At 73.4% G+C, this 111,187-nt stretch carries 105 protein-coding genes, 2 pseudogenes and 1 riboswitch (2 of these 108 cut by a window edge); of the genes and pseudogenes, 51 read left to right on the top strand and 56 right to left on the bottom strand.

Annotation, left to right across the window (positions count from 1 at the left end):
• On the top strand, positions 1-75 hold the 3' end of the coding sequence (locus ACGFZN_RS05515) for a DNA polymerase IV (RefSeq protein ID WP_393857162.1). The gene continues 1,338 nt to the left of window position 1, outside the view; the window shows 75 of its 1,413 coding nt (coding positions 1,339-1,413); its start codon lies beyond the left edge, outside the window; the stop codon is at positions 73-75.
• On the opposite strand, the gene ACGFZN_RS05510 is transcribed toward ACGFZN_RS05515, so the two are convergent.
• A protein-coding gene (locus ACGFZN_RS05510; protein WP_393857161.1) for a PRC-barrel domain-containing protein crosses the window boundary here: on the bottom strand, positions 1-368 show its 5' portion. The gene continues 1 nt to the left of window position 1, outside the view; 368 of the gene's 369 nt are visible here — the first part of the coding sequence; the start codon lies at positions 366-368; the stop codon is cut by the window's left edge — 2 of its three bases fall inside, at positions 1-2. The two genes, ACGFZN_RS05515 and ACGFZN_RS05510, sit on opposite strands and share 76 nt — an antisense overlap.
• A 119-nt stretch (positions 369-487) precedes the next feature.
• Positions 488-582: riboswitch (glycine riboswitch) on the top strand.
• A 176-nt stretch (positions 583-758) separates the two neighbouring features.
• Here ACGFZN_RS05510 and gcvP point away from each other — a divergent pair.
• Positions 759-3,644, top strand: a complete 2,886-nt coding sequence (gene gcvP / locus ACGFZN_RS05505) for an aminomethyl-transferring glycine dehydrogenase (RefSeq protein WP_393857160.1) — start codon at positions 759-761, stop codon at positions 3,642-3,644.
• A gap of 67 nt (positions 3,645-3,711) precedes the next feature.
• Here the strand turns inward: gcvP and ACGFZN_RS05500 are convergent, their stop codons facing one another.
• From ACGFZN_RS05500 to modA, 4 genes are read right to left on the bottom strand one after another with little or no spacing between them, the layout of a single operon-like run.
• Positions 3,712-4,131: a molybdopterin-binding protein gene (locus ACGFZN_RS05500; protein ID WP_393857159.1), complete on the bottom strand. Its 420-nt coding sequence runs from the start codon at positions 4,129-4,131 to the stop codon at positions 3,712-3,714.
• Positions 4,132-4,159: 28 nt separating this feature from the next.
• The gene (locus tag ACGFZN_RS05495; protein WP_393857158.1) at positions 4,160-5,320 is read right to left on the bottom strand and encodes an ABC transporter ATP-binding protein; all 1,161 of its coding nucleotides are present in this window, start codon (positions 5,318-5,320) and stop codon (positions 4,160-4,162) included.
• A complete protein-coding gene (gene modB, locus ACGFZN_RS05490) occupies positions 5,317-6,177 on the bottom strand; it encodes a molybdate ABC transporter permease subunit (protein WP_393857157.1) in 861 nt (286 codons plus the stop codon). Before modB ends, ACGFZN_RS05495 begins: the two co-directional genes overlap by 4 nt.
• The gene (modA, locus tag ACGFZN_RS05485; protein WP_393857156.1) at positions 6,174-6,998 is read right to left on the bottom strand and encodes a molybdate ABC transporter substrate-binding protein; all 825 of its coding nucleotides are present in this window, start codon (positions 6,996-6,998) and stop codon (positions 6,174-6,176) included. The genes modB and modA overlap by 4 nt, the downstream gene beginning before the upstream one ends.
• A 203-nt stretch (positions 6,999-7,201) precedes the next feature.
• On the opposite strand from modA, the gene ACGFZN_RS05480 reads away from it, so the two are divergent.
• Positions 7,202-7,684, top strand: coding sequence for a molybdopterin-dependent oxidoreductase (locus ACGFZN_RS05480; protein WP_393857155.1), 483 nt, complete (start codon positions 7,202-7,204; stop codon positions 7,682-7,684).
• Positions 7,685-8,407: 723 nt separating this feature from the next.
• On the opposite strand, the gene ACGFZN_RS05475 is transcribed toward ACGFZN_RS05480, so the two are convergent.
• From ACGFZN_RS05475 to ACGFZN_RS05460, 4 genes are all read right to left on the bottom strand, one after another.
• Positions 8,408-8,803, bottom strand: a complete 396-nt coding sequence (locus ACGFZN_RS05475) for a molybdopterin-binding protein (protein WP_393857154.1) — start codon at positions 8,801-8,803, stop codon at positions 8,408-8,410.
• 90 nt (positions 8,804-8,893) lie between these two features.
• Positions 8,894-10,849, bottom strand: coding sequence for an APC family permease (locus ACGFZN_RS05470; RefSeq protein ID WP_393857153.1), 1,956 nt, complete (start codon positions 10,847-10,849; stop codon positions 8,894-8,896).
• A gap of 299 nt (positions 10,850-11,148) precedes the next feature.
• A complete protein-coding gene (locus ACGFZN_RS05465; protein ID WP_393857152.1) occupies positions 11,149-11,706 on the bottom strand; it encodes a hypothetical protein in 558 nt (185 codons plus the stop codon).
• Between the two features lie 256 nt (positions 11,707-11,962).
• On the bottom strand, positions 11,963-12,493 hold the full coding sequence (locus ACGFZN_RS05460) for a universal stress protein (protein WP_393857151.1): 531 nt from the start codon (positions 12,491-12,493) through the stop codon (positions 11,963-11,965).
• Between the two features lie 156 nt (positions 12,494-12,649).
• Between ACGFZN_RS05460 and ACGFZN_RS05455 the strand changes: the two genes are divergently transcribed.
• Both ACGFZN_RS05455 and ACGFZN_RS05450 read left to right on the top strand, forming a co-directional pair.
• The gene (locus tag ACGFZN_RS05455; protein WP_393857150.1) at positions 12,650-14,257 is read left to right on the top strand and encodes a glycoside hydrolase family 43 protein; all 1,608 of its coding nucleotides are present in this window, start codon (positions 12,650-12,652) and stop codon (positions 14,255-14,257) included.
• Between the two features lie 141 nt (positions 14,258-14,398).
• Positions 14,399-15,457, top strand: coding sequence for an endo-1,4-beta-xylanase (locus ACGFZN_RS05450; RefSeq protein WP_393857149.1), 1,059 nt, complete (start codon positions 14,399-14,401; stop codon positions 15,455-15,457).
• Positions 15,458-15,574: 117 nt separating this feature from the next.
• On the opposite strand, the gene ACGFZN_RS05445 is transcribed toward ACGFZN_RS05450, so the two are convergent.
• Complete coding sequence (locus ACGFZN_RS05445; protein WP_030603474.1) at positions 15,575-15,781, bottom strand: DUF5999 family protein; 207 nt, start codon at positions 15,779-15,781, stop codon at positions 15,575-15,577.
• 277 nt (positions 15,782-16,058) lie between these two features.
• Positions 16,059-16,658, bottom strand: coding sequence for a hypothetical protein (locus tag ACGFZN_RS05440; RefSeq protein WP_393857148.1), 600 nt, complete (start codon positions 16,656-16,658; stop codon positions 16,059-16,061).
• Positions 16,659-17,224: 566 nt separating this feature from the next.
• Between ACGFZN_RS05440 and ACGFZN_RS05435 the strand changes: the two genes are divergently transcribed.
• Both ACGFZN_RS05435 and ACGFZN_RS05430 read left to right on the top strand, forming a co-directional pair.
• Positions 17,225-18,742, top strand: a complete 1,518-nt coding sequence (locus ACGFZN_RS05435; RefSeq protein WP_393857147.1) for a glutamate--cysteine ligase — start codon at positions 17,225-17,227, stop codon at positions 18,740-18,742.
• Positions 18,743-18,960: 218 nt separating this feature from the next.
• Positions 18,961-19,761 carry a CPBP family intramembrane glutamic endopeptidase gene (locus ACGFZN_RS05430; protein ID WP_393857146.1) on the top strand — a complete coding sequence of 267 codons (801 nt, stop codon included), beginning with the start codon at positions 18,961-18,963 and terminating at the stop codon, positions 19,759-19,761.
• 22 nt (positions 19,762-19,783) lie between these two features.
• On the opposite strand, the gene ACGFZN_RS05425 is transcribed toward ACGFZN_RS05430, so the two are convergent.
• Positions 19,784-20,596, bottom strand: a complete 813-nt coding sequence (locus tag ACGFZN_RS05425) for a PhzF family phenazine biosynthesis protein (protein WP_393857145.1) — start codon at positions 20,594-20,596, stop codon at positions 19,784-19,786.
• A 160-nt stretch (positions 20,597-20,756) separates the two neighbouring features.
• Between ACGFZN_RS05425 and ACGFZN_RS05420 the strand changes: the two genes are divergently transcribed.
• The gene (locus tag ACGFZN_RS05420) at positions 20,757-21,374 is read left to right on the top strand and encodes a PadR family transcriptional regulator (protein ID WP_393857144.1); all 618 of its coding nucleotides are present in this window, start codon (positions 20,757-20,759) and stop codon (positions 21,372-21,374) included.
• Positions 21,375-21,483: 109 nt separating this feature from the next.
• Here the strand turns inward: ACGFZN_RS05420 and ACGFZN_RS05415 are convergent, their stop codons facing one another.
• Positions 21,484-21,669 (bottom strand): hypothetical protein, encoded by a 186-nt coding sequence (locus ACGFZN_RS05415; protein ID WP_393857194.1) that lies wholly within the window; start codon positions 21,667-21,669, stop codon positions 21,484-21,486.
• Between the two features lie 207 nt (positions 21,670-21,876).
• On the opposite strand from ACGFZN_RS05415, the gene ACGFZN_RS05410 reads away from it, so the two are divergent.
• The 3 genes from ACGFZN_RS05410 to ACGFZN_RS05400 all read left to right on the top strand — a co-directional run bounded on the left by ACGFZN_RS05410 (position 21,877) and on the right by ACGFZN_RS05400 (position 24,704).
• Positions 21,877-22,461: a Clp protease N-terminal domain-containing protein gene (locus ACGFZN_RS05410; protein ID WP_393857143.1), complete on the top strand. Its 585-nt coding sequence runs from the start codon at positions 21,877-21,879 to the stop codon at positions 22,459-22,461.
• A gap of 64 nt (positions 22,462-22,525) precedes the next feature.
• Positions 22,526-23,533 carry a DMT family transporter gene (locus ACGFZN_RS05405; protein WP_393857142.1) on the top strand — a complete coding sequence of 336 codons (1,008 nt, stop codon included), beginning with the start codon at positions 22,526-22,528 and terminating at the stop codon, positions 23,531-23,533.
• A 196-nt stretch (positions 23,534-23,729) separates the two neighbouring features.
• A complete protein-coding gene (locus ACGFZN_RS05400; protein WP_393857141.1) occupies positions 23,730-24,704 on the top strand; it encodes a DMT family transporter in 975 nt (324 codons plus the stop codon).
• Here ACGFZN_RS05400 and ACGFZN_RS05395 read toward each other — a convergent pair.
• Positions 24,686-25,366, bottom strand: a complete 681-nt coding sequence (locus ACGFZN_RS05395) for a pyridoxamine 5'-phosphate oxidase family protein (protein WP_393857140.1) — start codon at positions 25,364-25,366, stop codon at positions 24,686-24,688. The two genes, ACGFZN_RS05400 and ACGFZN_RS05395, sit on opposite strands and share 19 nt — an antisense overlap.
• 77 nt (positions 25,367-25,443) lie before the next feature.
• Between ACGFZN_RS05395 and ACGFZN_RS05390 the strand changes: the two genes are divergently transcribed.
• Positions 25,444-26,775 carry an aminotransferase class I/II-fold pyridoxal phosphate-dependent enzyme gene (locus ACGFZN_RS05390; protein ID WP_393857139.1) on the top strand — a complete coding sequence of 444 codons (1,332 nt, stop codon included), beginning with the start codon at positions 25,444-25,446 and terminating at the stop codon, positions 26,773-26,775.
• A gap of 25 nt (positions 26,776-26,800) precedes the next feature.
• On the opposite strand, the gene ACGFZN_RS05385 is transcribed toward ACGFZN_RS05390, so the two are convergent.
• The gene (locus tag ACGFZN_RS05385; RefSeq protein WP_393857138.1) at positions 26,801-27,736 is read right to left on the bottom strand and encodes a DMT family transporter; all 936 of its coding nucleotides are present in this window, start codon (positions 27,734-27,736) and stop codon (positions 26,801-26,803) included.
• A 74-nt stretch (positions 27,737-27,810) separates the two neighbouring features.
• Between ACGFZN_RS05385 and ACGFZN_RS05380 the strand changes: the two genes are divergently transcribed.
• Positions 27,811-28,713, top strand: coding sequence for a LysR family transcriptional regulator (locus tag ACGFZN_RS05380; RefSeq protein WP_393857137.1), 903 nt, complete (start codon positions 27,811-27,813; stop codon positions 28,711-28,713).
• Between the two features lie 18 nt (positions 28,714-28,731).
• On the opposite strand, the gene ACGFZN_RS05375 is transcribed toward ACGFZN_RS05380, so the two are convergent.
• Both ACGFZN_RS05375 and ACGFZN_RS05370 read right to left on the bottom strand, forming a co-directional pair.
• Complete coding sequence (locus ACGFZN_RS05375; RefSeq protein WP_393857136.1) at positions 28,732-29,196, bottom strand: pyridoxamine 5'-phosphate oxidase family protein; 465 nt, start codon at positions 29,194-29,196, stop codon at positions 28,732-28,734.
• Between the two features lie 19 nt (positions 29,197-29,215).
• The gene (locus tag ACGFZN_RS05370; protein ID WP_393857135.1) at positions 29,216-29,719 is read right to left on the bottom strand and encodes a Rieske (2Fe-2S) protein; all 504 of its coding nucleotides are present in this window, start codon (positions 29,717-29,719) and stop codon (positions 29,216-29,218) included.
• A 160-nt stretch (positions 29,720-29,879) separates the two neighbouring features.
• On the opposite strand from ACGFZN_RS05370, the gene ACGFZN_RS05365 reads away from it, so the two are divergent.
• From ACGFZN_RS05365 to ACGFZN_RS05335, 7 genes are all read left to right on the top strand, one after another.
• Positions 29,880-30,644, top strand: coding sequence for a HipA family kinase (locus ACGFZN_RS05365; RefSeq protein WP_393857134.1), 765 nt, complete (start codon positions 29,880-29,882; stop codon positions 30,642-30,644).
• Positions 30,641-31,090 (top strand): DUF3037 domain-containing protein, encoded by a 450-nt coding sequence (locus tag ACGFZN_RS05360; protein WP_393857133.1) that lies wholly within the window; start codon positions 30,641-30,643, stop codon positions 31,088-31,090. Before ACGFZN_RS05365 ends, ACGFZN_RS05360 begins: the two co-directional genes overlap by 4 nt.
• Positions 31,091-31,256: 166 nt before the next feature.
• Entirely contained in the window at positions 31,257-32,018 is a 762-nt protein-coding gene (gene fabG, locus ACGFZN_RS05355; RefSeq protein ID WP_393857132.1) for a 3-oxoacyl-ACP reductase FabG, read from the top strand.
• A 12-nt stretch (positions 32,019-32,030) separates the two neighbouring features.
• On the top strand, positions 32,031-32,801 hold the full coding sequence (locus ACGFZN_RS05350; protein ID WP_393857131.1) for an SDR family oxidoreductase: 771 nt from the start codon (positions 32,031-32,033) through the stop codon (positions 32,799-32,801).
• A 197-nt stretch (positions 32,802-32,998) separates the two neighbouring features.
• Complete coding sequence (locus tag ACGFZN_RS05345) at positions 32,999-34,579, top strand: ABC transporter substrate-binding protein (RefSeq protein ID WP_393857130.1); 1,581 nt, start codon at positions 32,999-33,001, stop codon at positions 34,577-34,579.
• Positions 34,580-34,668: 89 nt separating this feature from the next.
• Positions 34,669-35,352, top strand: a complete 684-nt coding sequence (ung, locus tag ACGFZN_RS05340) for a uracil-DNA glycosylase (protein WP_393857129.1) — start codon at positions 34,669-34,671, stop codon at positions 35,350-35,352.
• A 134-nt stretch (positions 35,353-35,486) separates the two neighbouring features.
• Complete coding sequence (locus ACGFZN_RS05335) at positions 35,487-35,945, top strand: hypothetical protein (RefSeq protein WP_393857128.1); 459 nt, start codon at positions 35,487-35,489, stop codon at positions 35,943-35,945.
• 17 nt (positions 35,946-35,962) lie between these two features.
• Here ACGFZN_RS05335 and ACGFZN_RS05330 read toward each other — a convergent pair whose 3' ends face one another.
• The 3 genes and pseudogenes from ACGFZN_RS05330 to ACGFZN_RS05320 all read right to left on the bottom strand — a co-directional run bounded on the left by ACGFZN_RS05330 (position 35,963) and on the right by ACGFZN_RS05320 (position 37,449).
• Positions 35,963-36,421 (bottom strand): hypothetical protein, encoded by a 459-nt coding sequence (locus tag ACGFZN_RS05330; protein WP_393857127.1) that lies wholly within the window; start codon positions 36,419-36,421, stop codon positions 35,963-35,965.
• Between the two features lie 115 nt (positions 36,422-36,536).
• Positions 36,537-36,829 (bottom strand): annotated as a pseudogene (locus ACGFZN_RS05325) (DUF664 domain-containing protein).
• Positions 36,830-36,858: 29 nt separating this feature from the next.
• Positions 36,859-37,449: a TetR/AcrR family transcriptional regulator gene (locus ACGFZN_RS05320; RefSeq protein ID WP_393857126.1), complete on the bottom strand. Its 591-nt coding sequence runs from the start codon at positions 37,447-37,449 to the stop codon at positions 36,859-36,861.
• An 88-nt stretch (positions 37,450-37,537) separates the two neighbouring features.
• Here ACGFZN_RS05320 and ACGFZN_RS05315 point away from each other — a divergent pair, with 88 nt between their 5' ends.
• On the top strand, positions 37,538-38,707 hold the full coding sequence (locus ACGFZN_RS05315; RefSeq protein ID WP_393857125.1) for an FAD-dependent monooxygenase: 1,170 nt from the start codon (positions 37,538-37,540) through the stop codon (positions 38,705-38,707).
• Positions 38,708-38,717: 10 nt separating this feature from the next.
• The gene (locus ACGFZN_RS05310) at positions 38,718-39,629 is read left to right on the top strand and encodes a Gfo/Idh/MocA family protein (RefSeq protein WP_393857124.1); all 912 of its coding nucleotides are present in this window, start codon (positions 38,718-38,720) and stop codon (positions 39,627-39,629) included.
• On the opposite strand, the gene lnt is transcribed toward ACGFZN_RS05310, so the two are convergent.
• The 3 genes from lnt to ACGFZN_RS05295 all read right to left on the bottom strand — a co-directional run bounded on the left by lnt (position 39,547) and on the right by ACGFZN_RS05295 (position 44,072).
• Positions 39,547-41,121: an apolipoprotein N-acyltransferase gene (gene lnt, locus ACGFZN_RS05305; RefSeq protein WP_393857123.1), complete on the bottom strand. Its 1,575-nt coding sequence runs from the start codon at positions 41,119-41,121 to the stop codon at positions 39,547-39,549. The genes ACGFZN_RS05310 and lnt overlap by 83 nt on opposite strands.
• Before the next feature lie 364 nt (positions 41,122-41,485).
• A complete protein-coding gene (locus tag ACGFZN_RS05300) occupies positions 41,486-41,962 on the bottom strand; it encodes a nuclear transport factor 2 family protein (RefSeq protein ID WP_393857122.1) in 477 nt (158 codons plus the stop codon).
• A gap of 49 nt (positions 41,963-42,011) precedes the next feature.
• Positions 42,012-44,072: a restriction endonuclease gene (locus tag ACGFZN_RS05295; protein ID WP_393857121.1), complete on the bottom strand. Its 2,061-nt coding sequence runs from the start codon at positions 44,070-44,072 to the stop codon at positions 42,012-42,014.
• A gap of 173 nt (positions 44,073-44,245) precedes the next feature.
• On the opposite strand from ACGFZN_RS05295, the pseudogene ACGFZN_RS05290 reads away from it, so the two are divergent.
• Positions 44,246-44,906, top strand: a pseudogene (locus ACGFZN_RS05290) (hypothetical protein).
• A gap of 45 nt (positions 44,907-44,951) precedes the next feature.
• Here the strand turns inward: ACGFZN_RS05290 and ACGFZN_RS05285 are convergent.
• Positions 44,952-45,134 carry a hypothetical protein gene (locus ACGFZN_RS05285; RefSeq protein WP_393857120.1) on the bottom strand — a complete coding sequence of 61 codons (183 nt, stop codon included), beginning with the start codon at positions 45,132-45,134 and terminating at the stop codon, positions 44,952-44,954.
• A gap of 375 nt (positions 45,135-45,509) precedes the next feature.
• Here ACGFZN_RS05285 and ACGFZN_RS05280 point away from each other — a divergent pair, with 375 nt between their 5' ends.
• From ACGFZN_RS05280 to ACGFZN_RS05270, 3 genes are read left to right on the top strand one after another with little or no spacing between them, the layout of a single operon-like run.
• Positions 45,510-46,667: a Gfo/Idh/MocA family protein gene (locus ACGFZN_RS05280; protein ID WP_393857119.1), complete on the top strand. Its 1,158-nt coding sequence runs from the start codon at positions 45,510-45,512 to the stop codon at positions 46,665-46,667.
• Positions 46,664-47,593 (top strand): PmoA family protein, encoded by a 930-nt coding sequence (locus tag ACGFZN_RS05275; RefSeq protein ID WP_393857118.1) that lies wholly within the window; start codon positions 46,664-46,666, stop codon positions 47,591-47,593. The genes ACGFZN_RS05280 and ACGFZN_RS05275 overlap by 4 nt, the downstream gene beginning before the upstream one ends.
• On the top strand, positions 47,587-48,321 hold the full coding sequence (locus tag ACGFZN_RS05270; protein ID WP_393857117.1) for a cupin domain-containing protein: 735 nt from the start codon (positions 47,587-47,589) through the stop codon (positions 48,319-48,321). Before ACGFZN_RS05275 ends, ACGFZN_RS05270 begins: the two co-directional genes overlap by 7 nt.
• 71 nt (positions 48,322-48,392) lie before the next feature.
• Here ACGFZN_RS05270 and ACGFZN_RS05265 read toward each other — a convergent pair whose 3' ends face one another.
• The gene (locus tag ACGFZN_RS05265) at positions 48,393-48,863 is read right to left on the bottom strand and encodes a winged helix-turn-helix transcriptional regulator (protein WP_393857116.1); all 471 of its coding nucleotides are present in this window, start codon (positions 48,861-48,863) and stop codon (positions 48,393-48,395) included.
• Between the two features lie 124 nt (positions 48,864-48,987).
• On the opposite strand from ACGFZN_RS05265, the gene ACGFZN_RS05260 reads away from it, so the two are divergent.
• On the top strand, positions 48,988-50,157 hold the full coding sequence (locus tag ACGFZN_RS05260; RefSeq protein WP_393857115.1) for a thiolase family protein: 1,170 nt from the start codon (positions 48,988-48,990) through the stop codon (positions 50,155-50,157).
• Positions 50,158-50,163: 6 nt separating this feature from the next.
• On the opposite strand, the gene ACGFZN_RS05255 is transcribed toward ACGFZN_RS05260, so the two are convergent.
• Together ACGFZN_RS05255 and ACGFZN_RS05250 are read right to left on the bottom strand one after the other, a co-directional pair.
• Positions 50,164-50,931 carry a TVP38/TMEM64 family protein gene (locus ACGFZN_RS05255; RefSeq protein WP_393857114.1) on the bottom strand — a complete coding sequence of 256 codons (768 nt, stop codon included), beginning with the start codon at positions 50,929-50,931 and terminating at the stop codon, positions 50,164-50,166.
• 139 nt (positions 50,932-51,070) lie between these two features.
• Positions 51,071-52,222 carry a glutathione-independent formaldehyde dehydrogenase gene (locus tag ACGFZN_RS05250; RefSeq protein ID WP_393857113.1) on the bottom strand — a complete coding sequence of 384 codons (1,152 nt, stop codon included), beginning with the start codon at positions 52,220-52,222 and terminating at the stop codon, positions 51,071-51,073.
• A gap of 140 nt (positions 52,223-52,362) precedes the next feature.
• Here ACGFZN_RS05250 and ACGFZN_RS05245 point away from each other — a divergent pair, with 140 nt between their 5' ends.
• The 3 genes from ACGFZN_RS05245 (at position 52,363) to ACGFZN_RS05235 (ending at position 55,463) form a co-directional block, all read left to right on the top strand.
• Positions 52,363-53,085, top strand: coding sequence for a DNA alkylation repair protein (locus tag ACGFZN_RS05245; RefSeq protein WP_393857112.1), 723 nt, complete (start codon positions 52,363-52,365; stop codon positions 53,083-53,085).
• Positions 53,086-53,355: 270 nt separating this feature from the next.
• On the top strand, positions 53,356-54,531 hold the full coding sequence (gene tuf / locus ACGFZN_RS05240) for an elongation factor Tu (RefSeq protein WP_393857111.1): 1,176 nt from the start codon (positions 53,356-53,358) through the stop codon (positions 54,529-54,531).
• 86 nt (positions 54,532-54,617) lie between these two features.
• Positions 54,618-55,463, top strand: coding sequence for a spermidine synthase (locus tag ACGFZN_RS05235; protein ID WP_393857110.1), 846 nt, complete (start codon positions 54,618-54,620; stop codon positions 55,461-55,463).
• Here ACGFZN_RS05235 and ACGFZN_RS05230 read toward each other — a convergent pair.
• Positions 55,425-56,720, bottom strand: coding sequence for an MFS transporter (locus ACGFZN_RS05230; RefSeq protein ID WP_393857109.1), 1,296 nt, complete (start codon positions 56,718-56,720; stop codon positions 55,425-55,427). The genes ACGFZN_RS05235 and ACGFZN_RS05230 overlap by 39 nt on opposite strands.
• A gap of 75 nt (positions 56,721-56,795) precedes the next feature.
• Entirely contained in the window at positions 56,796-57,815 is a 1,020-nt protein-coding gene (locus tag ACGFZN_RS05225) for a hypothetical protein (RefSeq protein ID WP_393857108.1), read from the bottom strand.
• Positions 57,816-57,976: 161 nt separating this feature from the next.
• On the opposite strand from ACGFZN_RS05225, the gene ACGFZN_RS05220 reads away from it, so the two are divergent.
• Positions 57,977-58,429 (top strand): DUF4442 domain-containing protein, encoded by a 453-nt coding sequence (locus ACGFZN_RS05220; protein ID WP_393857107.1) that lies wholly within the window; start codon positions 57,977-57,979, stop codon positions 58,427-58,429.
• A 60-nt stretch (positions 58,430-58,489) separates the two neighbouring features.
• Here the strand turns inward: ACGFZN_RS05220 and lpdA are convergent, their stop codons facing one another.
• The 4 genes from lpdA to ACGFZN_RS05200 form a co-directional block, all read right to left on the bottom strand.
• Positions 58,490-59,905 carry a dihydrolipoyl dehydrogenase gene (gene lpdA, locus ACGFZN_RS05215; RefSeq protein WP_393857106.1) on the bottom strand — a complete coding sequence of 472 codons (1,416 nt, stop codon included), beginning with the start codon at positions 59,903-59,905 and terminating at the stop codon, positions 58,490-58,492.
• 162 nt (positions 59,906-60,067) lie between these two features.
• A complete protein-coding gene (locus tag ACGFZN_RS05210) occupies positions 60,068-61,246 on the bottom strand; it encodes an anhydro-N-acetylmuramic acid kinase (protein ID WP_393857105.1) in 1,179 nt (392 codons plus the stop codon).
• Positions 61,247-61,875: 629 nt separating this feature from the next.
• Positions 61,876-63,447 carry a sodium:solute symporter gene (locus ACGFZN_RS05205; protein ID WP_393857104.1) on the bottom strand — a complete coding sequence of 524 codons (1,572 nt, stop codon included), beginning with the start codon at positions 63,445-63,447 and terminating at the stop codon, positions 61,876-61,878.
• 8 nt (positions 63,448-63,455) lie between these two features.
• Positions 63,456-64,454 (bottom strand): N-acetylglucosamine kinase, encoded by a 999-nt coding sequence (locus ACGFZN_RS05200; protein ID WP_393857103.1) that lies wholly within the window; start codon positions 64,452-64,454, stop codon positions 63,456-63,458.
• Between the two features lie 212 nt (positions 64,455-64,666).
• Between ACGFZN_RS05200 and ACGFZN_RS05195 the strand changes: the two genes are divergently transcribed.
• The 3 genes from ACGFZN_RS05195 to ACGFZN_RS05185 all read left to right on the top strand — a co-directional run bounded on the left by ACGFZN_RS05195 (position 64,667) and on the right by ACGFZN_RS05185 (position 68,775).
• Positions 64,667-65,614, top strand: a complete 948-nt coding sequence (locus ACGFZN_RS05195; RefSeq protein WP_393857102.1) for a MurR/RpiR family transcriptional regulator — start codon at positions 64,667-64,669, stop codon at positions 65,612-65,614.
• 49 nt (positions 65,615-65,663) lie between these two features.
• Positions 65,664-66,560, top strand: a complete 897-nt coding sequence (gene murQ / locus ACGFZN_RS05190; protein WP_393857101.1) for an N-acetylmuramic acid 6-phosphate etherase — start codon at positions 65,664-65,666, stop codon at positions 66,558-66,560.
• A 340-nt stretch (positions 66,561-66,900) separates the two neighbouring features.
• Positions 66,901-68,775 (top strand): ricin-type beta-trefoil lectin domain protein, encoded by a 1,875-nt coding sequence (locus ACGFZN_RS05185; protein ID WP_393857100.1) that lies wholly within the window; start codon positions 66,901-66,903, stop codon positions 68,773-68,775.
• A 51-nt stretch (positions 68,776-68,826) separates the two neighbouring features.
• Here ACGFZN_RS05185 and ACGFZN_RS05180 read toward each other — a convergent pair whose 3' ends face one another.
• Positions 68,827-69,951 carry a YbhN family protein gene (locus tag ACGFZN_RS05180; RefSeq protein ID WP_393857099.1) on the bottom strand — a complete coding sequence of 375 codons (1,125 nt, stop codon included), beginning with the start codon at positions 69,949-69,951 and terminating at the stop codon, positions 68,827-68,829.
• 251 nt (positions 69,952-70,202) lie between these two features.
• Here ACGFZN_RS05180 and ACGFZN_RS05175 point away from each other — a divergent pair, with 251 nt between their 5' ends.
• Positions 70,203-70,850: a DedA family protein gene (locus ACGFZN_RS05175; RefSeq protein ID WP_393857098.1), complete on the top strand. Its 648-nt coding sequence runs from the start codon at positions 70,203-70,205 to the stop codon at positions 70,848-70,850.
• Between the two features lie 16 nt (positions 70,851-70,866).
• On the opposite strand, the gene ACGFZN_RS05170 is transcribed toward ACGFZN_RS05175, so the two are convergent.
• Complete coding sequence (locus ACGFZN_RS05170; RefSeq protein ID WP_393857097.1) at positions 70,867-71,394, bottom strand: gamma carbonic anhydrase family protein; 528 nt, start codon at positions 71,392-71,394, stop codon at positions 70,867-70,869.
• 109 nt (positions 71,395-71,503) lie between these two features.
• Between ACGFZN_RS05170 and ACGFZN_RS05165 the strand changes: the two genes are divergently transcribed.
• Complete coding sequence (locus tag ACGFZN_RS05165) at positions 71,504-72,268, top strand: acyltransferase (protein ID WP_393857096.1); 765 nt, start codon at positions 71,504-71,506, stop codon at positions 72,266-72,268.
• Positions 72,269-72,929: 661 nt separating this feature from the next.
• Here the strand turns inward: ACGFZN_RS05165 and ACGFZN_RS05160 are convergent.
• Positions 72,930-73,787 carry an EamA family transporter gene (locus ACGFZN_RS05160; RefSeq protein WP_393857095.1) on the bottom strand — a complete coding sequence of 286 codons (858 nt, stop codon included), beginning with the start codon at positions 73,785-73,787 and terminating at the stop codon, positions 72,930-72,932.
• Positions 73,788-73,935: 148 nt separating this feature from the next.
• Here ACGFZN_RS05160 and ACGFZN_RS05155 point away from each other — a divergent pair, with 148 nt between their 5' ends.
• Positions 73,936-74,508 carry a helix-turn-helix domain-containing protein gene (locus ACGFZN_RS05155; protein ID WP_393857094.1) on the top strand — a complete coding sequence of 191 codons (573 nt, stop codon included), beginning with the start codon at positions 73,936-73,938 and terminating at the stop codon, positions 74,506-74,508.
• Positions 74,509-74,539: 31 nt separating this feature from the next.
• Positions 74,540-75,097, top strand: coding sequence for a YbaK/EbsC family protein (locus tag ACGFZN_RS05150; RefSeq protein ID WP_393857093.1), 558 nt, complete (start codon positions 74,540-74,542; stop codon positions 75,095-75,097).
• A gap of 149 nt (positions 75,098-75,246) precedes the next feature.
• Here ACGFZN_RS05150 and ACGFZN_RS05145 read toward each other — a convergent pair whose 3' ends face one another.
• Positions 75,247-76,428 (bottom strand): cation diffusion facilitator family transporter, encoded by a 1,182-nt coding sequence (locus ACGFZN_RS05145; RefSeq protein WP_393857092.1) that lies wholly within the window; start codon positions 76,426-76,428, stop codon positions 75,247-75,249.
• 60 nt (positions 76,429-76,488) lie between these two features.
• Here ACGFZN_RS05145 and ACGFZN_RS05140 point away from each other — a divergent pair, with 60 nt between their 5' ends.
• Entirely contained in the window at positions 76,489-76,851 is a 363-nt protein-coding gene (locus ACGFZN_RS05140) for an ArsR/SmtB family transcription factor (RefSeq protein WP_393857091.1), read from the top strand.
• Here the strand turns inward: ACGFZN_RS05140 and ACGFZN_RS05135 are convergent.
• The 3 genes from ACGFZN_RS05135 to ACGFZN_RS05125 form a co-directional block, all read right to left on the bottom strand.
• On the bottom strand, positions 76,845-78,068 hold the full coding sequence (locus ACGFZN_RS05135) for a 4-hydroxybenzoate 3-monooxygenase (protein ID WP_393857090.1): 1,224 nt from the start codon (positions 78,066-78,068) through the stop codon (positions 76,845-76,847). The genes ACGFZN_RS05140 and ACGFZN_RS05135 overlap by 7 nt on opposite strands.
• Positions 78,069-78,131: 63 nt before the next feature.
• On the bottom strand, positions 78,132-79,769 hold the full coding sequence (locus tag ACGFZN_RS05130; RefSeq protein ID WP_393857089.1) for an APC family permease: 1,638 nt from the start codon (positions 79,767-79,769) through the stop codon (positions 78,132-78,134).
• 214 nt (positions 79,770-79,983) lie between these two features.
• Positions 79,984-80,391, bottom strand: a complete 408-nt coding sequence (locus tag ACGFZN_RS05125) for a CoA-binding protein (protein WP_393857193.1) — start codon at positions 80,389-80,391, stop codon at positions 79,984-79,986.
• Between the two features lie 107 nt (positions 80,392-80,498).
• Here ACGFZN_RS05125 and ACGFZN_RS05120 point away from each other — a divergent pair, with 107 nt between their 5' ends.
• From ACGFZN_RS05120 to ACGFZN_RS05100, 5 genes are all read left to right on the top strand, one after another.
• Positions 80,499-81,374, top strand: a complete 876-nt coding sequence (locus tag ACGFZN_RS05120; protein ID WP_393857088.1) for a hypothetical protein — start codon at positions 80,499-80,501, stop codon at positions 81,372-81,374.
• A complete protein-coding gene (locus tag ACGFZN_RS05115; RefSeq protein WP_393857087.1) occupies positions 81,371-81,913 on the top strand; it encodes a SixA phosphatase family protein in 543 nt (180 codons plus the stop codon). Before ACGFZN_RS05120 ends, ACGFZN_RS05115 begins: the two co-directional genes overlap by 4 nt.
• 119 nt (positions 81,914-82,032) lie before the next feature.
• Positions 82,033-82,659, top strand: a complete 627-nt coding sequence (locus ACGFZN_RS05110) for a YigZ family protein (RefSeq protein ID WP_393857086.1) — start codon at positions 82,033-82,035, stop codon at positions 82,657-82,659.
• A 107-nt stretch (positions 82,660-82,766) separates the two neighbouring features.
• Positions 82,767-83,930 carry an exonuclease SbcCD subunit D gene (locus ACGFZN_RS05105; protein ID WP_393857085.1) on the top strand — a complete coding sequence of 388 codons (1,164 nt, stop codon included), beginning with the start codon at positions 82,767-82,769 and terminating at the stop codon, positions 83,928-83,930.
• Complete coding sequence (locus ACGFZN_RS05100) at positions 83,927-86,917, top strand: AAA family ATPase (protein ID WP_393857084.1); 2,991 nt, start codon at positions 83,927-83,929, stop codon at positions 86,915-86,917. Before ACGFZN_RS05105 ends, ACGFZN_RS05100 begins: the two co-directional genes overlap by 4 nt.
• A gap of 4 nt (positions 86,918-86,921) precedes the next feature.
• On the opposite strand, the gene ACGFZN_RS05095 is transcribed toward ACGFZN_RS05100, so the two are convergent.
• Positions 86,922-87,368, bottom strand: a complete 447-nt coding sequence (locus ACGFZN_RS05095; protein ID WP_393857083.1) for an Lrp/AsnC family transcriptional regulator — start codon at positions 87,366-87,368, stop codon at positions 86,922-86,924.
• A 94-nt stretch (positions 87,369-87,462) separates the two neighbouring features.
• Between ACGFZN_RS05095 and ACGFZN_RS05090 the strand changes: the two genes are divergently transcribed.
• Entirely contained in the window at positions 87,463-87,948 is a 486-nt protein-coding gene (locus ACGFZN_RS05090; RefSeq protein ID WP_393857082.1) for a rhodanese-like domain-containing protein, read from the top strand.
• A gap of 26 nt (positions 87,949-87,974) precedes the next feature.
• The gene (locus ACGFZN_RS05085; RefSeq protein ID WP_393857081.1) at positions 87,975-88,493 is read left to right on the top strand and encodes an immunity 21 family protein; all 519 of its coding nucleotides are present in this window, start codon (positions 87,975-87,977) and stop codon (positions 88,491-88,493) included.
• Between the two features lie 3 nt (positions 88,494-88,496).
• On the opposite strand, the gene ACGFZN_RS05080 is transcribed toward ACGFZN_RS05085, so the two are convergent.
• The 6 genes from ACGFZN_RS05080 to ACGFZN_RS05055 form a co-directional block, all read right to left on the bottom strand.
• Positions 88,497-89,738 carry a cytochrome P450 gene (locus tag ACGFZN_RS05080; RefSeq protein ID WP_393857080.1) on the bottom strand — a complete coding sequence of 414 codons (1,242 nt, stop codon included), beginning with the start codon at positions 89,736-89,738 and terminating at the stop codon, positions 88,497-88,499.
• 70 nt (positions 89,739-89,808) lie between these two features.
• On the bottom strand, positions 89,809-91,200 hold the full coding sequence (locus tag ACGFZN_RS05075; protein ID WP_393857079.1) for an NAD(P)/FAD-dependent oxidoreductase: 1,392 nt from the start codon (positions 91,198-91,200) through the stop codon (positions 89,809-89,811).
• Positions 91,190-91,435, bottom strand: a complete 246-nt coding sequence (locus tag ACGFZN_RS05070) for a ferredoxin (protein ID WP_393857078.1) — start codon at positions 91,433-91,435, stop codon at positions 91,190-91,192. Before ACGFZN_RS05070 ends, ACGFZN_RS05075 begins: the two co-directional genes overlap by 11 nt.
• 186 nt (positions 91,436-91,621) lie before the next feature.
• On the bottom strand, positions 91,622-92,287 hold the full coding sequence (locus ACGFZN_RS05065; protein WP_393857077.1) for a hypothetical protein: 666 nt from the start codon (positions 92,285-92,287) through the stop codon (positions 91,622-91,624).
• 868 nt (positions 92,288-93,155) lie between these two features.
• On the bottom strand, positions 93,156-94,847 hold the full coding sequence (locus tag ACGFZN_RS05060; RefSeq protein WP_393857076.1) for a DUF885 domain-containing protein: 1,692 nt from the start codon (positions 94,845-94,847) through the stop codon (positions 93,156-93,158).
• A gap of 52 nt (positions 94,848-94,899) precedes the next feature.
• On the bottom strand, positions 94,900-95,385 hold the full coding sequence (locus ACGFZN_RS05055) for an Lrp/AsnC family transcriptional regulator (protein ID WP_393857075.1): 486 nt from the start codon (positions 95,383-95,385) through the stop codon (positions 94,900-94,902).
• 59 nt (positions 95,386-95,444) lie between these two features.
• Between ACGFZN_RS05055 and ACGFZN_RS05050 the strand changes: the two genes are divergently transcribed.
• On the top strand, positions 95,445-96,644 hold the full coding sequence (locus tag ACGFZN_RS05050) for a trans-sulfuration enzyme family protein (RefSeq protein ID WP_393857074.1): 1,200 nt from the start codon (positions 95,445-95,447) through the stop codon (positions 96,642-96,644).
• A 158-nt stretch (positions 96,645-96,802) separates the two neighbouring features.
• Here the strand turns inward: ACGFZN_RS05050 and ACGFZN_RS05045 are convergent, their stop codons facing one another.
• The 3 genes from ACGFZN_RS05045 to ACGFZN_RS05035 form a co-directional block, all read right to left on the bottom strand.
• Positions 96,803-98,251, bottom strand: coding sequence for a GNAT family N-acetyltransferase (locus ACGFZN_RS05045; RefSeq protein WP_393857073.1), 1,449 nt, complete (start codon positions 98,249-98,251; stop codon positions 96,803-96,805).
• A 303-nt stretch (positions 98,252-98,554) separates the two neighbouring features.
• Positions 98,555-100,138 carry an alkaline phosphatase D family protein gene (locus ACGFZN_RS05040; protein ID WP_393857072.1) on the bottom strand — a complete coding sequence of 528 codons (1,584 nt, stop codon included), beginning with the start codon at positions 100,136-100,138 and terminating at the stop codon, positions 98,555-98,557.
• Between the two features lie 248 nt (positions 100,139-100,386).
• Positions 100,387-101,217, bottom strand: a complete 831-nt coding sequence (locus ACGFZN_RS05035) for an alpha/beta fold hydrolase (RefSeq protein ID WP_393857071.1) — start codon at positions 101,215-101,217, stop codon at positions 100,387-100,389.
• A 279-nt stretch (positions 101,218-101,496) separates the two neighbouring features.
• On the opposite strand from ACGFZN_RS05035, the gene ACGFZN_RS05030 reads away from it, so the two are divergent.
• Entirely contained in the window at positions 101,497-102,258 is a 762-nt protein-coding gene (locus ACGFZN_RS05030) for a GntR family transcriptional regulator (protein ID WP_393857070.1), read from the top strand.
• 178 nt (positions 102,259-102,436) lie between these two features.
• Here the strand turns inward: ACGFZN_RS05030 and ACGFZN_RS05025 are convergent, their stop codons facing one another.
• The 3 genes from ACGFZN_RS05025 to ACGFZN_RS05015 all read right to left on the bottom strand — a co-directional run bounded on the left by ACGFZN_RS05025 (position 102,437) and on the right by ACGFZN_RS05015 (position 105,508).
• Positions 102,437-103,591, bottom strand: a complete 1,155-nt coding sequence (locus ACGFZN_RS05025; protein ID WP_393857069.1) for an ROK family protein — start codon at positions 103,589-103,591, stop codon at positions 102,437-102,439.
• A gap of 91 nt (positions 103,592-103,682) precedes the next feature.
• Positions 103,683-104,339 (bottom strand): response regulator, encoded by a 657-nt coding sequence (locus ACGFZN_RS05020; protein WP_393857068.1) that lies wholly within the window; start codon positions 104,337-104,339, stop codon positions 103,683-103,685.
• A 14-nt stretch (positions 104,340-104,353) separates the two neighbouring features.
• The gene (locus tag ACGFZN_RS05015; protein ID WP_393857067.1) at positions 104,354-105,508 is read right to left on the bottom strand and encodes a sensor histidine kinase; all 1,155 of its coding nucleotides are present in this window, start codon (positions 105,506-105,508) and stop codon (positions 104,354-104,356) included.
• A 108-nt stretch (positions 105,509-105,616) separates the two neighbouring features.
• On the opposite strand from ACGFZN_RS05015, the gene ACGFZN_RS05010 reads away from it, so the two are divergent.
• The 3 genes from ACGFZN_RS05010 to ACGFZN_RS05000 are packed head-to-tail and all read left to right on the top strand — an operon-like array spanning position 105,617 to position 107,735.
• The gene (locus tag ACGFZN_RS05010) at positions 105,617-106,537 is read left to right on the top strand and encodes an ABC transporter ATP-binding protein (protein ID WP_393857066.1); all 921 of its coding nucleotides are present in this window, start codon (positions 105,617-105,619) and stop codon (positions 106,535-106,537) included.
• A 2-nt stretch (positions 106,538-106,539) separates the two neighbouring features.
• The gene (locus tag ACGFZN_RS05005; protein ID WP_393857065.1) at positions 106,540-107,250 is read left to right on the top strand and encodes an ABC transporter permease; all 711 of its coding nucleotides are present in this window, start codon (positions 106,540-106,542) and stop codon (positions 107,248-107,250) included.
• 41 nt (positions 107,251-107,291) lie between these two features.
• Entirely contained in the window at positions 107,292-107,735 is a 444-nt protein-coding gene (locus tag ACGFZN_RS05000) for a hypothetical protein (RefSeq protein WP_393857064.1), read from the top strand.
• Between the two features lie 4 nt (positions 107,736-107,739).
• Here the strand turns inward: ACGFZN_RS05000 and mug are convergent, their stop codons facing one another.
• The 3 genes from mug to ACGFZN_RS04985 form a co-directional block, all read right to left on the bottom strand.
• Complete coding sequence (mug, locus tag ACGFZN_RS04995) at positions 107,740-108,285, bottom strand: G/U mismatch-specific DNA glycosylase (protein ID WP_393857192.1); 546 nt, start codon at positions 108,283-108,285, stop codon at positions 107,740-107,742.
• Positions 108,282-109,727: an adenylosuccinate lyase gene (gene purB, locus ACGFZN_RS04990; RefSeq protein WP_393857063.1), complete on the bottom strand. Its 1,446-nt coding sequence runs from the start codon at positions 109,725-109,727 to the stop codon at positions 108,282-108,284. The genes mug and purB overlap by 4 nt, the downstream gene beginning before the upstream one ends.
• Positions 109,728-109,808: 81 nt before the next feature.
• Entirely contained in the window at positions 109,809-110,597 is a 789-nt protein-coding gene (locus tag ACGFZN_RS04985; protein ID WP_393857062.1) for an SGNH/GDSL hydrolase family protein, read from the bottom strand.
• Between the last annotated feature and the right edge of the window lie 590 nt (positions 110,598-111,187).

The following is a 111,187-nucleotide window of genomic DNA, read 5'->3' as shown; positions in this document are numbered from 1 at the left end:
CAGGTCTCCTCGGAGCCCGCCAGTTTGCCGAAGTCGTGGTCCGGGACCGGGGGTGAGACCACGTCGAGGCCGTAGTGGTGGTAGAGCTGGAGTTCCTGTTCGGGGGAGAGGTGGCGGCCCACGCCGAAGTCGGGGGCGTCCTTGATCAGGGCGCGGTCGAAGGGGACGTGGAGGGAGCCTTCCACCAGTTCGCTCGGTTCCAGGGGGACGAAGGCGTCGCGGGAGAACAGTCCGGTGCGTATGGCCGCCCATTCGGGGACGCCGGTCGCGTCGTCGAGGTACACCTCGTCGATCGTGCCGATCTTGGTGCCGTTGCGGTCGAACGCCTTGCGGCCGATCAGGTTGCGCGGATCGATCTCGGTCTGCACGGTCCGTCTCCCTCCACTTGGTCGCAACTCATCCGTAAGCACTACAAAAGAGCAGAATCAGTCAGGCGGCCACTCGAGGGCCCCGGCGTTGGCCTCGCTGGTAGGCTGACAGCGGCTGCTGACCCCGTGCGGGAGAGTCCTCCGACCACCTCGGAGGCGCCGAAGGAGCAAATCCTCCCCGGAATCTCTCAGGCTCACGTACCGCACGGACGAGGTCACTCTGGAAAGCAGGGCGGGTGCCGACGGCACCGGCTCTCACCGACGGTGAAAACCGGGTGCCCTCGGGCGACCCGGTGAAGCTCTCAGGTTGAGATGACAGAGGGGGAGGCCGTCCGGGCACCCGTGCAGTGGTGCCCCTCGAAGGTCGCGTCAGACCAGGAGGCCTCCGCAATGACCGCCCACCGCATTCCGCTCTCGGAGCTCGAAGCGGGCATCCCGTTCGAGCAGCGTCACATCGGGCCCGACCAGGAGGCGCGGGCGAAGATGCTCGCGCACGTCGGCTACGGCTCGCTGGACGAGCTGACCGCCGCGGCGGTCCCCGATGTGATCAAGAACGCCGACGCCCTCGACCTGCCCGGCGCCCGCACCGAGGCCGAGGTGCTCGCCGAGCTGCGCGCGCTCGCCGACCGCAACCAGGTCCTCGACTCCATGATCGGCCTGGGCTACTACGGGACGTTCACCCCGCCCGTCATCCTGCGCAACGTCATGGAGAACCCGGCCTGGTACACGGCTTACACCCCGTACCAGCCGGAGATCTCCCAGGGCCGGCTCGAAGCGCTGCTGAACTTCCAGACCATGGTCGCCGAGCTCACCGGCCTGCCCACCTCCGGCGCCTCCCTCCTGGACGAGGGCACCGCCGCCGCCGAGGCCATGGCGCTCTCCCGCCGCATGGGCAGGAACAAGAAGGGCCTCTTCCTGGTCGACGCGGACGCGCTGCCGCAGACCATCGCCGTCATCCAGACCCGCGCGGAGCCGACCGGCGTCGAGGTCGTCGTCGCCGACCTCTCCGAGGGCATCCCGGCCGAGGTCGCCGAGCGCGAGATCAACGGTGTGCTGATCCAGTACCCGGGCGCCTCCGGCGCCGTACGCGACATCAAGCCGGTCATCGACCAGGCGCACGAGCTGGGCGCCCTGGTCACCGTCGCCGCCGATCTGCTCGCGCTGACCCTGCTCACCTCTCCGGGCGAGCTGGGCGCCGACATCGCCGTCGGCACCACCCAGCGCTTCGGCGTGCCGATGGGCTTCGGCGGTCCGCACGCCGGCTACATGGCCGTGCACGAGAAGTTCGCGCGCAGCCTGCCCGGCCGGCTCGTGGGCGTGTCCGTCGACGCCGACGGCAACAAGGCCTACCGCCTCGCCCTGCAGACCCGTGAGCAGCACATCCGCCGCGAGAAGGCCACCAGCAACATCTGCACCGCGCAGGTGCTGCTCGCCGTGATGGCCGGCATGTACGCCGTCTACCACGGGCCGGAGGGCCTGAAGACCATCGCCCGCCGTACGCACCGGTACGCCACCCTCCTCGCCGAGGGCCTGAAGGCCGCCGGCGTGGAGATCGTGCACGGCGCGTTCTTCGACACCGTCACCGCGCGCGTGCCCGGCAAGGCCGCCCAGGTCGCCGCCGCCGCCCGGGACAACGGCGTCAACCTGCACCTCGTCGACGCCGACCACGTCTCGATCGCCTGCGACGAGACCACCAAGCGTGCGCAGCTCGCCGCGGTGTGGTCCGCGTTCGGCGTCGAGGCCGACATCGAGGCACTGGACGCGACCGCCGAGGACACCCTCCCCGAGGCGCTGCTGCGCACCGACGCCTACCTCACCCACCCGGTCTTCCACCAGCACCGCTCCGAGACCGCGATGCTGCGCTACCTGCGCCGGCTCGCCGACCGCGACTACGCGCTCGACCGCGGCATGATCCCGCTGGGCTCCTGCACCATGAAGCTCAACGCGACCACCGAGATGGAGCCGGTCACCTGGCCCGAGTTCGGCCAGCTGCACCCCTTCGCGCCCGCCGGGCAGGCCGAGGGCTACCTCACGCTCATCCGCGAGCTGGAGGAACGTCTCGCCGAGGTCACCGGCTACGACAAGGTCTCCCTGCAGCCGAACGCCGGCTCCCAGGGCGAACTGGCCGGCCTGCTCGCCGTACGCGGCTACCACCGCGCCAACGGCGACGAGCAGCGCACCGTCTGCCTGATCCCGTCCTCCGCGCACGGCACCAACGCGGCCAGCGCCGTGATGGCCGGCATGAGGGTCGTCGTCGTCAGGACCGCCGAGGACGGCGAGATCGACGTCGAGGACCTGCGGGCGAAGATCGAGCAGTACCGCGACGAGCTGGCGGTGCTGATGATCACCTACCCGTCCACGCACGGCGTGTTCGAGGAGCACGTCGCCGACATCTGCGCCCGGGTGCACGAGGCCGGCGGTCAGGTGTACGTCGACGGCGCCAACCTCAACGCCCTGGTCGGTCTCGCCAAGCCGGGCCACTTCGGCGGTGACGTCTCCCACCTGAACCTGCACAAGACGTTCTGCATCCCGCACGGCGGCGGCGGCCCCGGCGTCGGCCCGGTCGCGGTCCGCTCGCACCTGGCGCCGTACCTGCCGAACCACCCGCTGCAGCCGGCCGCCGGCCCGGAGACCGGCGTCGGTCCGATCTCGGCCGCTCCCTGGGGCTCCGCGGGCATCCTGCCCATCTCCTGGGCCTACGTCCGTCTGATGGGCGGCGAGGGCCTCAAGCGGGCCACTCAGGTCGCCGTGCTGTCGGCGAACTACATCGCCAAGCGCCTCGAGCCGCACTACCCGGTGCTCTACACCGGCCCCGGCGGCCTGGTCGCGCACGAGTGCATCATCGACCTGCGCCCGCTGACCAAGGCGACCGGCGTGAGCGTGGACGACGTGGCCAAGCGGCTGATCGACTACGGCTTCCACGCGCCGACCATGTCCTTCCCGGTGGCCGGCACCCTGATGATCGAGCCGACCGAGTCGGAGGACCTCACCGAGCTGGACCGGTTCTGCGACGCGATGATCGCCATCCGCGCGGAGATCGAGAAGGTCGGATCCGGGGAGTGGCCGGCGGAGGACAACCCGCTGCGGAACGCCCCGCACACCGCCGCCGCGCTCGGCGGTGAGTGGAAGCACGCCTACGGCCGCGAGGAGGCCGTCTTCCCGGCCGGGGTGTCGGCCGCCGACAAGTACTGGCCGCCGGTGCGCCGTATCGACCAGGCCTTCGGCGACCGCAACCTGGTGTGCTCCTGCCCGCCGCTGGACGCGTACGAGGACTGAGCGAACGGCATTCTCCAAGGGCCCCGTCCGGACTCCGGGCGGGGCCCTTGGCCCGTCACGCGGCCTGTCACGCCGTCGCGAGGGACACCTCGGTCGCCTTGATGAGGGCGACCACGTCGGAGCCCACGAACAGGCCGAGGTCGGCGACCGCGTCCTTGGTGATCGCCGCGGTCAGGACGCCCCCGTCGACGGTGATCTTCACCGTTGCCATGACCGCGCCGGTCGTCAGGCCGGTGACCGCGCCGGGAAGCTGGTTGCGGATCGACAGGCCCTCCACCCGCCGGGTGGCCACGGAGACCTCCGTCGACTTCACCAGGGCGCGGACGGAGGAGCCGGGGGCGAGGGCCAGTTCGTCGGCGGACTCCTTGGTGACGGCCGCCACGAGGTGCTGGCCGCCGTCCAGCCGGAGCCTGACGATGGCCATGGCCTCGCCCGGATGGACCTCGGTGACGGTGCCGGGGAGCTGGTTGCGGATGCTCAGGGTCATGGACACTCACCGTAGGGCGCCCGACCGTTCAGGCCGGGTACGCGTGCGTCTGCGTCGCTTTGACCGTCGCCCAGACAGCAGACCCGGGGTGCAGGCCGAGGTCGGCCGCGGCGAGCGTGGTGAGATCGGCGGCGAGCGGCAGTTCGCCGGTGAGGTCGGCGCGGATCTGGTCGCCGTGCGTCTCCAGGCCTGCCACCTCGCAGCGCCACAGGTTGCGGGCGCTGGCGCCGGTGGGCCGGTCCCGGAACAGGGTGACGGCGGACGGCGGGAACGCCACGAACGCCGGACCGTCCAGCTCCTCGGTCGTGGTGATCGACGGCCCCGCGTCGAGCCGCACGGTGTGGCCGTCGGCCCGGCCGCGGTAGAGGTTGAGGCCGACGAGCTGGGCGATGTAGTCGGTGCGCGGGCGGCGGGCGATGTCGGCGGGGGCGCCCTCCTGGACCACGCTGCCGCGCTCGATCACCACCAGCCGGTCCGCGAGCACCATGGCGTCCAGCGGGTCGTGCGTGACCAGGACGGCCACGGCCTCGAACTCGGCCAGATGCCGGCGCAGTTGTGCGCGCACCTCCAGGCGCGTGCGGGCGTCCAGCGCCGCCAGCGGCTCGTCCAGGAGCAGCAGCCGGGGGCGGGTGGCCAGGGCGCGGGCCAGGGCCACGCGCTGGGCCTGGCCGCCGGACAGGCGGCGCGGCTTGGCGCCCGCGTGCGCGGCGAGGCCCATCCGGTCCAGCCAGGCCGCCGCCTGCGCGCGGGCCTCCGCCTTGCCCGCGCCCTGGCAGCGGGGGCCGAAGGCGACGTTGTCCAGGGCGGACAGGTGGGGGAAGAGCAGGTAGTCCTGGAAGACCACGCCGACCGGACGGGACTCCGGGGGAGTGCGGTCCAGCGCGGTGCCGTCCAGACGCAGGTGACCCGCGGTGAGCGGGGTGAGGCCGGCCAGGGCGCGCAGGGCGGTGGTCTTCCCGGCGCCGTTGGGGCCGAGGAGGGCGACGACGTCACCGGGGGCGGCGGTGAGGGCGAGGTCCAGGCGGAAGCCGGGGCGGTCGACTATGAGGCGGGCGTCCAGGCCGGCGGTGTGCGGGCCGTCGGTGCTCCGTGGGGGCTGAGCGCCGCCGGAGGCTGCGCACGGTTGCTGGGGGGCGTCGGCCTCGTCGGTGGGTGCGGGGTGTCGCTGCGGCGGGTGGGCGTTCGTCATGAGGTGGTCATCCAGCGGTCGCGCAACCCGGCCAGGACCGCGATCGACACCGCCAGCAGGACCAGGCTCAGGGCGATCGCGGCGTCGGGGTCGTTCTGCAGGGCCAGATAGACCGCGAGGGGCATGGTCTGGGTACGGCCGGGGAAGTTGCCCGCAAAGGTGATGGTCGCGCCGAACTCGCCGAGCGCGCGCGCCCAGGCGAGGACCGCGCCCGCCGCGATGCCGGGCGCGATCAGCGGCAGCGTGACCCGGCGGAACGCGGTGAACCGGGACGCGCCCAGCGTGGCCGCCGCCTCCTCGTACCGCGGGTCGGCGGCGCGCAGGGTGCCCTCGACGCTGATGACCAGGAACGGCATCGCGACGAACGCCTCGGCGAGCACGACCCCGGCGGTGGTGAACGGCAGCGTGATCCCGAACCAGGCGTCCAGCCACCGCCCGATCACCCCGTTGCGGCCGAGCGCGAGGAGCAGCGCCACACCGCCGACCACCGGCGGCAGCACCAGCGGCAGGGTCACCAGGGCCCGTACGAACCCCCGGCCGGGGAACTCCGTGCGGGCCAGCAGCCAGGCCAGCGGCACGCCCAGGACGAGGCTGACGGCCGTCGCCGCCGTGGCGCTGACCAGCGACAGCTGGAGCGCCTGCCACACCTCGGTGCTGGACAGCTGCTGCGGCAGGCTGCGCCAGGGCGCGCGGACGAGCAGCGCGACAAGCGGCAGCAGCAGGAACGCCAGCGCCAGCAGGCCCGGCAGCAGCAGCGGCAACGGAACCCCGCGCCGGCCCCCCGCGCCGACGCGGCGGCGCCGCGGCCGGCCCGTGCGGGGACCGGTCGCGGCACCGGGTTCGAGAAGCGAGGTCACGGCTTGAGGAATCCGGCCTCGCCGAGCACCTTCTGGCCCTCGGCGGACCGCACGAGGGCGATGAACGCCTTGGCGGCTGAGGCGTTCGGCGCGTTCTTCAGCAGGACGATCGGGTAGTCGTTCATCGCCTTGGCCGACTCGGGGAACTCCACGCCCTCCACCTTGCCACCCGCGGACCTCACATCGGTCTTGTAGACGACCGCGGCGTCCGCCTCCTTCAGTTCCACCTTGTTCAGGGCGGACTTGACGTCCTGCTCGTAGGAGACCGGGGTGAGCTTGAGGCCGGCGGCGTCGAGGGCCTTCTGGGCTGCTGCGCCGCACGGCACGGTCTTGTCGCACAGCACGACCTTCAGGCCGGACTTGGTGAGGTCCTTCAGCGAGGACACCTTGTCGGGGTTGCCCGGCAGGGTGGCGATCTCCAGCTGGTTGCGGACGAAGGTGGCCGGGGTGCCGGAGGCGTCCTTCTTGTCCGTCACGATCGCCATGGTCTTGGGGCTGGCGGCGGCGAAGACGTCCGCCGGGGCACCGCCGGTGATGCTCGCTGCGAGTGTGTCGCTGCCGCCGAAGTTGAAGCTGACCTTGGTGCCCGGGTGCTCCTTCTCGAACTCCTTGCCCAGGGTCGTGAAGCTCTCCTTGAGCGAGGCGGCGGCGAACACGGTGACGTCGCCGGTCGGCTTCGGTGAGGCGGAACCCGGTGCGCCCGACGCCGAGTCCTTCGAGTCCGAGGACGAAGAGCAGGCGCTGAGGGCCATCAGGGCGGCGGCTCCCGCACCGGCCAGCTGCAGGATCCGCCGGGTCCGGCGCACGGAACGGGTCTTCACGGTGGTACTCCTCGCGTTCTGCGGAACATCGGTCGCGCCCTGTCGGGGCCGGGAAGGCCGGCCGCTCGCCGATGATTCTGCCGCATGTGCCAGGCATAAGTCTCCTGTCGCATCGCATGAGCAGCGAAGTTGTGATGTGGAGCTTGCATGTGCGTTTGTACGGCCCCGGTTGGCGGGTACGGTCCAGCGGGAGGTGCCCGCCGATGACGCTCGCCCGACTCACCCTGACCGGCGACCTCGCCCGGCCCGCCCGGCTCACCGTCCCGGAGCTGCTCCGCTGGCCGCAGCACCGGGTGGACGTCAGCTTCGAGTGCGCCACCAGCGGCCTCCAGCACCACCGCTTCACCGGCCCGCGCCTGTACGACGTCCTAGCCGACGCGGGGCCCGGTTTCGACCCGGTGCGGCGCAAGGACCGGCTGCGCTTCCTCATCGCCGTCTCCGGCGCGGACGGCCACCACGCGGTGCTGTCCTGGGCCGAGATCGACCCGGACTTCGCGGCCGCGCCCGTCCTGCTGGGCGTGTGCGTCGACGACACCCCGCTGGACGCGGCCGGCCCCCAACTGGTGCTCCCGCAGGACCGGTGCGGGGGCCGGCACATCAGCGGTATCACGGCGATCCGGGTGGACGGCGACTACCACTGTGCCGGTCCGCCGCGCACCGAACACGGTCGCGCGTCGGCTTGGTGACGGCGAGGACTCGTACGGACGGTCGCGCGTCGGCTTGGTGACGGCGAGGACTCGTACGGACGGTCGCGCGCGGCTGTGGGGACAGCGCGGACTCATGCGGACGGCGCTGCGTCGGCTGTGTGGACGGCGAGGATCCGTGCGACGGTCGCGCGCCGGCTTGGTGATGGCGATGACTCGTACGGGCGGCCCTGCGTCGGCTGTGTGGACGGTGAGGAGCCGTACGACGGTCGCGCTTCGGCTGGTGACGGCGCGGACTAGACGGGCGGCGCTGCGTCGGCTGTGTTGACGGCGAGGATCTGCACGAGGGGCGCGCTTCGGCTTGGTGACGGCGCGGACTTGACGGGCGGCGCTGCGTCGGCTGCGTGGACGGCGAGGATCTGCACGAGGGGCGCGCGCTGGCTGTGCGGACGGCGCGGATCCGCATGACGGCCGCGTGCCTGCTGCGTAAATGGCGAGGACTCGTACGGCTGGTCGCGAGCAGGCTGCCTGGACGGCTCGGATCTGCACGACGGTCACGCGCGTCGGGCAGTCTGTGGACCTGTGTCGGCTTGGTGGGCGGCGAGGACCCGCACGCCGGTCGCACGCAGGTTGTGGGGACGGCGACCGTACAGGCGGCCACGGGCCGGGCCGGCTCCGTGGACGGCGACGACCCGTCCGAACCTCGCGCGCGGCGCCCCGCGGGGTCACGCTGCTCGGCCGGTGCCGGGCAAGGCGGGGCCCGGGTCAGACGCGGTCGATGTGTACGTTGGTGGACTTCACGCGTGCGGTGGCCTCCATGCCGACCTCCAGGCCCAGTTCCTCGACGGCCTCTCGGGTCAGTAGGGAGACGAGCCGGTGCGGGCCGGCCTGGATCTCCACCTGGGCGGCGACGTCGCCGAGTTTGATGGCCGTGACGATGCCGGGGAAGGCGTTGCGGACGGAGGTGTGGGAGGGCTGGTCCTCCTCGCCGCCGGCCTTGGCCAGTTCGACCGAGAACGCGGCCAGGTCCCGGCCGTCGATGAGCCGCCGCCCGGCCTCGTCGCGATGGGTCGCCACCCGGCCCGCGTCGGCCCAGCGGCGGGCGGTGTCGGGGCTCACGCCGAGCAGCCGTGCCGCCTGGCCGATCGTGTAGGACTGCATGCCGGTCACGATAGGACCACGGCAGGGGATCCGTGGACACGGGCCTGCCGTGGGGGACGACGTGTCAGCGCGGGGGCTCCCCGAGGGGTCTCACCCGGTGTGCACCCGGGGCCGGCGTTCGCGGTTGGGCTCCGCCTCGCGCAGGACCTCGCGGGTGACCGGGGCGACCTCGCCCTGGCCGAAGAGGAAGAAGCGCAGGAAGTTGGCGAAGGGGGTGCCCTCGGTCCACTCGAAGTAGATGTGCGGGGTGCAGCCCGTCATGTCCCGGGCGTGCAGCAGAAAGGCCGCGAGGGCGTTGGAGATGGAGGAGTGCTCCAGGGTGAGCACGCGGTAGCGCTCGTGCAGGACCTCGCCGCGCACGGTCATGCTCGCCTCGAACTCGGACGGGTCGGTGATCTTGACCTCGAGGAAGACGAAGTCCTCCTGCTCGGGCATGTCGTTGTCGGCGCGGATCTGCTCGATCTTGTCGCGGTACTCGGCCTTGTCCCGGTGGCCGGGCTCGTTGGCGATGAAGCGCATCTTCCGGCTGGCCATGTCCCGGATGAATCGTTCCGCCATGGGGTCGAGCGTCACGGTGGTCACCCGCAGCTCGAAGGCGCGCGCCAGCCGGGACAGGAACGACACCAGGATGATGCCCGCGATGAAGCAGGCGCCGATCTTCACACCGTCCGGGCGCTCGATGACGTTGACGACGGTGGTGTAGAGGAACACCGCCGCGATCACGCCGAACCCGATCGTCCACTTGCGCTGCCCCGCCTTGCGCGCGGCTATGGTCACCGCGATCGCGGCCGAGCTGATCAGCACCAGCACACCGGTGGCGTACGCGCCGCCCTGCTTGTCGACATTGGCGTCGAAGATCCAGGTCACCAGGAACGCGATCAGCGTGAAGACGATGACCATGGGCCGGACCGCGCGGGCCCAGTGCGGGGCCATGCCGTAGCGCGGGAGATAGCGCGGCATGAGGTTCAGCAGGCCGGCCATCGCGGAGGCGCCGGCGAACCACAGGATGGCGATGGTCGAGACGTCGTACACCGTGCCGAAGCCTCCGCCGAGGTACTGGTGCGCGAGGTAGGCGAGGGCGCGGCCGTTGGCGGGGCCGCCCGTCTTGAAGTCGTCCGCCGGGATCAGCAGCGTGGTGATGAAGCTGGTGGTGATCAGGAAGCCGCTCATGATGAGCGCGGCGGTCGTCAGCAGCTTCTTGGCGTCCCGGATCCGGCCGGTCGGCTTCTCCTCGGTGTCCCCGGGATCGCCCTGCACGTGCGGCATGACGGCGACACCGGTCTCGAAGCCGGACAGACCGAGGGCCAGCTTCGGGAACACGATCAGGGCTACGCCGACCATCACGAAGACGTTCCCGTGTTGCGCCGTCAGGGCGCCGGTCCAGTCGGTGACCACGTGTCCGGCGGTGACGACGTGCCAGAGACCGACGATCACGACGACCAGGTTGAGCGCGAGGTAGATCCCGACCAGGGCGACCGCGACACCGATCGCCTCGAGGAAGCCCTTGAGGAAGACGGCGCCGAGCAGCGCCACCAGGAACAGCGTGATCAGCATCTGGTGGCCGTGCAGGGCGCTGGTCAGATGCGGGTTCTCCACCAGGTGGGTGGAGGCGTCGGCGGCCGACAGGGTGATGGTGATCAGGAAGTCGGTGGCCGCGAAGCCCAGCAGCGTCAGGACGAACAGCTTGCCCTGCCAGAACGACAGCAGCCGCTCCAGCATGGCGATGGAGCCCTCGCCGTGCGGGCTCTCCTCGGCCACCCTCCGGTAGACCGGCAGGGCGCCGGCGAGGGTGACGAGGACCAGCACGATCGTCGCGATGGGGGACAGCAGACCGGCCGCCAGGGCCGCGATGCCCGGCTGGTAGCCGAGGGTCGAGAAGTAGTCGACGCCGGTCAGGCACATCACCCGGTACCAGCGCTGCCCCTTGTGCGGGGGTTCCGGCGCGGCGTGTGGTCCGGTGTGGCCACCGCCCTTGCCCATGTCGGACAGGCCCTCCAGCATCCAGTTGCGCAAGCGACTGGGAGGGGGGTGCTCGGTCGTGGCCATCGGGGGCTCTCCTGTGTGCGGCTCAGCTCTTTTCCGGCCATCCCGCGGACGGCGGCACCAGCGTATGCGGAGAGTGATGCCAGGGCCCACGGATCCGGGCCCAGGAGGCGTCAATCTTGCGTTAAGAATGACCCGCGGGCGACGGGGCCGCACCAAGAAGGCGAGGCCGGAGGCGTTGGCCGGGTGGTACGGCGGTTACGGTCGCCGGTCGTGCCGTCGGCCCGTCGTCGGCCACCGAGCGTCATGATGGGGGCTCGGACGCATCGCCGCGCCGGGATTCCCGGCTGCTCCGTTCCCGGTTACTCCAGGCCGGAGGCGCGGAACACCGCCCGGGCCGTCTCGCTGTCGAGGCGGCGGGCGAGGCGGTGCAGGGGGGTCGTGCCGCACACCAGGGTGCCGGCCGCCTCGGAGATCCGGGCGCCCTCGTCGAGCAGGTGCCACAGGCCGGGGTTGCGGATCAGGACCGCGGGGTCGATCTCGGTGCGGTTGCCGAGGGCGTCGCGCAGCACCAGGCGCTGGGCGACGCCGCCCAGCGGCCGCACGGCCACCAGCAGATCGGTGCGGACCCGGCGCGTGCGCAGCAGCCGGCGGGTGGCCAGCCAGCCGGCACCGGCCGAGACCCGCACCGGGAACAGGACGAGGAACAGCAGCACGGCGATGCCCGCCCACAGGGCACCGTGCCACCACGTGAGGGAGCCGGCCGCCCGGTCGATGACCAGCAGCAGCGCCAGCAGCGCACCGGCACAGCGGACGGACCGGCGCACGTCCGCCGCCCAGTCGCGGTCGTGCACCGTGCCGACGCCACCGGCCGGACAGGAGCGGGTGCGCCGGGTGCGGGTGTCCTCGCGGTGCCTCATGACGCAGACGTTAGACAGTCCAGGTGCCGCTGGAGCGCTTCCGCGGCCCACGTTGACGGGGTCCTGACGGCAGGGTGGCGGTTCTTGACGCAGCGGCAACGCGACGGGTGTGCCGGGGCGCCCCGATCCGTGCCGTGCCGCCGCCGGCGCCGCGCCGCGCGGGTCACGCCGCTGTGCCGTTCGAGCGCCCCGCTCCCGGCGGTCTTGTCGCGCACGCGCCGAGCGGCGCGTCGTATCCGCTCGGGGTCGCACGCCCTCACAGCCTCCGGATGTCCATGCGCAGATGCCAGGCGTTGCGCCGGTGGACGGACAGCAACTCGGACTCCAGGGGCGACGGAGGCACCGCGAGCACCGGGCAGACCGCGTGTGCCAGGCAGTGCCGGGAGACGCGACCGGAGAAGGCGCGCTGGAGACCGCGCCGGCCCGCGCCCACGACCAGGACGTCGTCCTCCCGGTCGGCGGTCGCGACCAGTGCCGGTCCCGGAGCGCCGCGGACCACGAGGGCGTGCAGGGGCACACCGGGGGAGTCGCCGCCGAAGATCTCCTCCAGTACCGAGGCGAGCCGCTGCCGGGCCAGCCGCTGCCAGTCCTCGACGAGCAGACCGGCGGCGGGGGAGCGGCGCGCGGCCGGGTCACCGCCGGGCGGCTCCCAGGCCAGCACCGGCCACAGTTCCGCTCCCAGCCGGCGGGCCAGCGCGGTGGCCCGCCGCAGGGCCGTGACGCTGCCCAGGGAGCCGCTCACTCCGACCACCACACGGGGGGCCACTGAGGCGTCGTAACCGGACACCCTTCCATCCCACTCCCGTCCCGGCGATTAGACCAGTCGGGTGAACGGTGTCCTTCTCACCGGGTTCGGGCACGGCTGTCCGGCCGTACCCGATCGCGCCTCTCACCGCTAGGATTCGAGGTCACAGTCGAAACTTTCGAACCTTTCGAGGCCACCATGCGGACGTACGACAACCCCGTCCTCCCCGGTTTCCACCCCGACCCGAGCGTGTGCCGGGTCGGGGACGACTACTACCTGGTCTGCTCCAGCTTCGAGTACTTCCCGGGCGTCCCGATCTTCCACAGCCGCGACCTGGTGCACTGGCGCCAGATCGGCAACGTCCTCGACCGGCCGGGTCAGTTGGCGCTGCCGGACGACACGCCCGCCTCGGGCGGCGTCTACGCCCCGACGATCCGGTACCACGACGGGCTCTTCCACGTCATCACCACGAGCGTCGGCGCCGGCGGCACCTTCCTCGTCACCGCGGAGCGTCCCGAGGGTCCCTGGTCGGACCCGGTGGGGATCGGCCTGCCCGGCATCGACCCCGATCTGGCCTGGGACGAGGACGGTTCCTGCTGGTGCGCCATGGCCGGGGTCACCGTGGCCCGGATCGATCCGCGCACCGGCGAGGTACTCGAAGGCCCGCTGCCGATGTGGTCCGGCACCGGCCTGAGGGACCCCGAGGCGCCGCATCTGTACCGGATCGGCGAGTGGTGGTACCTGCTGCTCGCCGAGGGCGGGACCGCACTGGGCCACGGTGTCTCGGCCGCGCGCGCCCGCTCCCCGCGCGGCCCCTGGGAACCGGCGCCGGGCAACCCGCTGCTGTCCCACCGCGGTTCGGCCTCGCCGATCCAGTGCACCGGCCATGCCGACCTGGTGCAGGCGGTGGACGGCACCTGGTGGATGGTGCTGCTCGGCACCCGGCCGCGCGGCTACTTCCCGGAGTTCCACGTCCTCGGCCGGGAGACCTTCCTGGTGCCGGTGGAGTGGGCCGACGGCTGGCCCCGGGTGGGCCCGGTGGGCGAGCGGCATCCCGCGCCGGCCGCCTGGTCCCCGGTCGAACCGCCCCCGGTGCGCGACGACTTCACCTCACCGGTGCTCGCGCCGTACTGGATATCGCCGCGCCGCAGGCCCGAGGGATGCTGGTCGCTCACCGAGCGGCACGGCCGGCTCACGCTGACCGCCTGCGGGGACAGCCTCGACAGGCCCGGCCACACCTTCGTCGGCCGCCGCCAGCAGCACCTCGACTGCCGCGCCGCCGCCCGTCTGGAGCCCGGAGCCGGCCGGGCGGGACTGTCCGTCCGCCTGGACGAGGAGCATCACTACGACCTGGAGGTGGCCGGGGGAGGCGACGCCGCCGGAGCGGACACGGCGAACGGCCGCGCGGCCGCGGGGAGCCGCCCGCCGGCCGGCTCGCCCGACGACCCGGAGCCGGCGGGGCCGGACGGCCTCCGCGTGGGCACGCGCACCGCGGCCGTCGTCGTCCGGATCGGTCCTGTACGGCAGCGCGTCGCCGAACTCCCCCTGCCGGCGGGGCCGGTGACCCTGGCCGTCGACATTCGCGCGACCCGGAACCCGGGCCCCGGGAGCGGCCCCGACATCCTCGTCTTCTCGGTCGAGACCGCGGAGGGAGCCGTGCGACTGGCCGAGCTGGACGGGCGTTATCTGTCCACTCAGGTGGCCACCGGATTCACCGGACGGGTCATCGGGATGTACGTCACCGAAGGCCGCGCCGCCTTCGACTGGTTCGACTACGCGCCCGCGATCTCCTGCACGACACCTTGACGCCCCCCGTACGCCTTCCTAGAGTCGCCGGGCGAAGCGTTCGGTAGATCATTCGAATGTTTCGAAGTCCCAAGCTCTGCCCGCTTGTGCCCGTCGGCGCCGTCAAGGCCGACCACCCCTTTGAGAGTCAGGAGTCGCACCATGCCCGGAAAGAGCACGCGTCTCAGAGTCGCCGGCGTCCTCGCGGCCGCCCTGGTGGCCGCCGGCGTCGCCACCGGCCCCGCCGCGCAGGCCGCGCCCGCCCACACCCGGCAGCCCACCCTCGCCGACCTGGCCGAGCGCCACGGACGGTACTTCGGCAGCGCCACCGACAACCCCGAGCTCACCGACAGCGCCTACACGAAGATCCTCGGCAGTCAGTTCGACATGATCACGCCCGGCAACGGCATGAAGTGGTACGCCACCGAGCCGCAGCAGGGCGTCTTCGACTGGACCAACGGTGACCAGATCGTCGACCTGGCCCGGAAGAACCACCAGAAGGTGCGCGCCCACACCCTGGTGTGGCACAGCCAGCTGCCCGACTGGCTCACCTCGAAGCAGTGGACCGCGAGCGAACTGCGGGCGGTGCTGAAGAAGCACATCACCACCGAGGTGCGGCACTACCGGGGCAAGGTGTACTCCTGGGACGTCGTCAACGAGGCCTTCAACGAGGACGGCACCTACCGCGAGACCCTCTGGTACAAGACCCTTGGTCCGGGCTACATCGCCGACGCGCTGCGCTGGGCCCACGAGGCCGACCCGCACGCCAAGCTCTACCTGAACGACTACAACATCGAGGCGGTCGGCCCGAAGAGCGACGCCTACTACGCGCTGGTCAAGGACCTCAAGGCGAAGGGCGTGCCGCTCGACGGCATCGGCTTCCAGACCCATCTGGCGCTGCAGTACGGCTATCCCACCACCATCGAGGAGAACCTGCGCCGCTTCTCCGCCCTGGGCCTGGACACCGCCCTCACCGAGGTCGACGTCCGGATGCAGCTGCCCGCGACCGCCGACAAGCTGGCCGAGCAGGCGAGCTGGTACGGGGATCTGACCAAGGCCTGTCTGAGCGTCCGCCGCTGCGTCGGCATCACCATCTGGGACTTCACCGACAAGTACTCCTGGATCCCGGGCGTCTTCCCGGGCGAGGGCGCGGCCCTGCCGTGGGACGAGCAGCTGAACCCCAAGCCGGCGTACCAGGCGCTGCGCGAGGCGCTGCGATAGCACCCGGCTACCGAGGGTAGCCACGCCCGGACACACGTCGGGGCCGGTGCGCACGGACACGTGCGGCCGGCCCCTCTTTTCTTCCTCTTCGTGCTCCGCTCGGGCTTAGGGCTCCGCTCAGGCGGCCGTCATCACCTGCTCCGCACCGAGCGGGCGGTGCGGGGCGATGATCCGGCCGTCGGGCAGCAGCTCACCGGTGTCTTCGAAGAGGAGCACGCCGTTGCACAGCAGACTCCATCCCTGCTCCGGGTGGTGCGCCACGAGACGGGCGGACTCCCGGTCGGCGGATTCGGCTGGCGGGCACGGCGGCTGGTGCTGGCACATGGGTGGGATCTCTCGCTCTGTCGTGGTCATGGCCGTCCCCCGTGGTGTTGAGTCGGTCGGAACCCAGTGTTGCCCTCTCGGCGTCGTTCCGCAGGGATTTCGCAGCACGGCTTCCCACAGGTTCATGACGCGTCACCCGCGCGGACGGTTCAGCCCAAGTGCCCTGTCACTTCGGGTGGTTCGCACTGGCCGGATCGGGCTAGTCATCGCAGGCCAGGCCGCTGACATGGGCGTACCCCGCCGCCCTTGCGGGCATGCGGGGTACGCGGGCGTTCGGTCAGGCGGGTGAACCGAGCACGGGCGGTCCGAGCAGCGGCACCGGGGTCGCGCGATGGGTCAGCACCGGAAGCAGCTCGGTGACCCGGAACGGGCGGTGCGCCGGTATGCCGGGCGGGGCCGGCGCGAGCGGCACGAGCAGATCGGTGTCCGCCGGGTGACCCTCGGCCCCGTCGGCGGTGAGGTCGCCGTGCAGCCACAGGGTGAGCATGTACAGGCCGGGCAGGGACAGCAGGCGCGCCTGGTACGGCTGTGGCAGGGCCTCGGCCTGGTGCAGGGCGCGTTCGGTGGAGGTGACGTACGGGCCCTCGAAGAAGTGCGAGAAGGCCCAGCCGTCCGGGGTGAGCATGGTCTCGGCCGCGGCCACCGCCCGATCGCCGCAGCGGATCAGGAAGCGCCAGCCGGCCAGTCGCGTCGCGGACAGGCCCTGTGCGGTGATCCGGTCCAGGACGTGCACGGGCAGCGGGAGTTCGGGTGTGGTCGGCCCCTGCGCGGCGCGCAGGGAGGGGGTGCGTGCCTCACGGACCGCGGTGGGGGAACCGAGGGCGGTGAGGACGGAACGCAGGGCAGGCGCGGGGGCAGGGGGCACGTGCAGCGGCATGTGGGTCGCCTCTCGTTCGACAGGCGCGACGGCGCGAGGAGGGATGGGGCGGACGGCGCTGTCTGCTCACGCAAGGCCGGAAGGGTGGAAGCCCGGTCGGGAACATGGGTGCGGCTCGGCCTGCCGCCCGTCGTCGGGACGGCCTGGACACGGCAGGAACCAGGACCGAGGGCGTCAGCCTTCCGCCTTGTGGGCGAAGTTTATATGACGCCTGTTCGGCCGTTGTTTCGTCTACCTTAATCCGGGAAGCCGCGCAAGGCGGTAATAAGCCGACGATTTGCGGGAGTCCTCCCGATTTCCGGACCGCCAGCCCCTCGCTGACCTCGGGATACGCGCCGGTAACGGTCGGCTGAATGTCGTCGGCGTTTTTCACGAGGTGATGGGGGCACCCGGAGGTCCACCGACGCATGCCCCGTGAATGTGCCGCGGGGAACATTCCGACAGAGTAGCGGCTGCCGGGTCCGCGCGGGGGCGTTATGGATCGCTTCCGCTGGGCATCATCCCTGCTGCACCCGGGAGCCCGGCGGCCGGTTCGCCGGCCCGCCCAGCCGAGGAGGGACACTTCGATGGGGGAGAAGGTCGTGGCGGGGCAGTTCGACCTGTCCGATCGTCAGCGCTACCGCGAAAAGCTCCAGAAGTGTCTTGCGGGACTGGAGCGGCTGCTGCGGGAGAAGCGATTCGACCGTCCCAAGAACCTCATGGGAGTCGAGATCGAATTGAATCTCGCCGGGTCCGACGGCATGCCCAAAATGTTGAACGGGCAGGTACTGGAGCGGATCGCGAGCCGCGATTTCCAAACAGAACTCGCCATGTTCAACCTGGAAGTCAACATAGCGCCACACCGATTGGGCGGCCGGGTATTCGACCGGCTCGCCGAGGAGCTGCGCACCTCGCTCGCCTACGCCGACCGCAAGGCCGGGGAGGTGGACGCCGGGATCGTCATGATCGGCATCCTGCCCACCCTCGACCGCGACGACCTGGTCTCCTCCAACCTCTCCGAGGTGGACCGCTACACGCTGCTCAACGATCAGATCGTGGCCGCGCGCGGCGAGGACTTCCGGCTCGACATCGAGGGCGTCGAGCACCTCGTGTGCACCTCCAAGTCGATCGTCCCGGAGGCCGCGTGCACCTCCGTGCAGCTGCACCTCCAGGTGACCCCGGCCCGCTTCGCCGACGTGTGGAACGCGGCCCAGGCGGCGAGCGCCGCGCAGATCGCCGTCGGCGCCAACTCACCGTTCCTGTTCGGTCACGAACTGTGGCGCGAGTCCCGGCCCCCGCTGTTCCTGCAGTCCACCGACACCCGCCCGCCCGAGCTCCAGGCGCAGGGCGTACGGCCGCGCACGTGGTTCGGCGAGCGGTGGATCAGTTCGGCGTACGACCTGTTCGAGGAGAACCTGCGCTACTTCCCGGCGCTCCTTCCCCTGTGCGACGACGAGGACCCGCTGGAGGCCGTCGAGTCGGGCGGCACGCCGAAGCTCGCCGAACTCGTGCTGCACAACGGCACGATCTACCGCTGGAACCGGCCGGTGTACGGCATCGCCGACGGCGTCCCCCATCTGCGGGTGGAGAACCGCGTGCTGCCGGCCGGACCGACCATCACCGACGTGATCGCCAACGCGGCCTTCTACTACGGCCTGGTGCGCGCCCTCGCCGAGGAGTCCCGGCCGGTGTGGACCCGGCTGCCCTTCGCAGCGGCCGAGGCCAACTTCGACGCGGCGTGCCGGTACGGCATCGACGCGCGGCTGGTGTGGCCGAGGCGGGGACGGTACGGCGGCACCGGCGAGGTCGACGCGGTCACCCTGGCCCGCGACGAGCTGCTGCCGCTGGCCTCCGCCGGGCTGGACGCGTGGGGGGTGGAGCCGGCCGACCGGGACCTGTACCTGGGCGTCATCGAGGAGCGGTGCCGGCGCCGGGTGAACGGTGCGTCGTGGCAGACGGCCACGTTCCATCGCTGCCTCGAACAGGGCATGACCCGCGAGGCGGCGCTGGCGGCGACGACGCGGCGCTACGCCGAGCTGATGCATGTCGGAGAGCCGGTGCACACATGGCCGGTGGGGTTGCCGGAACCGGTGCCGCTCGGGTGAACCGGGGGTGCCGGCGGGGCTGAGCGCGGCACCGGCCGCACGGCACGCCCTCGTGGCGGAGCCTCCTCGCGGCGGGGAGAAGGCCCAGCGGCGTGGTCAGTGAGGTGACCGGTGCCTGCCGACGCCCGGGGGGCGGGCGTGTGCCGTGCTCATGTGTCCTCTGCGATCCTTGCCAGGCATAGTGGGCCCCGAGGTCCATGAGCCGGACGGAGGCAGGGGTGCAGGTGGAGGCTGAGTCGGTGGCCGGATCCGGGGCGGGGCGGCGCGACCCGCGGCGGATCCTGCGGGACGAGACGCTGCTCGTCCTCGCCCTGTCGCTGGGCGCGAGCGGGGTCTCCGCGCTGATCAGCTTCATCGGCGCGGTCACCAAGCCGGGCGGCCTGAAGGACCAGGCGGCCACCCTCAACGCGTCGGCCGCCCCCGGCCGCCCCTGGCTCGACCTGGCCTGGCAGCTGTTCGGCATCGCCACCGCGCTGGTCCCCGTCGCACTCGTCGCCCACCTGCTGCTGCGCGAGGGCGGCAGCCTGCGCACGCTCGGCTTCGACCGCACCCGGCCCTGGCCCGACCTGGCCCGCGGCGCCGGCGTCGCGGCCGTGATCGGCAGCACCGGCATCGCCTTCTACCTCACCGCCCGCGGCCTCGGCTTCAACCTCACGGTCGTCCCCGAGGCACTGCCGGACGTGTGGTGGAAGTTCCCGGTGCTGGTCCTGTCGGCGATGCAGAACGCGATCCTCGAAGAGGTCATCGTCGTCGGCTATCTGCTGCGCAGGCTCGGCCAGTTGGGCTGGACCCCGGGAACCGCACTGGCCGCCAGCGCGGTCCTGCGCGGTTCGTACCACCTCTACCAGGGGGTCGGCGGCTTCCTCGGCAACATGGTCATGGGCGTGGTGTTCGTGTACCTGTACCGGCGCTGGGGCCGGGTCGGCCCGCTGGTCGTCGCCCACTCGCTGCTCGACATCGGCGCGTTCGTCGGCTACGCCCTCCTCGCGGGGAAGGTGGGCTGGCTGCCCACGGCGTGACGACCGGCGTGACGACCGGCGCTCAGGCCCGCAGCTCGCCCTCGACGACCGTGACCGCGTGCCCGGTGAGCAGGGTGCGGTCGCCGCGCAGCGCGGTGCGGACCAGGCCGGTGCGGCGGGAGGCCTGGAGCCCGGTGAGCTCGTCGCGTCCCAGGCGTGCGGACCAGTGCGGGGCGAGTGCGGTGTGGGCGCTGCCGGTGACCGGGTCCTCGTCGATGCCGACGTTCGGGAAGAAGCAGCGGGACACGAAGTCGTAGCCCCGGGACGGATCGTCGGCGCGGGCGGTGGCGATGACGCCGCGCGACGAGAAGGCGCCGAGCGACCTGTGGTCCGGCGCGAGACCCAGGACCGTCTTCTCGTCGGCCAGTTCCAGCAGCAGGTCGCCCACGTTCGGGCCGGTGTCGAACGCGGCGACCGGCGCCGCGCCGAGTGCCTCGGCGACTCCCGCCGGGATCTCGGCCGGGGTGAGCGGGGCGGTCGGGAAGTCGAGGGTCAGGGAGCCGTCATCGGCGGGCGTGGCGATGAGCACGCCGCTGCGGGTGGCGAACCGCACCGGTCCCTCATGGGCGCCGGTGGTGTGCAGGACGTGGGCCGTGGCGAGCGTGGCGTGCCCGCACATCGCGACCTCGGCGACGGGCGTGAACCAGCGCAGCGCCCAGTCCGCCTCCCCGCCCTCGGGCAGCCGGTGGGCGAACGCCGTCTCGGCGTGGTTGATCTCCATGGCGACGTTCTGGAGCCAGTCGTCGTCGGGGAAGACGTCGTCCAGGAGCAGGACTCCGGCCGGGTTTCCGGCGAAGGGGCGGTCGGTGAAGGCGTCCACGATTCGCATGCGCATGACGCCGACGCTAGTGCCGTGACCGAGTCCCGACCAGGGCGAAGGGCATGGGCACCGAGAGGGGGGCTTGTCAGGCGATGGGTTCCGATATATCGTTGAGGCATCGCGAACGATACGCGATGCAGACGTGACTGATCATCGATGGAATGGAGTGATCACGATGCACACGCACGGATTCGAGCACCGGGCCCGGCACCAGGGCCCCGGACCGCGGGGCAGCTTCGGGGGATTCGAGGGACGGCGGGCCGCCTTCGGGCCGTTCGGTCCGGGTGGGCCGGGCTTCGGCCCCGGCGGACCCGGACCCTGGGGACACCGGGGCCGCGGCGGCCCGCGGGGACGCGCGCGGCGCGGTGACGTACGGGCCTCGATCCTGGCCCTGCTCAAGGACCGCCCGATGCACGGCTACGAGATGATCCAGGAGATCGCCGAACGCAGCGGCGGCGCCTGGAAGCCCAGCCCCGGATCGGTCTACCCCACGCTCCAGATGCTGGAGGACGAGGGGCTGATCGCCAGTGCCAGCGAGGGCGGCAAGAAGCTGTTCACGCTCACCGAGGAGGGGCGCGCCGCCGCCGACGAGGGGCCCGACGCCCCGTGGGAGGAGGCCTCGCGCGGGGTCGACTGGGAAGCCCTCAGCGAGATCCGCCAGGCCGGCGTCGGCCTGATGGAGGCTTTCGGCCAGGTCTGGAAGACCGGCAGCAAGGAGCAGCGCGAGAAGGCGCTGGCCGTCATCAACGACGCCCGCAAGAAGCTGTACCTGATCCTCGCCGACGAGCACTGAGGCCCGTACGGCGGACCGGGCGCCCCGCGTGACACCGCGCGGGGCGCCCTCGCGTACCCGGGTTCGACGGGCGGCGTTCGACTCCTCGCGTCGGGCAGGCCCCTCGGTGTCAGCCCACCCGCCGTATCACCGCCGCGTCGAACAGGTCCGACGCGCGCGGAAGGGCGCTCTCGTCGTGGCAGTGCCAGGCCTGCCAGAACAGGTCCGCGGGCAGGGCGTCCTGCGGCGCGTACACCCGGTACACGTACTCCCTGCCGTCGACTGCCGGCAGCGCCACGAGCCAGCACTCGGACACGCTCTCCACATCGGGAGGGACGGCCCGGGGCGCTCGGTGGTTGCACAAGGGCGCGCGGAGCAAGGCGGCGCGCGCTGTCCGGCCCGGATCGGCCTGATCTCCTCCGTAAGGATGAGATGCCGAACGCCGATGTCCACTCTGTGTGGGACGCGAAGATGGTTCCGCTCGCGGATGACCCGGCCCGTTGAGGCTGATGGGGTAAGGGTTGTGCAACCCCGTACAGCCCGCCCGGCCGCCCATGAAGAGGCGGTACCGCACCTGGACGACGATGCCGTGCTCGGCGCCGAGCTGGCAGCGGTGGTCGCCGGTGCCCGCCGCCGGGCCGTGCGCGACGGCGACCGGCAGATCGACACCGCCCATCTGCTGCACTCCCTGCTGGAGCACGACCCCGAGGTCCGCGCCGCCGTCGGCGGCCCGCCGCAACTCGCCCGGCTGCTCGGCTATCTCGTGCAGCGCAGCATCGGCTACGGGCTGCGCTGGCAGGGCCGGGTCGAGGACTCCGGCGAGCTAGCCGCCGTCCCCGCCCCCACCGTGCCCGGCGCCCGCGAGCACAGGGACACCGCCGGCTGGTCGCCCACCGCGGCCGCCGCCGTCGCCGGCGCCCGTGAGCGCGCCCGGCTGCGCGGCGAGTCCCGCGTCACCGGTCTCGACCTGCTCGCCGCACTCACCGCGGACCCCGAGTCCCGGGCCGTCGAGGTCCTGCGGCGTGCCGGCATCCGCGAGCTGGACACCCGTACCGCACACGGCCCGCAGGTCTGCGCCGGGGAGGACGGGCCGGTCCGCCGAACGTAGTGCGCGTCCAGCCCCTGAGACAGGTGTCAACGGGGATGACGCTCATGTCGCCGCCTGTCATCATGTGCCGGTGCATACGTCAGACAGCAGTCAGGCCGGCCGTGGCAAGGGCGTGGGGCTCGGTCTCGCGCTCGCCTCGGCGCTGGCCTTCGGCGGGTCGGGAGTCGCCGCCAAACCCCTGATCGAGGCGGGACTCGACCCGCTCCACGTGGTCTGGCTGCGGGTGGCGGGCGCCGCCGTCGTCATGCTGCCCGTCGCCGTACGGCACCGCGCGCTGCCCCGCCGCCGGCCCGCGCTGCTCGCCGGGTTCGGACTGCTCGCCGTGGCGGGCGTGCAGGCGTGCTACTTCGCCGCGCTGTCCCGGATCCCGGTGGGCGTGGCGCTGCTCGTCGAGTACCTGGCCCCCGCCCTGGTGCTGGGCTGGGTGCGGTTCGTGCAGCGGCGGCCCGTGACCCGTGCCGCCGCGCTCGGCGTCGTCCTCGCGGCCGGCGGCCTCGCCTGTGTGGTCGAGGTCTGGTCGGGGCTGAGCTTCGACGCGCTCGGCCTGCTGTTCGCGCTCGGCGCCGCCTGCTGCCAGGTCGGCTACTTCGTGCTGGCCGACCACGGCGGCGACGCCGGCGACGAGGCGCCGGACCCGCTCGGCGTCATCGCCTACGGCCTGCTCGCCGGCGCCCTCGTGCTGACCGTCGTCGCCCGCCCTTGGGACATGCGCTGGTCGGTGCTGGCGGGCACCGCCGACCTGAACGGCACCGCCGTCCCGGCCGCCGCGCTGCTCGGCTGGATCGTGCTGATCGCCACCGTCGTCGCGTACGTCACCGGGGTGCTGTCGGTGCGCCGGCTGTCGCCGCAGGTCGCCGGCGTCGTGGCCTGCCTGGAGGCGGTCATCGCGACGGTGCTGGCCTGGGTGCTGCTCGGCGAGCACCTGTCCGCGCCCCAGGTGGCCGGCGGCGCGGTCGTCCTGCTCGGCGCGTTCATCGCCCAGTCCGCGACCCCCGCGAAGGGTTCGGCCGGTCCGGTGGCCGGGTCGGGCGGCGTCGAACGCGAGTTGTCGACCCCCGGCACCGCGGCATAAGGTGCCGGTCATGCCGTCGAACGCACTCGTCCTTCCGCCCCCGGCCGCCTGAGGCGGGCCTCCGGGACACCCGCCCGCGCGCATGCCGCGCCCGGGCCGGACGGTGCTGCCCGCAGACGAAGTCCGCGCGCCCCGCTGAAGCGGGCCGCCCCCGAACTTCCGCACCCACGGGTGCGTTTCTGCGGAAGAGAAACCCTTGACGACGTCACACACTGCCACCGGCCTGCCCGTCGGGCGCGGCCTGCTGTACCTGTTCATCACCGGTGCCGCCTGGGGCACCGCCGGCGCCGCCGCCTCGCTGGTCTACCGGGCCAGTGACATGGGCGCCTTCGCCCTGTCCTTCTGGCGCTGCGCGCTGGGGCTGGTCCTGCTCCTCGCCGGACGCGGACTGCGTCCGTGGACCCGGCCGGCGACCGCGCAGCCCCTGATCCGGCGGGCCGGCCTGATGCTGGCCACCGGCCTCGGTCTGGCGGTGTTCCAGACCGCCTACTTCGCGGCCGTGGAGTCGACCGGCCTGGCCGTGGCCACGGTCGTCACGCTCGGCGCGGGCCCCGTCCTCATCGCGCTCGGCGCCCGGCTGCTGCTGGGCGAACGGCTCGGCGCCGGCGGGATCTCGGCCGTCGGCGGGGCCCTGGCCGGGCTGGCCGTGCTCACCTTCGGCGGCTCGGCGGCGACCGTACGGCCGGCCGGAGTGCTCCTGGCCCTGCTGTCGGCCGCGGGCTACGGCGCCATGACCCTGCTGACCCGCTGGTGGGGAAGGGGCGGCGGCGCCGAGGCCTCCGGCACCACCGTGGGCGCGTTCGCGGTGACCGGCCTGTGCCTGCTGCCGTTCGCCCTGCACGAGGGCCTGCTGCCGCACACCGCCCACCCGGCGCGGGTGCTGTGGCTGATGGTGTACATCGCCGCCGTGCCCACGGCCCTCGCCTACGCCCTGTACTTCGCCGGCGCGGCCGTCGTACGGTCCGCGACGGTGTCCGTGATCATGCTGCTGGAGCCGGTCACCGCGGCCGTGCTCGCCGTCGGCCTGCTCGGCGAGCGGCTCACGGCCACCACCGCGGCCGGCACCCTGCTCCTGCTCGGCGCCGTCGCGGGCCTCGCGGTGGGTGAGGCACGCGACGGCCGGGAGCCGGTGCCGGTCCGTCTGCCGGAGGCTCAGAGGGACTTCAGGTAGTCGGGCAGTTCGACCCCCGGTGCCAGGTCGGCGCTGGGCAGCGGCGCCTCGTAGCCCTTCCGGAGCGGGACGACGCCGGCCCAGTACGGCAGGCCGAGGTCCTCCGGGTCGTCGTTCGCGCCGCCGGTGCGGAGCTTGGCCGAGACCTCGTCCAGGTCCAGCCGGATCACCGAGGTGGCGGCCAGCTCCTTCTTGTTGGCGGGCCGGGAGTCGGCGGACCGGCCCGGCACGACGTGGTCCACCAGCGCGTCCAGGGCCGTCCGCCGCTCCTCGGGGTCGGTGACCTGGCGCGCGATGCCGTGCACCACCACGGACCGGTAGTTGATGGAGTGGTGGAAGGCGGAGCGCGCCAGCACCAGCCCGTCGACGTGGGTGACCGTCAGGCACACCGGCAGGCCCGGGTCGGTCTCGCCGGTCATCCGCAGCGGGCGGGAGCCGGTGGAGCCGTGCACGTACAGCCGCTCGCCGACCCGGCCGTACAGGGTCGGCAGCACCACGGGCGCGCCGTCGCGGACGAAGCCGAGATGGCAGACGTAACCCTCGTCGAGTATCGCGTGCACCAGCTCCCTGTCGTACGACGCCCGGTCCGCGGACCGCGTGGGAACGGTCCGGTCGGTCGGGGTGTAGGCGGCGGCCTGGGTTTCCTCGGTCGTCCCCTGCATGGCGGTCCTCCATGGAGCATCGGCGATCGGCGGCAGCCGCATCGACTTCGGCATTGCACTAGTGCATAATGTTGTTTGTGCTAGGAGAGTATCCCATTCAAGGGCGCGGCGCAGCCGAGATCGCCGCCAGCGTCGAGCGCGCGGTCGGCGCCGGAGAGCTGCTGCCGGGTCAGTCCCTGCCGCCGATGCGGGAGTTGGCGGACCGGCTGGGCGTGAATCCCAACACCGTGGCGGCCGCCTACCGCACCCTGCGCGAGCGCGGGGTGATCGAGACCGCAGGCCGCCGGGGCAGCCGCGTCCGGCCCAAGCCGGCCACCACCGGCCGCGAGGAGCTGCGGGTGGAGGTGCCGGCCGGAGGCCGCGACCTCTCCGAGGGCAACCCGGACCCCGCCCTGCTGCCCCGCCTCGCACCGGCCCTCGCCGCGGCGGCGGAGGAGGGCGACCGGCGGCCCGTCCTCTACGGCGGCGACCCGATCGACCCCGGCCTCGTCCGCCTCGCCCGCGCCGAACTCGACGCCGGCGGCGTCCCCGACGGCCCCGTCACCGTGACGTCCGGCTCCCTCGACGCCATCGAGCGCATCCTCACCGCGCACCTGAGGCCGGGCGACGCGGTCGCCGTGGAGGACCCGGGCTGGGGCAGCGTCCTCGACCTGGTCCCGGCGCTGGGTCTGCGCATCCACCCGGTCGGTGTCGACGACGAGGGACCGCGCCCCGAGGAGCTGCGCCGGGCCCTGGAGTCCGGGGCCCGCGCCCTGATCGTCACCGACCGCGCGCAGAACCCGACCGGCGCCTCGGTGACCGCCCCACGCGCGCGTGCCCTGCGCGCGGTGCTGCGCGAGCACCCGGCAACCCTGCTCGTCGAGGACGACCACGGCCACGGCATCGTCGACCTCCCGCTGCACCCCCTCGCCGGCGTCACCCGTCACTGGGCCCTGGTCCGCTCCGCCTCCAAGGCCTACGGCCCCGACCTGCGCGTGGCCGTCCTCACCGGCGATCCGGTGACCGTCGACCGGGTGCGCGGCCGCCAGCGGCTGGGCCCCGGCTGGGTGAGCCTGCTGCTGCAACGGGCCGTGGCCCGGCTGTGGTCCCAGGGCGCGGTGGACCGGGCGGCGGTGGCGAAGGCGTACGGCGCCCGCCGGGACGGGCTGGTCGACGCGCTCGCGGAGCGCGGCGTCGCCGCCCACGGCCGCAGCGGCATGAACGTGTGGGTACCGGTCCCCGACGAGACCGGCGCGGTGGCCCGGCTCCTGCAGTCGGGCTGGGCGGTGGCACCGGGGACACGCTTCCGCGTGGCCTCGCCGCCGGGCGTCCGCATCACGGTCTCCACGCTCACGGAGGAGGACATCGGCCGCCTGGCGGACGCGGTGGCGGCAGCGGTGCGGCCGTCTCCGGCACGCGTCCACGGCTAGCAGGGAGCGACGAGGAGTGGGGACGTCAGGCTGCCTTGCGTCCCCGCACCTGGGTGAGCGCCGCCCCCGCGAGAACGATCACCGCCCCCACCGGCGTCGTCCACCGCAGCGACTCCCCGAGGATCGCGACGCCGGCCCCCGTGGCGATGACCGGAATGAAGTACGTGACCATCTGCGCGGTAGTCGGCCCGACTTCGGCGACCAGCCCGTACTGGATGAGCACCGCCAGCCCGGTGCCCAGCGCCCCCAGCGCGGCGATCGCCAGCAGCGGAACGAGCGTGAAGTGCGCGGGGAAGCTGGTGAACAAGGGCGTCACGACGGCCAGTTGGAGCGCCGCGAGCATCAGCTGCGCCCCCGTCATCGACAGATGGGAGTTGCCCGTGCCCGCCAGCGTCCGCCTGACGTAGATCCAGCCGACCGGGTAGCTCAGCGAGGCGAGCAGCGCCATCGCCGTACCCCCGGCGTCGAGGCCGTGGAAGCCCTGCCACGCACCCAGCACCGTCAGGACGCCCAGGAACCCCAGCCCGAGCCCGGCCACACGCACTCGGGTGGGCCGGTCCTCGGACAGCGCGACCAGCGACAGGGCCATCCCCCACAGCGGCGAGGTGGCGTTGCAGATGCCGGCCAGCGTGGACGGGATCGTCAGCTCGGAGTAGGCGAAGAGGGAGAACGGCAGGGCGTTCAGGAAGAACGCGGCGACCGCCATGTGCCCCCACAGCCGGGCCCCGCGCGGCAGCCTCTCCCGCTTGACCGCCATCGCCGCCGCCAGGACCGCCGTACCGAACACCAGACGGCCGAGGGTGACCTGGAAAGGGGCGTATCCCTGCGTGCCCACCTTGATCAGCAGGAAGCTGAAGCCCCAGATCAGGGACAGGGCGCCGAAGCGCAGGCGCCAGTCCAGGCGGGCGCGGGGGCGGGCCGGGGCGGGGGACTGGGTCCGGGATGCGGTGACCGTGCTCATGGAGCCAAGAATGCTGGAGGCAATCTCGTAGCACAATCGAGATTTCCCACCTGGTACCTCTTAGAATCGCTTACATGTTGAACCTGGAGCGCCTGCGCACCCTCGACGCCCTCGCCCGGCACGGCTCGGTCAGCGGGGCCGCGGACGCGCTGCACGTCACCACGTCCGCCGTCTCCCAGCAGCTGGGCAAGCTGGAGCGCGAGGTCGGCCAGCAACTGCTCGTCAAGAACGGCAGGGGCGTGCGGCTCACCGACGCCGGCCGGCTGCTGTCGGAGCACGCGGCACGCATCCTGTCGCAGGTCGAGCTGGCCGAGTCCGACCTGGAGGCGCACCGCGGGCAGGTCGTCGGCGAACTCAGGCTGTCGGCGTTCCCCACCGCCGCGCGCGGGCTCTTCCCCGACGCCCTCGGCGCGCTCCGCTCTTGGCATCCCGGACTGCGGGTGCGCTCCAGCGAGCTGGAGCCGGAGCAGGGCATCGCCGGCGTCGTCCGCGGCGACCTGGATCTCGCGGTCGTCCTGGACTGGTACAACAAGCCGATGCCCGTGCCGGACGGGCTGGTCAAGGCGCCCCTGCTGGACGACCCGGCCGATGTCGCCATGCCCGCCGGGCACCGGCTCGCCGGCCGGGACGAGGTGGACCTCACCGAGTTCGCCGAGGACGAGTGGATCACCTGGGGCCAGGGTGAGTTCTGCCACGAGTGGCTGATGTTCACGCTGCGGTCCAAGGGCGTCGAGCCGATCGTCGGCCACCGCGCGGGCGAGACCCACACCCAGCTCGGCCTGGTCGCCGCCGGCCTCGGCGTGTGCATCGCGCCCCTGCTGGGCCGGCACCCGGTCCCGGACGGCGTGGTCCTGGTGCCGCTCAAGCAGCGGGTGCGCCGCCACGTGTACGTCGTCTGGCGCGCGGACGCCGACCGCCGCCCGTCGATCCGGGCGGCGGTGGACGCCCTGCGCGCCGCGGCACAGAAGGTCGGCTGAGCCCCTGCGGCTGAGCCCCTACGACGGCCCCAGCTTCCGGAAGTCCCAGGAGACGGTCTTCTCCGGTGTCAGCCGGGCCCAGGCGTGGCGGCCGTCGTGGGGCAGCTCGTCCAGACCGAAGTACTTCCGCGCGAACAGCGTCTCGGGCGTGTCGAGTTCCGCACACAGCTCCCCCGCGCGCGGCACCTCGCCCACGAACGCCACCCGGCCCGACAGCTCGACCCCGCGCAACTCGTCGTACTCCTCGCCCGCGTCGACCACGACGGCCACCCGCGGATCGCGGCGCAGCTGGGCCCAGCGCCTGCTGCGCACCACCGAGTACAGCCACAGCGAGGTGCCGTCCCAGGCGAACCACAGCGCGCTGACGTGCGGAGCGCCGTCCGCCGAGACGGTGGCGACCCGGCAGGTGCGCTGACGGGTGAGGAACTCGTCCAGCTCGCCGGGCGTCATCATGATCTTCCGGCCCCGGCGCTGCCCGGTCATACGGCCCCCCTCGTGTCCCTCAGGCCAGCTTGATGTCCTCGCCGGACACGGTGATCTTCTCGGCGGGCAGCGGCTGGGTGGCCGGCCCCTGCTTCACGCTGCCGTCCGCGACGGAGAAGTGGCTGTTGTGGCACGGACAGATGATGGCACCGTTCGCCACGCTGCCCACCGCGCAGCCCTGGTGGGTGCACTTGGACGAGAACGCCTTGAACGTGCCCGCCGTCGGCTGGGTGACGACCACGCCCTGGTCCTTGAAGATCTTGCCGCCGCCCTCGGGGATGTCGGAGGTCTTGGCCAGCGCGGCGCCGCCGCCGCTGTTCTGCGACGCTCCCGTGGAGCCGCTGCTCCCCGTCCCGGCCGAGCCCCCCGGTCCGGAGGAGCCGGAGCCCGGGTCGACCGAACCGGACGCGTCGTCGCTCGACCCGCAGGCCGCGAGCGCGGCGGCCAGACCCGCCGCTCCGGCCGCCGCCACGACCGTACGGCGGGCCGGTCCCGGAGCCGGATGGGGCGATGCGCTGCTCATGTGGGTTTCCTTCCGCGGAGCTTCTCGTGATCCGCCCAGGGGTACGGCGCCCGGACGCCGCCCGTTCAGACGGCACCCCGATCCTCGCCGCCCGGGCATGCGGCGGGCGTAAGCCCCAGCTGTGGGCCTGCCGCCGGTCGCGCCCCAGTAACCTGGGGCGATGCTCAAGGAAGTCACCGCGACCCGCTACATCACGCCACTGCGTGAGGGGGGCTCGCTGCCGGGGCTCGTCGAGGCCGACGACTTCGGCACGTACGTGCTGAAGTTCACGGGCGCCGGCCAGGGCCGCAAGACGCTCGTCGCCGAGGTGGTGTGCGGCGAACTCGCCCGCCGGCTCGGCCTGCGGATGCCCCGCCTGGTCACCGTCCGGCTGGACCCGGTGCTCGGACTCGGCGAGCCCGAACAGCAGGTGCAGGACCTGCTCAGGTCAAGCGGCGGCGCCAATCTCGGCATGGACTTCCTCTCCGGCGCCCTCGGCTTCGACCCGCTCGCCTTCCCGGTGAGCCCCGAGGAGGCCGGCCGGATCGTCTGGTTCGACGCGCTGGTCAACAACGTCGACCGGTCCTGGCGCAACCCCAACCTCCTGGTGCACCGCGGCGAACTGTGGCTCATCGACCACGGCGCCACCATGATCTGGCACCACAACTGGCCCTCCGCCTCAGCCTCCGCGGCCCGCCCCTACGACGCCGGCGACCACGCCCTCGCCCGCTTCGCCCCCGACCTCGCAGCCGCCGCGGCCGAGTTGGCGCCGAAGGTCACCGAGGACCTGCTCGCCGAGGTCACCGCCGAGATCCCGGACGCCTGGCTCACCGTCGAGCCGGGCTTCGACTCCCCGGGCGACCTGCGCCGGGCCTACGCACGGCCGCTGCTCGCGCGGGCGGCCGTCATCGCCGAACGCATCACCGGCATCGAGGGGACCCAGTGAGCGAGACCCACATCCACATGGCCGGCCACGTCACCGAGCGGCACATCACCCGGGCGGGCCAGGGCGGCGACCGGGACGTGTTCGAGTACGCGCTGATCCGGGTCGTCCCGCGCGTCGAGCGCGGCGAGTGCGTCAACGCGGGCGTCGTCGTCTACTGCCGCGCCAAGGCCTACGTCGGCGCCCGCACCCATCTGGACGAGGCCCGGCTGCTCGCCCTGGACCCGCACGCGGACGTGGCCGGGCTCCGCGCCGCGCTCGACGCGATGGAGCGGCACTGCGCGGGCGGCGAGGAGGCGGGGCAGGCGGCCGGGGACGACGCCGGGCGCCGCTTCCGCTGGCTGATCGCGCCGCGCTCCACGATCGTCCAGCCCGGTCCGGTGCACACCGGTCTGACCACCGACCCGGCCGCCGAGACCGAGCGGTTGCTCGACCTCCTGGTGAGGTAATGGATCACATGCACCCGGTGTGCCGTTGACACCGGGTGCCAGGGCTTCTAGCGTCACGTGTGCTGAAGGTACTAAGCGGTCGCTCACCGCATCACAGAGTCCCTGGAGGGGCCGCCGCAGGCTCTCCAGGGGCGCCAGGTTCTCTCAAGGGCGAGGAGAAGCAGCAATGTCCACCACTGAACAGCGGGTCGCGGTAGTCACCGGCGCGGCGCGCGGCATCGGAGCCGCCACCGCCGTACGGCTGGCCGCGGAGGGCCGTGCCGTCGCCGTGATCGACCTCGACGAGGCCGCCTGCAAGGACACCGTCGAGAAGATCACCGCCGCGGGCGGCAGGGCGATCGCCGTCGGCGCCGACGTCTCTGACGAGGCGCAGGTCGAGGCGGCCGTCGCGCGGATCGTCGAGGAGCTGGGCGCCCCGGCCATCCTGGTCAACAACGCCGGCGTGCTGCGCGACAACCTGCTGTTCAAGATGAGCGTCTCCGACTGGGACACCGTCATGAACGTGCACCTGCGCGGCTCGTTCCTGATGACCAAGGCCGTTCAGAAGCACATGGTCGACGCCGGCTGGGGCCGGATCGTCAACCTCTCGTCCTCCTCGGCGCTCGGCAACCGCGGCCAGGTGAACTACTCCGCCGCCAAGGCCGGTCTCCAGGGCTTCACCAAGACCCTCGCCATCGAGCTGGGCAAGTTCGGCATCACCGCCAACGCCGTCGCCCCCGGCTTCATCGCCACCGAGATGACCAAGGCCACCGCCGAGCGCGTCGGCATGGGCTTCGAGGACTTCAAGAAGGCGGCCGCGGGCGCGATCCCGGTGCAGCGCGTCGGCGAGCCCGAGGACATCGCCAACGCCATCGCCTTCTTCACCGGCGAGGCGGCCGGCTTCGTCTCCGGCCAGGTGCTGTACGTCGCCGGCGGACCGCTCAACTAAGGGACCAGGTACATGACTTCCGCTGAACTCCCCGAGCTCTCGGGCAAGGTCGCCCTCATCACGGGCGCCAGCCGCGGCATCGGCTACGGTGTCGCCGAGGCGCTCGTCGCCCGGGGTGACCGGGTGTGCATCACCGGCCGAGGCGAGGACGCCCTGAAGGAGGCCGCCGAGAAGCTCGGCGCGGACCGGGTGATCGCCGTCGCCGGCAAGGCGCACGACCTGGCCCACCAGGCCGAGGCCGTCGAGCGCACGATGGAGGCCTTCGGCCGCCTGGACTTCCTGGTCAACAACGCGGGCACCAACCCGGTCTTCGGCCCGATCGCCGACCTCGACCTGGAGGTCGCCCGCAAGGTCTTCGAGACCAACGTGATCTCCGCGCTCGGCTTCGCCCAGAAGGCCTGGCACGCCTGGCAGAAGGACAACGGCGGCGCGATCGTCAACATCGCCTCGATCGCGGGCCTCGCGCCCTCGCCGTTCATCGGCGCCTACGGCGTCAGCAAGGCCGCCATGATCAACCTGACCCAGCAGCTGGCGCACGAGTTCGCGCCGAAGGTGCGGGTCAACGCGATCGCCCCGGCGGTGGTCAAGACCAAGTTCGCGCAGGCGCTGTACGAGAACCGCGAGGAGCAGGCGGCCGCCGCCTACCCCCTCGGCCGGCTCGGCGTGCCCTCCGACATCGGCGGGGCCGCCGCCTTCCTCACCTCCGAGCAGTCCGACTGGGTCACCGGCCAGACGCTCGTCGTGGACGGCGGCATCTTCCTCAACGCCGGCGTCGGAGCCTGAGCCGCTTCCGGGCGCCGATTTTCGGACGGATCGGCGCCCGGAACGCCCCCTGGGATCCGCTCAGCGGACTGACAACGTCGTCACAGCGGAACCGACCGCGTATCGATCAAGAAGCCCTGTTTCCGGGGAGGTTCCAAGGCCCGGACGCTGCGGTATGGTCTGCCGACCCTTGGTATGGCAGATCGAGGAGCGTGCGCGTGTTCAACCGGAACCGATTCCTGCGGAGAGTCGCGGCGATCGCGTCCATATCCCTGGTGGCCACCGGCTGCGGCCTGCTGTCCGACGGCGGCGGTGACGGCAAGGGGCCCATCGTCGTGGGCACCACCAGCGCCCCCAGCACGCTGGATCCCGCCGGAGCCTGGGACGGCTCCTGGGAGCTGTACCGGAACATCTTCCAGACGCTCGTCGCCTATCCCAGCGGTGCCACCGCCCCGCAGCCCGACGCGGCCCAGAGCTGCTCCTTCACGGACTCCTCCAGCCGGACCTACCGCTGCACGCTCCGCGCGGGTCTGAAGTTCGCCGACGGCGACGCCCTGAACGCGCAGGCCGTCAAGTACTCCATCGACCGCATCCGCACCATCAACGCCCCCAGCGGACCCGCCGGGCTGCTCGGCAGCCTGGACCGGGTGCAGGCGCTCGGCGACCGCGAGGTCGTCTTCCACCTCAACCAGCCCGACGCCACCTTCCCGTTCGTGCTGGCCACACCCGCCATGTCGATCGTCGACCCGCAGGACTACCCCGCGCGCTCCCTGCGCAAGGACGACGGCACCGACGGCTCCGGCCCGTACAAGATCCAGTCGTACGAGGAGGGCAAGCAGGCCGTCCTCGTCTCCAACGGCAACTACCACGGCTTCGCCCAGCGGCAGAACGACGCGGTGACCATCCGCTACTTCCAGGACTCGGCCCAGATGGTCAAGGCCCTGCGGGACAAGCAGATCGACGTCACCTACCGCGGCCTCGCCGCCGACGACATCCTCGCCCTCCAGCAGCACGCCGACAGCAACCTGCAGCTGATCGACGGCTCCGGCATCGACATCAGCTACCTGGTGTTCAACCCCAAGGACCCCTGGGCCAAGCAGCCGGCCGTCCGCAAGGCCGTCGCCCAGATCGTCGACCGGGGCGCCATCGCCCACAAGGTGTACAAGGACACGGTCGACCCGCTGTACTCGATGGTCCCCAAGGGCCTGACCGGGCACAGCACCGGCTTCTTCGACGACTACGGCGACCCCAGCGTCCCCAAGGCCCGCAAGATCCTCTCCGACGCGGGCATCCACCAGCGCGTCCCGCTCACCCTCTGGTACACCACCGACCGCTACGGCTCCGAGACGGCGCTGATGTTCCAGGAGCTGAAGCGGCAGCTGGAGGGCTCCGGACTGTTCACGATCACGCTCAAGAGCCGCCCCTGGAAGACCTACGTCGTCGGATACCAGAAGGGCGAGTACCCGGTGTTCGGCCGCGGCTGGTTCCCGGACTTCCCCGACGCCGACAACTTCATCGCCCCGTTCGTCGGCGAGCACAACGCGCTCGGCACGCCGTACCCGGCCCCTCAGATCACCGGCAAACTGCTGCCCCACTCCCGCGCGGTGAGCGACCGCGGCCGCACGGTCAAGGACATGGAGGAGGCCCAGCAGATCATCGTGAACGACGCGCGGCTGATCCCGCTGTGGCAGGGCCGGCAGTATATCGCCGCCAGCGAGGACATCTCCGGCGGCGAGCAGGCCCTCGACCCGTCGACGATCATGATGATGTGGGCGCTGCACCGCAAGACCAGCTGGTGAACCCCCCTTCGGCTGCCGGTTGTCAGTGGTCGCCTGTAGGTTCTGAGGCCTGGACGTGACCACGCCGTAGTAGACCGAAGGACGTTGACGTGACCGACATCGCCATGCTGCCCGAGTCCTGGCGCGGGGTTCTGGGCGACGAGCTGCAGCAGCCCTACTTCAAGGAGCTGACCGAGTTCGTCGAGGAGGAGCGGGCGAAGGGTCCCGTCTACCCGCCGCGCGAGGAGGTCTTCGCCGCGCTGGAGGCGACGCCGTACGAGCAGGTCAAGGTCCTCGTCCTGGGCCAGGACCCGTACCACGGCGAGGGCCAGGGCCACGGCCTGTGCTTCTCGGTCCGCCCGGGCGTGAAGACCCCGCCCTCCCTGCGGAACATCTACAAGGAGATGCAGCAGGAGCTGGGCCTGCCCGTCCCGGACAACGGCTATCTGATGCCGTGGGCCCGGCAGGGCGTGCTGCTGCTCAACGCGGTCCTCACGGTCCGGGCCGGCGAGGCCAACTCGCACAAGGGCAAGGGCTGGGAGAAGTTCACCGACGCCGTCATCCGGGCGGTCGCCGACCGCCCGGACCCGGCGGTCTTCGTCCTGTGGGGCAACTACGCGCAGAAGAAGCTGCCCCTGATCGACGAGACGCGGCACGCGGTCGTCAAGGGCGCCCACCCCTCCCCGCTCTCCGCGAAGAAGTTCTTCGGCTCCCGCCCCTTCACCCAGATCAACGAGGCGATCGCCCGCCAGGGCCACGAACCGATCGACTGGCGGATCCCGAACCTGGGGTAGGACTTCCGCCCGGCCACAGCGAGACCCGCCACCGGCCCACCGGCCGAAACCGCAACGGCGCTGCCTGCCCGGCTTTCCGGGCGGCACGGTTTAGCGTCGGCAGCGTAGACCGGTCGACAGCCCGGAGGGCACCCGTGGCGGAGCAACAGGAACAGGCGGCCTACGACGCCGTGCTCACGCGGATCGGGCAGGTCGTGATGCTGCACCACGGCGGCGACCGCGAGGAGGCCCGCAGCCGGCTGCTGACCCTGTGGGCGGAGATCGGCGAGGACGGCGACCCGCTGCACCGCTGCACCCTGGCCCACTACCTCGCCGACACCCAGGACGATCCGGAGGACGAACTGGCCTGGGACCTCAGGGCGTTGTCGGCGGCGGAGGAGGTGGCCGGCGGTGAAGCCCCGCCGGGTGTGCGGGGCTTTCTTCCCTCCCTGCACCTCAATCTCGCCGCCGACTACGTGAAGCTCGGCCGGGACGAGGCCGCCCGCAGCCATCTGCGCCGGGCCCGCGAGACCGCCGGCGCGCTCGCCCGGGACGGGTACGGCGAGGGGGTGCGGGCCGCCATCGGCCGGCTGGAGTCGCGGCTGGGCGAGTGACGGCCCGGGCCCCCTCGTCAGCGGCCGTAGGCCTGGTCGCAGATCTGCGCCTCGGGGCTGTCCGCGCGCCAGCCGCCGTACTTCCTGCCGAGGGCGCACACGTCCGGCACCGTGCCGGCCGGCTTCGACCGGTCAGGTACGGCCGTGTGCGGCCGCCGGGGCTGCTCGGCGTGCCGGTGCGGGGGAGGAGCCGGTGGCCGGTGTTCGAGCGGGGGCGCCTCGGGCCGGTGCCGGGGGGCGGCCGGCGCCGGGTGCCGCGGGCGCCGGGTGGGACCCGTCATCTCCAGCGCCTCCTGGGCCGGCGCCTGGACGGCCCGGGGCCCGGCGCTGCCGTCCGTGCGGGGCGCCGCCGGGACCGAGGTGGTCGCCTGCCGGGGCGGCGCGGGCGTCGCGGGGGCCTGGACCGTCACACAGCCGGAGAGGGCCGAGACGGCCACGGTGGCCAGGAGCGCTGCGGTGGTCGTCGTTCGATGCACCCGCGCAACTCTGCTGCGTCGGCACCCGCCTTGGCACCAGGGAGGCCGAGGCTGATGCCCCGTACGGATGATCTCGTGCCCCGTCCGAGGGCTTCGGGCGTACCGAGGCTGACGTTCAGTCGCCGGTGGCGCCATCGATGCGCTCGCGGAGCAGATCGGCGTGCCGTTGTGCCGGGCGTGCTCGATCTCCGCCTGCCAGGTGCCGTACGCCTCCTGCCAGGTGTCGGCCTCGCTGACGTGGAAGTAGCCGTCCCTGTCCTCGTCGGTGCGCTCCGCCATGTGCCGCACCAGGCCCATGAGCGACAGCTCGGAGGGCGGCACGGACGCGGTGCGCAACTGCTCGTCGGTCAGCCCCGCGCACTTCACGGCCGGCGTCCCGCGGTGGTAGTCCAGCCGGCCCTCCAGCATGGCCGGCGTCCGGCCATGCTGGAGGGTTTTCACCGGCCCAGCATCCCCCTGAGCAGCTCCCGCAGGCCGGTGCGGATCTCCTCCAGGTCCGGCGCCTCGGCGCTGAACGAGCCCGCCGCGCAGGAGAACATCAGCCCGTCCGCCCAGGCCACCAGGGACAGCACGTGCCGGGCCGGGTCGGGGGAGCCTGCGGCGGTGAGCATCGCGGCCAGCTGCTCCTTGAAGACGGCGCCGGTGCGGTCGTAGAAGGCCCGCAGCTCGGGGCGGCGGGTGGCCTCCAGGGCGAGTTCGTAGCGGGCGATCAGCAGGTCGCGGTCCCGGGTCAGGGAGCGGTGCACGGCGAGCGCCAGCCCGTCGGCGAGCGCGTCGGGTCCGCCGTCCGGCGCCGGCATCTCCGCCGGGTCCAGCACTCGGGCCTCCCGCTCGGCGTGCCGTCGTACCGCCAGCTCCAGCAGGGCCTGCCGGGTGCGGGCCACGTTCGATGTCGAGCCGGGCGGCAGTCCGGCCGTCTCGTCCACCGCCCGGTGCGTCAGGCCGCGCATGCCGCGCTCGGCGAGCAGGGCGAGGGCGGCGTCGGCGACGAGATCGGCGCGGGAGGCGCTCGAGGTGCGTACGGACATGATCCGACCCTACCGGGCTCACTACGCCTGTAGTAGAGTTCGGTCCACTGGGTCACTACAGGTGTAGTGAACGGGAACGGGAGGAACCATGACACCGTCGGACCGCGCGATCGTCATCGGCGGCGGCATCGGAGGCCTGGCCGCCGCGGCGGCCCTGCACCGAAAGGGCTGGGGCGTGACCGTCCTGGAGCGCGCCCCTTCCCTGGAACCGGTCGGCGCGGCCATCTCGCTGGCCCCGAACGCCCTGCGGGCCCTGGACGTGCTCGGCATCGGCGACGAGATCCGGCAGCTGGCCGCCTGGCAGGGGGACGGCGGCCTGCGCACCCCGGACGGGCGCTGGCTGTCCCGCACCAGCGCCGAGGCGGCCGCCGCCCGCTTCGGCGGGCCCCTCGTCCTGCTGCCCCGCGCCACGCTGGTGGACCGCCTCGCCGCTCTCCTGCCGCCCGGCGCCGTCCGCACCGCGGCCGACGCGTCCCTCGCCGACCCCGGCGACGGCCGCGGGCCCGCCCGCGTCCGCACCGGCGCCGAGGAACTGCGGGCCGGGCTGGTGGTCGGCGCGGACGGCATCGGCTCCCGAGTCCGCGCGGCCCTGTTCCCCCATCATCCCGGGCCGGTGTACGCGGGGTTCACCACCTGGCGGATGCTGATCCCGCTGCCGGGCGTCCGGTTCGCCTCCCACGAGACGTGGGGCCGGGGCCGCATCTGGGGCACTCACCCGCTCAAGGACGGCCGTGTCTACGCCTACGCTGCGGCCAGGACCCCGGCCGCCGGCCGGGCGCCCGACGACGAGAAGGCCGAACTCCTGCGCCGGTTCGGCGACTGGCACGACCCGATCCCGGCCGTGCTCGCCGCCGCCCGCCCCGAGGACGTGCTCCGGCACGACGTCCACCACATCACCATCCCGCTGCCCGCCTACCACGCGGGCCGGACCGCGCTCCTCGGCGACGCCGCCCACGCCATGCCGCCCACCCTCGGCCAGGGCGGCAACCAGGCCGTCGAGGACGCCGTCGTCCTCGCCCACCACGCCCACGACCTGGCCGCCTACACCGCCGCCCGCCTCCCGCGCACCACCGCGATCGCCCGCCGGGCCGTCAGGGCCGCACGCGTGAACATGGCCGCCGGGCCCGCCGCCGTCGCCGTACGCGACAGGGCGATCGCGGTCCTGTCGAAGGCCGCACCCGCGCTCCTCCTGCGCGGCTTCGACGACATCGCCGGCTGGCGGCCGCCGTATGCTGCCCAGGACACGGTCGAGCGGTAGGGGAGCACACGTGAAGGTCGGCTGCATCGGACTCGGGGACATCGCGCAGAAGGCGTATCTGCCGGTGCTCGGCATGCAGCCGGGGGTCGACCTGCACCTGCACACCCGGACGCCCGCCACCCTCGAACGGGTCGCCGACACCCTGCACCTGCCGCCCGGGCAGCGGCACGGCACGCTCGACTCCCTGCTCGCGCAGGGGCTCGACGCGGCCTTCGTGCACGCGCCGACCGGCGCCCACCCCGAGATCGTCACCCGGCTGCTCCAGGCCGGCGTGCCCACGTACGTGGACAAGCCGCTCGCCTACGAACTCGCCGACTCCGAGCGGCTGGTGGCCCTGGCCGAGCAGCGCGGGGTCTCGTTGTCCGTCGGCTTCAACCGCCGGTACGCGCCCGGGTACGCGCAGTGCCTGGATCATCCGCGCGAGCTGATCCTCATGCAGAAGAACCGGGTCGGGCTGCCCGAGGAGCCGCGCTCGATGATCCTGGACGACTTCATCCACGTCGTGGACACGCTGCGGTTCCTGGTGCCGGGCACCGTGGACGACGTCACCGTCCGCGCCCGTGTCCAGGACGGGGCACTGCACCACGTCGTGCTGCAGCTCGGCGGGGACGGCTTCACCGCGCTCGGCGTGATGAACCGGCTCAGCGGCTCCAACGAGGAGATCCTCGAGGTCTCCGGGCAGGACACCAAGCGGCAGGTGCTCAATCTCGCCGAGGTGATCGACCACAAGGGCCAGCCGACCGTGCGCCGGCGCGGCGACTGGGTGCCGGTGGCCCGGCAGCGCGGCATCGAGCAGGCGGTGCTCGCCTTCCTGGACGCCGTACGCGCGGGGAAGGTGCTCAGCGCCCGGGACGCGCTGGCGACTCATGAGCTGTGCGAGCGGGTGGTGCGAGCGGTGCAGGGCCGCCTCGGCGCAGCCTGAGCGCCCGCACCCCCTCGGCGGCGCAGCACACGGCCAGCACCAGCAGCGCGCCGTGCACCGGCCAGTCGCCGAAGCGGACGTACGGCGTGACGCCGTGCGCCAGCGGTACGTCGTACACCCGGGCGGCGCTCGCATCGGTGCCGAGCCAGGGCCCGAGCTGCTGCCCCTTCGGCCCGTACACGGCCGAGACGCCGGTGAGCGTCGCGTGCACCATCGGGCGGCCGGTCTCGGCGGCCCGCAGCGCGGCCAGCGAGGCGTGCTGCGCCGGGGCCCAGCTGCGCTGGAAGGACGAGGTGGAGGACTGGCCGAGCAGGACGTCGGCGCCGTCCTCGGCCAGATGCCGGCTCATGTCGGGGAACGCGGTCTCGAAGCAGATCAGCGGTCCGATGCGCAGGCCGTGCCCCACGTTCATCACGACCTGCTCGCTGCCGCGCCTGCGGTCCTCGCCGGCCGCCTTGCCGACCGAGGTGGCCCAGCCCAGGACAGAACGGGCGGGAACGTACTCGCCGAACGGCACGAGCCGCATCTTGTCGTACCGGTCGCCGGTCGGGCCGTCCGGGCCGATCAGCACCGAACTCTTGTAGATGCCGGGCCGGTCGGAGCGGCGCGCGTCCACGTTGACCAGGACGTCGGCGCCGGTCGCCCGGGACAGCGCGGTGATCCGCCGGGCCAGGTCGGGACGGTGCCCCAGATCGAAACCGACGCTCGACTCGCCCCAGACGACCAGGCCGACGTGCTGCCCCACGAGCCGCCGGGTCAGCTGCTCCTCGCGGTCGAACCGCTTGTCGCCGCTGTCGTGCCCGGCCACGATCCCGGGCTGCACGACGGCGATCCGCACATGTCCGTCGACGTCCGGGCGCGGCGCCCAGGCCCACGCGGCCGAGGTCGCGGCGGCCGTGGCGACCAGCGAGGCCACGGCCGGGAGCCGCGACTCGGGCACCCGTATCAGCACGGCCGCCGCCACGTTCACGGCCACGATCAGGAAGCTGAGCAGCCACACCCCGCCGACCGAGGCGAGCCGCAGCGCGGGGGACACCTGCCACTGGCTGGCGCCCAGCACGCCCCAGGGCCCGCCGAGCCCCTGCCAGGACCGCACCAGCTCCACCATCAGCCAGCCGGACGGCAGCACCAGCAGCGCGGCGGCGCCCCGCCCCGGCGTCGGCCGCTCCCCCAGGAACCGGCGCACCAGCCACCCCCAGGGCGCCCAGAGCGCGCCCAGCAGCGCCGCGATCAGGAAGATGAACACGTGCAGGCTCGGCAGCAGCCAGTGGTGCACCGCCAGCAGAAAGCCGAAGCCGCCGCACCAGCCGTCGTACGCCGCCCGCCGCCCGGTGGGCGCCGAGCGGGCCAGCAGGATCCAGGGGACCAGGGCCACGTACGCGAACAACCACAGAGCCGGCGCGGGGAACGCGAGCACGGGCAGCGCACCGGCGACGACGCCCACGGCGGAACGCCGCCAAGGGGAGGCCAGCCAGTGGTCGATCGTCCTCATCTGTGCCCTCCCTGCCGTGCCCTCCCTGCCGTGCGCTCGTTCCAGTGTGCGCGGTCCACGCGATCTACGACAGGGGGCACCTGACCGACCTGCACCGGGGCGCGGGCGGCTTGCGCGGGGGGTGGGCGCTCGGAGGCGGTATCGGGGATGTGGGGCTGGATGGCTCGGCTGTGGACCGCGCGGCCGGGCGCCGTGAGCGGGGCGTGGGTGGAGGCGGTTCCGGGGCCGGTGTGGCCGGTTTCGTTGGACGCGGCGGCCTGCGGGGCGGAGCGGCCGGGCGTTTGCGGGCGCGTGAGCGGCCGGAGGGCCGGGATGGCCGGGGTGTCTGCCGGTGGGCGGTGGTGGGGTTGCTGTGGGTGGTGTCCTAGACGGTGGACGGGGGCTCGGCTGGGAGGCGGCGCCATTTCTCCTGGGCGATCACCTCGCGCAGGCGCCAGCCCTCGGCCGTGCGGAGCACGCCGAATCCGTAGCTGCCGCCGCACACCAGGTCCGGCGCCGTGGGGCCGGCGTCGGTCGCGCGGCGCATCGGGTTGAGGTAGTCGGCCCGCACCGAGGCAGTGTCGCCGGTGTCGTGCTCCAGGAAACCGAACCGGACCTGCCGGTTGACGATCAGATGCTGCCGCACGGAGAACGGCGCCAGGCTCTCGGCGAGCCATCCGGCGACCCGCGCCGCGTCGCCCTCGATGCCGCCGGCCGAACGGTAGTCGGCCCTCCCGTCCACCGTGAACAGCCCTCGGTAGGCGCCCCAGTCGCCCTCGTCCACGGCCACCGCGTACGCGGTGATCAACTCGTCGACGGCCAGCCGGTCCATCACGGTGGCGAGTTCCGCACGCTGCGTCATCGGCACAGTGTTGGGCATCGAGGGCGCGGAGCCAAGAGGCGCGCCGGGACTACTCCACCTCGATGCCGTAGTCCGCGACGAGTTCCTCCAGGCCGCCCGGGTAGCCCTTGCCGCCGAGCACGAAGTCCCAGTCGCCGTTGGACCTGCGGCGGAAGGAGCCGAGTACCAGGGCGGTCTCGCCGGGCCGCCCGTCGCAGACCTCGAGTCGTCCCAGCTCGGTCCGCCCGGGATCGAGCAGCCGGATGCACGCGTCGGTGAAGCCGGAGAGGTCGGCGTCCGGATTGACCTCCGGGTCGACGGCGGCCACCAGAACGAGACGGTCGGCCTCGGGCGGCAGCGCGTCGAAGGAGACGCCGATCGCGGCCCTGTCCGGCGCCTGGGCGGGAAGGGCCCGCACGGTACCGTCCGGTGTCCGCGGGTTGTTGAAGAAGACGAAGTGGTCGTCGCCGAGCACCCGGTTGCCCCGGCAGACGAGAGCGCACACGTCCAGGGCGACACCACCGGCCCACGCCATGCCCAGCACGTTGTGGTCGTCGGGGAGCCGGGGTTCCGGGGCGGACGGCGCCGGCCCGGTTCCGCCGCGGCCCGCACGATCGCCGAGGCGTCCGCCGAGCCCGTGACGGTGCAGCAGATCGACGAGTTCCGGTCCCGAGATCAGTTCCAGCGGCTTGCCGCTCGCGAAGGTGTGCGAGCCGGGGCCGAAGCCCGACGTCGTGACCAGCACGCCCTTGTTGGCGCCGGCGTCCTGCACGGTCCCGTACAGGTCGCGTACGGCGGTGGGCGGTACCGTGTGCCGGTAGCGCTTCACCTGCACGACGATCTTGCCGCCGCGGATCGGCGCCGGGTCCAGGGCGTCGACGTCCACCCCGCCGTCGTTCGAGCGCTGGGTGGTGACCGCCTGCATCCCCATGGCCCGGAAGAGATCGGCGACGAGGTTCTCGAAGGCGATCGGATCCATCTCGTACAGGTCGGGTTCCTCGTCGCCGCCCTGCGTGGCGACGCGGTTGGCGACCTCCTGCGGCCGGCGGCCCGGCCGTACCGGCGCGAGCTGGTCGGGACGGGACGAGAGCTGCCCGCGCAGCGCGTCGGCCAGGCAGCTGCAGGCGTCCACCTGGGCCAGGTGCAGCTCGCGGAACGTCGAGCGCGGAGCCATGACGGTCGCCAGGTAGATGCGGCCCGGCCGGCCCGTCGTGGGGTCGTGCCCGTCCACGAACCCGTTCACGGCCACCGACTCGAGCGCGCCCGGCTCGTCCGCGGCGAACAGCTCGTGCAGCACGAGCAGCAGGCACTGCGCCAGCACCTCACGGTAGAGAGCCCGGCGCCGGCCCGCGGGCAGGGCGGTCTCCTTGTCCTGGTCCAGGCCGGGCATGTAGCGAACGGACTTGACCTCGGGCACGACGCCGTAGGCGGGCAGCTCCCAGTCCAGCACCAGCTGCCCGGCCGCCGCGTCGTAGGCCGCCGTCACCTGACGCGGAAACTCCTCCGGCCAGGCGGCCGACGTGTGGAGCGCGGCGGTGAAGTACTCGACCACGGCGTCCGGCTCGCGGCGCCGGACGCCTTCGGTCAGTGCGGCGACGCCGGCGTTGTGCCGCCGCACCTCGGCTAGTTGGGCGTCGGCCCACTGCCGGTACTGACGCTGGTACGACGCCAACTGCTGCTGCCGCTGCGCCTCCGCCGCCTGAGCCGCCTGCCAGTCCCGTTCGAAGCGCGCCCGAGCCTCCGCCTGGGCCTGGGCGCGGCGGGCGGCGGTCCATCCGCTCTGCGTCTGGTAGTGAGCGAAGTCCGGCATGGGCACGGGCTGCGCCAGCGCACCCGGTGCGAACGGCTCGATCACTTCCGGGCGCAGGAGGGAGGACGCTTGGAAGGCCGGCGCCTGGACACCGGCGGCGAGAACACCCTGCAGCGCCGCGATCCGCGCCTCCAGTTCCTCGGTCCGGCGCTGTGCCTCCGCCTGCCGGTACTCGCGATGGCTCTGGGCGACTCGCCGCTGGTAGGCGCGTGCCTGCTGTTCTTCCTGCCTGCGTCGTCTGGCCTCGGCCTGCGCCTGCCGCTGCTGCTGCCGCTGCATCTCGGCCCAGACGCCTATCACGCCACTGGAACGACGACTCATGTGGTGCAGGCCCTCCCCAAGCGCACTGGCTGTCCCCACAACCAGGTGTAAACGGCACGACTCTAGTCAGCCCTGGCCGTCTCCGCACCGGCGGGGCGGCAGCAACCCGCTGGACCGTCCGCGCAGGTGCGGCACAGTTGGGGAGAAGCCGCCGGCGCCCGGATCATGTCCGCATGACGAAGCCGACGACGAACGGGCCCGCGGCCGAGCCGGGATGCGAGCCGGAGCTTTCCGCGTACCAGCAGCAGATGCGGCGGAGACTGCTCGCCGCCCCGGTCGTACCGGCGCCGCAGCCGTGGCGGCGCATCGCGTACGCCCCGGTCGGCGGCCTGCTAGGCATCGGCTTCGCCGCGCATCCCGGGACCGGCCGGGATCTGGTGATGGTGGTGTCCCACGACGGACACGGTCTCTTCGACGGCGTCACGGGAGAGAAGATCGCGCGGGACCGCGACCCGCGACCCGACGGCGAGGAGAGCGGACCGGCCGCGGATCCCGCCATGTGCTGCACCGGACTGGGGCCGGTCGCCGGACGCAGGGTGCGCGTCGCCGGGCTCTTCGGAGGGGGACTGCACACCACGACCGGTGACGGCTGGAAACTGGAGGTCGTCGCACCGGCCTGGCCGAACGAGCGTGTCCTGCTCTCCCGGGGCGACGCACTGCCGCACTCCGGTCCGCACGGAGAGCGCTGGTGGCACGTCTTCCACTCCCCACTACTCGGAACTCCGCGCCGCCGGATTCTCGCCCTCCGGACAGACCCTCGCCGTGGCGACGAGCAGTGATCTGTCGCTGTGGACCCGCGACGCCGACGCCGGGGGCGGGAGCAGCGGGGGATGACCGCGGCAGGGGACGGGCGCAGGCGGTCCCGGGCCGCCGTCCGCGTCACGCCGCCTCGATGACCGCGCAGCGGATCGCCTGCGCCCACTCGACCACCAACTGCTCGTACTCCGCGCGCTCCTGGGCCGACAGGGTGCCGCCCGTACGCAGCCAGAGCGCCCGGATCTGCTCGTTCACCTCGGCGGCAGACCGCACGGAACCAGAGCGCGGGGGGACTTCGGGGGACATGCGGACAGCCTAGGGGTAAGCACTGACACTGCGCTACCGCCCGGCTACACAGAAGGTATGCGGTTGGTCACCGTCATCGACGGCGGCACCCTCGTCGTGCCCTGCGCGGCACCTCGGACAGCAGGGCCGGGACGCTGGAAGCCCCGGAGCATCCGGCCCGCGGGAGATGTCCGAAACAGTCCCCGCGCACGGCGTGGTTCTGCGCAGCACGGGCGTGCTGAGGAAGCGAGGGCGAGAGCCCCGTCCCCCGCCCGCGGTGTTGACCCGTCCCCGCGTCCCCCCGTACGTTGCAGCGCAGGAGAAAGCGCTTGCTGGATTGCCGACGGCACTGCCGGCCCGCGCGTCCGCCGTACCGGAGGAGTGCTGAACCCGCCCATGCCCGCTGCTCGTCCGACAACTCCGTTCACCGGCAGGCGCATCCGGGCCGCCGTCATCGGCACCGGCGCCATCGGGCGCGGCTCGCATCTGCCGGCGCTGGCCCGACTGGCGCGGGAGGGGGAGACGGAGGTCGTCGCCGCCGTCGACATCGACCGGGGCGCCGTCGAGGCCTTCTGCGCCGGGACCGGCATCCCGCACGCCTACACGGACCTCGGCCTGATGCTGGCCGAGCAGCGGCCCGACCTGGTCAGCATCTGCACCCCGCCCACCCTGCACCGCGCGCAGACGGTGGCCGCGCTGCGCGCCGGCGCCTGGGTGTGGTGCGAGAAGCCGCCGGTGCCCTCGCTCGCCGACTTCGACGCGATCGAGGCGGAGGAGGGGGCGGACGGCGGGCCGTACGCGGCGATCGTCTTCCAGCACCGGTTCGGCTCCGGCGCCCGGCACGTGCGGCGGCTGCTCGCCCAAGGGGCCCTCGGGCGGCCGCTGGTGGCGCACTGCCAGACCACCTGGTACCGGGACGCCGCCTACTACGCCGTGCCCTGGCGGGGCCGCTGGCACACCGAGGGCGGCGGCCCGGCGATGGGCCACGGCATCCACCAGATGGACCTGCTGCTGGACCTGCTGGGGCCGTGGAGCGAGGTGCGCGCCATGGCCGGGCGGCTGGTGCACGACATCGAGACGGAGGACGTCTCCACCGCGCTGGTGCGCTTCGCGAGCGGCGCCCTCGCCACCGTCGTCAACAGTGTGCTGAGCCCCGACGAGGTCAGCCGCATCCGCCTCGACTGCGAGCGCGCCACCGTGGAGCTGACCCACCTGTACGGGCACGCCAACGGCGACTGGCGGATCACCCCGGCGCCGGACGTCTCCGCCGAACAGGCGGAGGCATGGCGGGACTTCGGCCCGGACGAGCCCAGTTCGCACCTGGCCCAGCTGCGCGAGCTGGTGGCGAGCATGCGGGCGGGCGAGCGACCGCGCAGCAGCGGCCCCGACGGCCGTACGAGCCTGGAGCTGGTCACGGCGCTGTACAAGTCGGCGTTCACGGACACGACCGTCCGGGCCGGCGAGATCGGCCCGGGCGATCCCTACTACACCGCCCTGCACGGCGGCGCTCCAGGCTGGGCGCCGCCCGTGACCGCCGAGGAGGTCCCGGCGTGAGCGGCGGACTGCGGCTGGTCCACGCGCACGGCGACCGGATCACCGTCTGCGAACCGGCCACCGGCGTCGAGCTGTTCGCCTACGTCTACCGCCCCGAGGCCGCCTGGGAGGCCCCCCGGCCCTACCTCCACCCGGTCCGCACCCTCTCCGGCGCGGTCGTCACCGGCTACCGCCCGAACGACCACCGCTGGCACAAGGGCCTGTCCCTGACCGCCTCGCACCTGTCCGGCGCGAACCTGTGGGGCGGCAACACCTATGTGCCCGGGCAGGGCTATCGCGCACTGCCCGAAAGGGTCGGCTCGATGCGGCACGCCGGCTTCGACGAGGCCGGAACGGCCGACGGCCGCGTGGTGATCGCCGAGCGGCTGACCTGGCATCCGTACGGCGGTGAGCTGTGGGCCGAGGAGGAGCGGCGGATCGAGGTCCACGACGTCGACCCGGACTCCGGTTCCTGGGCGCTGACCTGGACCAGTGCGATCACCAATCGGCGTGCCGAGACCCTGCTCTTCGGCAGCCCGACCACCGCGGGGCGCGAACTCGCGGGGTACACCGGCCTGTTCTGGCGCGGGCCGCGCGCCTTCCGGGAGGGGCGGATCCTCGGGCCGGTCGGTGAGGGGCCCGCGCTGATGGGCGCGCAGGCGTCCTGGCTGGCGTACTCCGGCGAGCATGACGGCGTCGACGGCCACGCCACGCTCGTCTTCGCGCACGCCCCGGAGAACGACCACTCCGGCGCGGGCGGAACCCATCCGTCCCACTGGTTCGTCCGCAACGAGCCCTTCGCGGCCGTCGCCCCCTCCTGGTCCTTCTTCGAGGAACTCCCGCTCGCCCCCGGTGACACGCTCCGCCGCCGCTACCGGATCGTCGTGGCGGACGGCGCCTGGCAGCGGGCGGACGTCGTGAAGTACCTGGAGACGCATCCGTGGTGAGCACCGGGGAGTTCGCGGGTCTGGCGGGCGGGGTCGCCGTGTCGCGGCTGTGCGTCTACGACTGGCCCGCCGCCGACGGGGTACGCGGTGGAACTCCCCATCTGCATCTGGCCTGTTCGGAGGCGTACGTCGTCGCCGCCGGCCGGGGCTCCGTCGAGACGCTGACCGCGTCCGGCCACGAGGTCACCCCGCTCGCCCCCGGCACGGTCGCCTGGTTCACGCCGGGCACCGTCCACCGGCTGGTCAACGACGGCGGTCTGCGCATCACCGTCCTCATGCAGAACAGCGGGCTGCCGGAGGCCGGGGACGCGGTGCTCACCCTCCCGCCGGAGTACCTGACGGACCAGGAGACGTACGCCGCCGCGACCACGGTCCCGGCCGGCGCCCCGGAGGCCGAGCGGGAGCGGACCGCCCGCGTCCGGCGCGACCTGGCCCTGGAGGGATACCGGGCGCTGTGCGAGGCCTCGGGGCCGGAGGCGCTGGCCGCCTTCCATCGGGCCGCCGTCGCGCTCGTACGGCCCCGGATCGCCGAGTGGAGGCAGCGGTGGCGGCGGGGCGCGCTGGCCGCGGCCGAGACCACGGGGCGTCTTCTGGACCGGCTGGCGGAGGGCGACGCGGCCCACCTCGCCGAGGCCGTCGTACAGGCCGAACAGCCCGTCGAGCGGGGGCGGTTCGGGATGTGCGGGCGGCTGGACGTGTACGGTGCGCCGGTGCGCGGGCCGCGGTAGGCCGGCTGCGCGCGCCGCGGCTTCGTCGTGGCCGGGTGCGCGGTTCCTCCCTTTCGGGGTGCCCTTATGCCTTATGCCGCCGTGGGCCCGCTGATCGTCCAGCCCGGTGCCTGGGGGCGGGCCGTGAGGTGCTCGGGGTGGATCTCCTCGCCGCAGGCGCGGCAGGTGACGGCCGGGACCAGTTCGTGGCCGCAGTGGTGCTCGATGGACATGGGCAGGTCGGCGCCCTTGCGGATGTGGCGGTCGCCCCACTCCTTGAGCGTCATCAGAACCGGATGCAGCTCCAGGCCCGCCTGTGTCGCCAGGTACTCGAAGCGCTGCGGGCGCTCGCTGTAGAGGCGCTTGGTGAGGATCCCGGCGTCCACGAGCCGGCGCAGCCGGGCGGCCAGGATGTCGCGCGGGGCGCCGGTGTTGCGCACGAGCTGGTCGAAGCGGCCGTTGCCGAGGCACACCTCGCGCAGGACGAGCAGTGAGTACTTCTCCCCGACCACCGCGAGGGCGTCGGCGATGGAGCAGGGGCGCGGGTCTTTCGTGGCGGCCATGGCGCCCAGTCTAGAGGAGGGTTTGATTTCCAAACTCAGCGAGTTATGGTGAGTCCGGATTTCCTACTCACTGGTAGCTGCCGTGGCCCGCCGCGAGCAGCCGGGCGGCCAAGGAGGCCCCGCCATGCGTGACGCCGTGATCGTCGAAGCCGTACGCACCCCCATCGGCAAGGGCAAGCCGAACGGCTCCCTCGCCCACGTCCACCCCGTGCAGCTGCTCGCCCACACCCTGCGCGCCCTCGTCGAACGCTCCGGCGTCGACCCGGCGCTGATCGACGACGTCATCGGCGGCACCGTGGACCAGGTCGGCGAGCAGGCCATGAACACCACCCGGTACGCCGTTCTCGCCGCCGGATTCCCCGAGACGGTTCCGGCGACCACGGTGGACCGCCAGTGCGGCTCCTCCCAGCAGGCCGTGCACTTCGCCGCGCAGGGCGTCATCTCCGGGGCCTACGACCTGGTGGTCGCCTGCGGTGTGGAGTCGATGAGCCGGGTGCCGATGTGGTCCAACGTGCCCGCCGGCAAGGACCCGTTCGGACCCGGCGTCGCCGAGCGCTACCCCGAAGGACTGGTCCCGCAGGGGATCAGCGCGGAACTGATCTCCGCCAAGTGGTCGCTCACCCGGGCCCGGATGGACGAGTTCGCCGTCTCCTCGCACCACAGGGCCGCCGCCGCCTGGCAGGCGGGCCTCTTCGACGCCGAGGTCGCGCCGCTGGACGGCGTCGCCCGCGACGAGTGCGTCCGCCCCGGCAGCACCCCGGAGATCCTCGCCGGCCTCAAGCCCGCCTACTACGACCCCGGCTTCGCCGAGCGCTTCCCGCAGATCGAGTGGAACGTCACCGCGGGCAACGCCAGCCCGATCAACGACGGCGCCTCCGCCGTACTGATCACCTCCGGCGACACCGCGGCCCGCCTCGGCCTGCGCCCGCTCGCCCGGCTGCACAGCTTCGCCGTCACCGGCTCCGACCCGCTGCTGATGCTCACCGGGGTGATCCCGGCGACCGAGAAGGTGCTGCACAGGGCGGGGCTGAAGCTCGCGGACATCGACCTGTTCGAGGTCAACGAGGCCTTCTCCAGCGTGGTGCTGGCCTGGCAGCAGGAGACCGGCGCCGACCTCGCCAAGGTGAACGTGCACGGTGGTGCGATCGCCCTCGGGCATCCGCTCGGCGCCAGCGGCACCCGGCTGACCACCACCCTGGTCCACGCCATGCGGGAGCGCGGCGCCCGGTACGCCCTGCAGACCATGTGCGAGGCGGGCGGGCTGGCCAACGCGATGATCCTCGAGGGCGTCTGAGCAGGTCTACCGGCCGCGCAGGTGGTGGCGCTTGCGCCAGGCCACCACCGCGCCCAGCACGGCCGGTACCGCGATGCCGGCCGCCGCGACCAGGAAGACGGGGGACGTCGGCGTGGCGGCGCGGGCGCCGGCCACCGCGTAGGCGGCCGTGTTCGGGATCGAACCCAGGGCGGTCGCCAGCAGGAAGGGCAGCCAGCCCATCCGGGACACGGCCGCGCAGTAGTTCGCCGCGCAGAACGGCACGCCGGGAAAGAGCCGGACCGCCAGCATCGACCGGAACCCGTGCCGGCTGAGCTGCCCGTCGGCCGCCCGCAGCCAGCGGCCCCGCAGCAGCGGGCGCAGCGCGTCCTGCCCCAGCACCCGGCCCAGCCCGAAAGATACGCCCGCCCCGAGCACCGTGCCGGCCAGCGCCGTCGCCAGCCCCAGCTGCGAGCCGAACAACGCGCCCGCCGCCAGGTTGAGCACGGGGCGCGGCACGAACGCCACGGTGCACAGCCCGTACGCCACCGTGAACACCACGGCTGCCGCGGCCCCGCCGAGCTGCGGCGGCCACCCGTGCGCCAGCAGCCGCTGCGGCTCGAAGGCGAGCACACACCCGGCCGCGCCGGCGAGCAGCGCGAGCAGCAGCGACAACCGTGCGTAGGGAGACACCAGCGCCCGCGCGCAGCGCCCGGCGAACCCGCCGCGGGGCAGCGCGGACACGGGTACGGCGAGTTCCGTGGCGGCGGCCCGGACCGAGGCCGTGGCGGTGCCGGAGCGGGTGGCATCGAGCATCCGGTGACATTAACCGACGAACGCCTGTGATCGCCGCCGGGAGGCCGAGACGAGGTCCGGGCGCCTGGCGCGCCCGGACCGGTGTGTCGCTCGGTCGCCTCTCAGTTGTCTCGGCTTTCTCAGCCGTCTCATGGGCGACTCACGCGGCGAGTGCGTGACCGGGGTGGAGCACCACCTTGGTGTAGCCCTCGACCCGCTTGTCGAACTTCTCGTACGCCTGCGGCGCCTGGTCCAGCGGCAGTTCGTGGGAGACCACGAAACTGGGCTTGGCCCGCCCGGCGATGATCAGGTCGCGCAACTGCCGGTTGTACTGCTTGACGTTGCACTGACCCGTGCCCATCTGCTGACCCTTCTCGAACATCCTGCCGATGGAGACGAGCAGTTGGCCGTGCTTGGCGTGTTCGTCGGGGCCGCCCGGGTCCGAGGGCACGTACAGGCCCGGCACGCCGAGCATGCCCGTCGGCCGCACCGTCTCGACCAGTGCGTTCAGCACGATGGCCGGTTCCTCGTGACTGGCGTCGTGCGCCTGGGCCTGGTAGCCGACGGCGTCGACGCCCTTGTCGGTTCCCTCGCCTCCCGTCTGCTCCTTGATCTGCTCCGCCGGGTCGCCCTTGGTGAAGTCGACGGGGATCGCCCCGATCTCCTCCGCCTTGGCCAGCCGCTCGGGCACCCGGTCGACGGAGAACACCTTCGCGGCGCCGCGCAGCAGCGCCGAGTAGGCGGCCATGAGCCCCACCGGCCCGGCGCCGTACACGGCCACGCTCTCACCGGGCGACACCCGGGCGAGTTCGCAGCCGTGGTAGCCCGTCGGGAAGATGTCGGCGAGCAGCACGAAGTCGGTCTCGAACTCCTCGCCCGGGGGCAGCTTCAAGCAGTTGAAATCGGCGTACGGCACCCTCAGCAGCTCCGCCTGGCCGCCCGTGTAGGGGCCCATCGCCACATAGCCGTAGGCGCCGCCGGCGAACCCGGGGTTCACCGTCAGACAGAAGCCGGTCTTCCCGGCGAGACAGTTCTTGCAGAACCCGCACGCGACATTGAACGGCATCACGACCCGGTCGCCCTTGGACAGCGAGGTCACGCCGCTGCCGGCCTCCTCCACGACGCCGAGGTTCTCGTGCCCGAAGACGATGCCCGACTCGGCCGCCGTGCGGCCCTCGTACATGTGCAGGTCGGAGCCGCAGATCGCGGTCGACGTGACGCGTACGAGCACATCGTTGGGATGCTGGATCCGCGGATCCTGGACGTCCTTCACCACCACACTGAAGGGTTCCTCATAGACGACGGCTTTCACCTGTGTCACCTCCGCCCGCTACACCACGGGTACTTCCAGGTAACGCCGGTGCGCAACGGGCTGCAACCGGCGTCGGGAAGGGGGCCGCACGGCGCCCCGAGACCCGCGAGTGAACGAGTGTTCGACAGTAGAGTGCGGTCATGAACGCCAGAGGCGCGGCCTCGCCGCAGGTGCCGCGCAGTGCCCTCGCCGACACCGTGCTGGAGCGGCTCACGGCGGCCTTCGGCGCCGCCGCCGATCCCGGGCGGGCCGCCGCGATGCGGACGTACATGAAGGACGTGGCGCCCTTCCTCGGCATCCCCGCCCCGGCCCGCCGGGCCCTGACCCGCACGGTCCTCGCGGGCACCCCGCGCCCGGACGAGGCCGACTGCACCGCGGTCGCGCTGCGCTGCTGGGCGCTGCCCGAGCGCGAGTACCCCTACGCCGCGGTGGACTTCCTGCGCCGGTACGCCGGCCGCTGCTCCTCCGGCTTCCTGCCGGTGGCCCGGCACCTCGTCACCACGGTCCCCTGGTGGGACACCGTCGACCCGCTCGCCGCGCACGTCGTCGGACGCCTCGTCGCGGCCGACCCCGCGCTCACCGCCGACATGGACGCCTGGATCACCGACTCCGGCCTGTGGCCCGTGCGCGCGGCCCTGCTGCACCAGCTGGCCCGCAAGGACACCACCGACACCGATCGGCTGTTCGGCTACTGCCTGCTCCAGGCCGGGCACCCCGACTTCTTCATCCGCAAGGCGATCGGCTGGGCCCTGCGCGAGTACGCCAAGACCGACCCCGACGCCGTACGGTCCTTCCTGGCGCGGGAGCGGGGCCGGTTCGCGCCGCTGACCGTCCGGGAGGCGCTGAAGAACATCGGCGCCTGAACCTGGCCCCGACCCGGCCGCCGCGAAAACCATTCGACGCCGCACCGCCGCTCGGCGATGATCGACCCCATGTTCCGGTACGCCTTCCTCCTCGCAGCATCCGCCGTCGCGGATGCGCCGAAGGCTGCCGTCCGGATCCTCACGGCCGCAGTCGACGGCGCCCGAAGCTGACCCTCTCCGGAACGAACCGGCGGACCCCGCAGGGGGAGGGTCGGCCGGTCCTCGGGGTCCCGCAGCTCTTCCACGCCTGAGAGGCTTCGAGGTACAGCCATGTCCAAAACGGCCTACGTGCGCACCAAGCCGCACCTGAACATCGGCACCATGGGGCACGTCGACCACGGCAAGACCACCCTGACCGCCGCGATCACCAAGGTCCTCGCCGAGCGCGGCACCGGCGCCTTCGTGCCGTTCGACCGCATCGACCGGGCCCCCGAGGAGGCCGCGCGCGGCATCACCATCAACGTCGCGCACGTCGAGTACGAGACCGACACCCGGCACTACGCCCACGTGGACATGCCGGGCCACGCCGACTACGTCAAGAACATGGTCACCGGCGCCGCGCAGCTCGACGGGGCGATCCTCGTCGTCTCCGCGCTCGACGGGATCATGCCGCAGACCGCCGAACACGTGCTGCTGGCCCGGCAGGTGGGCGTCGACCACATCGTCGTCGCGCTCAACAAGGCCGACGGCACCGACGACGAGGAACTGATCGACCTCGTCGAGCTGGAGGTCCGCGACCTGCTCACCTCCCAGGGCTACCCGGGCGACGCGGTACCGGTCGTACGCGTCTCGGGGCTGAGGGCGCTGGAGGGCGACCCGCGCTGGACGGCGGCCGTCGAGGCGCTGCTCGACGCGGTGGACACCTATGTGCCGATCCCGGAGCGGTACCTGGACGCGCCGTTCCTGCTGCCGGTGGAGAACGTGCTCACCATCACCGGGCGCGGCACGGTCGTCACCGGCGCCGTGGAGCGGGGCACGCTCCGCCCGGGGGACCGGGTGGCGGTGCTCGGCGCCGGCGTGGAGACCGTCGTCACCGGGCTCGAGACCTTCGGCAAGCCGATGCGGGAGGCGCAGGCCGGGGACAACGTGGCGGTGCTGCTGCGGGGCGTGCCGCGGGACGCCGTACGGCGCGGCCACGTCGTGGCGGCGCCGGGAAGCGTGGTGCCCGCCCGGCGGTTCACCGCCCGGGTGTACCTGCTGTCGGGCCGCGAGGGCGGTCGTACGACCCCGGTCGCCACCGGCTACCGGCCGCAGTTCTACATCCGCACCGCGGACGTGGTGGGGGACGTCGACCTCGGCCCGGCCGCGGTGGCCCGGCCCGGGGAGACGGTCGAGATGACCGTCGAGCTGGGGCGGGAGGTGCCGCTGGAGCCGGGGCTCGGGTTCGCCATCCGTGAGGGCGGGCGGACCGTGGGCGCGGGGACCGTCGACTCCGTCGGTTCGTAGCGGCCCGGGTGCGTGGGGGACCGGCGGCCCGTTCCGGCCGGCCGGGTGGTTCCCCGCGCCCCTTCGGGGCGGGCGACAATGAACCCGTGACCGAGCAGATACCCGTGACCCGGACCACCGACCACGGCACCGCCAAGCTGATGCCCGACGTCGATCGCGAGCGGGCCTGGCTGCTCACCGTCGACGGGGCGCCGCAGTCGTACGTCGATCTGGACGACCCGGCGCATCTGGAGTTCGAGTACGCGCGGCGGCTCGGGTATGTGCTCGACACCGTCGCCGACGAGGGGCGGCCGCTGGACGTGCTGCACCTCGGCGGAGGGGCGCTGACGCTGCCGCGGTACGTGGCGGCCACCCGGCCGGGCTCCCGGCAGGACGTCGTCGAGGCCGACCGGGGGCTGCTGGAGCTGGTGACCGAGTATGTGCCCCTGCCGCGGGGCTCGGGCATCGCGCTGCACACCGCCGACGCCCGGGCCTGGCTGGAGACGGCGCCCGACGACCACGCCGATGTGCTCGTCGCCGACGTCTTCGGCGGGTCCCGGGTGCCGGCGCATCTGACCACGCTCGCCTACGTCCGCGAGGCCGAGCGGGTGCTGCGGCCCGGCGGGGTCTATCTGGCCAACCTCGCCGACGCCGCGCCGTTCGCCTTCCTGCGCTCCCAACTCGCCACGTTCGCCGCCGTCTTCGAGGAGCTGGCACTGATCGCCGAGCCGGGGGTGCTGCGCGGCCGGCGGTTCGGGAACGCGGTGCTGGTCGCCTCGCACCGGCCCCTGGACACCACCGTGCTGGCCCGCCGCACCGCTGCGGACGTCTTCCCGGCGCGGGTCGAACACGGGGCGGCGATCAGCGAGTTCACCGGTTCGGCGCGACCGGTCGAGGACGCTGACGCCGTGCCCTCACCCGAGCCCCCCGACGGGGCGTTCGGCATCGGCTGACCCGGCCGGGGAGCCGGCCACCCGCTGGGTACGGCGGGTCAGGGTGCGGACGTCCGGGACCAGCAGCACGAGCGCCGTCACCAGCACCACCAGCCCGGCGCACCCCCACAGCGCGGCCGGCCGGCCGAAGGCGCTCTCCGCGGGCCCTGCCAGCGCGGTGGCGACGGGAACGAGCGAGACCGACCCGAACCAGTCGTACGCCGACACCCGGGAGAGCTTCTCCTCGGGGATCTCCTGGTGCAGCGCGGTCATCCAGGACACCCCGAACACCTCCACCGTCGTGCCGGCCGCGAACATCACCGCGTCCAGTGCCCCGGCCGGCGCCGGTAGGGCCAGGGCGGCGGCGGGCAGGGCGAGGGGGAAGACGCAGAGGGTGCCGGCGAGGAGCAGTCGGCGGGGTTTCCAGCGGGTCATCAGCAGGGCGCCGGCCACCGTGCCCGCGCCGAACGCGGCCAGGGCCAGGCCCCAGGGGCCGGCGCCGCCGAAGTGGTCGCGGGCGACCAGCGGGCCGTAGACCGCCTCGGCCGCGGCGACCACCGCGTTGGCGATCGAGAACTGGACGACGATGCCCCACAGCCAGGGACGGCCGGCGAACTCCCGCCAGCCGTCGCGGAGGTCGGCCGCCATGCCCTCGCCGGGGGTGCGCGGCGGGATGTGGCCGGTGTCGAGGAAGGAGCGCAGGGCGCCCGCGACGGCGAAGGCCGCGGAGTCGAGCGCGAGCACCCAGCCGGGGCCGACGGCCGCGACCAGGGCGCCGCCCAGTGCCGCGCCGCCGAGCGCCGCGCCCTGCGTGGCCATGCGGAACACGGCGAACGCGCGGCCCGCCTGCTCGCCCTCCACCGAGGACAGCAGCATGCCCTCGGCCGCCGGCCCGAAGAACGCCTGCCCGGTGCCGCCGAGCGCGCTGAGCAGCATCATCTGCCACAGCCGGGGTGCGCCGGCCAGCACCAGTGCGGCGAAGGCGCCCTGGGAGAGGCAGTTGAGGGCGTTGGCGGCGACCATCACCCGGTGCCGGGGGAGCCGGTCCGCGAGCGCACCGCCGATCAGCAGGAACACCACCAGCGGCACCGTGCGCGAGGCGGCCACCAGCCCCACGTCGCCGCCGTCGCCGCCCGCGTCCAGCACGGCGAACGCGGCGGCGATGAGCGAGCCGTTCGCCCCGAGACCGGTCACCACGGCCGCAGCCGTCAGCAGGGAGTAACTGCGGCCCGCCCAGGAGGGTCTGCGCGGGCCGTGAGGCGGGGACAGCGGAGTCACCGGGTGACTATCGCCCCTGCGAGCGGCGCCGGCAATCGGTTTCCCCCGGCGCCGGCGCCTGAGACCCGCGGCGGATCACTGGTTCGTCGGGTCGCCGTGCAGCCGGACCGTGCGGAGGATCTTCAGCACCGTCTCCCGGGACACCTCGCCGCTCACGCCCTTGGCGCCGTAGAAGTCGAACGACACGTAGTCGTGCGCGGAGTTCTGGAAGCCGAAGGTGAGCGCCTTGCCGTCGCTGATGCACTTGCCCTTCTTCGGCGTGTGCGTCGACTGCGCCCAGGCGTAACTGCCCTGGATGCCCGAGTCCGTGGTGAAGGCGGTGGCCTTCTTGTCCCAGGAGATGCTCTTCTTGTCGGGCTGGGTGTAGCCGCCGTAGACCCACCAGGCCGGCGTGTTGATCGCGATCTCGTCCGTGTCCTTGGCGCCGTTGGCGCCCTTGACGCCCGTGACCCCGAGCGGGGTGTCCTCGGTACGGCCGTCCTTGTCGTCGTCGGACGTGCACCACTTCGGCTGGAACTCGGCGGTGCCGGACATGATGATGCCCGTGTCCTTCTCGGACTTGGGGAAGTCGAAGCCGATGCTCAGGCCCGGGGACTCCACCTGCCAGTCGGCGGGCACGTCGTAGGCGACGCCCCACTTGGCGTTCACCACGACCTTCCAGCCGGGGACGGCCGGCTTCTCGGTCCCGGTGCCGCGCGGGTCGTCGGTCGCCGACGAGCCGGCCGTGGGCTGGGAGGCGGGTGACCGGCTGGCGTGCTGCCCGCCCTTGCCGTCGGCCCGGTCGTCCGTGCCGTCCTTCTTGCCGAGGACGAGATAGCCCGTCACGCCCGCGGCGATCACCACCGCGGCCGCCGCGACGATCGCGATCAGCTTGGTCCGGCCGCCGCCGCCCTGCGGGGGCTGCGGGGTGGGCGCGGCAGGCTGCGGCTGCCCCCACTGCGGCTGCTGACCGTACGGCCCGGCCTGCGGATACTGCTGGTATCCGGGCTGCTGGTACGGGTTCGGCTGCTGGTAACCCGGCTGCTGATACGGATTCTGCTGCGGGTTGTTCTGCGGGTTCGGCGCGCCCCCTGGCGGCTGCTGATCTGGCCACATGGCGAGTAACCCTAGTGCCGTCCCGGACACGGTTCGGTCACCGGCCCTCGTCAGGGTCGTAGCAGGGTCGGTAGGGAAGCCGAGCGGGCGGCGGTTCGCGCTGGTGGGTGGGGAGCGCGCGGGGCTGGCCAGTTTCGCTACTCACCAGTAACATCGGGCGCATGACAGTTGAGAGCGCCTCGATGGGCGAGATGCTGGCCGCCGCGGTTCCGATGGTGCGGACCCTGAACCTGGAGTTCGTCGAGGTCGGCCCGGAGCGTGCCGTGCTGCGGCTGCCGGACCAGCCGGACTACCACAACCACATCGGCGGCCCCCACGCCGGCGCCATGTTCACCCTGGCCGAGTCCGCCAGCGGCGCCATCGTGCTGACGGCCTTCGGAGACCAGCTGGCGCGCGCGGTGCCGCTCGCGGTGCGGGCCGAGATCGCCTACAAGAAGCTGGCCATGGGACCGGTGACCGCCACGGCGACCCTGGGCCGCCCGGCGGCCGAGGTCGTCGCCGAGCTGGACGCCGGAGGGCGGCCGGAGTTCCCGGTCGACATCGCCATCCAGCGCGAGGACGGGGCCGTCTCCGGCGAGATGACGGTGGTGTGGACCCTGCGGCTCAACGGCTGAGACCGCGGCGGAGCGCCGCCGGGGGCAACCGCTCGGCGGCCGGCCGCCGCTCGGCGTGCGTCAGAGGTTGATCATGTGCCCGGCCAGGCCGTGCACCGCCTCCTGCACCGCCTCGCCGAGCGTCGGGTGGGCGTGGACGTTGCGGGCGATCTCGTGGACGGTGAGGTCCCACCGCTGGGCCAGGGTCAGCTCGGGCAGCAGCTCGGTGACGTCGGGGCCGATCAGGTGGCCGCCGACCAGCTCGCCGTACTTCGCGTCGCTGATCAGCTTCACGAATCCGGTGGCGTCGCCCAGTCCGTGCGCCTTGGCGTTGGCGGTGAACGGGAACGTCGCCACCCTGACGTCGTAGCCCAGTGCGCGCGCCCGCTCCTCGGTGTGGCCGAAGCTCGCGATCTGCGGCTGGCAGAAGGTGGCCCGCGGGATCATCGCGTAGTCGAGTTCCATGGTCTCCGCGCCCGCGATCGTCTCGGCGGCGACCACGCCCATCGCCTCGGCCGCGTGCGCGAGCATCAGCTTCGCGGTGACGTCGCCGATGGCGTAGATGTGCGGGACGTTCGTACGGCAGCGGCCGTCGACCTCGATCGCGCCGCGCTCGGAGACCCGCACGCCGGTGGTCTCCAGGCCGTAACCCGCCACGTTGGGGGCGAAGCCGAGCGCCTGGAGCACCTTGTCGGCCTCCAGGACCCGGTGGGAGCCGTCCTTGCCGGTGACGGTGACACGCACCTGGGGGCCCGATTCGTCGATGGACTCGACCCGGGTGGAGGTGAACGCGTCGATGCCCAGCCTGCGGTACTGCTTGGCGAGTTCCGCGGACACCTCGGCGTCCTCCAGCGGGGCGAGACGGTCCAGGAACTCGACCAGCGTGACCTTCACGCCGTAGTTGTGCAGGATGTAGGCGAACTCGACGCCGATCGCGCCGGCGCCCGCGATCACGATCGACCGCGGCAGCTCCTCGGCGAGGATCTGCTCCTCGAAGGTGACCACGCGTGAGGTGCGCCGGGTGCCGGGCAGCATTTTGGGCGTGGCGCCGGTGGCGATGACGCAGTGGCCGAAGCCGATGGTGCGGGTGTCGCCGTCGAAGCCGGAGACCTGGAGGGTGTGCGGGCCGAGGAACGTGCCGTGCCCGTCGAGCTCCGTGATCCCGTTCTTCTTCATCAGGTAGTGCACGCCCTTGACCCGGCCGTCGGCGACCTTGCGGCTGCGGCGGAACGCCTCGCCGTAGTCGAAGGACACCGGGCCGTCGGCGCGGATGCCGAACGTCTTCGCCTGACGGGTGACGATGTGCGCCAGCTCGGCGTTGCGCAGCAGGGCCTTGGTGGGGATGCAGCCCACGTTCAGGCAGATGCCGCCCCAGTACTTCCGCTCCACCACGGCGACGCGTCTGCCCAGCTGGGCGGCGCGGATGGCGGCCACATAGCCGCCCGGTCCGGCGCCGAGCACCACCACGTCGAAGCGGTCCTCCGGCTCGTCCGTCATCGATGCCTCCTGCAGCGGGACGCGTTCGGGCTCGGCCAGGGTTCCCCGTTCCCGGCCGGCGGCAAACGGCGGCGCCGCCGGGCGGCCGCGGACTTCACCCGGGTGCGACGGGGAGCCGTCCGGTGCCGGGCCTCGCCCTTGCCGACGCGGCCGGCCCCCGGTTCAGCGGGCGGGACGGTCGACGCGCAGCAGGCGCGGTGGCTGTGCGGCGGGTTCGGGCAGCCGCAGCGGCGTCGCTCCGGGGGTGATGCTGCCGAGCAGCGTGGCCCGGCGGGCGCCGGTGCCCGAGGGCAGGGTGCCGGGCAGCCCGTGCACGGTGAGGAAGCCGAGGACGGCGAAGGCCAGAGCCTCCTTGGCGTCCGAGGGCAGGCCCAGGTCGTCGCTGGGGCGCAGCCGTACGCCGGGCAGCTCCTCGCCGATCATGCGCATGAGCACCGGGTTGCGGGTGCCGCCGCCGGAGACGACGAGTCCGGTGACCCCGTGGGCACGGCAGGCGTCGGCCACGGTGACGGCGGTGAGCCGGGTCAGGGTGGCCAGCACGTCGTCGGGATCCGGGGCGGGCGCCGCCGCCAGCGCCCGCTGCAGGTAGGGCAGATGGAAGTGCTCCTTGCCGGTGCTCTTCGGGGCGGGCCTGCGGTAGTAGGGGTCGTCGAGGAGGGCGCGCAGCAGTTCGGGGCTGGTCCGGCCGGCGGCGGCCCGGCGCCCGTCCTCGTCGTAGCCGGCGGCGCCGCCGGTGAAGTGCCGTACGGCCGCGTCCAGCAGGGCGTTGGCGGGGCCGGTGTCGAAGGCCAGCGGCTCGGCACCCGGTGCGACCACGGTGACGTTGGCGATGCCGCCGAGGTTCAGCGCGGCCGGCGTGCCGGGCAGGGCGCGCAGCAGCAGGGTGTCGGTCATGGCGACCAGCGGCGCGCCCTGCCCGCCCGCGGCAACGTCCCGGCTGCGCAGGTCGGAGACGACCGGGAGACCGGTGGCCTCGGCGATCCAGGCCGGCCCGCCGAGTTGGAGCGTGCCGCGGACGGTGCCGTCCTCCACCCAGTGGTGCACGGTCTGGCCGTGCGAGACCACGAGGTCGGCGCCGCCGTCGCACAGCTCGCGCAGCGCGCGCCCGGCGGCACCGGCGAAGGCCTGGCCGACGCCGGTGTCCAGGGCGCAGACGGCCTGCGTGGTCGTCGCGGCCGGCGGCAAGGTGGCACCGATCAGGTCCCGCAGCTCGTCCGGGTACGGCACGGAGAGGTGCCCGAGTGGCCGCAGCAGCAGGGTGTCGCCGACGAGGTCCAGGTCCGCGGCGGCGGCCTCGATGGCGTCGTAGGAGGTGCCCGACATCAGGCCGATCACACGCACGCCGCCGCCTCCCGGCACCTCGTCCGCCGCCTGGACGGCATCGGTCGACGCTGTGACATGGCTTCTCCCTCACGGTTCGGAACGGAGCAGGGACCGAGGCGGCCGGCCCCCGCAGCGAAGACGTGCACGATCGCAGCCCGGTGGGAGGCGGGGTGGCGGCTTCGCCTCACACCGGGGGGTGTGCGGTCGCGGGTCGGGGTGGTGGTCTGTTCGGGGGTGTGTGGTTGTGGGTCGGGGCGGGGTGGTCTTGGACCGGGGGTGCGGGCGCGGGTCGGTGGACTCGTACCGGAGGTGTGTGGGGGCGGGTCGTGGCGGGGCCGGAGGGGTGGTTGGTGCCCGGCCGGGAGTAGGCGGTCGCTGGCCGGGACGGGCTGGGGTGACCTCGGACCGGGGGTGTGCGGTCGCAGGTCGATGGTCGCCGGGTCGGTGGCGTGGCACCGGGGGTGTGTGGTTGTGGGTCGTGGGCGGGGCCCGGGGCCGCCCGGGAGTGGGCGGTCGCTGGTCGGGACGGGCTGCCCCCCACCGGCGGTGTGCGGTGGCAGATCAGGCCGGGGCCGGAGTGGTCGGTGCGTGGCCCGGAGTGGTGATACCGGGCCAGGATGGTGGCCCCGTACCGGATGTGCATGCCGTCAGTCGGTGCTCGTGGCCGTGGCGACGCGGCCGGTGCCGGGGGCCGTCTCGCCGTCCGCGGCGGGGATCGCGGCGGACTCGGGAGCGGGGTGGAACAGGCTGGTGAGGCCCCCGACGGCCAGGGTGACGACGACGCCGATCGGCACGAGCCACTGGGCGGCGATCGCGGTCGGCACGGTGGCGCCGGCCACGTGGACGTCGATCTTGACGCTGCGCACGATGTACGTCATCACGCCGATCGTCACCAGGAAGGCGAGCACCGAGTCGATCTCGTTCGCGCGCCGTACGAGCCGCCCGAGCAGGAACGCGCCGAGCAGGGCGCCGTAGGTGTAGCCCGCGATGGTCAGACCCGTCAGATACACGTTGCCGGTACTGGTGCTGAACGCACAGGCGAACACCGCCATCAGCACCGCCCACACCAGCGTCATCACCCGGGCGAGCTTCAGCAGCGACTCCTCGGACGGCGTACTGCGGAAGAAGCTGTGGATGATGTCGGCGACCGTCGAGTTCGACATGGAGTTCAGGGCCGAGGACAGCGAGCCCATCGCGGCGCCCAGGATGCCCGCCACCAGCAGACCGGAGATCACCACGGGCAGCCCGTGCAGGATGAACTGCGGGTAGAGGTTGTCGGAGCTGCTCAGGCCGAGTTGCTTGAAGTCCTTGCCCTGGTTGTACGACCACAGCAGCGCGCCGACGAGCGAGAAGGCGGCGAACTGGAGGGTGACGAAAACACCCGAGGCGATCATGGCCTTCTGGCCGTCGCGCAGCGAACGCGTGGCCAGGACGCGCTGGACGATCAGCTGGTCCGAGCCGTGGCTGGCCATGGCGAAGATGGCGCCGCCGACGATCGCGGTGGGCAGGGCGAACGGGCTGGTCAGGACGTGCGCGAGGGTGAAGTCGGTGTCGAACAGCTTGAAGTGGCCCGAGTGCAGCGCGCCGGTGAACCCGTCGGCGCCGACATGGCCGGACAGCACGGCGATGGCGAGGACGGCGCCGCCCAGGTACAGGCCCATCTGGATGGCGTCGGTCCAGATGACCGCCTTGATGCCGCCGAGGTAGGTGTAGACGACCGTGATCGCGGTGAGCACGATGATGATCAGCCGGTAGCCCGCGTGCACCCCGAACTCGTCGAGCAGCAGCTTGATCGGGATGGCGGAGGCGAACAGCCGGACGCCCTCGGCGAGGAGCCGGGTGAAGACGAACGTCACCGAGGCGAGCCCTTGCAGCTTCGGCCCGAACCTGCTGCCCAGGTACTGGTAGGCGCTGACGAAGCCGCCCCGCTTGTACAGGGGGATCAGCACGGTGGCCACGACCACGCGGCCGATGACGTAGCCGAGGGCCAGTTCGACGTTCCCGAAGCCCTGCCCGCTGTACGCGCCGCCGGGCACGCTGATCACGGTGAGCACGCTGGTCTCGGTGGCCACCACGGAGAACGACACCGTCCACCACGGCATGCGGCCCTCGCCGACGAAGTAGTCCTTCGCGCTGCTCTGCCGGCCGGCCAGGCGCAGTCCGATCACGGCGATCGCCACCAGGTAGACGACGACGACCACGAGGTCGAGTTGACGCACGCTCACTCCTAAGCGACGGCCGGCGGCGCCGGCGAGGTGGGGACCGGGGAGAAGGGCGCCGACCGCCGTACGCGGACGACGTGGGGCTCGTGCGGTGCGCCGGCGTCCAGTGCCAGCAGGCGCGCCCCGTCCAGCGGTTGCCCGAGCGGGTCCCGCGGGCGCAGGGGGAGCGGGGAGCCGGCCAGCGCCGCGCGCAGCGGCGTGAGGAGCGGTTCGCCGAGGCCGGTGAGTCCGCCGGTGACGGTCACGGACAGGGCCCCGCCACCGATCCTGCGGGCGGCGGCGAGCACGGCCTCGCCGAGCGCGCGGGCGGCGTCCCGGACGATCGAGGAGGCCACGGCGTCGCCGGCCGCGGCCAGGCGCGCGACGTCCGGGGCGAAGGACGCGGCGGTCCGTGCGGGGTTGCCGTCGCGGCCGAGAGCCACCGGCATCCGGTCCGGGGCGCCGAAGCGTTCGGCGGCGGCGGCCAGCAGCGCCGTGTCCGGGCCGCGTCCGTCATGCGCCCGCAGCGCGGCCCGCAGCCCGGCCGCCCCGATCCAGGCGCCGCTGCCCTCGTCGCCGAGCCAGGGACCCCAGCCGTCGACGCGGGCGTACGACCCGTCGTCCCCGATGCCGACGGCGACGCAGCCGGTGCCGATCGCGAGGACCACGCCGGGGAGGCCGCCGAGGGCGCCGGCGTGGGCGGTGACGGCGTCGCTGGTGACGGCCACCTCGTCCGCGGGCAGGTCCTCGAGGAGCAGGCCCGCCAGCGCGCGGGCGGCCTCCGGTGCGGCCGCCGCTCCCGCGGCACCCACGCAGACCCCGGCCGGCCGCGGCGCGGGCTGCCCTTCGAGGAGGGGGAGCACGGCGGCGAGTACGGCGGTGCGGGCGGCCGCCACTCCGTTCTCGGCGGCGAGCCCGGGCGCCCCGGGCACCTCGTGGATCCGCCGGGCGGGACCGTCGCCGCCGTGGAACAACGCGGCACGGCAGCCGGTCTTGCCCAGGTCCACCGCGACTACTGCTGTCATACGGCACGCCTTCGTGTCATCCCGGATCATCGCTCCGGCGGCTCACCAGGACGGCTGGAGACCGGCGGCGGCTGTGGAGCGCGGTTCAGCGAGTATCAGAACGACCCGCTTCACATGTCAATAAGTAACGTCGCGCAATTCGGCACGTAAATTTTTGACGCCCGGCCGGAGGCGTGGCTACTGTGACGCCACCCAGGCAGGAGGTACGGCCCATGGCCAGCACGGAACCACCTCGCATACCGGACCGGCCCGCGGCGGACACCTCCGCGGCCGGGACGCTGGCACGCATCCGGACGGCCCTGTCGTCCCTGGCGCCGTCGGAGCGACGCGTGGCCGAGGCCGTCCTCGCCGATCCGGACCAGGCGGCGAAGCTGTCCATCAGCGCCCTCGCCCAGCGGGCCGACACCTCGGTGGCGACCGTGATGCGCTTCTGCCGGGCCATAGAGATCACCAACTACCCGCAACTGCGCCTCGCGCTGGCCGCGGCGGCCGCCCGCGAGCACGCCCTCAGCGGAGACCGTCCGGCGCCGGGCACCGACATCAGCGCCACCGACACCCTCGACGAGATCGTCCGCAAGATCGTCTACAACGAGGTGCGCGCCCTGGAGGACACCGGGGCGGGCGTGGACGTGGAGGTGCTGGGCCGGGCCGTCCAGGCCCTCGCGGCGGCGCCCAGGATCGATGTCTTCGGTGTCGGCGCCAGCGCGTTCGTCGGCCAGGACCTGCACCAGAAGCTGCACCGCATCGGCCGCGTGGCGTTCATCTGGACCGACCGGCACGCCGCGCTCACCGCCGCCGCCCTGCTCGGCCCCGGCGACGTCGCCCTCGCGATCTCCCACTCCGGCGAGACCGAGGACACCGTCGAGCCCCTGCAGGCCGCCGCAGAACGCGGCGCCACCACCATCGCCCTCACCAACGTCCCGCGCTCCACCCTCGCGGAGAGCGCGGACCTCGTGCTGACGACCTGCGCCCGGGAGACCCCCTTCCGCTCCGGCGCGACCGTCAGCCGCATCGCCCAACTCGCGCTCATCGACTGCCTGTTCGTCGGCGTCGCCCAGCAGTCCTACGAGGCCACGACCGCGGCGCTGGAGAAGACCTACGGCGCGGTCCAGCGCCGCAGGCGCCAGCCGGCGCCGCGCCGCACCCCGCCCGGCGACTGACCGCCACCCGCCCGCCGCCACCGGCACCCGCCCCAAGGAGGACCGCGCCGTGGACCTCAGCACACTCGGCACCGAGACCCGCAACGAACGGACCGCCGAACTGGACCGCATGCCGGTCACCGAACTGCTCGCGGTCATGAACGACGAGGACCGCACCGTCGTCCGCGCGGTGCGCGACGCACTCCCGCAGATCGGGGCCGCCGTCGAGGCGATCACCGAGTCGCTGCGCCGGGGCGGGCGGCTGATCTACCTCGGCGCCGGCACCAGCGGCCGCATCGGCCTGCTGGACGCCGTGGAGTGCCCGCCGACCTTCGGCACTGCGCCCGAGCAGGTCGTGGGAGTGCTCTCCGGCGGGCCGGGCGCCTTCGCCGTGGCGGTCGAGGGCGCCGAGGACGAACCGGCGAGGGCGGTCGCCGACCTCGACGCGATCGGCGTGAACGACCGGGACACGGTGGTCGGGCTCACCGCCAGCGGCCGTACCCCCTATGTCGTCGGCGGTCTGCGGCACGCCGCCGCCCGGGGCGCCGCCACGGTGTCGGTCGCCTGCAACCGCGACGCGGTCGTCAGCCGCTGCGCCGGCATCCCGATCGAGGTCCCCACCGGTCCCGAGGTCCTCACGGGATCGACCCGGCTCAAGGCCGGCACCGCCGAGAAGATGGTCTGCAACATGCTCTCGACGGCCTCGATGGTGCGGCTGGGCAAGGCGTACGGGAACCTCATGGTCGACGTCAAGGCCGGCAACGAGAAGCTGGTCGACCGGGCCCGCCGCATCGTCGTCCAGGCGACCGGTGCCGCCCCCGGCACCGCCGCCGACGCGCTGCGGGCCGCCGGCGGCCACGCGAAGACCGCCATCGTCATGCTCCTCGCGCACTGCACGGCCGAAGAGGCCACCCGCCGTCTCGACAAGGCCGACGGCGACACCCGTACGGCCATCGGCGGCGCCTGACACCCTTCGCGGCGGAGTTCGGGTCCGCTCCCTGCTGACGGCCTCTCAACCGGCAGCAGGAACACGGGCCTTCGGCTCGGAACAGTGCCCGGAGAAACGTGGGAACGGTCCCACGAAGCGATACCGCCGGTAACTCTTGTGGAATTCACCGAGTTTGACGCCGGGACAATCGAACTCCTTGTTTCCTGTGAGCCGCGTGTGCGAAGGTGAGCCTTCCCGCGGGAGGGCAAAGGCCGGCGTCGAACGCCCAGGCCGGCCCGACAGGTATGCACCACTCGGCACTGCTTTCCGTCAGGACGGCATTCCGTGCGCCGTCCTGCGGCTGGAAGGAAATGGTTCCGTGCAGTCCCCTCACCCCCCACGCCCGCCGTATCCACCGCTGCCCGGTTCGCCCGGGGAGTCCGACCGCAATCTCGCCGCCGGCCTCGGCGGCCCGCACGCCGTCCACCATCACGCCGTAGCCCTGCTGCTGGCCCGCCACTGGCGTGCCGCCCGCGACTACGCCACCGTCTGCCTGGCCTCGGCCGGACCGGCCGCCCACCTCGTCGCCACCGCCGCCTTCCACGAGGTTCTCGGCCGGATGGCCGCCGGAGCCGTCGGCGGCGCCCTGCGCCCGCAACTGCTCGCCGCCGTACGCGACACCGTCCGCGCCTGGGCCGCCGACGACGCGGCCTGCGCGACGCTGCCGGAATTGCGCAAACCCGCCGGCGGCCGCGGACTGCGCGCGACGAATCCCGGGACGCCGGAAAGACGGCAACTCGCCGAACGCGCATTCCGGGCACTTCCCGGCGCCTCGCAATGTCTTCTGTGGCACATCGAGGTGGAGGCCGAACCGATAAACATTCCCGCTGGTCTGCTGGGTATCGACCCGGCCACCGCGACGGCCGCACTGGAACAGGCGCGCGAGCAATTCAGAGCGGGATGCGTGCGCGCCCACCGGGAACTCGCCCCCACCAAGGAATGCCGCTTCTACAACCGGCTCCTGGACGTCCCCCTGCGCCGGGGCGACGCCCTGCTGCCCGACGTGCGCCGGCATCTGGCGGCCTGCGCGCACTGTAGGCACGCCGCCGAGACCTTCGGGCTGTTCCACGACAGCCCCGGCCTGCTGCTCGCCGAGACCGTCCTCGGCTGGGGCGCCCGCCGCTATGCCGACTCGCGTCCCGGGCGCGGAGCCGCCGAGGAGGTGCCGTACGGCCCGGCGCCCGAGCCGGCGGCGGGCGCCGGCGGCAGACACCGCACCACCGGTTCCGGCAGCCGCCATCGCACGGCGGTGGCCATCGGCGTCGGACTGGCCTCGCTCGCGCTGCTCGCCACCGTGCTCGTGGCCCGAAGCTGGTCCGACGACAACGCTGTCCCCGCGCCCGGCACCACCTGGGGCGCCCCCGCCGCCCGCACCACGCATCCGCGCGGCACCGGCGTCCTGCCCGTCACCTCCCCCTCCGCCGCCTCGGCCGGCGAACCCGTCGCGGTCGCCCGGGGCAGCCTGCGCGACCTCACCTCCGGACGCTGCCTGGACGTGCGCGGGAGCAGCGTCCGGGCCGGTGCCGGCGTCCGGCTTGCGCCGTGCACCTCCGCCGCCGCGCAGCAATGGGCGTACCAGGACGACGGATCGCTGCGCAGCGCCGCCGCCCCCTCCCTGTGCCTGGCCGCCGACCCGGACACGAGGACGGTGGCGCTGGCCGGCTGCGTCGCGCACGCCGGCGAGGAGGTCTACGACGTCACCGTGCACGGCGAGATCCTGCTGCGCCGCGGCGAGGGCCTCGCGCTCGCCCTGGACGCCGACGACGCGTCAGCCCGGGTGGTCCTGGCCCCGCGCGACGGTTCGCCGGACCAGCGCTGGCTGCTGCGCCCGGAGACGGGCGGGCGAGGGCGGCCCGGCACCGCGCCGGACGCGCCCGCAGGCGCCGGCGCGCACGGCGCGGCCGACGTGCCCGGGGGCCGCACACCGGGACACGCCCGCCGGGATGCCGACGGGCCGCCGTACGGGATCGCCGCACGCGGGAAAGAGGAGGGCGGCGGACCGGACGAGCCGACGGGTGTGGACGAGACCCGGATCGCCCAGGTCCGCCTCGGCCGGCGACAGCAGGGGCCCGGCCTCGGCCGGCGGCAGCAGAGATCCGGGCCCGTGGCGCCGGCCCGGGCGGAGCGCGCGGTGCACGGCGTGCTGCGTCCGGTCACCACGGTGACGGCGCCGGTGGGCGCGCTGCTCAACTGACCGGTACCGGGCCCGACGAGGTACGGCGGTCAGCCTCCGACGGCCCGGCGGTCACAGCACCTTGGCCCGGATCAGCGCGGACAGCAGCAGGGTGCCGGGCAGCAGCGGCACCCAGTCGGTCAGCACCCGGTAGCCGATGACCGTCGCGGTGGCCGCCGCCGGTGCGCAGCCGAAGGCGGCCAGCGTCCATACCAGCGCCGCGTCCACGGCGAACCCGCCCGGCGCCGGAACCGCGCCCACGGCCGTGCCCGCCGCCAGGTAGGCGAGCACCACGTGCTGCCACGGCAGCCCCAGCCCGAGCGAGGCGCCGACGCACGCGAGCGTGGCCCCCTGCACCAGCGGCATCGCCACCGCCCCGCCCCACAGGGCGAGCACCCGGCAGGGGCGCGTGTGCACCTCCCGGGCGTCGGCGAGAGCGGACCGCAGCAGCCCGGTCACCGGGCGCCGCAGCGGTCGTACGACGGTCAGCAGCACCCCCGCCGCCGCCACGGCGCCGCCCGCGGCGACAGCCGGGACCGGCAGCCGGCCGTCCGGGACCAGACCACCGAGGCGCCGCCAGGCCGGCGTCGCCGCGAGGAACACCAGCAGCACCCCGGTCTTGGCGGCGGACTTGGCCAGGGAGTACAGCCCGATCGACGCGGTGGCCCGGGCGGGCGGCACCCCCTGGGTCCGCAGGAAGCGCAGGGTGACGGCGTGCACGCCGAACCCGCCGGGCAGCGCGTGGTTGGCGGCGCCGGCGGCGAACTGCGAGGCCAGCAGCAGCCCCGGCCGCACCCGGTCCGGCAGCGCACCCTGCCGGACGCAGGCGGCCGCCACGCAGTTCAGGCCGGTCAGGCCGGCACCGGCCAGCAGCCACCCCGGATCGGCCGCGACCAGCCGCCGTACGCCCTCGTACACCACTGGCCGGTTGGCGACCGCCCATCCGGCGGCGAGCAGCACGGGAAGAAGGCACAGGGCCAGCCGCAGGCGCCGGGCCCCGAGGAGGGACGCCGGCCGGGAAGCGGGATCGGCGCTCGGGGCGGTGCGGAGCGGATCCCCGGGCAGGACGCGCGACGGGGCGGCGAGCGAGGGGGAGGGGGTGGCGAGCGAAGGGGAAGGGGAGGCGAGCGAGGGGGGAGGGGAGGCGAGCGAGGGGGGAGGGGAGGCGAGCGAGGGGGAGGGGGAGAGTGAGGACACGGGGACGTCGTCCTTCCGCAGCGGGCCCCACGGCGGGACCTGGAAAGGCGGGTCGGGCGAAACCGCGGGGAGCCTTCCCCACCCGCGTGACACGGGGATGTCCGAAAACCGAAGGCGCGGGGGCGGGACGGTGCCACCGAGCGATTGCGCGTACGCCGCCGTTCACCGCCGACCAGGTAGCCTTCCCTTGGGGCGCCCTTTACATGCGGCGGCCCCACCGGTCAGGGAAGGCGACAGGGGAGGATCCCGCGGTGCACGTCCAGGATTGGCTCGACTCGGTGCCCGCGGCCGCCGTCTACGCCGTGGTCGCCCTGGTGATCGGCTTGGAGAGCCTGGGCATCCCGCTTCCAGGGGAGATCATCCTGGTCTCGGCGGCGCTGATGGCCTCCCAGCACTCGGGCGTCAACCCGGTCGTCCTCGGCGCGTGCGCGACCGCGGGCGCCGTGATCGGCGACTCCATCGGCTACGCGATCGGCCGCAAGGGCGGACGGCCGCTGCTGGCCTGGCTGGCCAGGAGATTCCCGAAGCACTTCAGCGAGGGCCATGTGGCCACCGCGGAGCGGTCGTTCGAGAAGTGGGGCATGTGGGCGGTCTTCTTCGGCCGTTTCATCGCCCTGCTGCGCATCTTCGCCGGCCCCCTCGCCGGCGTCCTGCACATGCCGTACTGGAAGTTCCTGATCGCCAACGTCCTCGGCGGCGTCTGCTGGGCCGGCGGCACCACGGCGGCCGTGTACTACGTCGGTGTGGTCGCCGAGGGCTGGCTGAAGAAGTTCTCGTACGTGGGGCTTGCGGCGGCGGTGGCACTCGGCCTCGCCACCATGCTGATCGTCCAGCGCAAGGCGAAGAAGGCCCGGCAGCAGGTGGACCGCGAGGCGGAACCGGTCGGTGCCGGGGACTGAAACACCCCGCAACGGCCTAGCGATGCACGTCCTGGTGTGCCTTCGCGAGCTCCGCGTACATCGTGCCGTTGAGGGTGACGCCCTGCCGCTCCTCCTCGGTCAGTTCCCGCCGCACCTTCGCCGGCACCCCGGTCACCAGCGACCCGGGCGGTACGACCATCCCCTGCGGCACCAGAGCCTGGGCGGCGACGAGCGATCCGGCACCGATCACGGCCCCGTTCAGCACGGTCGCCCCCATCCCGACGAGGCAGTCGTCCTCCACGGTCGCCCCGTGCACGACGGCGTTGTGCCCGATGGACACCCGCTCACCGACCTTCACCGGAAACCCGGGGTCCGCGTGCAGGGTGACGTTGTCCTGGACATTGGCCTGCGCCCCCACGGTGATCTTCTCGACGTCGCCCCGGATCACCGCGCCGTACCAGACACTGGCCCCCGCGTGCAGCGTGACGTCGCCGATCACGGAAGCCGTCGGCGCGACGAACGCCTCCGGATCGACCTGCGGCTCCCTGCCGCCGATGCCCACGATCAGCGCCTGCTGTGTCATCACCGTCTCCTCCGTGTCCGTGACTACCCGCACGGTACGTCACGGGCTGGGGCAAAGATCACAGCAGCCCGCCCTCTCGCCGGACGCAACCGATGAGTAACGTAAGCCCGTGCCGAAGCCCAAGAACACGTTCTCGTCCTGGCGTCGCCGCGTCGCTCAGCGCGCGGTGCACGCTGCCTGGGCGTGGGTTCAGCGCACGGGTTCCGTCACCGCCGAGCATCCCGGCCGCCTGAGGTTCGGCTCGATCGGTGCGGCGACCCGGCTCGCCTTCCCGCTCGGCACGGTGTTCGGCGAACCCTGGATCCACCTCGGCTCGCACTGCATCATCGGCGAACAGGTCACGCTGACCGCGGGCCTGATGCCGGACCTGGACCTCGGGCCGGAGCCGATCCTGCGCATCGGCGACGGTGTCGTCCTCGGCCGGGGCAGCCATGTCATCGCGGACACGACGGTCACCATCGGCAGCGACTGCTACTTCGGCCCGTACGTCTACGTCACCTCCACCAACCACTCCTACGACGACCCCCACCAGCCGATCGGCAGGCAGTGGCCGCGCATGGAGCCCGTGGAGATCGGGCCGGGCTGCTGGATCGGCACCGGCGCGGTGATCCTGCCGGGCGCGCGGATCGGCCGGAACGTGGTCGTCGCGGCCGGCGCCGTGGTGCGGGGCACGGTGCCCGACCACGCCGTGGTGGCCGGAGCGCCCGCCCGGGTCGTCCGCCGCTGGACGCCGGACCAGGGCTGGCAGCCGCCGCTCAGGACCCCGCCGCCGATACCGATCCCGGAGGGCACGACCCCGGATCAGCTCCGCGCCCTCGCGGAACTCGACGAGGACGTGGTGGCCAGCCTCGCCCAACTGGAAACGGAGAGCTGACGCGGCCGGGACGCGGGGGCGCGGGATCGGCTCTGCAGGCACGACTCGGCAGGTGTGCGAAGCCGAGGGGCGGTTCGTGCGGGGTGCGGTGCACGGGGGCGGGCTCGGTTGTGCTCCGGGGGCCGGGGCCGGGGCCGGGGGCTGGCTCGGGTGGGTGTCCGAAGCCTGGGGCCGGTTGGCGCGGGGTCGGGGGCTCGCTCGGGTGGGCGTCCGGGGCCTGGGGCCGGTTCGCGCGGGGCGGGGGAGGAGGAGCGGCTCGGCTGCGGTCCTGGGCCAGAGCCGGCTTCGGTAGGCAACCCGAACCTGGGGTCCGCTCGCGGGGGATGTGGTGGATGGGGACGGGCTCGGCTGTGCTCCGGGGTGAGGAGCCGGCTCGGGTAGGCCCCCGAGAGCCTGGATCCGGTTCGCGCGGATGCGGGGATGAGCAGCGGCCCAGCTGTGCTCCCGGGCCAGGGGCCGACTCGGGTAGGGGTCCGGGAGCCGGGGCCCGGTTCGCGCGGATGTGTGGGGTGAGGAGCGGCCCGGCTGTGCTCCGGGGCGACGGGCCGGCTCGGGCAGGCGTCCGAAGGCTGGGGCCACTCGCGCAGGATGCGGGGGATGAGGGGCCGCTCGGATCCGGAACCAGGGGTCGGCGGCTGGGCGTCCGCAGTTCCGGGACGGATCAGCCCGTCGCCAGCAGGAGGGTGCCGAGGAGGGCCAGGCCCGCGCCTGCCGCCTGGATCGCGCGGAGCCGTTCGGCGAGGAAGCCGCGCGCGGCCAGCGCCGTCACCACCGGGTACAGCGAGGCGAGCACGGCCGCCACGGTGACCGGCCCGTGCTGTGCGGCGACGGCGTAGGTGCCGTTGGCGGCCACGTCGGCGAGTCCGACGAAGGCCAGCGCGGGCAGCGAGGCCCAGGGGAAGCCGCCCTCGGGCACCGCCCGGCCGCCGCGCCGGACGGAGACGGCGAGCGCGGCCCCGCCGACGGCGACATTCGTCAGCCGCTGCACGAACAGTGCGAGGAACAGGCCGGTGACGGTCGTCGAGGCCTCCGTGATCAGGGCGAAGACCGTGCCGAACCCGAGGGCCGCGATCAGCGTGAGCAGGATCGTCTGCCGCTGGACGGGCGCCCCGCGCAGCTGTGGTCCGCCCGCGAGCACGACACCCGTGACGGCGACCGCGATGCCCGCGACCTGGAGCAGTCCGGGCCGCTCGCCGAGGACGAGGCCCACGCTCACCGGCACGGCCACGCTCAGCGTCGCGAGCGGTGAGACGACCCCCATGGGGCCGAGCGCGAGGGCCTTGTAGAAGGAGAGCAGGGCGATCGGTCCCACCAGTCCGGCGGCGAACGCGAACCACAGGCGGGGCCCGGCCTCGCCCCACCCGCCGGTCGCCACGACGATCGCGCCCAGCACGGCCGCCGCGATGGCCTGCGAGACGACCACGACCGTCAGCGCGGGCGTCCGTCGTGTCAGCAGCCCGCCCCCGAAGTCGGCCAGCCCCCACAGAAGGCTGGTGATCAGGGCGAAGAATGCTGTCACGGCCGGCCTCGCAGTACAGTTTGATGAACGATCGGGTGCACCTCACGGTAGTGCAGTGGAGTGAACTCTGTCATCCCGAATATTGAACTTCCGGGACGCCCGGACCCGACCCACGGGCCTGCCCGGACCTCTTCCCGATGGACGTGATGTGTCGGACCTCGACCTGCTGACCCAGTCCCTGGCGCGCAACGTCAAGCGCTGGCGCACCGAGCGCGGCTTCACCCTGGACGCGCTCGCCGCGCGCGCGGGGGTCAGCCGCGGCATGCTGATCCAGATCGAGCAGGCCCGCACCAACCCCAGCATCGGCACCGTCGTCAAGATCGGTGACGCGCTCGGCATCAGCATCACCACACTGCTCGACTACGAACAGGGCCCCGCCGTCCGCATCGTCCCCGCCGACCAGGCCGTACGGCTCTGGCACACCGACGCCGGCAGCTACAACCGCCTCCTCGCCGGCACGGAGGCGCCCGGCCCGCTCGAGATGTGGGACTGGCGGCTGATGCCGGGGGAGCAGAGCCCCTCCGAGCCGCACCGCGTGGGCACGGTCGAACTCGTCCATGTCACCGCGGGCGAGCTGACCCTCACCGTGGACGGCGTCAAGCACCTGGTGCCGACCGGCGCGAGCGCCACCTTCGAGGCCGCGACCGCGCACATCTACGCCAACGAGGGCGATGTGCCGATGGAGATGGTGATGGCCGTCTCGGTGCCCCCGGTCCGCTGAGCCGCGCCGGCGCGGCTGTTAGCGTGCGGGCATGCGCGCACCCATCGGAGAATTCGACACCGCCACCCCCGTCACGGACTGCCTCGAGGAGCTGACCGCGCCGGTCGCCGACGCCGTACGCGCATGGCGGGGCGCGGTTCCCGCCGACCGCGTCCTCTACGTCGAGACCGACCCGCGCTGGGCCGACACGGCCGTCTTCGTGGAGCACTACGGCCGCGATCTGCTGGAGCGGTCGGCGAACTGCGTGGTGGTCGCGGGCAAGCGGGGCGGCGAGACCACCCTTGCCGCATGTCTGGTGCTCTCCACCACGCGGGTCGACGTCAACGGCGTCGTACGCCGCCAACTCGGCGCCCGCAAGGCGTCTTTCGCCTCCATGGAGACGGCGACCGGGGAGACCGGCATGGAGTACGGCGGCATCACCCCCGTCGGACTGCCCGCCGGCTGGCCGGTGTTCATCGACGCGGCCGTCGTCGACCTGCCCTACGTCCTCGTCGGCAGCGGACGCCGGCGCGGCAAGCTGCTGGTGCCGGGCAAGGCCCTCGCGGAACTGCCGGGTGCGGTGGTCCTGGAGGGGCTCGGGGTCGCCTGACCGCTGGCCGGCGGATCGCCTGAGACCACCGCCCGGCGCGTCCGTTCCACGACGGGAACGGCAGGCCAGGCCGGGCGGGGACGGCAGGTCCGGCCGGGCAGGGACGGCAGTCCGGCCCCGGCGGGAATGGTCTGCGCCGGGACGCGGGCTCACGCCGGCGCGTGGTGGGCCAGAACCCCATGGGGGTCGCGCTCGCCCGGCGCCGGGGCGGGGTCGGCGTGCACCAGCGCGGCCGTCAGCCTCGGTACGGCGTGCAGCAGGGCGTGTTCCGCCTCCACGGCGATCGCGTGGGCCTGCCGCAGCGTCGCGTCGCCGTCCACCACCACCGCGAGTTCGGCGCGCAGCCGGTGCCCGATCCAGCGCAGCCGCAGTTCGCCCACCTCCCGCACGCCCGGCACCCCCCGCACCGCCCGCTCGGCCCGGTCCACCAGCGCCGGGTCGACGGCGTCCAGCATCCGGCGGAACACCTCACGCGCGGCGTCCCGCAGCACCAGCACGATCGCGGCCGTGATCGCCAGCCCCACGACCGGGTCGGCCGGGTGCCAGCCCAGCGCCGAGCCGCCGGCGCCCACCAGGACCGCCAGCGAGGCGAAACCGTCCGTGCGGGCGTGCAGGCCGTCGGCGACGAGCGCGGCGGAGCCGATCCGCCGGCCCACCCGGATCCGGTACCGGGCCACCCACTCGTTGCCCACGAACCCGGCCAGCGCGGCCGCCGCGACCGCGGGGACGTGCGCGACCGGGCGCGGATCGAGCAGCCGCCCCACGGCCGCCCAGGCGGCGAAGGCCGCCGACGCGGCGATGGTCAGCACGATCACCAGCCCCGCCAGATCCTCGGCGCGCCCGTAGCCGTAGGTGAACCGGCGGGTCGCCGCCCGTCGGCCCAGCAAGAAGGCGATGCCGAGGGGAACGGCGGTCAGCGCGTCCGCGGCGTTGTGCACGCTGTCGCCGAGCAGCGCGACCGAGCCGGAGACGGCCACCACGGCCGCCTGCGCCAGCGCGGTCGCCCCCAGCACGGCCAGCGACACCCACAGCGCCCGCATCCCGTGCGCCGAGGCCTCCATGGCCGGGTCCAGCTTGTCGGCGCTGTCGTGGGAGTGCGGGGTGAGCAGATGCGCCAGGCGGTGGCGGAGACCGGGCTTGTGGGGGTGGTCCTCATGCGTGTGGCCGTGCCGATGGGTGTGGACCCCGTGATCGTCCGCCTGCGTGTGAGCGTGGCCGTCGTGGCCGGGGCCGTGGCCGTGTGCGTGGCCCGTGTGCGCGTGGGTGTGACCTCCGTGGCCGTGCTCATGGCCCTGGGTGTCCCCGTGGCGGGGTGCGTGCCGGTCGTTCACGTGGGTCCCCTTCCGTGTGCGGGAGTGGACGCGCGGCGCCCACCGGACCATTATGTGCGTATGAGCGCACGCATGCACCTGTCACCTGCGCACCATGCGCACCCGCGCAGCCCCGGCGAGGAGCAGTTCGCGCTCGCCGCCGAGCTGATGGCCCTGCTCGGCGACCGCACCCGGCTGACCCTGCTGCACGCCCTGACGACCGGCGAGGCCGACGTCACGACGCTCACCGAGGCGTGCGGCGCGGCCCGTCCCGCCGTCAGCCAGCACCTGGGCCGGCTGCGGCTCGCGGGACTGGTGAGGACCCGCAAGGAGGGCCGCCGGGTGATCTACTCGCTCCCGCACGGACATCTGCGCCGGCTGGTGGAGGAGGCGCTGAAGACGGCGGACCACCTGCTCGCCGAGCGGCCCGCCGCGGGTCAGTAGGCGGCGGCCGTCCCGAGGTACTGCTCGGCGAAGGCGGCCGCCGCGGCCGGCGAGGTGAACAGCCGGCGCAGCCGGGCCAGCGTGGTGCCGGCGCGGAACGGATCGCCGGACGCCACCCCGTGGTAGATGTCCGACAGCCACTGCGAGAACTCCTGGTAGTCCCACACCCGGCGCAGACAGGCGTCCGAGTAGCCGTCCAGCCCGCTGCCGTCGCCCTTCGTGACGTACGCGGCGAGCGCGTCGCCGAGCAGGAAGGCGTCGTGCAGGGCGAGGTTCAGGCCCTTGGCCGCGATGGGCGCGACCAGGTGACCGGCGTCCCCGGCGAGGAACAGCCGCCCGTGGACGAGGGGTTCGACGACGTAGTGGTGCATGTCCAGGACGCGCTTCTCGATGAGCCGGCCCTCGGTGAGCGGAGGCGCACCGGCCGCGCCGAGCCGCTCGCGCAGTTCGGTCCAGACCCTGTCGTGCGGCCAGTTCTCCGGATCGTCGCCGGGCGGGCACTGGAGATAGAACCGGGTGACCTCGGGGCTGCGCGGCATCTGCCCGGCGAAGCCGCGCGGATGGACGCCGAACAGCACGCAGTCCGTGGACGGCGGCGTCTCCGCGAGCAGCGCCAGCCAGCCGATGCCGTCGTCCTGCCGCGCGATCCGCCGCCGCCCGGCGGGTATCGCGTCCCGGGTCACCCCGCGCGCCCCGTCGCAGCCCGCGACGAAGTCGCAGCGCAGCAGCCGCCGTTCGCCCGTGTCCGGGCACAGGTACGACACCGCGGGACGGCCGGAGTCCGGGTCGTGAAGCGTGACGTCCCGCACGCCGAACCGGATGTCGCCGCCGCGGACGTCGGCGTACTCCCGCAGCAGGTCCGTCACCAGCAGCGGCTGCGGATAGACGTAGTGACGACGGCCCGTCAGAGCGGCGTACTCGAAGCGGTGGCGCTCGCCGGCGAAGCGGAACTCGCAGGCGGTGTGCGACTCGGCCCGCTCCGGGAGCCGTGCGGACAGCCCGCGGCGGTCCAGTTCGCGCACCGCCCATTCCTCGATCACCCCGGCGCGCGGCCGTGTCTCGACGAAGTGCCGGCTCTCGGTCTCCAGGACGACGCAGTCGACGGAGGCGGCCCGCAGGATGCCGCCGACGGTGAGCCCGGCGGGCCCGGCGCCCACGACGACCACCGTACGGCGTTCTTCGGGCGCGGAGCCGAGGTGGGGGGAAGGGGAGATCATCCCCGCATTATGACGGTGTCCCGTCAGCCGTGACCGGCCGACGGGACACCAGGGGAGAGCGGGTCAGTGCGCGGGGGCGTCGGTGACGACGACCTCCTCGATGTCACGCTCGATCTGCTCGGGCTCCGAGGCGGTCGCCTTGGCCCAGTAGTAGATGGCGAGCGAGAACACCGCGACGACCAGGATGTCCCACCACAGCGGCAGGTCACCGGTACCGCCGAAGGTGCTGAAGTAGGAGATCACGCCGATGCCCGCCAGGTAGGGCAGCAGCCACTGCGCGGCCTTGAAGTCCAGCCGCGGCGCGCCCGGCAGGTTCTTGCTGATCGCGTACCAGGCGTAGGAGCCGAGCAGCACGTAGCCGATCAGGATCGCGCAGCCCAGACGCCACAGGGTGTCCCAGCCGGACCAGAAGATGATCAGGTTGGCGATCACGAAGGACAGCGGGGAGATGATGTTGCCCGCGGGCAGCTTGTACGGACGCTCGTGGTTCGGCAGCCGGTCCTTGAAGACGCCGTAGGCCAGCGGGGCGCCCGCGTACATCAGCACGCTCGCCGAGGTGATGAAGCTGACGAGCTCCTGCCAGCTCGGGAACGGCAGGAAGCAGATCACGCCGGTCACGAACGAGATGGCGAGGCCGAACCACGGCACACCGCGCTTGTCCGTCTTGGCGAACACCTTCGGCGCGTAGCCGTTCTTGGCCAGGCCGTAGGAGATGCGGGAGGTGGCCGTGGTGTAGATCAGGCCGGTGCCTCCGGGGGAGATGATCGCGTCGGCGTACAGGACCCAGGCCAGCCAGCCGAGGCCGCACAGCGTGGCGAGACCCGCCCAGGGGCCGCTGATGCCCACGTAGTTGAGGTTCTCCCAGCCCTTGGCGAAGGAGGCGTGCGGCAGGGCGGCGATGAACACGACCTGGAGCAGCAGGTAGATCACGGCGCCGATCGCCACCGAGCCGAGCGTGGCGCGCGGCAGGTCGCGCTTCGGGTTGCGGCTCTCACCGGCCAACTGGATCGCCTGCTCGAAGCCGAGGAGAGCGAAGATGATGCCGCTGGAGCTGATCGCGCCGAGCACGCCCGCGGCGCCCTTCGGGGCGAAGCCCTCGGAGGTGAAGTTGCCGGGGTGGAAGTTGCCGATGGCGATGATGAAGATCGCCGCGAGCGGGACCGCGATCTTCCACCAGGTGGCGGCGCTGTTGGTGTGGGCGAGGATGCGGACGCCCAGGAAGTTCACCGCGACGAACACCGCCATCAGCAGCACGGCGACGGCGATGCCGCTGGCCGTGAGCGTGCCGTTGGCGCGCTGGAAGCCGTCGGCGAAGTGCCAGTGCTTGGCGTAGCCGATCATGGCCTCGACCTCGATCGGTGCCACCGTCGCGGCCTGGAGCCAGGAGAACCAGCCGAAGGACATACCGGCCAGGCCGCCGAAGGCGTAGTGCGGGTAGCGGGCGGTACCGCCGGCCACCGGGAACATGCCGCCGAGTTCGGCGTGCACGAGAGCCAGCAGCACGATGGCCACCGCCCCGATCACCCACGAGATGATCGCAGCGGGGCCGGCCGCCGCTACAGCCTTCTCGGCACCGAAGAGCCAACCGGACCCGATGATGGAGCCGACCGAGGCCCACATCAGTCCGATGAGTCCGACGTCGCGTCGCAGACCACCGGTGTCGCTTGTGGCTACCGGTGCAGCCTGGTCGACTTGTGCCATGTCAAGTGGCCTCTCAGTTCTGTACGCAGCATTAACGAGCAAGGAGGCCACAGGCTAGGGATGCTTTCCGAGTCAGCAAAAGAGTGTTAACCAAGTTTTGACCCGGGATCTTCGCTGTCTTGGGCGCACGCTGGGTCACGGTCTTGTCACAGGTCAGATGCCCAGTGCGAATGTCAATATTCAGCGGCCAATTGTGAGTAGAACGCTAGATTCGCTAGCCCAGAAGGGGAATTTCGATCGCCGGGCACCGGTCCATGACCATGTCCAGACCGGCCGATCGGGTACGGTTGTAGGCTGCCTCGTCCACGACGCCGAGCTGGAACCACACGGCCCGCGCGCCCTTCGCCACGGCCTCGTCGGCCACCGCGCCGGCCAGCTCGCTGTTGACGAAGACGTCGACCACGTCCACGTCGAAGGGGATCTCCGCCAGGGAGGCGTAACCCCGCTCGCCGTGCACGGTCGCGGCCTTCGGATGCACCGGCACGATCCGCTTGCCGTACCGCTGCAGCACCTGCGCCACGCCGTACGCCGCCCGGCTGCGGTTGTCGGACAGGCCGACCACCGCCCAGGTGTCGCCCAGCTCCGTCAGGATCCTGCGGATCGTCGCCTCGTCGCCGTACACGGCCGCCTCCTCGGGCTGCGGGAAACTCCTCGCCTGCGCAACATCGGCGAGCCGGGTCCGGATTCCCGGGTGCCCCATGGCGCCACCATGCCCCGAACGCGCCCGAGATGCCTGCGCGCGACCGCCCGGCCGCCTACGCTCACCCCGTGCTGCGCATCCTCGACGCCCGAACCGGTGAGCTGGTCCCCGCCGCTCCCGCCCGCCGCGGCCTGACCCGTGTCGAGGCCCACGCCTGCGGCCCCGACCCGACGTCCCTGCGGGTCCTGCTCACCGCCGACCTCCTGGCCCGCGCCCTGGAACTGGACGGCACCCCGGTCTGGACGACCCTGGCCGCCCCCCACGGCGCCGCCGGTCTGAACACCGCGGCGACCACCCTGTCCATCCGTCCCTTCGAGGACGCCCGCGACCTCACGCCGGGCCTGCCGAGGACCCGGGCGATCCAGGTCACGGCCGACCGCACGACCGCCTCCGGCCCCGGGCCGGTGATGCAGGTCGCACCGGTGGAGTGGACGGGCGAGGAGCCGGTGAGCGGACGGAACGCGTCCTCGCCGGGGTCCGGGGCGGCCACCGGCCGCGCCGCCGAGCCCGGGTCCGAACAGGCCGGAGCGGACACCGCCCGCCTCCTTCCGGACGCCCTGCTCGCCGACCCCGCCGCTCTCCGGCTCGCGCTGCTCTCCGTCCCGCGGCGGGAGCGGGTGCGGCTGGATCCCGGTGCGCTGGCGGAGGCCGGCGCACGCCTGGCGCGGTGGCGGCGGGCCGTCGCCGGGTGGGCGAGGCAGCCGTCGCGGCCCGTGCCGGAGGAGGTGCGGGAGCGGCTGCGCTCCGCATGGGAGGACGACCTCGACCTGCCCGGAGTGCTGGACGTGCTGCGGGACGTCGAGCGCGACCCGGACCTGCCCGACGGAGCCCGGTTCGAGACGTATGTCTACGCCGACCGCCTGCCGGCCCTCGACCTCGCCCGCGACCTCGGGAGCCCGGCGTGATCGCGCGGGCGGACGCGGGCCCGCTGCGCCGGCTGGTCGTCCTGCGGCACGCCAAGTCCGCCCGGCCCGAGGGTGTCGCGGACCACGCCAGGCCCCTCGCCCCGCGCGGGCTGCGCGACGCCCCCGCCGCCGGGCGCGCCCTCGCCGAGGCCGACTGCCTGCCCGACCTCGCCCTGTGCTCCACGGCCGTACGCGCCCGCCGCACCTGGGAGCTGGCCTCCGCCGAATGGGGCACCCCGCCGCCGGTGCGCTACGACCGGCGGCTGTACGGGGCGGGCGTACCCGAGCTGCTGGAGGCGGTCCGCGAGACGCCGCCCCACGTGGAGACGCTGCTGCTGGTCGGGCACAACCCGGGCATCGAGGAGCTGGTCCTGGAGCTGGCCGGGGACGGTCTCGACGACACGCTGGACCGGGTGCGGACGAAGTTCCCTACCTCCGCGATCGCCATCCTCTCCTGGCACGGCCCCGGCTGGTCCGCCCTCGGCCCCGGCACGGCCCTGCTGACCTCGCTGGCCGTACCGCGCGGGGCGAAGAAGTAGCGCCTACGCGCGCGTGCGACCGCCCGAGCCGTACCGACCCGCACACACGCGTGCCCGACCGCCCGCGTCCCCGGCACGCGCCGTGACCGGCGCCTGCGGGCACCGCATAGGCTGACCGGATGCAGGACGAGTACCGCACGGTCGCCCGCGCGGGCGTGCACGAGATCGAGATCAACCGCTCCCGGTTCCTGTGCGCCCTCGCCCCGGCCGCCACCGAGCAGGAGGCGCAGGACTTCGTCGCGTCCGTGCGCAAGGAGCACGCCGACGCCACGCACAACTGCTGGGCGTACGTCATCGGCGCCGACGCCTCCGTGCAGAAGGCCAGCGACGACGGCGAGCCGGGCGGCACGGCGGGCGTCCCCATGCTGCAGATGCTGCTGCGCCGGGAGATGCGCTACGTCGTCGCGGTCGTCACCCGGTACTACGGAGGCGTCAAGCTCGGCGCCGGCGGGCTCATCCGCGCCTACGGCGGAGCCGTCGGCGAGACCCTGGACGTGCTCGGCACGCTCACCCGGCGCCGATTCCGGCTGGCCACGGTGACCGTCGACCACCAGCGGGCCGGGAAGGTGCAGAACGACCTGCGCGCCACCGGGCGCGAGGTCCGCGACGTCCGCTACGGCGAGCAGGTCGCCATCGAGATCGGGCTGCCGGACGCCGACGTGGACGCCTTCCGCGCCTGGCTCGCCGACGCGACGGCGGGAACGGCCGGCTTCGAACTGGGCGGCGAAGCCTACGGAGATGTGTGACGTTCAGTTCAATTCCGGCATAACGGGCAGCGTTTCGGCGGGTCATCACGGGCTGATACGGGAGTAACCGCCCGTGATGTCAGACCCGGCCGTTAGTCTCGGGGATCATGAGACTCCTGCACACGTCCGACTGGCATCTCGGCCGGGCCTTCCACCGGGTGAGCATGCTCGGGGCCCAGGCCGGGTTCATCGGTCACCTGGTCGCCACCGTGCGCGAGCGCGCGGTGGACGCGGTGGTCGTCGCGGGCGATGTGTACGACCGCGCGGTGCCCCCGCTCGCCGCGGTCGAGCTGTTCGACGACGCCCTGCACCGCCTCGCGGACCTCGGCGTGCCCACGGTGATGATCTCCGGCAACCACGACTCCGCCCGCCGGCTCGGCGTCGGCGCCGGACTCATCGACCGCGCGGGCATCCACCTGCGCACCGAGCCCTCCGCCGTCGCGACCCCGGTCGTGCTGGCCGACGCCCACGGCGACGTCGCCTTCTACGGCCTGCCGTACCTAGAACCCGCCCTGGTGAAGGACGAGTTCGGGGTCGACAAGGCCGGCCACGAGGCCGTGCTGAGCGCCGCCATGGACCGGGTCCGCGCCGACCTCGCCACGCGCCCGCCCGGCACCCGCTCGGTCGTCCTCGCGCACGCCTTCGTCACCGGCGGCCAGGCCAGCGACAGCGAGCGGGACATCACCGTCGGCGGGGTCGCCGCCGTACCGGCCGGAGTCTTCGACGGCGTCGACTACGCGGCCCTCGGCCATCTGCACGGCTGCCAGACCATCACCGAGCGCGTGCGCTACTCGGGCTCCCCGCTCGCGTACTCCTTCTCCGAGGCCGGCCACCGCAAGAGCATGTGGCTCGTCGACCTCGGCGCCGACGGCTCCGTGACCGCCGAGCGCGTCGACTGCCCGGTGCCGCGCCCGCTGGCCCGCATCCGGGGCGACCTGGAGGACCTGCTCGCCGATCCCGCGCTCGCCCGCCACGAGGAGGCGTGGGTCGAGGCCACCCTCACCGACCCGGTCCGCCCCGCCGACCCGATGGCCCGGCTCACCGCACGCTTCCCGCACACCCTCAGCCTCGTCTTCGCCCCCGAGCGGGCGCCCGACGACCCCGAGGTGTCCTACGCCCGGCGGCTCGCCGGCCGCAGCGACCAGCAGATCGCCGAGGACTTCGTCGCCCATGTGCGCGGCGCCGGACCCGACGAGCAGGAGGCGGCCGTCCTGCGCGAGGCCTTCGACACCGTGCGCGCCGACGACGCCGTCCGGGAGGTGGCCCGGTGAGGCTGCACCGGCTCGACATCACCGCGTTCGGTCCCTTCGGCGGCTCCCAGAGCGTCGACTTCGACGCCCTGTCCGCCGCCGGGCTGTTCCTGCTGCACGGCCCCACCGGCGCCGGCAAGACCTCCGTCCTGGACGCCGTCTGCTACGCCCTGTACGGCTCCGTCCCCGGCGCCCGGCAGAGCGGCCAGGGCATGCACCTGCGCAGCGACCACGCCGACCCCCGCACCCGCACCGAGGTCCGCCTCGGCCTCACCGTCGCCGGCCGCCGCCTGGAGATCACCCGGCAGCCGCCCTGGGAGCGGCCCAAGCTGCGCGGCAAGGGCACCACCGTCGACAAGGCCCAGACCTGGCTGCGGGAGTACGACGCCGAGGCGGGCGTCTGGCGCGACCGCAGCCGCTCCCACCAGGAGGTCGGCGAGGAGATCACCCAGCTGCTCGGCATGAGCCGCGAGCAGTTCTGCCAGGTCGTCCTGCTGCCCCAGGGCGACTTCGCGCGCTTCCTGCGCGCCGACGCCGAGGCCCGCGGCCGGCTGCTGGGCCGCCTCTTCGACACCCAGCGGTTCGCGGACGTCGAGAAACGCCTCGCCGAACGCCGCCGCGGCACCGAGGCACGCGTGCGCGACGGCGACGCGGCGCTGCTCGCCGACGCCCACCGCATGCAGCAGGAGGCCGGCGACGCCATGGAGCTGCCGGAGCTGGACCCGGGCGATCCCGGCCTGGCCGACGCCGTCCTCGGCGCCGCCGCCGTCGCCCGCTCCACCGCGCGCGAACGCCTCACCGTCGCCCACTGTCGCCTCACCGCCGCCGAGTCCGCCCATGCCCAGGCCCGGCGCGCCCTGGACGAGGCCCGCGAACTCGCCCGGCTGCAGAGCCGGTTCGCCGAGGCCCGGCGGCGCGCCGAGCGGCTCCAGGAGCGGGCCGGCGCCCACCAGGAGGACCAGCGGCGCATGGAGCGGTCCCGCAAGGCGGAGGCCGTCGCGCCCGCACTGGAGCTGCGCCGGGCCGCCGAGGAGGACCACCGCAGGGCGGCCGCGGCCGAGACACACGCGCGTGGCCTGCTCAACGGCTCCCACGCCGACGCGGGCGCGGCCGGACTCGCCGCCGCCGCACGCCGGGCCGCCGAGGAACTGGGCGGCCTCGACGCCGCCCGGCGCGCCGAGCGCCGGCTCGCCGAGCTGGCCGAGGAGCGCTCCGGCCTCGACCGCCAGGAGCGCGCCGACGACGACGTGCTCCGCGAGGCCGACGCCTGGCTCGCCGGCTGGGACACCACCCGCGCGGCACTGCAGTCCCGCGTCGACGCCGCGCAGGAGGCCGCCACCCGCGCCGAACAGCTCGCCGTCCAGCGCGAACCGATGGCGAGGCGCCTCGACGGGGCCCGCACCCGGGACCAGCTCGCCGCGGACCTCCAGGACGCCCAGCGCCAGGCGCAGGCGTCCGGGCAGCGCGCCCTCGACGCCCGCGCCCACTGGCTCGACCTCAAGGAACAGCGCCTGAACGGCATCGCCGCCGAACTGGCCGCCCACCTCACCGACGGCGAGCCCTGCGCCGTGTGCGGAGCCACCGAACACCCCGCACCGGCCCGCAAGGTCGCCGGACACGTCGACCGCGAGACCGAGGAACAGGCCCACCGCGCCTCCCGGCAGGCCGACCGGCAGCACACCGAGGACGAGCGCCGGCTCGGCGTCGTCCGCGAGGCCCTGGCCGCCGCCACCGCCGAGGCGGGCGACACACCCACCGCCCGGCTGGAGGCCGAGGCCGCCGAGCTGGAGGAGGAGTACGCCCGCGCCCGCCGCGCCGCCTCCGCGCTGCACGCCGCCCACGAGGACCTGCGGCGCGCCGAGCAGGAGCGCGAGCGGCGCCTCGCCGACCGCCAGCAGGCCGCCGTACGGGCCGCCTCCCGGCTCGCCCGGCGCGACACCCTGGAGCGCGAACAGGCGCAGCTGGAGGCCGAGTTGGCACAGGCGCGCGGCACCCTGGGCAGCGTGGCCGCCCGCGCCGCCCAGCTGGAGCGGCAGACGGCGCTGCTCACCGACGCCGCCGACGCCGTACGCGCCGCCGAGGACGCCGCCCAGCGTCTGAAGGACGCCGACGCCCGGCTCGCCGACGCCGCCTACCGCGCCGGCTTCGACACCCCGCAGGACGCGGCCGCCGCCCTCCTGGACGCCGCCGCCCACCGCGAGCTGCAGCACCGCCTGGACGACTGGCAGACGGAGGAGGCCGCCGTACGCGCGGTGCTGGCCGAGGCCGACACCGCGGCGGCCGCCCAGCGCCCGCCCGCCGACCTGGCCGCCGCCGAGCGCGCGGCGGCCACCGCCGAGCACCGGCTGCGCGCGTCGGCGTCGGCGCGCGACGCGGCGGCCCGCTGCTGCGCCGAGCTGGACCGCCTCTCCACGCGCGCCGCCGAGGCCATACGACGCCTCGCGCCGCTCCGCGAGGAGTACGACCGGGTCGCCCGGCTCGCCGCCCTCACCGCGGGCACCTCCGCCGACAACGAGCGCAAGATGCGCCTGGAGTCGTATGTGCTCGCGGCCCGCCTCGAGCAGGTCGCCGCCGCCGCGACCGCCCGGCTGCAGCGCATGTCGTCCGGCCGCTACACCCTCGTGCACTCCGACGACCGCACCGGACGCGGCCGCAGCGGACTCGGGCTGCACGTGGTCGACGCCTGGACCGGGCGCGAACGCGACACCGCCACCCTGTCCGGCGGCGAGACCTTCTTCGCCTCCCTCGCCCTCGCCCTCGGCCTCGCCGACGTCGTCACCGACGAGGCCGGCGGGGTCCGCCTCGACACCCTCTTCATCGACGAGGGCTTCGGCAGCCTCGACGACCAGACCCTCGACGAGGTCCTGGACGTCCTGGACTCCCTGCGCGAACGCGACCGCAGCGTCGGCATCGTCAGCCACGTCGGCGACCTGCGCCGCCGCATCCACGCCCAGCTGGAGGTCGTCAAGGGCAGATCGGGGTCGGCGCTGCGCCAGCGGGGCGTCTGACCGGTCAGCGGCCCAGCGCGCGCCGGGGCAGCGGGGAGGAGTACACGACGCTCGTGGTCACCGAGCCCAGCGCGCCGATCCTGCCGGAGATCTCCTCCAGGTGCCCCATGGACCGGGCGGCGACCTTGATGACGAAGCAGTCGTCGCCCGTCACATGGTGCGCCTCCAGGATCTCCGGCGTCGCGGCCACGAGGTCGTGGAAGGGCTTGTAGTTGCCGTTCGGATAGCGCAGCCGCACGAACGCCAGGATCGGCAGCCCGAGCCGCTCGGGGTCGACCACCGCCGCGTACCCCTGGATCACGCCCGCCCCCTCCAGCCGGCGGACCCGTTCGGTGACGGCGCTCGGCGACATGGAGACGGCCCGCGCCAGCTCGGCGTAGCTGGCCCGGCCCTCCCGCTGGAGGACCTCGAGAATGCGCCAGTCGGTGGCGTCCGGGGAATACACGGTCATCACGGATGGATAGCAGGGAAATCCCGGCCCGGGCAAGGCCGGCGCCGTGGATCTCCGCTTCAGACGGCGGGCGCAGGGCCGTAGATTCCATGCCATGATCACCAACGCCGTTCAGGCCTCCGCGAACCCCGTCCTGCGCGTCGCGCCCGCCGCCCCCGCCGAGGCCGCCGCCTACTTCCGGGCCAGTCTGGCCTTCCACGCCGACGTCTCCGACGTGGCCGCCGCGCTCGCGGCCGGCGGCGACCCCGGATTCGTCCTCGTGGACTCCCGCTCCACCGAGGCCTGGGACCAGGGCCACGTCCCCGGCGCGGTCCACCTGCCCACCGCGCTCATCCCCGAACAGGCCGAGCAGCTCCTGGACAGATCCGTGCCCGTGGTGACGTACTGCTGGGGCCCCGGCTGCAACGGCGCCACCCGCGCCGCCCTCGCCCTCGCCGAACTCGGCTACCAGGTCAAGGAGATGCTCGGCGGCTTCGAGTACTGGGCGCGCGAGGGCTTCGCGTACGAGACCTGGCAGGGTCAGGAGCAGCGCGCCGCCGACCCGCTGACCGCGCCCGTCGAAGGCGAGTGCGGCTGCTGATCGACACCCGGGTAGATTCCCTGCCCATGGCTCGATATGCGGGTCCAGGCGCGCTGGAGTGGGTGGAATCGGGCGGCGGCCCGCTGATCGCCGTCCCCGAGACGGTGCTGCCCTTCTGGGCGGGCGCCGACAGCGAGGAACTCGACACGGACTACGACCGCGCCTGCGAGGTCGACGGGTACGTCGGCCTGCTGCCCGTCGGCGACAGCGCGGCCCTGGTGTTCGGCGACGAACCGGCCTCCACCTCCTACCTTCCCGAACACGCCACCTTCGTACGGTGGTCGGCTGCCAACTCCGAGGCGGAACTGCTCGCGACGGTCCCCGCCGCCCTGGACACGGCCGTGTGGGGCGGCGAGGTGCGCTGGCGGGTGCCGGGCCCCGTGCTGCTCTTCGACTCGGCCTGGCCGGGAGCGGCCGCCGAGCGCACCGAGCACCTGCGGGTGCCGCTGGAGGCGGGCACCTACGCGGTACGGGCCGCGTATGTGCAGCCGGGTCCGGAGACCTGGGTCGGGCTGGTACGGCTCAGCCGGGTCCCCACGCCCTGACCGTCAGGGATTCACTCCGTCGAAGACGACGTTAAGATGCCGGGGCCCGCGCAGCACCGCGTTCTGCCGGTACGGCGGCGGGTCCTCGGCCAGGCGGGGGTTGTCCAGTCTCCGGGCCAGTTCGGACAGCGCGATCTGCGTCTCCAGACGGGCCAGCGGAGCGCCGAAGCAACTGTGGATGCCGCTGCCGAAGCCCAGGTGCTGGAGGTCCTCGCGGTCCGGGTCGAAGCGCTGCGGGTCCTTGAAGCGTTCCGGGTCACGGTTGCCCGCCGCCAGGACCAGCCACATGCGCGCACCCTTGGGGATGGTGACCCCGCGCACCTCGATGTCGGTGATGGTGGTGCGCTGCGGCACGATCTGCACCGGCGGCTCGTAGCGCAGCAGCTCCTCCACCACCCGCACCGACAGGCCCGGGTCCTGCCGCAGACGCGTCAGGACGTCCGGGTGGCGCAGCAGGGTCAGCATGCCGTTCGTGATCAGGTTGACCGTCGTCTCGTGGCCGGCGATCAGCAGCAGCACCGCGGTGCTGAGCACCTCCATCATCGTCATGGCGCCCTCGGGACCGCGGCTGTCGACCAGGTCGGACAGCAGGTCGTCCTGCGGCTCCTTGGTGCGCTGCTCCACCAGCCCGGCCAGGTACATCCCGAGCTGCATCCGCGCCTCCCGCGCCTGCTGCGCGAACTCCGGACCGGGGTTCAGGCGGGTCTCCGGGTCGAGCGAGGCGACCAGCGGATCGACCCAGCCGCGGAAGCGGGGCTCGTCCTCCCGGGGCACCCCGAGCAGCCGGCAGATCACCGTCACCGGGAACGGATATGCGAACTGGTCGACCAGGTCGATCTGGCGGCCCTCGCCGAAACCGTCGATCAGGCCCTTGACCGTGGCCGCCATGTCGCCCCGCAGGTCGTCCACCCGGCGCGGCCGGTGCGGCGGCCCGAAGGCGCTGTTGGCGATCCGCCGCAGCCGGTCGTGCTCGGGCGGGTCGAGCCGCAGGAAGGACGGCGGGAGCCCGCCCGTCTCCTCCCCCTGGGCCAGCGGGTCCTCGCCGGCGGCGGCGAGGTTGGCGGAGTCGGAGCTGACCCGGGGATCGTGCAGCAGGGCCTCGATGTCGTAGTACGAGCTGAAGATGTACGGGCCGCCCTCCTCCTCGTGCAGCACCGGGGTCTTACGGAGCTCCTCGTACAGCGGGTACGGGTCGGCGCGGTTGGCGAAGTCGGTGATCCGGCGGAACAGCGGCGTGTGCGTCATGACGCGTCCTTGGGGCATCGGGCCGGGCGGCGGTCAGTGGCGGGCGGGGTGGAAGACCAGCTGGCGGCGGTCAGTGGCGGGCGGGGTGGAAGACCAGCTGCTGGTCGGCCGGCGAGTAGCCGCTGAGGGTCACGGTGGGGCCGTGCGTCGGCAGCGACGGGTCGGGGAAGTCGGACGCCACCGGCTGCCGCCCCTCGGGCCGCCGGTCCATCGTCGGGAACTCCACCGGGAACGGCGCGCCCCGCTCGATCTGCCGGGCGTAGAACTCCAGCCACCTCGTGTTGTCGAAGCTCACGGCGGCGATCACCCGGCCCTGGTGGCCGTAGACGCCGACGAACCGGCGCTCGGCCAGCGAACCCTGCGTGATCATGAGCTGCTCGCCCATGGGCGGCACGCCGACCGACTTGATGTTCACGCCGAACATCGACGACCAGAACGCCGGCATCCACAGGTGCGGGCGCCGCTCGGCGCCGTGGCAGATCATGTTGTGCGCGGCCGTCTCCGCCTGGGCGACGGCATTGCCCCAGTGCTCCAGCGACAGGAACTGGTAGCCGAACAGCGCGTGCGGGGAGCGCGCCACGTCACCGGCGACGAACACGTCGTCGGTGACGATCCCCCGGAAGTCGAAGGCACGGCAGCCCGCGTCGCAGGCGACGCCGCGCGGCCCGGCGCCCAGCCCCGACCCGGCCAGCCAGTCGGTGTTGCGCAGCGAGCCCAGCGACACCACGACCACGTCCGCCTCGACGACGCTCTCGTCGGACAGATGGACGGCCCGCACCCTGCCCACCGCGTCGCCCTCCAGCGCGGTCACCGTGACATGCGTGCGCAGGTCCACGCCGTTCTCGGTCTGCAGATCGGCGGCGACCGCGCCGATCACCCCGCCGAGCGCGCCCACCAGCGGCGCCCCGGCGCGCTCGGCCACCGTGACGGCCAGGCCCATCTCCCGGCAGGCCGAGGCGACCTCCGAACCGGCGAAGCCCGCGCCGATGACGAACACCCGGCGCGGACCGGCCTTCAGCCGCCGGCACAGATCGGCCGCGTCGTCCCGGGTCCGCAGCAGGCAGACCCCGTCCAGCCGGGCCTCCTCCTCCTTCGGCCAGGGCCGGGCGCGCACACCGGTCGCGATGAGCAGCCGGTCGTACTCCACCTCGTCCCCGTCGGCCAGCCGGACCCGCTTGGCCGTCAGGTCCAGCCCGCTCGCCGCGACGCCGAGCCGCCACTTGGCGTCGATCTCCCGCCGGTGCGGCAGCTCCGTGTGGCGCGGGGAGGCCTTGCCCAACAGGACCGACTTGGACAGCGGCGGCCGGTCGTACGGCTCGTACGGCTCGTCACCGATCAGGGTCAGCTCCCCGGCGAAGCCCTCCGCGCGCAGCGTCTCGGCGGCACGCAGGCCGGCGAGCGACGCGCCGACGATCACGATCCGGCCCTCGCGCCGCAGCCACTCGACGTAGTCAGCGCACATCGGACGCCTCCCGGGCGGCCTGCGTGCCTGTCCCGTCCACACCGTCCAGCCCGTCCGCGGTGATCGCCCCTACCGGGCAGGCGGCGACGGCGCGGGCCAGCCTCTCCCGCTGCTCCTCGGGCGCGTGCGGGTTGTAGATCAGGGCCTCCTCGCCGTGCATGGCGAAGACGTCGGGCGCCAGGAACGCGCACTGGGCGTACCCCTGACACTTGTTGAGGTCGACGACGAGCCGCATCGGTGCTCCGCCCTTCCGGTGGCCAGGTCCGGTGTGCGCCGGCCGGATCGCTCGGCAGCCCGGACGGCGGTCATGTCCCGAGTGCCAGCATGAGCGCGCTCGCATCCTCCCGCCCGCCGGGAGACCCGTTCGGGCCCGCGGCATCACTGCTCACCGCTCCGCGGTCCCACGTGCCCGACCGTTTCGTCAGGCATCCGCGGCGGTGCGGGCGCGGGTGTTCACCAGGAGGATGTACACGCTGAGCACCAGCGACCAGGCGGGGAAGACCAGTTCCGCCCAGGGCACTTCGGCCGCGACGAACAGGAGCGTGAGAGCGGTCAGGAAGCCCAGGACCGTGAGCGGGCGCGGCAGGATGCGCAGGCGGTGGCCGATCACCGACAGGGAGGAGACGAAGACGGCCGCCATCCGCGTGGCGTACTCCGTCATCAGCGTGTACGCCATGTGACGGCCGAAGTCCCATGAGGACGGCCACGGCACCGTGCCGACGGGATGCGCGACGGAGAGGACGGCGCCCGCGGCGGCGGCCGCGCCGAACATCGTGGCCGTGAAGACCAGCCCGCTGCCGAGGAACACGGTGGCGAGGAACCGGTCCTCGCCGGCGCCGACGTGCGCCCGTACGGCGCCGATGAACCACAGGAAGAAGATGCCCGCGAACGGCACGAGCGCGAGCGCCGTCCGCACCGCCTGCCGGCGGGTGGGGTCCGTGAACCCCCGCGGGACGACCGCGCCGGCCCCTTCGGGGATACCCAGGCGCATCAGGACGATCGCCGCCGCGAGCAGCAGCGCGAACACCACTCCCGCCAGCCCGGCCGCCCGCGGCGTCGCCAGCGCCGGCTGCCCTTCCTGCCGCATACCGCACCACCTTCCGCACAACCCCCGCCCCCAGCCAGCCGCCCCCGCCCCCTTCCCGCCACCGGGGTCGGCCGGACGGACCAGCGAGGGGGAGGGGGCGGCGTGGGGAGGGGGCGATGTGGCCGGGGGCCGGGGGTGGGGAGCGGCGGCGGTCCGGCTCCGTGCGGTGCCGTGGCGTGGTGCGCCGCCGTGGGGGTGCGTGCCGGGTGGCGTGGGTCCTGAGTGGCGGGTCGGGTGCGTGTCGGGTGGCTTGGGTGGGTGGTGGTGTGGCCGGTTGTGGCGGGGGCCCGGCTCCGCGCCGTGCCGTGGCGTGGTGCGCCGCCGTGGGGGTGCGTGCCGGGTGGCGTGGGTACGGAGCGGTGGGGCGGGTGCGGGCCGGATGGCGGGTGCCGTTGGTGGCGGGGAGGCGCGTGCGGGGCGGTGTGGCCGGTCGTGGTGGGATCCCGGCTCCGCGCCGTGGCGCGCCGCGGCGCGGGTGCGTGCCGAGTTGCGTGGGTCCGGAGCGGATCGGCGACGTGTCGGATGGTGTGGGCCGGTGGTGGCGGGGCCCGGCTCCGTGTCGTGGCGTGGTGCGCCGCGGCGGGGGTGCATCGGGCCGGCGGGGTCCGGAGCGGTGGGTCGGCGACGTGCCGGGTGGCGTGGGCCGGTGGCAGCGGGCCCGGCTCCGCGCCACCGGCCCGCGTTGGGCTACCTCACACCGGCCCGCGTTGGGCTACACCACAGGGCCCGCACTAGGACATGCCACACCGGCCCGCGCCGGGACATGCCGCGCCGGCCCGGGCTGGGGCTACGCCACGCGGCCCGCGCGTGGACTGCCGCGCCGGCCCGTGCCGGGGCATGTCACGGCGGGCCCGCGCCGCGCTGGTCGTCAGAGTCGGGACAGTTCGTCGACCAGGTCGTCCAGGCCCAGGGAGCCCTGTGACAGGGCTGCCATGTGCCAGGCCTTCAGGTCGAAGGCGTCGCCGTGCCGGCGGCGTGCGTTCTCGCGGCCCAGCAGCCACGCGCGCTCACCGAGCTTGTAGCCGATCGCCTGGCCCGGAATCGTCAGGTACCGGGTCAGTTCGCTCTCCACGAAGTCCGCCGGCCGGCTGCTGTGCGCGCCGAAGAACTCCTGTGCCAGCTCCGGCGTCCACCGCTCACCGGGGTGGAACGGGGAGTCGGCGGGGATCTCCAGCTCCAGGTGCATGCCGATGTCCACGATCACCCGGGCCGCCCGCATCATCTGTGCGTCCAGGTAGCCGAGCCGCTCCTCGGGGCTGGTGAGGTAGCCCAGCTCGTCCATCAGCCGCTCCGCGTACAGCGCCCAGCCCTCGGCGTTGGCGCTCACCCCGCCGATCGTCGCCTGGTAGCGCGAGAGGTCCTCCGCCACGTGCACCCACTGCGCGAGCTGCAGGTGATGCCCCGGCACACCCTCGTGGTACCAGGTCGAGACCAGGTCGTAGACCGGGAAGCGGGTCTGCCCCATGGTCGGCAGCCAGGTGCGGCCGGGACGGGAGAAGTCCTCCGACGGCGGCGTGTAGTAGGGGGCCGCGGCGCCGCCGGGCGGGGCGATGCACGACTCCACCCTCCGCACCCGCTCGGCGAGTTCGAAGTGCGTGCCGTCCAGGTCCTCGATGGCCTTGTCCATCAGGCCCTGCAGCCACTCCCGCACCTCCTCCACGCCCTCGATGTGCCGGCCGTGCTCGTCGAGGTGCGCGAGCGCCACCCACGGGGTCTCGGCGCCGGGCAGGATCTTCTCCGCCTCCTGCTTCATCTCGCCGAGGATCCGGTGGAACTCCGACCAGCCGTACGCGTACGCCTCGTCGAGATCCAGGTCGGTGCCGTTGAAGTAGCGCGCCGAGCGCGCGTACCGCTCGCGGCCCACCGTGTTCGGGGCGCCCTCGATCGCCGGCGCGTACACGTCCCGCAGCCAGTCCCGCAGCTCCACCAGGGCGCCGGTCGCCGCGCGGGCCGCCTCGTCCAGCTCCGCGCGCAGCGCCTCCGGGCCTGCGGCGGCGAAGTCCTCGTACCAGCCGCGGCCCGCGCCGTCCGTGTCGGTCCACTCCGTGAGCTGCCGTATGTACGTCGCCGTCGGCCGCGGCGCCGCGAACAGCTTGCGGTCCAGGCCGAGTTGCAGTGACTCGCGGTAACCCGCGAGCGCGCCCGGCACCGCGCGCAGCCGCTCGGCGATCGCCGCCCAGTCCTCCTCCGTCTGCGCCGGCGTCACCGTGAAGATGTCCCGCACCGAGTGGCCCGGCGTGGCCATGTTGCCGACCGCGCGCAGGTGTTCGTCCGCCTCGTGCATGGCGAGTTCGGCCGTCAGCCGCTCCCGCAGCAGCCGCCCGCAGCGGCGCTCCGCGTCACTGTCCGCCCCCGGCTGCCGCTCCGCCTCGTCCAGCTTCGCGAGCGTGGCCCGCGCCAGCTCCGCGAGGGCCGCCTGGCCCGCGGGCGAGTAGTCGGGCAGGCGGCTCGAACTCTCCTTCACACCGAGGTAGGTACCGGTGACCGGGTCGAGGGCGATGAGGTCGTCCACGTACGCGTCTGCCACCTGGCGGGGCAGCGGGCTCTTGGTCTCAGACATGCGTCCATCCTCGTACGGGACGGATCACCGCGTCACCCACGTACGGGGGGATTCAGCTGTGGGCGTGGCCGGGCGGCAGCAGCGGCCCGCAGTCCCACTGCTGGAAGATCAGCCGGGTCTCCACCCGGGCCACCTCGCGCCGCGCGGTGAACTCGTCGAGCACCAGCCGCTGCAGATCGGCCATGTCGGCCACGGCCACATGCACCAGATAGTCGTCCGGGCCGGTCAGATGGAACACCGTCCGCGCCTCCGGCAGCGCCCGGATTCGGTCCACGAACGGCCCCACCAGCTCCCGCCGGTGCGGCCGCACCTGCACCGACAGCAGCGCCTGCAGCCCGCGCCCCAGCTTGGCCGGATCCAGCCGCAGCTGGTGACCGAGGATGACACCGCAGCGGCGCAGCCGGGTCACCCGGTCCAGACAGGTCGACGGCGCCACCCCCACCTGCGCCGCCAGATCACGGTAGGTTGTCCGGGCGTCGTTCTGCAGCAGCCGCAGCAGATGCAGGTCCACCGGATCCAGTACGACAGATTCGGCCATGCGCCGAACGTAGCACGGTGTTCGGCGTCGAAGAACCGGCCGATGTTCACCCTTCCGCCATGGACACAGCGAGCACCGGTGCCTACGACGAGGTACGCACCGCATCGAGAGCCCTTGCCACGGAGGCCGTGCACGCCGGCCGCGACGATCTCGCCCGCCAGGGCCTGCACGCCCCGCCGATCGACCTGTCCACCACCTATCCCTCCTACGACAGCCGCGCCGAGGCCGCCCGCATCGACGCCTTCGCCGCCGACGGCGCCGACCCGGTCGGACCGCCCGTCTACGGCCGTCTCGGCAACCCGACCGTCGCCCGCTTCGAGACGGCCCTGGCCCGCCTGGAGGGCACCGAGTCCGCGGTCGCCTTCGCCAGCGGGATGGCGGCGCTCAGCGCGGTCCTGCTCGCACGGTCCACGACGGGACTCCGGCACGTGGTCGCCGTACGGCCCCTGTACGGCTGCAGCGACCATCTGCTCACCGCCGGGCTGCTCGGCACCGAGGTCACCTGGACCGACCCGGCCGGCATCGCCGACGCGCTGCGGCCGGACACCGGACTGGTGATGGTGGAGTCCCCGGCCAACCCGACCCTCGCCGAGATCGACGTGCGGGCCGTCGCACACGCCTGCGGCTCGGTCCCGCTGCTGGTGGACAACACCTTCGCCACGCCCGTGCTGCAGCGCCCGGTGGAGCAGGGCGCCCGCCTGGTGCTGCACAGCGCCACCAAGTACCTCGGCGGCCACGGCGACGTGCTGGCCGGAGTGGTCGCCTGCGACGAGGAGTTCGCGGGCCGGCTGCGGCAGATCCGCTTCGCCACCGGGGGCGTCCTGCATCCGCTGGCCGGCTATCTGCTGCTGCGGGGCCTTTCCACGCTCCCCGTGCGGGTGCGCGCGGCCTCCGCGAACGCCGCCGAACTGGTCCGCCGGCTCGCCGCCGACCCGCGCGTGGCCCGCGTCCACTATCCCCGCATCGGCGGCGCGATGATCGCCTTCGAGGTGCACGGTGATCCGCACGAGGTCATCTCCCGGGTCCGGCTCGTCACCCCGGCGGTGAGCCTCGGCAGCGTCGACACGCTCATCCAGCACCCCGCGTCCATCAGCCACCGCATCGTCGACGCCGGCGACCGGCGCGGGGCGGGCGTGAGCGACAGGCTGCTGCGGCTGTCGGTGGGCCTGGAGGACGTGGACGACCTGTGGGCCGACCTGGACCAGGCCCTGGGCGAGCCGGCCCGCGCACCGATGCCGTTGCGGGAGGCGGTGCGCTGACGACCGGCGGCTGGTGGCGGGTGCCGGTGGTGGGGGCGGGCTCCGCCCCGGGCCGGCACGCGGAACGCAGGTGAACCGGAGACGCCGAGAGGACGCCTCCGGTTCACCCTGGAACACCCGTGGTCGTACGGGTCGGCCGTAGGGCGCGAGGCCGCCGGTCAGTCGCGGTGGGCCGGGTCGCCGAGGTGGTGCAGGGCGGGGTCGTAGGGCGCCCCGGAGACGGTCCGTACGGAGTCCAGGCGGGCGGTGATGACCAGGGTGCCCTCCTCTATCTGGTAGTCGAGGGGGAGTCCGAGACCGCGCATCGCGGCGACCATGCCGGTGTTGGACGCCTGCGTCACGGCGTACACGCTCTCGCAGCCGGCCTCCACGGCCATCGCCACCAGCCGGCCGAGGAGTTCACCGCCGATGCCGCGCTGCTGCCACTCGTCCTCGATCAGCAGTGCCACCTCGGTCTCGTCGCCGTCCCACAGGAGATGGCCGAGTCCGACGATGCGGCCGGACCGGGTCTGCGCGGCCAGCGTCCGGCCGAAGCGGGGGCTGAGCAGGTGGTTCAGATAGCGGTCCGCGTCGCCGACCGGGCCGTGGTAGCGCAGGCTGAGGGTGCGCGGCGAGCAGCGCTCGTGCATCGCCCTCGCCGCCGCCAGGTCCGCGGTGTCGGCCCGGCGGACGGTGATGTCGTTGCCCTCCGGCAGCGTGAGCACGTCCTTGCCGCGGGGGATCCTCGGACCGAGCCGGTCGTCCAGCTCGACCAGCGCCCGGGCCCGCGCGAACTCGGTGGGCGTGAACGGCAGATACGGCCGCTCGACGGTGATGACCCCGCCCTCCGGCGCGCGCAGCCGCATCACGGTGTCCTCCAGCACGCCCCCGACCGGCACCGGCTCGGGTCCGAGGCCTCCGCCGGCCGGCGTGCCGGGCAGTGAGCGGATGGTGCACCGGCCGAGCAACTGGCGCAGTGCCAGGGGCAGTTCGGCGGCGTCCAGCGCGGTGCGGGCGGCCAGCCCGAGGATCCTGGTGGGGGCGTCGACCAGGTCATGGGCGTCGGCCCGCTCGATCCAGGTGGACGCGCCGCCGGCCTGCGCGACCGCCCGGGTGATCTCCGCCGCCGGCAGCGCCCCCGGCGCCCGCAGCAGGAACTCGTCCACGGCGCCCTCGGCGAGCGGGTGCGTCTGCAGGCTCAGGATGTCCACGCGCCGCTCGGCCAGCGCCGTGCACAGCGCCGCCAGCGAGCCCGGCTCGTCCTTCACCGTCGTCCGCATCCGCCACAGCGCACCGGGCCCGGACGCCTCGTCCGAGCCGGCGCCCGGCTGTCCGGCGGTCCCGGCCGGCCGCGACTCGGCGGCCGGCCGGGCGCCGGTATCACCGGCCGGCGGTGCGTGGCCGTGGCGCCGTGCCCACCACAGGTGGAAGCCGGCCGTCGCGGCCAGCGCCAGCGCCGAGATCACCAGCAGGGCGGGACCGTCGGGGCCGTGCCCGATCAGGTTCGCCACCGCGTCGGCGACCGCGACCGCCGTGAACAGTGCGGCGAGCTCCACGAGGTCGCGCCGCCAGTGGTGCACGGGGCGTCCGTGCTTCGCCCGGGTCACATCAGACATCTCTGCAGTCATGCAGCCACTGTGAAGGAAGCGTGTTGCGTGATCACGAACGCATTGTGACCGATGGGTAAAGCATGCTCCGCGCCTTTTGTCCAATTTTCTACGGCCGCCCGGCCTCGGATCGCCCGGCTCCAGATCGTGGCGTTGTCGTCTTCCCGTGATCGCGTCATACGAAAACCGTAGAGGCGACCACTGACAATCGGCCTGACCTGCGAAGAAGGCCGCGATACAGAGGAGTTGGCCGTGCCGCGCCCCGTGGGATGACGCCGGCGCGCGGCACGGGTGAAGCGTACGGGACCGGCGGCCCCGCCCGCGCTACTGGCCGACCCGGCCCGGCTGGAGCGTCTGCGTGAACAGCACCGTGCCGTCGTACTCCCGCAGCCGTACCGTCAGTTCACCGCTGTCCCCGTCGATGTCGACCTCGCCGAAGAACTGGTAGCCCTCGGCCGGTGAGACGTTGGAGGTGGTGGGCGCCTTGACGAACACGCGGTCCGGGCCGAACGTGCCGTCCAGCGCGCTGGCCGGGAAGGCGCCGGCGTTCAGCGGCCCGGAGACGAACTCCCAGAACGGCTCGAAGTCCTTGAACGCGGCCCGCGACGGGTCGTAGTGCTGGGCGGAGGTGTGGTGCACGTCGGCCGTCAGCCACACCGTGCCGGTGATCCGCCGGTGCTTGATGAACCGCAGCAGCTCGGCGATCTGCAGCTCGCGGCCGAGCGGTGCGCCGGGGTCGCCCTGCGCCACCGCCTCGAAGTTCGGCTTGCCCTCGACCGGGTCCGGCACGACGAGGCCGAGCGGCATGTCGTTGGCGATCACCTTCCACACCGCACGGGACTTCGCCAGCTCGCGCTTGAGCCACTCCAGCTGCTCGCGGCCGAGGATGCCCACGGGGTCGGTGGTCTGGTTGTCGGGGGAGTTCGCGTTGCGATAGGTGCGCATGTCGAGCACGAACACGTCGAGCAGCGGGCCGTGGTGGACGACCCGGTAGATCCGGCCGTCCGGGCGCTCGCTGATGGTCGAGATCGGGAAGTACTCGGAGAACGCCCGCCGGGAGCGCAGCGCCAGGTCGTCGAGCTTCGTGCCCGCCGGGTAGGGCGTGCCGGTGCCGATGACCTCGCCCGGGTACCAGTTGTTGCGTACCTCGTGGTCGTCCCACTGGATGATGTTCGGCACCCGGGCGTTGAACCGGCGCAGCGCCGAGTCCAGCAGGTTGTAGCGGAAGTTGCCCCGGTAGTCGTCGAGGGTGATCGCGACGTGCGACTTCTCCTCGGTGGTGACGTTCCGGTAGACGCTGCCGTCGGGCAGGGCGGCGGTCGCCGCGATCGGGCCGTCGGCGTAGATGTTGTCACCGCTGCACAGGAAGAAGTCCGGGTCGGTCTTCGCCATCGCGTCGAAGATGCGGTAACCGCCGATGGACTCGTTGATGCCCCAGCCCTGCCCGGCCAGGTCGCCGGACCACACGAACCGCACGCCCTGGCGGCGCCGGGCGGGCGCGGTACGGAAGGTGCCGGTCACCGGCTCGCCGGTGCGGCGCGGGTCGTCCGGGTCGGCGAGCAGCACCCGGTAGTGGATCTGCTCGCCCGGCGGCAGGCCGTGCAGCCGGGTGGTGCCGGTGAAGTCCGTGCCGGAGCCGAGCAGCGGGCCCTGCCATCTGCGCGGGTTGCGGAACGACTCGGTGGCCGAGGTCTCCACGACCATCCGGGCCGGCCGGTCCGCACGCACCCACACCAGGCCGGAGTCGGTGGTCACGTCGCCCGCCTGCACGCCCCAGTTCGCCTGGGGGCGCCCCGAGCGGGCGAACGCCGGGGCCGCGCCGGGGCCGACGGGCAGGGTCAGGGCCGCCGACGCGGCGAGCGAGCCGCGCAGAACGCTGCGGCGGCCGGGGAACGGACGGTCTGACATGGCTGCGCCTCCAGGAGCGGGATCCGGCCAGTGTGCACAGCCACACCTACTGGGACGCTGCGGCGCGCACGCAAACCCGGAGTGAACAACGGCCCTTGAGGGCACCGCCCGGGACGCCGCCGCGACCCCGCCATCGCGTCGACCACGAGGCGGCCCGGCCTCGCCCGTACCAACCACGGCCGTACGGAATCCCCGGCCGTCGGCACGCCCTCCGCCGGTCCGCGCCCGTGCTGCCGGAGGCGGGCCGCTCAGCGGCTGCCGTCGAGGATGACCCGCGCGACCAGTGCCGGGTCGTCGTTCATCGGGCAGTGGCCGCAACCGGGCAGCCGCACCAGCCGGGCGTGCGGGATCGTCTGCTTGGCGCGCACGCCCTGGCGGCGTACGAGGAGCCGGTCGCGGGTGCCCCAGGCCACCGTGACCGGCAGACCCGCCAGCTCGTCGGTGAACCGCACGGTCGTTCCCGCCCGCAGCGTCGCCTCGAAACCGGCGGCGCCCACCAGCGCGAGGGTCTCGGCGACGACCGCCTCCGGGGCGCGGCGCGCCGGACGGGCGTAGATGGTGCTCGTCAGCGCCGTACGGCCGGCCGCCGTGCGCGACAGCCGCTCCACCAGCGGCAGTGGGAGGCGCTGGGCGATGCCGCGCATCGCGAGCAGCACCGCGAAGGCGTACCGGCGCTCGGCCTCCGTCCAGAACCCGGCGGGGGACAGGGCCGTGACGGACCGTACGAGCTTCTCCCGGCCCAGCTCCAGGGCGAGCAGGCCGCCCAGCGAGTTGCCCGCGATGTGCGGCCGGTCCAGCTCCAGTGCCTCGAAGAGGCCGCCGAGCACCGTGTTGGTGGTGGGCAGGTCGTAGGAGAGGCCGTCCGGCAGGGCCGGGGACGCGCCGAAGCCCGGCAGGTCGACGGCGATCACGTCGCGCTCGGTGGCGAGGATGTCCACGACCGGGTCCCAGGCCTGGCGGTGATGGCCGATGCCGTGCAGCAGGACCAGCGGCTCGCCGCGCCCTACGCGCGCGTAGGACACGGTCACGCCCTCCGGGCCGCGCGGAGTGGGGACCTTGAAGGTGACGGTGGCGGACATGGGGAAGCTCCTCGTCTGGGTGCCGACGGACGCCGTAGACAGCTTGTCAGCAATTGCTACCGACCGGTAGCCCCTGGCGGGAGCGCGTCGCGCGCCCGGCCGGCCGTCTGCGAACGCCTCGTGAACGCTGCGCGGCAGGCCCGCTGTGCGGTGCCCGGGGGATCGAGGATTGGTCTTGACCAAGGGTGCGGGCCGCCCTATGGTCGCAGAGAAGTGCAACAACCTTTAATAAACAAGGGCGCTAAAAACCGCCGGACCACGGCTCTTGCGGAGGACAGGGTGGGGACCACGCAGCTGGAATCGGTGCCGGAACCGAAGTACTGGCATCTCAAGACCGTGCTCAGCGAGGCACTCGACTCCGAGTTCTCGGTCGGCGAGATCCTGCCCAACGAGCGCGAGCTCGCGGCGCGCTTCGGCGTGGCCCGCGCCACGCTCCGCCAGGCCCTCGAACAGCTCGAGCTGGAAGGCCGGCTGCAGCGCCGCCGCGGCGTCGGTACGACGGTCGCACCGCCGCGCGTGGGCGTGGCCGTCGGCACCGAGCGGCACGCCTGGCCGGGCTCCGCCGCGGACGCCTGGCAGTCCGTCGACTGCGACGAGGAGGTGCCGCCCGCCGCCGTCGCCGCGGCCCTGGAGACCGGCGCCGACGAGCCCGTCCACACCGTGCGCCGCTCCCGCATGTCCCACGGCCAGCGGGTCGCCACCGAACTGCTCTACATCCCGGCGGCCTCGGTGCCCGACCTCACCGCGATCGACGCACCCTCCGGCGCGGCACGCGCGCGTGCGGTGCTGCGCGAACTGCAGCACCTGACGCTGGAGGGCCAGGAGCGCGCCGTCGAACTGGGCTCCGCCCGCGCCGACGACGCCAAGGACCTCGACCGGCTCCCCGGCTCGCCCGTCCTCGTCGTCACCACCCGCTTCCTCGCCGCGGGCCGCACCGCCGCCCTGTCCGTCGCGACCTACCGCGCCGACACCTGCCGGCTGACCTTCGGCGACACGCCGGACGTGGAGATACACCACGACCCGGAGCGCCGGGCCTCCTGACCACCGGGCAGCCACCGAACGGGGCGAGGCCGGCCGCCCGGGCGCGGACTCCCGCGTCCAGGGCACCAGTTGAGCGCCGGACCGGGATGCCCCAGGAGCGCGGGGCCGCATCGCATGTGCGGCCCCGACATGCGGGCGCGGCCGGCCACCACGACCGCGGCCGCGAACGCGCCCTGCGCTAGCGCCGCGTCACCGTGCCGTCCACCGCGAACAGCTGCTCCTCGACGTGGTCCAGGGCCAGGCGCAGCGCCCCCGTCGCCACGACCGCCTCGCCCAGCAGGGACAGCGCCACCTGGGGCGGACGCAGGCAGTAGCGGGCCAGTTCGCGGCGCAGCGGCTCCAGGACGCCGTCCAGGCCGGCGGCCCAGCCGCCGATCACGACCAGCTCCGGATCGAGGGCGAGCACCAGCGCGGCCACGTCGTGCACCAGCCGCTGGATGAACCGGTCCACGGCCGCCCGCGCCCGCTGGTCGCCCTCCCGGGCCAGCGCGAACACCTCGGCGACCGCCTGCTCGTCCAGCGGGTGCAGCGGCTCGTCGGTGGTGGACAGCAGCGTCTCCGGAGGCGCCTCCCGGCCCAGCAGATGCAGCGCGCCGATCTCCCCGGCCGCCCCGCCGTAGCCGCGGTGCAGCCGCCCGCCGATCAGCGAGCCCGCGCCCGGGCTCAGCCCGGCCAGGACGAACACCATGTCGTCCGACCCGGTCGCCGCGCCCTTCCAGTGCTCGGCGACGGCCGCCGCGTTGGCGTCGTTCTCCACCAGCACCGGGCACTTGAAGGAGCGGCTGAGCCGCTCGCCCAGCTTCAGGCCCGTCCACTGCGGCAGCGCGGTGCTCAGCCGCACCGTGCCGTCGGCCTCCACGATCCCCGGCGTGCCCACGCCCACGGCGCGCAGCGAGCTGCGCGCGACCCCGGCCCGGCGCAGCAGCTCCGCGACCGCGCCGCGCAGCCGGTCCAGCCGCTCGTCCGCCGGGGCCGTCTCGTCGACCTCCTTGGCCTGCGCGCCCAGCACCCGTCCGTCCAGGTCGGACAGGAGCACGGCGACCCGGTGCGGCCCGATCTCCAGGCCCAGCAGATGCCCCGCCTCGGCCCGGAACCGGAACCGGCGCGCGGGCCGCCCCTGCCGGCGCGCGGCGCCCTCGTCGGCCGCCGTCTCCACGACGAGCCCGCTCTCGATGAGCCCTTCGACGACCCCCTCGACGGTCGGCCGGGACAGTCCGGTCGCCCGGGTGATCTCGGTGAGCGTCGCGCAGTCCGCGGCACGCAGCGCGCGCAGCACCACCGCGGAATTGATCCTTCGCAGCAGCGAGGGATCGCCGCCGGTCAGCTGCGCCACCGTCCGTCCTTCCAGCTCGCGGGCGTGTTGGGCGGATCGTACTCGGCCCGGCGCACCCCGGCGAGTGCCGGGCTCACCGCTCCCGCCGGGCTCACCGCGGCTCGACGAACCCCGACTCGTACGCCACGATCACCGCCTGGGTGCGGTCGCGCGCGCCGAGCTTGGCGAGTACGGCACTCACATGGGACTTGACCGTCTCCGTGCCCACGACCAGCCGCGCGGCGATCTCCGCGTTCGACAGGCCCCGCGCCATCAGCCGGAGCACCTCCGCCTCCCGCTCGGTCAGCCGGGCCCGCTCCAGCACGGCTCGTGCCGGCCGGTCGCCGTCGCCGTACCGGGCGGCGAGGCGCCGTACGGACGCCGGGAACAGCAGCGACTCGCCCTCCGCGACCAGCCGTACCGCGTGCACGATCTCGGCCGGGCGGGCCCGCTTCAGCAGGAACCCGTCGGCGCCCGCGCGCAGCGCCTCGTACACGTACTCGTCGTCCTCGAAGGTCGTCACCACGAGGATCTTCGGCGGCTCGGCCACCGTGCGCAGGACCACACGCGTGGCTTCGATGCCGTCCAGCAGCGGCATGCGGACGTCCATCGCGACCACGTCCGGCCGCAGTCGCCGTACCAGGGGGACGACCGCGGCGCCGTCGGCGGCCTCGCCCACCACCTCGATGTCCGCCTGCGCCTCCAGCACGGCCCGCAGACCAGCACGGACCAGGGGTTCGTCGTCGACGAGGAGTACGGTGACCGGCATCCGGCCAGACTCGATCAGCTGATCGGCAGCTCTGCCCGCACCTGCCAGTCGCCCTCGTCCGGACCGGTCCGGGCGCTGCCTCCGAGCAGCGCGGCCCGCTCCCGTATGCCACGCAGGCCGCTGCCCCGGCCCGGGCCGGGTATCGCGCCCGGCAGGGGACTGCGGACCTCCAATGCGAGCAGGTCGTCGGTGACCGCGACCCGGACCCGCACCGGTACGGCGCCCGCGTGTCGCAGCACGTTGGTGAGGGCCTCCTGCAGGATGCGGTACCCCTCGCGGGACACCGTCCCCGGCACCGCCGTCACCGGGCCCGTCACCTCGGCCTCGACCATGGCGCCCGAGGCCCGCGCCGACTCCAGGAGCCGGCCCGCGTCGGCCAGCGTGGGCCGGGCGCTCACCGGCCGTTCGGTCTCCCGCAGCACGCCCAGCACCCGCTCCAGGTCTTCCAGGGCTGCCCGGCCGGTCTCCTCGATGGCGTCCAGCGCGCGGTCGGTGAACTGCGGATCTCCCGCCGCCCGCGCCGCGCCGGCCTGCACCACGGCCACGGTCAGGGCGTGCCCGATAGAGTCGTGCAACTCCCGTGCGATGCGGGTGCGTTCCAGCAGTTGCTCGGTGCGCTCCTCCAGCGCCGCGAGCCGCTCCGCCGCGGAGGGACCGAGAAGCCGGCGCGCGCAGACGGTGATCAGCTCCCCGAGCCCGACGACCACCCCGTACAGGACGAGAAGGGGGAGCGGACTCAGCAGAACCCACGTCCCGTGCGGCGGCAGACGGCCCGGCAGCGGCATGCCGGACGGTGTATGTCCCCAGGCAGACCGAGCCAGTTCCACGGCGGCGATGGGCAGCCACACCGTGGCGAACACGCAGGCCACGCCGAGGACCATCCGCAACTGGAGCCACAGCACCGTGCGCCACCGGTCCCGCCAGGTCGCCGACGGTGCCTCGGAGATGCCCGGCTCCGCCTCGCCGGGCGTGAGCAGCAGACGCGCCTGCACGCCCTCACCCCTGCGCACCGAGGGCACGAGACCGAGCGGGACGAGCACCAGCGCCGGCACCCAGGGGGTCGACATGTCGATGAAGAGCCAGACGCTGACCACCAGCATCGGCACCCACAGATGCACCAGGCGCGTGTACGTCGTCCCGCGCGACAGCGGGCGCAGGAAGCGGACCATGGCGCCATCGTCGCAGGCGGCACTGACAACGCACCTCCCTCGCACGGGGGAGACGCTCTCCACCGACGGGGGAGGAACCCGAGTCGCGCGAACGCCAGGCTGGCTGCCATGACCAGCATCGACGTGCGCGACCTCAGCAAGGAGTACGGCGGACGCCGGGCCCTGGACCGGCTGACCTTCAGCGTGGGCCCCGGCCGTGTCACCGGCTTCCTCGGCCCCAACGGCGCCGGCAAGTCCACCGCCATGCGCCTCGTCCTCGGCCTCGGCCGGCCCACCTCCGGCACCGCCACCATCGGCGGCCGGCCCTATCCGGGCCTTCGTGAACCGCTGCGCCGGGTGGGCGCGCTGCTCGACGCCCGGGCCGCCCACGGCTCCCGCACCGCCCGGGACCATCTGCGCGCCCTCGCCGCGAGCAACCGGATCCCGGACCGCCGTGTCGGCACCGTTCTGGAGGAGACCGGACTCGCCGAGGTGGCCGGGCAGCGGGTACGGACCTACTCCCTCGGCATGCGCCAGCGCCTCGGTATCGCCGCCGCCCTCCTGGGGGACCCCGAGGTGGTCCTGCTCGACGAACCCGCCAACGGCCTCGACCCGGAGGGGATCGTGTGGATCCGCGGGCTGCTGCGCCGGCTCGCCGAGGAAGGGCGTACGGTCCTCGTCTCCAGCCATCTCATGAGCGAGACCGCCGCCTTCGCCGACCACCTGGTGATCCTGGGCCGGGGGCGCTTGCTGGCCGACACTCCGGTGCGGGAGTTCATCCACGCGCGCGTGCGGCCGCACGTCAGGGTCCGCACCTCCGCCCCCGCCGCCCTGGACGACCTGCTCGCCCGCAGGGGTCTCGAGGCCTCCACGGAACCCGACGGCGCCCGGACCGTGTGGCACGCACGCGTGGACGACATCGGCAGGCTCATGTCCGAGGCCGGTGTCCCCGTCCTGGAACTGGTCGCGCACGAGGCCACCTTGGAGGAGGCCTATCTCGACCTGACCGCCGCCGAGGCCGAGTTCGCCACGCCGTACCGGAAGGCCTGAGCATGGACTTCACACCCCTTCTGCACGCCGAGTGGATCAAGATCCGTACACTGCGCTCCCAGCTGGGCGCTCTCGCCGCGATCCTGTTGGCCACCGTCGCGTTCTCGGTGCTCGCCACGGCCGACGCCGACGGTGCCGACCCGCTGTTCTCGGTATTCTGCGGCATCAGCTTCGGGCAGGTGGCCGCGATCGCCTTCGGTACGACGGCCATGTCGTGCGAGTTCCGGGGCGGCGCGCTGCGGCTGACCCTGTCGGCGGCGCCCGACCGCCCGCGCTGGTTCGCGGCCAAGGCGACGGCCGTCGCCCTGCCGACGCTGGCCGTCGGCCTGCTCACCGGGCTCGTGACGCTCCTGCTGGGCCGGGCGGCCCTCGGCGCGTCCACTCCCGGCTGGGCCGAGGGTCTGCGCGGCGCCGTGGGCTGCGGACTCCACCTGACGCTGATGGCCTTGTTCGCCACCGGGCTCACGGCCGTGCTGCGCAGCGGCGTCGCGACCCTGTCCGTGCTGGTCCCTTTCCTGCTGATCGTGTCCTTCGTCGTCGGCGACCTGTCCGGCGGTGCCGCCGACTTCCTGCCCGACCGGGCCGGCCAAGTCGCCCTGCACAGCGCCTGGCACGGCGCCCTCGGCCCGTGGAGCGGGCTCGCGGTGACCGCGCTGTGGGCGACGGCCGCCCTGCTCGCGGGCGCGTGGAGCCTGCACCGCAGGGACGCCTGACGGGCCGCCAATTGTCAGTGGCGCCCGGTTTACTGGATCACATGGACATCGCGAAGTGCCTGACCGTCATCGACATGCTGTGCGCCCGGGAGTTCCCCGCGGGCCACGGCAGGACGGAGCACGGCGAGAGCGGGCCGGGCTATCACATAGCCGCTTTACAGACGAGCGGCGACTTCTGGGAGGACGACGGCACGGAACGGGAGGCGACGGCGGCGCAGTACGAGGCGGACCGGGACGGTCTCACGGAGCGGCTCACCAGCCGCTGGGGCCCGCCGCAGCGCTTCAGCCTGCGCGGTGTCCTCCTGCGGACGATGGAGGGCGAGGACATACAGGAACCCTGGTCCCGGCTCAGCGAGCACGTGCCGGACGTCCACCTGTGGAAGGCACCCGCGCCCGATCGGTGGATCGCCCTCGGCGTGTCCCACGGACCCGGGGAACTCCCGTTCCAGCTCCTCGGCATAGTGACCGAGATCGACCCGCCGTGACCGCCTACGCGTGTGCGGCCTCGCGCAGCCGGGCGAACTCCTCGGCCATCGTCGCCGCCGTCCAGTGCGCGTTCAGACCGCTCGGGTTGGGCAGCACCCACACCCGGCTGTCCCCGATCGTCCGCTGCTGCGGCCCCACCCGCGCGGCGCGGTCGCCGAACGCCGCACGGTACGCGGTCACCCCGACCACGGCCAGCCAGCCCGGCCTCAGCCGCGTGACCTTCTCGGTCAGCAGCCGCCCGCCCTCGGCGTACTCCTCGGCGGTCAGCTCGTCGGCCCGTGCGGTCGCCCGCGCCACGACGTTCGTGATGCCCAGCCCGTACGACAGCAACTCCCGCTGCTCGGCCGGCTTCAGCAGTCTCGGGGTGAAACCGGACAGGTGCAGCACCGGCCAGAAGCGGTTGCCGGGACGGGCGAAGTGGTGGCCGGTCGCGGCCGTCATCAGACCCGGGTTGATGCCGCAGAACAGCACACGGAGGCCGTCCGCGACCACGTCCGGGACGAGACGGTCGCGGGCGGCCTCCAGGTCCGCTTTGGTCAGGCGGGTCAGAGGATCGCTCCGGGGGTGTAGCCGGCGGCCTCCGGGCGCTGCTTGACGATCTCCTCGATCCGGCCGACGACCACGCCGACCTGGTCGGCCGCGGCACCGGTGAAGGACAGCTTGTCGGCCATCAGCGCCGCCAACTGGTCACGGTCCAGGGGCAGGCGGTCGTCGGCGGCGAGCTTGTCGAGCAGGTCGTTGCGCTCGGCGCCCTGCTCGCGCATCGCGAGCGCGGTGGCGACGGCGTTCTCCTTGATCGCCTCGTGCGCGACCTCGCGGCCCACACCGGCCCGCACGGCGCCCATGAGGACCTTGGTAGTGGCCAGGAACGGCAGGTAGCGGTCCAGTTCACGGGAGATGACGGCCGGGAAGGCGCCGAACTCGTCCAGCACGGTGAGGAAGGTCTCCAGCAGGCCGTCCAGGGCGAAGAAGGCGTCCGGGAGCGCGACCCGGCGCACCACCGAGCAGGACACGTCGCCCTCGTTCCACTGGTCACCGGCCAGCTCGCCGGTCATCGACGCGTAGCCGCGCAGGATCACCATCAGGCCGTTGACGCGCTCGCAGGAGCGGGTGTTCATCTTGTGCGGCATCGCCGAGGAACCGACCTGGCCCGGCTTGAACCCCTCGGTGACCAGTTCGTGCCCGGCCATCAGCCGGATCGTCTTGGCCAGCGAGGAGGGGGCCGCCGCCAGCTGCACCAGCGCGGTGACGACCTCGTAGTCCAGCGAGCGCGGGTAGACCTGGCCGACCGAGGTGAAGGCCTGCGAGAAGCCCAGGTGCCCGGCGATGCGCTGCTCCAGCTCGGCGAGCTTCGCCGCGTCGCCGCCGAGCAGGTCCAGCATGTCCTGCGCGGTGCCCACCGGGCCCTTGATGCCGCGCAGCGGGTAGCGGGCCAGCAGCTCCTCGAGGCGGCCGTACGCGACCAGCAGCTCGTCGGCGGCCGTCGCGAAACGCTTGCCCAGCGTCGTGGCCTGCGCGGCCACGTTGTGCGAGCGGCCCGCCATGACCAGCTCGGCGTATTCGCCGGCCAGCCTGCCGAGGCGCGCCAGCACGGCCACCGTACGGTCGCGCATCAGCTCCAGCGAGAGCCGGATCTGCAGCTGCTCGACGTTCTCCGTCAGGTCGCGGGAGGTCATGCCCTTGTGCACGTGCTCGTGCCCGGCGAGGGCGTTGAACTCCTCGATCCGCGCCTTCACGTCGTGCCGGGTGACCTTCTCGCGCTCGGCGATCGAGGCCAGGTCGACGGTGTCGAGGACACGCTCGTAGTCGGCGATCGCCTCGTCCGGCACCTCGATGCCGAGGTCCTTCTGGGCGCGCAGCACGGCGAGCCAGAGCTGCCGCTCCAGCCTCACCTTCTGCTCGGGGGACCAGAGCGTGGCGAGCTCGGCGGAGGCGTAGCGTCCGGCGAGGACGTTGGGGATGCGGGGCTTGGCGGGCGCGGCAGAAGTCACGTGTACGGATTCTACTGGTGGTTTGTGCAGGCCAGCGCCACGCCCCGGTTCGGCGGAAGCTACGAGAGCCCGGTCACCCCGCTACGCCTGAGCCTCGTACGGCACCAGCTCGGGCCGCTTCGGAGGGCGGCCGTCACCGGAGGAGCGGCCGGTCAGGCGCCTGCCTATCCAGGGCAGCAGATGCTCCCGGGCGAAGCGCAGATCCGCGGCCCGGCGCGTCACCCAGCCCGGCGGCGCCGTGGCCGGCATCGGCACGTGCCACTCGGTGTCCTCCGGCTCGTACCCGAGCGCCTGCCACACCGCCTCGGCGACCCGGCGGTGTCCCTCGGCCGTCAGATGCAGCCGGTCCACGTCCCACAGCCGGGGGTCGGCCAGCGCGGGCGCCCCGTACAGGTCGACGACGACCGCGCCGTGCCGGGCCGCCAGCTCGTCGACGCAGGCGAACAGCTCCTCCATGCGCGGCCGGAACCGCTCCAGCACCGGGCCCTGGCGGCCGGGGCTGCGCATCAGCACCAGCTGGGTGCAGGCGGGGGCCAGCCGCTCCACGGCCTCGGTCAGCAGGCCCTTGACCCGGCCCATGTCGCACTTGGGCCGCAGGGTGTCGTTGAGGCCGCCGACCAGCGTGATCACGTCGGCGTTCATCGCCGCGGCGATGTCCACCTGCTCGTCGACGATCTGCCCGATCAGCTTGCCGCGCACGGCCAGGTTGGCGTACCGGAACCCCGGTGTGCGGGCGGCCATCCGCGCGGCGAGGAGGTCGGCCCAGCCCCGGTAGGAACCGTCGGGCAGCAGGTCCGACATGCCCTCGGTGAAGGAGTCGCCGACCGCGACCAGGCTGCTGTGGGCGGGAGGTGTGGGATTCGTCTGCATGGCGTGAGCGATGGTATCCCGGCGCCATACCCGCCGGTCGGTCACCCCGGAACCACCCCGAAGGCCCGCCAGACGGCCCGGCCCGGCCGCCTCCCGCCCGCCCAGCGGCATCCCCGGGCGACCTTCCGCCCGGGCTGACCCTCCCCGCGCCCGGTGGTCCTGGTCGGCGGTCCCGAGCCCAGCGGTATGCCTGGCCGGCGTCTCGCTCGACCAGTGGTATGCCCGGTCGGAGGCTCCCAGCCCAGCCAAGCCCTATGCCCGGCCGGCGTCTTGCCTGCCCAGTGGTATGCCTGGTCGGCGGCTCGGTCCCAGCCGTGTGCCCGGTCGACATCTCGCGCGGCCGACGCCGTGCCCGGCAGGCGGCCCTGGCCCAGTGGTATGCCTGGCCGGCGTCTCGCTCGCCCAGTGGCATGCCCGGTCGGAGGCTCCCGGCCCAGCCAAGCCGTGTGCCCGGCCGGCGTCTTGCCCGCCCAGTGGCATGCCGGTCGGCGGTCTGCAGCCCAGCCGTGTGCCCGGTCGACATCTCGGGCGGCCGGTGCCATGCCTGGCAGGCGGCCCTGGCCCAGTGGTATGCCTGGCCGGCGTCTCGC

The organism is Streptomyces sp. NPDC048192 (assembly GCF_043202415.1).
GTDB lineage: Bacteria > Actinomycetota > Actinomycetes > Streptomycetales > Streptomycetaceae > Streptomyces.
This window is presented reverse-complemented; position numbering and strand designations above follow the sequence as displayed.

Bases quoted from the DNA above. Each gene is read 5' to 3' on its own strand.
- ACGFZN_RS05500 (WP_393857159.1), bottom strand. From the start codon at position 4,131: ATGACCCTGAGCATCCGCAACCAGCTCCCCGGCACCGTCACCGAGGTC.
- ACGFZN_RS05095 (WP_393857083.1), bottom strand. From the start codon at position 87,368: ATGACCGTGTATTCCCCGGACGCCACCGACTGGCGCATTCTCGAGGTC.
- ACGFZN_RS05435 (WP_393857147.1), top strand. From the start codon at position 17,225: ATGGGGGAGAAGGTCGTGGCGGGGCAGTTCGACCTGTCCGATCGTCAG.
- ACGFZN_RS05075 (WP_393857079.1), bottom strand. From the start codon at position 91,200: ATGTGCGCTGACTACGTCGAGTGGCTGCGGCGCGAGGGCCGGATCGTG.
- ACGFZN_RS05045 (WP_393857073.1), bottom strand. From the start codon at position 98,251: ATGACTGCAGAGATGTCTGATGTGACCCGGGCGAAGCACGGACGCCCC.
- ACGFZN_RS05375 (WP_393857136.1), bottom strand. From the start codon at position 29,196: ATGACCGGGCAGCGCCGGGGCCGGAAGATCATGATGACGCCCGGCGAG.
- ACGFZN_RS05440 (WP_393857148.1), bottom strand. From the start codon at position 16,658: ATGCCGCTGCACGTGCCCCCTGCCCCCGCGCCTGCCCTGCGTTCCGTC.
- ACGFZN_RS05220 (WP_393857107.1), top strand. From the start codon at position 57,977: ATGACAGTTGAGAGCGCCTCGATGGGCGAGATGCTGGCCGCCGCGGTT.
- ACGFZN_RS05480 (WP_393857155.1), top strand. From the start codon at position 7,202: ATGACGCTCGCCCGACTCACCCTGACCGGCGACCTCGCCCGGCCCGCC.
- ACGFZN_RS05475 (WP_393857154.1), bottom strand. From the start codon at position 8,803: ATGCAGTCCTACACGATCGGCCAGGCGGCACGGCTGCTCGGCGTGAGC.
- lnt (WP_393857123.1), bottom strand. From the start codon at position 41,121: ATGAGGACGATCGACCACTGGCTGGCCTCCCCTTGGCGGCGTTCCGCC.
- ACGFZN_RS05060 (WP_393857076.1), bottom strand. From the start codon at position 94,847: ATGTCTGAGACCAAGAGCCCGCTGCCCCGCCAGGTGGCAGACGCGTAC.
- tuf (WP_393857111.1), top strand. From the start codon at position 53,356: ATGTCCAAAACGGCCTACGTGCGCACCAAGCCGCACCTGAACATCGGC.
- ACGFZN_RS05135 (WP_393857090.1), bottom strand. From the start codon at position 78,068: ATGATCTCCCCTTCCCCCCACCTCGGCTCCGCGCCCGAAGAACGCCGT.
- ACGFZN_RS05385 (WP_393857138.1), bottom strand. From the start codon at position 27,736: ATGAGCACGGTCACCGCATCCCGGACCCAGTCCCCCGCCCCGGCCCGC.
- ACGFZN_RS05455 (WP_393857150.1), top strand. From the start codon at position 12,650: ATGCGGACGTACGACAACCCCGTCCTCCCCGGTTTCCACCCCGACCCG.
- ACGFZN_RS05020 (WP_393857068.1), bottom strand. From the start codon at position 104,339: ATGCCGGTCACCGTACTCCTCGTCGACGACGAACCCCTGGTCCGTGCT.
- ACGFZN_RS05370 (WP_393857135.1), bottom strand. From the start codon at position 29,719: ATGAGCAGCGCATCGCCCCATCCGGCTCCGGGACCGGCCCGCCGTACG.
- ACGFZN_RS05420 (WP_393857144.1), top strand. From the start codon at position 20,757: ATGCACACGCACGGATTCGAGCACCGGGCCCGGCACCAGGGCCCCGGA.
- ACGFZN_RS05150 (WP_393857093.1), top strand. From the start codon at position 74,540: ATGCGCGCACCCATCGGAGAATTCGACACCGCCACCCCCGTCACGGAC.
- ACGFZN_RS05295 (WP_393857121.1), bottom strand. From the start codon at position 44,072: ATGAGTCGTCGTTCCAGTGGCGTGATAGGCGTCTGGGCCGAGATGCAG.
- ACGFZN_RS05285 (WP_393857120.1), bottom strand. From the start codon at position 45,134: ATGTCCCCCGAAGTCCCCCCGCGCTCTGGTTCCGTGCGGTCTGCCGCC.
- ACGFZN_RS05425 (WP_393857145.1), bottom strand. From the start codon at position 20,596: ATGCGCATGCGAATCGTGGACGCCTTCACCGACCGCCCCTTCGCCGGA.
- ACGFZN_RS05260 (WP_393857115.1), top strand. From the start codon at position 48,988: ATGCGTGACGCCGTGATCGTCGAAGCCGTACGCACCCCCATCGGCAAG.
- ACGFZN_RS05315 (WP_393857125.1), top strand. From the start codon at position 37,538: ATGACACCGTCGGACCGCGCGATCGTCATCGGCGGCGGCATCGGAGGC.
- ACGFZN_RS05200 (WP_393857103.1), bottom strand. From the start codon at position 64,454: ATGACAGCAGTAGTCGCGGTGGACCTGGGCAAGACCGGCTGCCGTGCC.
- ACGFZN_RS05465 (WP_393857152.1), bottom strand. From the start codon at position 11,706: ATGAGGCACCGCGAGGACACCCGCACCCGGCGCACCCGCTCCTGTCCG.
- ACGFZN_RS05000 (WP_393857064.1), top strand. From the start codon at position 107,292: ATGGACATCGCGAAGTGCCTGACCGTCATCGACATGCTGTGCGCCCGG.
- lpdA (WP_393857106.1), bottom strand. From the start codon at position 59,905: ATGACGGACGAGCCGGAGGACCGCTTCGACGTGGTGGTGCTCGGCGCC.
- ACGFZN_RS05040 (WP_393857072.1), bottom strand. From the start codon at position 100,138: ATGTCAGACCGTCCGTTCCCCGGCCGCCGCAGCGTTCTGCGCGGCTCG.
- ACGFZN_RS05280 (WP_393857119.1), top strand. From the start codon at position 45,510: ATGCCCGCTGCTCGTCCGACAACTCCGTTCACCGGCAGGCGCATCCGG.
- ACGFZN_RS05255 (WP_393857114.1), bottom strand. From the start codon at position 50,931: ATGCTCGATGCCACCCGCTCCGGCACCGCCACGGCCTCGGTCCGGGCC.
- ACGFZN_RS05300 (WP_393857122.1), bottom strand. From the start codon at position 41,962: ATGACGCAGCGTGCGGAACTCGCCACCGTGATGGACCGGCTGGCCGTC.
- ACGFZN_RS05005 (WP_393857065.1), top strand. From the start codon at position 106,540: ATGGACTTCACACCCCTTCTGCACGCCGAGTGGATCAAGATCCGTACA.
- ACGFZN_RS05245 (WP_393857112.1), top strand. From the start codon at position 52,363: ATGAACGCCAGAGGCGCGGCCTCGCCGCAGGTGCCGCGCAGTGCCCTC.
- ACGFZN_RS05010 (WP_393857066.1), top strand. From the start codon at position 105,617: ATGACCAGCATCGACGTGCGCGACCTCAGCAAGGAGTACGGCGGACGC.
- ACGFZN_RS05120 (WP_393857088.1), top strand. From the start codon at position 80,499: ATGCCTGCGCGCGACCGCCCGGCCGCCTACGCTCACCCCGTGCTGCGC.
- ACGFZN_RS05395 (WP_393857140.1), bottom strand. From the start codon at position 25,366: ATGCAGGGGACGACCGAGGAAACCCAGGCCGCCGCCTACACCCCGACC.
- ACGFZN_RS05265 (WP_393857116.1), bottom strand. From the start codon at position 48,863: ATGGCCGCCACGAAAGACCCGCGCCCCTGCTCCATCGCCGACGCCCTC.
- ACGFZN_RS05170 (WP_393857097.1), bottom strand. From the start codon at position 71,394: ATGACACAGCAGGCGCTGATCGTGGGCATCGGCGGCAGGGAGCCGCAG.
- gcvP (WP_393857160.1), top strand. From the start codon at position 759: ATGACCGCCCACCGCATTCCGCTCTCGGAGCTCGAAGCGGGCATCCCG.
- ACGFZN_RS05015 (WP_393857067.1), bottom strand. From the start codon at position 105,508: ATGGTCCGCTTCCTGCGCCCGCTGTCGCGCGGGACGACGTACACGCGC.
- ACGFZN_RS05450 (WP_393857149.1), top strand. From the start codon at position 14,399: ATGCCCGGAAAGAGCACGCGTCTCAGAGTCGCCGGCGTCCTCGCGGCC.
- ACGFZN_RS05035 (WP_393857071.1), bottom strand. From the start codon at position 101,217: ATGTCCGCCACCGTCACCTTCAAGGTCCCCACTCCGCGCGGCCCGGAG.
- ACGFZN_RS05070 (WP_393857078.1), bottom strand. From the start codon at position 91,435: ATGCGGCTCGTCGTCGACCTCAACAAGTGTCAGGGGTACGCCCAGTGC.
- ACGFZN_RS05365 (WP_393857134.1), top strand. From the start codon at position 29,880: ATGCTCAAGGAAGTCACCGCGACCCGCTACATCACGCCACTGCGTGAG.
- ACGFZN_RS05225 (WP_393857108.1), bottom strand. From the start codon at position 57,815: ATGTGGCCAGATCAGCAGCCGCCAGGGGGCGCGCCGAACCCGCAGAAC.
- ACGFZN_RS05065 (WP_393857077.1), bottom strand. From the start codon at position 92,287: ATGCGGCAGGAAGGGCAGCCGGCGCTGGCGACGCCGCGGGCGGCCGGG.
- ACGFZN_RS05055 (WP_393857075.1), bottom strand. From the start codon at position 95,385: ATGGCCGAATCTGTCGTACTGGATCCGGTGGACCTGCATCTGCTGCGG.
- ACGFZN_RS05495 (WP_393857158.1), bottom strand. From the start codon at position 5,320: ATGACGAACGCCCACCCGCCGCAGCGACACCCCGCACCCACCGACGAG.
- ACGFZN_RS05380 (WP_393857137.1), top strand. From the start codon at position 27,811: ATGTTGAACCTGGAGCGCCTGCGCACCCTCGACGCCCTCGCCCGGCAC.
- fabG (WP_393857132.1), top strand. From the start codon at position 31,257: ATGTCCACCACTGAACAGCGGGTCGCGGTAGTCACCGGCGCGGCGCGC.
- ACGFZN_RS05130 (WP_393857089.1), bottom strand. From the start codon at position 79,769: ATGGCACAAGTCGACCAGGCTGCACCGGTAGCCACAAGCGACACCGGT.
- ACGFZN_RS05445 (WP_030603474.1), bottom strand. From the start codon at position 15,781: ATGTGCCAGCACCAGCCGCCGTGCCCGCCAGCCGAATCCGCCGACCGG.
- ACGFZN_RS05470 (WP_393857153.1), bottom strand. From the start codon at position 10,849: ATGGCCACGACCGAGCACCCCCCTCCCAGTCGCTTGCGCAACTGGATG.
- ACGFZN_RS04985 (WP_393857062.1), bottom strand. From the start codon at position 110,597: ATGCAGACGAATCCCACACCTCCCGCCCACAGCAGCCTGGTCGCGGTC.
- ACGFZN_RS05140 (WP_393857091.1), top strand. From the start codon at position 76,489: ATGAGCGCACGCATGCACCTGTCACCTGCGCACCATGCGCACCCGCGC.
- ACGFZN_RS05085 (WP_393857081.1), top strand. From the start codon at position 87,975: ATGGCTCGATATGCGGGTCCAGGCGCGCTGGAGTGGGTGGAATCGGGC.
- ACGFZN_RS05350 (WP_393857131.1), top strand. From the start codon at position 32,031: ATGACTTCCGCTGAACTCCCCGAGCTCTCGGGCAAGGTCGCCCTCATC.
- ACGFZN_RS05050 (WP_393857074.1), top strand. From the start codon at position 95,445: ATGGACACAGCGAGCACCGGTGCCTACGACGAGGTACGCACCGCATCG.
- ACGFZN_RS05320 (WP_393857126.1), bottom strand. From the start codon at position 37,449: ATGTCCGTACGCACCTCGAGCGCCTCCCGCGCCGATCTCGTCGCCGAC.
- ACGFZN_RS05105 (WP_393857085.1), top strand. From the start codon at position 82,767: ATGAGACTCCTGCACACGTCCGACTGGCATCTCGGCCGGGCCTTCCAC.
- ACGFZN_RS05090 (WP_393857082.1), top strand. From the start codon at position 87,463: ATGATCACCAACGCCGTTCAGGCCTCCGCGAACCCCGTCCTGCGCGTC.
- ACGFZN_RS05195 (WP_393857102.1), top strand. From the start codon at position 64,667: ATGGCCAGCACGGAACCACCTCGCATACCGGACCGGCCCGCGGCGGAC.
- ACGFZN_RS05080 (WP_393857080.1), bottom strand. From the start codon at position 89,738: ATGACGCACACGCCGCTGTTCCGCCGGATCACCGACTTCGCCAACCGC.
- ACGFZN_RS05110 (WP_393857086.1), top strand. From the start codon at position 82,033: ATGCAGGACGAGTACCGCACGGTCGCCCGCGCGGGCGTGCACGAGATC.